The organism is Gemmata obscuriglobus (genome assembly GCF_008065095.1).
Lineage (GTDB): Bacteria > Planctomycetota > Planctomycetia > Gemmatales > Gemmataceae > Gemmata > Gemmata obscuriglobus.
This window is the reverse complement of sequence record NZ_CP042911.1, coordinates 6,957,367-7,072,709: the sequence shown is the minus strand read 5'-3', so window position 1 is coordinate 7,072,709 and position 115,343 is coordinate 6,957,367. Positions and strand designations below refer to the sequence as shown.

Genomic DNA, 115,343 nt, shown 5'->3' with positions numbered 1-115,343 from the left:
GCGGTGTTCAGCCAGATTCGTGTCATCCACAAACTGGATGATCTTTGCCCCGTCGTCACGGAAGCCGAACTGGCCGCCACCGAGGCCGCTCTTGGCGTACCGCTGCCGGCGTCGTACCGCGCGTTCGCGATGCGTTTTGGGGCGTTCGGCGGTTTCGACTGGATGCTGCGCCTTCTTCCAATCACACCGGAACGAAACGCGTGGGGCTGCGCGACGATCCTCCGGGCCACAAACGCGGTGCGGAGGCACACGAACTCCCGCGCCAACCGTTATCCGCCCGCTCAGCGAGAACGGCTCCGCCGGTTCGTTTTCTTTGGCGACAACATGAACAAACCCAACTTCGTGTGGAAGCCTGAAGAGGACGATTCCGACGGCTCGGAAGGGGCGTTCGCCTGGGACCCCGCCGAGCCGACGACGACAGATCCGCTGGAGTATCCTGTCTACTGGTGTTCACTCGACAGCCGTCAAGTGGAACGGCGAAGCAACTCGTTCACCGAGTTCGTGACCTGGGTTAAAGTCTACACGCGCTCGATCGCTGGCAACGAGGTTTCAGAAGACTACACCGACTGGATTCCGTGCCGCGCGAGAAAGAAGAGATCGCCCCCAAAGCGGGACGTGAAGCGTTGGCTCGCGTTCAACAACCACACCGCGCGAGACATCGCGCGCTCCATTCGCGATACGGATCGGGTGGACGCGCTCCCGATCCTTGCCGACGCGCTGCAAGACGCGGGCTGTGCCCACGCCGATTTGCTCAACGCGTGCCGCACCGGGAGCCGCATCGACGGCCAGTGGGCGCTTGAGGTTCTGCTGACTGATCGGCCGTCACCGCCACTCGGCACGCGGTGGAGCGCGAGCTTTCCGGGCAAAGGCGGGGCGGGTGGGTGAGCCGGCAACCGATATCCGTTCGGAGCCGGGTCGCGCCGGTGAGTGAGGGCTGGCGCACGAACGTTCCCCGAGGGCCTTTACCGCCGGACCACCCGCAGGTTGGGCATGTCGTCGGCGAACTGCTCGGCCGCGTCCGCGGTCACCTTCGTGCCGCCCACGTACAGGCTCCGCAGCCCTTCCAGCCCCTTCAGCTCCGCCAGCCCCTTGTCGGTGAGGCCGGTTTTTGCAAGGTACAGCCCCCGGAGCCGTTCCAAGGTCTTCACGGTGGCCATGCCCTTGTCGGTCACCTGCGCGTTTTCCGAGAGGTCGAGCTGTTCGAGTCGGGTGAGTGCCTTCAGGGGCGCGAGTTCGGGGTCGCTGAGCCCGGCACCGGGCAACCGCAGGTCGCGAAGCTCCTTGCACTTCGCGATCGCGTTCACCCGCGCGAGCGTGAGGTCGGATTTGCCGAGCGCCAGCCGCCGCAGCTCGGGCAGGTCCTTGAGCACGACCAGCCCCTTCTCGGTGCAGCGGGTGGCGTCGAACACCTCCACGGCCCCGACCTGCGGGCGCTTCTTCAGCGCCGCGAGCGCGGCGTCGGTGCCGGCCTCGAACTTGGCCACGACGCGCGCGGTTGGGGCGAGCTTCGGGTCGATCTCGCCCTTGCCACCGGCCTTCGCAATGGCGTCGATCGCGGCTTTTTCTTCGGCCGTGGGGTCGGCCGGTTGGGCGCCGGCGAGTGAGAACAGGGCCAGCGGCAGGGCGGCGGCGAGCGAAAATCGCACGGCGGAACTCCGTGGAGCGGGGCGGTGGGATTCGTATTTTATACTGCACCTGAGCCCCGGAATCTTCAACCGAGAGTCGCCGGGTCGGGGCACGGGGCCTCATTTTTCTTTCGCGCGCCGGCGGGTAATATGCCAGGGCCGGCTTCCCCGGGTCGGTCGCGGTGTGGCGCCTCGTTACGTTTGTCAACCGAAGTGGCGGTCGCACTGGAACGCCGCGGAGCCGACGATGCCGGACACCCAGCCGCAACCCGCGTCGCCGCCGCAACCGGACCTGACCGGCCGCACGCTCGGCGACTTCCACGTGCTCCGCAAGATCGGGGCCGGGGGCATGGGGCAGGTGTACCTCGCCCGGCAAACCTCCCTCAAGCGCGAGGTGGCGCTCAAGCTCCTGAAGAACGAGCTGAACGCGAACCCGACGGCCCTCGCCCGGTTCCAGGCCGAGGCTCAGGCGGTCGCCAAGCTGAACCACCCCAACATCGTCCACATCCACCAGATCGGCGAGGCCGACGGGCTCCGGTACATGGTGCTGGAGTTCGTCGAGGGGCGGAACCTGCGCGACTACATGGCCCGCAAGGGGCCGCCGGACCTGCCCGTCACGCTCAGCATCATGCGGCAGGTGGCGCTGGCGCTCCAGAAGGCCCACGACCAGGGCATTGTCCACCGGGACATCAAGCCCGAGAACATCCTGGTGACGCGCAAGGTGGAGGTGAAGGTCACCGACTTCGGGCTCAGCCGGTTCTTCACCGGCGAGGAGCAGCCCACCCACCTGACGCAGAGCGGGGTGACCCTGGGGACGCCGCTGTACATGTCCCCCGAGCAGGTGCAGGGGCACCCGGTGGACCACCGCAGCGACATCTACTCCTTCGGCGTGACGTGCTTCCACCTGCTGGCGGGCGAGCCGCCGTTCCGGGGCGCGTCCGCGTTCGAGGTGGCGCTGAAGCACGTCCAGGATCCGGCGCCGCAACTCGCCGACCTGCGCCCGGACCTGCCGGCCGATCTGTGTGGCATGGTCCACAAGATGATGGCGAAGAAGCCGGCGGACCGGTACCAGTCGGCGCGCGACGTGGTCCGCGATCTCGTCAAAGTGCGCGACGGGCTCTCGACCGGGACGGCAACGCTCGCGCTCACGCAGCACGGGAGCGTGCCGGCCTCATCGAGTTCGAACGCGGTTCTTCTGTTGAGCCAGTCGGGTGCGGCGGTTCCGGCGGGGGCGCGGGGCCGGTGGCGGCTGTGGGCCGGGCTCGCGGGCGCGCTGGCCGCGTTCGGCGGGGGGCTCGTGGCGCTCCTGGTTCCGCCGCGCGCCGAAACAGGAGCTTCCGCGCCGGCCCCGGCGCCGCTCCCGGCGGGGCCGGGGCTGCCGGACGTGCGGCCCGTCGAGAAGCTCGTCACCACGCGCGAACGCGAACTGCTGGCCACGCTCAACAGCGACCGCACGGACGTCGAGGACATGCTCAAAGCCTCCGTCGAGCTGGGGCTCCTGTACGCGAAGGAGCGGCGGTTCCCGGAGGCCAACGACCGGTTTGAGCGGCTGAAGGCGCGGGGCAAAGAGTGGCGCGAGCCCGCGGCGCGGACCGCCAGCGTCGCCGGGCGGCTGGGGCTGGCGGTGGTGCTGGCCCTGAAGAACGACGCCGAACTGTCGAACAAGCTCTTTCTGGAGGTGCTGACCGAGCCGGTGCCGAAGTTCGGCCCGCCCGGCGGCCCGAAGGCGGACGGACCCCGGTTCGACCGGGCGGGCACCACCGTGAACGGGGCGCTGCTCCGGTTCCCGGACCTCAGCCACGCGGTCGCGGACGCGCTGAACCGCAACGCGGCGAACCTGGGCAAAGCGAAGCTCGAACCGGCCGCGCTGGAGCAGCTCCGGTTCCCACGCATCGGGAAGCGGGGGTGACCCTGCTTCCCCATCCCACTCGCGCGTCGGTATCATGTTTTCATGGGCGACTACTTCTTCTCGTCGCGACCCGCGTACCCGTGGTCGACGTACCCGCTCGGGCTCCCGGCGCTCGCGGCCGTCGCGGTGCTGCTCGTCCTCTTCACCGTCTGGACCTACCTCGGGCACCCACAGGCTAACCGCCGGCGCGTCTTCCTCATTCTCGCGCTGCGCGTACTGGCGCTGCTGGTCGCGCTCATTACCGCGGTGCGGCCCAGCGTCGGCGTGAACGAGAACCCGAAACAGCCGTCCACGCTGATCCTCGGCATCGACGTGTCCGAGAGCCTGACCGTGAAGGACGAACTCGGCGGCCAGTCGCGCGCCGACGCGGTCCGCAAGGCCCTGGAGAAGTGCCAGCCGCTGTTCGACGAGTTGCTCACCGAACAGGGCATCAGCGTAGCGCTGTACAAGTTCGGTGCGGCGGATTTTAACGAGGCGACCGGCCGTTACGACCCCACCACCGCGTTCGACGCGAAGCGGTCCGACTATGGCGCGTTCCTGAACCGCACCTACGACCGGTGGCAGGCCGAGCGGGTCCGCGGGCTGGTCGTCGTCGGCGACGGGGCTAACAACGGCGAGGCGTACGCGCCCGACGCGGAGGCCGGGCGCTGGGGCCGCCGCGGCGTGCCGGTCCACACGGCCGTTGTGGGCAAGGACACGTCGTCCGACGCGAAGGACGTGGCGGTGACCGGGGTGGAGTGCAACCCGTCGCCGGCGTTCATCAAGGCGGAGTTCACCGCCACCGCCAAGGTGAACGCGTACAACTTCGTCGGCTCGCGGGTCACCGCGCGGCTGTTTATCAACGACAGCCCGGTGGAGAGCAAGGAGTTCACGCTCGACCGCGAGAAGGGCAACGAGCTGAAGCTGACCACCAAGGCGCCCGAGACGAAGGGCGAGTACAAGATCAAGGTCGAGGTCGGCACGCCGCGGGGCGACAAGCTCGAGGCGCTCCCGGGCGAGCTGTCGGCGCTGAACAACCACTCCGAAACGTACCTGACCGTTCAGAAGGAGGGCGTTCGCGTCCTCATCGTGGACCAGCTCCGGTGGGAAGAGACGTTCATCCGCGACGCGCTACGGAACGAGAAGCGGTTCGACGTGTACGAGGTGATCCGGCAGACCGACGCCACCGTCACGGACGGCGAGCGGAAGCTCTTGAGCCTCGACGCGCAGGCCTACGACGTGGTCATCATCGGGAACGTGAACGCCGGGCACCTCAGGAGGGCCGCCCCGAACTTCCTCGACGAGCTGACCCGGCTCAGCGCCACGAAGGGGCTGGGCGTGATGTTCCTGGGCGGCGAGTACGCGTTCGATGGCATCCCGACCGACCTGCTCCCGGTGACCGGCGGGCGGGTGGTGGACGCGCTGAGCCCCACGGGCGACCCACTCGTGTCCTTCCCCGCGGTGCCGAACCCGAACGGGCTGAGCAAGATGTTCAAGTTCGCCCCGGCGCCCGGCACGCCCGCGTCGAAGGTGGTCCCGGCGAAGGACGCCTGGAACCGGATGAACAACTTCCGCACCGGCGAACTGCTCAACGGGCACAACCGGATCACCCCGCGGCCCGGCGGCCTTGACACCGTGTTCGCGTGGACCGCCCGGCTCGACAAGGACGCGTTCGACCGCGAGCGGAGGATCCTCGTCACGCCCAACGACCCGAGCGCGATCGGCGCCGGCACCGAGTTCGACCCCGCGGTCCACGAGCCGCTCCTGGTGGGCTCGCAGCGCGGCGACGCGAGCAAGGGCCGGTGGCTCGCGTTCGGGGCGTTCGACACGTACCTCTGGCGCGGCCTCGGGCTGCCGAAAGAGCGGCTCGGCATCGACCTGCACGAGCGGTTCTGGCGGCAGTGCGTGCTGTGGCTCGCACACCAGGACGAAGAGGAGAGCCAGGCGTACGCGCGGCCCCAGTTCCGGCAGATGAAGGTGACCGGCGAGCAGACGGTCCGCGTGGGGCTGAAGAAGGCGGACGGCACCGACGACCCGAACGCGCCGCTGGCGGTGCGCATCCTGCCGCTCGCGCCGGGGCAGTTGGAGCCGAAGCCCGAGGACGAAAAGCGGGCCGCGCCGCTGACGGTGCTGGCCGACCGGGACGGCCGCAAGGTGCTGTTCCGCCCGCCCGTGCCGGGCGAGTACTTCGTGTCCGTGACCAGCCCGGTCACGACGCCCGACGGCAAGGTCGAGAAGAACCCGGACGGGACCGACAAGTTGCACCGCGGCACCGCGAAGTTCATCGCGGTCCCCGATGTCTCGGACGAGATGCTGCGCGTCAGTGCGGACCCGGAGTTCATGCGGCGGCTGGCGGAGCCGAACGGGGGGCGGGCGCTGCGGGTCGAGGAGCTGTCCGGGTTCCTCAAGGAACTGAAAGTCGAAGCGCCGCCGGACCTGGGGAAGAAGCCGCGGTACTACCCGGACTGGAACCGGAACCGGTCGCGCGGGTTCCTGCCGTTCTGGCTGGTGGTGTTCGTGACGCTGCTCGGCATCGAATGGGGCCTACGCCGGCTCTGGGGCATGGTGTAAACGGGCCGCAAAGGCAGAAGAGGATTGGCCGCAAAAAAGCACAAAAGGAAGCAGAAGACGAAAGCAAAAGAAGTGTTTTGAACTCACTCTTTTGCTTTCGTCTTCTGCTTCCTTTTGTGCTTTTTTGCGGCCAATCCTCTTCGACTTCTTTTTTGGGGCTTGCTGCCTCCGACGTTATTGCGGGATCTGCACCGTATAGACGTACTTCAGCTTCTTCTCCTCGCCGCCCTTGAGGTCGAGCGCCCACACGAGTTCTTGCCGCTTGTTGACCGAGTACACGCCCTCCTCACGAAGCGTTTGCTTCGGGTCGGCGTCCGCGGACACCAGTTCCCCCGAGAAGCGCCGCCGCACCAGCAGCTTGATCTGCTCTTTGCGGTTGTTGCTCGCCACAAGTTCGCCCTCGACGACGACCTTGCGGTACTGCCGGCCACCCACCCAGGTGAGATCGCGGGCGCTGCCGTCGCGCACGAGCCGTTCGTTTTCGACGGCCCGCGTGCGCACGCTCAGCGCCTTCTCCACCCGCAGCAGCGTCTCCTCGCCCGAGTTGACCCAGTGCGTGGTCCGCTGGCCGTTGAAGAGGCCGTTGGCAGTCACCGCTGCGGGGCCGGTGGTCATCGGGAACGACAGCGGGTTCTTGAACTTCAGCGCGTCCCACACCTCGTCCTGCGCGTCGCGGTCCTGCGGGTGGCCGAAGGCGTCGCGCGTGTCCGGTGCCAGCCACTCCACGATGCGCTCGTACCCGCTCTTGCCCTTCGCCACGGTCAGCGAGAGTGTGTCGCCGTCGGCCAGCGTGCGCTTGCCGATCGACTGGTAGTGCAGGTCCACGCCCTCGCCCGCTGGCGTCGCGCCCAGGGCGAGCGGCACCGCCCCCCAACCGTCGCCCGGGCGCCCGTTGAGACTGACCGCCTGCTGCGCCACGATGGAGTTTCCCAGTACGTTGATTTCGCGCCCCCGGTAGCTCGCCAGCTCGCCGAAGAAGGTGGCCCAACTCGTCCGCGGCGACAGCGGCGAGCGGACGTGCGCGTACTCGACGCTCGGGTATCCGGAGATGAGCCGCACCTCGGCGCCGGTGAGATCGGCCAGCTCGTTGCGGATCACGGCGTGCTGCTCCAGGAGCAGCGTTTTCGGGTCGCTGATGTCGATGCGGTAGCTCGGCGCCCACGAGATGCCGTGCGCGATGTACCGGATCGTCACCTTGGTTTCCGGCTTGTCCGTTTCGCCCAGCGCGAGCACGAGCTGCGGGCGCCGGCGGGTCACCGTGTCCCCGGCCTCTTCGGCCTCGACCGTCGACACCTCGGACGGCTCGATGTAGGCGCGCCCCTTCGCGGTCTGGAGCACGAGGAACCGCCCCGCGGCGCCCTCCTCGCCCTTGGGCGGTTTGAACTTCACCACGGTACCAGTCGCGGGCGCCCGCTTCTCCCCCTTGAAGAACACCGTGACCTTCTTGCCCGCGAGATCGTCTTGCAGGTGGGCCGGCGGCGCCTCGGACACCGGCACCTCCGTGTCGCGCATGCGGAGCATTGCATCGACGCTCGTGGTGCTGTCGATCCAGAAGGTGCCGTAGACCGGTTGGGGCACGTCGTCGATGGTGTACGTGCCGGTTTTGCCGAGCGTGGCCTCGCGCTTGACGATCGCCAGCCCGTTCTTGAAGAGGTCGACGCCGACGATGCGGCTCTTCACCGGGGTGTCGGCCGCGAGCCCGGGGGCCGCGGGGAGCAGAAGTGCCGCCAGTGTGACGGCGGCGTGAAGTGGGCGCATACGGGTTCTCCTTCGCGTGGTAGGGCGGCCGACGGCAATGATAGCCGCGACCTCCTCTCCGCGAAGGTGAACTTGAGAGGCTCCTTACAACCGCGTTACGCGGGCGGCGCCGGTGGCGGCGGGGCCGCTTGCTGTTTGAGGAGGTCGCGGATCTCGGTCAGCAGCTTTTCGGTGGGGGTGGGCTCGACGACCGGCGCTCCCTCGTCGCCTTTGAGCACGTACTTGTGTAGTGCGTTCATGCCCTTCACGACGAGGAACATGCAGAACCCGACGATGACGAACGTGATGACCGTCTGCGCGAACGAGCCCCAGGCGAGTTTGGCGTCCTTGTAAAGCGTGACCGACTGCGCCGACACGTCGAACCCGCCGGTGAGCAGCCCGACGATCGGCATGAAGATGTCGCGCACCAGCGAATCGACGATCTTGCCGAACGCGGTGCCGATCACGACGCCGACCGCCAGATCGACCACGTTCCCGCGCAGGATGAACTTCTTGAACTCCTCGAAGAACGACCGCATGGAACTCGCCCGGGGTTAGGAAATGGAGCCGTTGCCGCGTCGAGAAGCGAAAACCGTTCCGAAGGGGACATCCTGCCGTGTGATGCGATGCGGCTCCGGCGGTATCGTTCCACCAGTACCGGTTACCCGGTCGCCGGACCGAACTACTTTTTCGGGTCGATCGTTTGTAGCGGGAAGTTCGAGTTCGGCGTGTGCTCGTTCTTCAACCGCTTTTCGAGCCGGGCGAGGACCGCGGGATTCTTGGCCGCCACGTCTTCCTTCTCCGACGGGTCTTTGGCGAGGTTGTAAAGTTCCGTCTTCACCCCACCCATTCCGAGCGCCTGACGGACCGCTTTCCATTCGCCTTCAATGACCGCCTGCTGGCCGCCGTACCCCGAGAACTCCCAGTACAGGAAGTCGTGCGTTGGCTGCTTCTCACCCTTCAGCAGCGGCAAGAAGCTGATGCCGTCGATCGCACTCGGGGCCTTTGTGCCGGCGAACGCACACAGCGTCGGGAGGACATCGGGGAAGTAGAGCGGCGCGTCAGACTCGGTCCCTGCTTTAATTGTGCCGGGCTGGTACGCGATGAACGGCACGCGGATGCCGCCTTCGTACACGCTCCCCTTCAGCCCGCGCAGCTTGCCCGCAGAGTTGAAGAAGCTCGAATCCGCCCCGCCGACGTTGTGCGTCGGGCCGTTGTCGCTGGTGAACAGCACCAGCGTGTTCTTCTCCAGTCCCAGCGCGTTCAACTTCTCGACGACGCGGCCGACGCTGCGGTCCATACGGGTGACCATTGCGGCGTAGCCGGCGTGCGGGGCCGGGTGCGGTTGGTAGCCCTTTTTCCCGTCGTAGGCGGGGTCGTCGCCCAGCTGCCCCTTGTACTCGTTGAGCGAGTCTTCGGGCACCTGTACCGCGACGTGCGGCACCGTGAACGGTAGGTACAGGAAGAACGGTTTCGCCTTGTTCGCTTCAATGAACCCCAGCGCTTCTTCTTCGAAAAGGTCCTGTGTGAACTGCTTCCCGGTCTTGCCGTCGTTCCCCTTCAGCTCGACGCGCTTGTCGTTGCGGTAGATGTAGGTCGGGTAGTGGCTGTGGGCGTGGCGCTGGCAGTTGTACCCGAAGAACAGGTCGAACCCGTGCTTCAGCGGGCTGCCGGCGGTGTCGAACATGCCGAGCCCCCACTTGCCCATCGCGCCGGTCGCGTACCCATGCGCCTTGAGCGCGTCGGCGACCGTCACGTCCTCGGCGCGGATCGGGAACTGCCCTTCCGGCTTCGCCTCGACGTTGTTGCGGACGGTGGCGTGGCCGGAGTGCTTGCCGGTCATGAGCACGCACCGCGACGGCGCGCACACCGGGCTGCCCGAGTAGAACCGCGTGAACTTCGCGCCCCCTTGCGCCAGCTTGTCGATGTGGGGCGTCTTGATCTTGGTCTGGCCGTAGCACCCCAACTCGAAGCACCCGAGGTCGTCGGCGACGATGAGCACGATGTTCGGCTTGGGGGCGTCGGCGGCTCGTCCCGACGGGGCCAATAGTGCGACGGCGAGGAACACGGCAGCGGTACGGAACACGAACGGCACCTCCGGTTAGGGGTGCCGTCAGTGTCGTGCTCACGCGAAATGTGTCAACCGAAAATGTGGGCGCCGCACGGCGCTACTGGTCCTCGCCGAGGCGGCTCGCGATCCAGGCGACGAGTACGACCGCACCGACTAACCCCGCGACAATGAGCCACCCGTCGGAGTCGTCATCGGACTCTGTGGGGTCGGTCCGCGCCGCGGTGGTCGGCACGGTCGTTTCGGTCGCGAGAGCGTGCCGCGCGGGGGCGAGGAGCGCGACCAGCAGCAGTAAAGCGCGAACAGACGCGCGAAAGAACGTAACCATCGGATGCCTCCCCTGGCGTTAAACGGGGATCGTGCCGCGAACCGACACCCGAATTCATTCTGTTGTTCGCTCGCACCGGGTCGGAATTGAGGAGAATCGGCGCGAATTGTCGCACACGCACGCAGCGTGCGCGAGTTGGGATGGTATGTGGAATCCGTTGCCGGAACGTTGCGCTTCGTACCGGCCGCGTCAGCTCGAGCCGTTGGCAAACGACCCATTCTTGTGACGCGGTCCGGGGCGGCTCATGCGGTCTATTACGGGACCGTGCCACAATAAGGCACACGGCTTCCGTTCGAGCCGCACGCCACTTTACTTCTTCGGTGCAATGGGGTGAAGCAAGCCGAACCCGCTGACGGTGTCGGCACGGGCTTTTCCGATCAGCCCGATGGCCAGCGTCCCGTCCCCGACTTTTCCTTCGCCGCCACCTTTCCCGCCCACCCATTCGCTTTCGTAACTGTCTTTTGGATCGAGCTTGCCGTCCACGACCTTCATGAACGTGATCGAAAGCCCGTCCGCCCCGAGTCCCGTCCGGACCGTCAGCACCCCCACGGCGTAGCCCGGCTTGGCGACCACCTTGACGAACTCTTTCACCACCGTCTGATCGGTCGGTCCGTGCCACTCACCCGTGGTTTCCTTATCGCCGCCGCGGAACACCGGGCGGACGCACTTGATTACCGGATTGTCGAAGAACCGCCCGACACCGACCTCGAGCCCGACCAGGACCGAGCCTTCGGGGCCGACTTCGCGGAACTCGGGGTCACCACCCCCGCCTTGAATCTGAGTGGGGAGCCCACGGGGCCACGGCGCGTCCAACCCCGGTTTGTTGGTGTCCGGGTAGATCAGCCCCAGCCCGGTCACGTCCTTGTGGTTCGCCCGGGCGAGGAGCCCGACGACGAGTGTACCGTCGCCGCCCACTCGGACCGGCTCGCGTCCGCCGGGTCCGCCGGGTCCGCCGAGGCGTTCGCTCTCGTAACTGTCTTTCGGGTCCAGTTTGCCGTCCACGACCTTCATGAACGTGATCACGATACTGTCCAGCCCGCCCCTGGCTTTCAGGGCCAGCGCGCCGACCGCGTACCCCGGTTTGGCCACGACCTTCACCGCCGGACCCGCAAGTGTTCCGAACTGTTCGCCGAGCGTTTCTTTATCCCCGGTGCGGTAAACCGCGCGCACCGACCCGACGACATCGTTGTTGAACCACTTGCTCATGCCGACTTCCAGTCCGATGAGGTAGCCGCCGGCGGGGGCGACCTCGCGGTGTTCCGAGTCGTGTGCGCCGCCGTGGGTGCGCGGCCCGCGTGTGGTCGCACGCGCCGGGGGCGGGGCCCCAACGGCTTTGAACGCCAACCCGAGGCCGCTCAGCCCGCGCGCACCTGTCTTGCCCACGAACCCGATCGGGGCCTCCGCCTTTCCACCTACCGCCACGCTGTCGGGGCCGTCTTTGGAGCCGATCGGGTCGCTTTCGTAGCTGTCCTTTGGATCGAGCTTGCCCTCAGTTTGTTTCGTAAACGTCGCGGTGACGCCTTGCACCCAGAACGCCGTGGCACGGACGCTCAGCCCGGTCAGCACGTAGCCCGTCTTCGCAACCACCCTGGATTTGTCAGCGGGTGCCGGCTCCGGCCCGTGCCACGGGCCGTACGACTCGGTACCGCCCACCTGGAACACCGCGCGGGCCGCAGTCACCGTCCTGTTTTCGCCGATTTTCCCCAAACCGAACTCGACCCCGACGAGGGCACCCTTGGCGGGCACAGGGTCGTTGAACGTGGTGTCGTGCGGGGTCCCACCGGCGACGGTTGCTCCCGGAACGGCGGGTGGTGGCGGCGCCGGCTTCTCAAGCCGGCAGGATTCCAGGAACCGTGTGCTGTCCGCGGACTGGACCTCGTCGAGGGAGCCGATCGAGCGGAGCAGGTAGAAACTGCTGCCGATGACGAACGATCGGGCGCGGACCGCCCCCCGCTCCCGCTCGATCAGGTACTCTTTGCCCTTGAACGGCCCCATCTGCACGTCCGTTTCACGCGTAACCTTTGCGTCTCCTTTACCCATTGCCACCTGGCGGAGCAGGCGGTGGATCTCGTCCGCGTTGACCGGCCCCCGGGGCGGGGTGATGATGACCTGCTCGACGACGTAACTCGGACCGTCGGGCACGGCACAAACGGCCGAACTGACGTTGATGTAGACCCTGTTAAAGAGGTTCGGGAGCCGGGGCGGTTGAGGCAGAGCCGGGAACCGGGGCGGAGGAGGTAGCGCCGGGAACCGGGGCGGAGGGAAGCCGGGCAGCGGCGGCGGGGCCGGGATCGGGGGCATGGCTGGAAACTGTGGCATTGCCGGGAACGGCGCCGCGGGCGCGGGATCGTCGATCTGGATCGGCGTGGCCTTTTGCTCTTCTTCGACCTTCACGTTGTCGGGGAACCAGACTTTAAACGTCTTGTTTGGCGGGGTGTACTCCTTCCACCCGCGCGGGGCGGCCGTTTCCCCGGCACCGGCGCCGCCGGGAACGCCCGGTTCGCCGAGCACGACCGCCTTGGCACCCTTGGGAACGGTAAGCGGAAAGGTGCGAACGCGGCCGGCGCCGGTCGGCACGCCATCCGGGACGGCCTGGACAACGATCTCGCCGTCGGTGGCCCCAAGCGTCAGTTCGGCCGTGGCCACTCCGCCGTCGAACTTGAGCACGGCCGACTTCGCTCCGGGGTGTTTGCTCACCGGTTCGCCCGGTTTCGGCAGTGCCCCCTTGGGCGCGACGACGACGTAGTGCAGGGTGGCTCCTTTGAGCGCCGCCAGCGGATCGATCAGCCCGACCTCGGCCTTCACGACGAGTTTGTTGTCGTCCCCCTTCCGGGCGGTCAGATGCACGCCGCCCATTCGTCCCTTCATGAGCCGCCCCAACTCGGCCGCCGGAACTGCGAACCCGATGCCCTGGCCGTCGCGGACGCGGGAGACGGCGACGCCCACGAGTCGCCCCTTGGTATCGACCATCGGGCCGCCGCTGTTGCCGGGGTTCAGAGAGCCGTCGATCTGCACCCGGCTGAGTTCGCCGGCGTCGTCCAACCGCAGGCTCGATACCGACGCCTTACCCACAGTAATCGCCGGCGCGCCCTTGCCCGTCGCGAGCGACTGCCCGAACGGGTAGCCGAACGTGTAGACCGTCATTGTTTCGACGGGGGCGGGCGCGCTGGCAAAATCGATCGCCGCCGGCGGGGCCTTGAGGCCCGTTACACGGAGGATAGCGAGATCGTTGTCGGGATCGCACGCGATCACCTCGGCCCGCGACTCCACCTCGTTCTTGGTCCCACCGTTGAACACTGCCGTTACGGTGACCTGTTTGGTGCTGGTGGTGAACTCGGCCGGCCGTTGTCGTTTTTCGGCACTCGGGCTGGAAATAACGTGGTAATTGGTGGCAAGCAGGACCGTATCTTTATTCACCGAAATGACGAACCCGGAGCCCGTGCCGTTCCAGTTTGTGCCTTCAGCCCGGATGTAAGCGGTGGCGCGTTTGACGCTCACGACCGTTTCGGCCGGGATGGCGTCATCGGCGCGAATTCCGTTAACGAGCAGCAAAAGCCCCGTGGCGAGGGCAATCAATCGACGCATGTGTGGCCCTGCGGAGTGCGTTGCAATTGATTGATGAGAGCGTTACAAAGTGCGCGTGTCAACGGATTTCCCACGTCATTGAAGTGTGTTCATCTGGCACCGAACACCGTGAAGTGACCTCACCCCGAGCCCTGTGTGCATCCTGGCTGTGGTGTGGTGACAGGCGCGATCGGGACCGGCCCCACTCGTCCCATTTGCCTGCGTGCCGTCGCGGGGCTCGAGGTGGCGATTAGCTCGGCACGACCTCAACCGCGTCACCGACCGCCACCTCGCCCCCGCTCACGACGGTTGCGAGGACACCGAGCCGGCCTTTGACGAGACCGCGCGGCCGGCCCTGGATCATCTCGAACCGCGCGCACCCGGTGCGCAGAATGCCGACCTCGATCACCGCACCGCCGAGCCTGAGTTGCGTGCCTTCCGCGAGCGCCGCCGGGGCGAGGCCGGTGAGCACGATCTGCTCGCCCATTTCGCCCGGTGCGACCTTGAAGCCCTCGGCGCCGAGTTCGGCGAGCGTCTCGGCGAGCATGATGTTGAGTTGGCGCTTCGTGGAACCGCCCTTCTGGTCGCCGACGATTCCCTTGAACGGGGCGAGTTGCACGCGCTCGGCCGGAACGCGCTCGTAGCGGTCTTGGGGACGGCCGGTCTTTTTCGGACGGTAAACGATGCTGGTGACGTGCGCCATACCTCCATCACCTCTCAAGTCAGACGGGCGTGGACGCGCCCGGAAGATCGCAGGTCGTAACATTTTGGCCTACCCGGCCAGTCACAGCGAGAGCGCTTCGGTTTGAGAAAATTGTCACGGCGCGAAGGGGTTTTCGACAGGATTAACAAGATATGACAGGATCGAAGAGGAAGGTCGGATCTAGCGCGCGACCGTCTTTGAAATCCTGTCTATCCTGTCAAACAGTTTTCATCGCACGAACCGGAAGACCAGTTTGCTATGCGGACTTCGGGCGAAGCGTGACCGCGGTGCCGTAGGCCAACACCTCGGTCACGTTCGGGGCGAACTCGGTCGCGTCGTAGGCCATGCCGATGACGGCGTCGGCACCGATCTCGCGGGCCTGCCGGGCCATCCGCTTGAACGCGTCCGAGCGTGCCTGCTCACACACCTCTTCGTATGCGGCAACATTCCCCCCGAAAAAGCTGCCGAACGCGCCGCGAATGCCCTGTGTGATGGTCGCGGCGCGGACCACGATCCCGCGCACCACGCCGAGGTACTCGGCCACCTCGAACCCGTCCACGCCCATCGCGGTCGTCACGATCAACCGCGGTTCTTTGTCCGCCATGGCCGGCCCTACCAGGAGTGAGGATCGTTCCCTGCTTATGGTTCGCCGGCCACGGGTTTCTCTTTACGGGCTGCCGACCGGGCTGCCCGTGGTCACGACCCGCTCGGCCGCCGGGACCGCGCTCGACGGGACCGTCACCGCCGGGGCGGCGCGCCAGCGGAGCCGCGGCTCCTTCGCGGCCTTCACCTCGTCGGGCCGGCTCACGATGTGCGTGTGCGGCGCGGTCTTGAGCGTCTCCGGGTCCTCGTCCTTGATCTTCAGGAGCGCGTCGGCGAAGGCGTCGAGCGTCTCCTTGCTCTCGGTCTCGGTGGGCTCCATCATGAGCGCCTCGGCCACCACCATCGGGAAGTACACGGTGGGCGCGTGGTACCCGAAGTCGAGGAGCCGCTTGCACAGGTCGATGGCCCGGATCTTCTTCTCGCGGAGCAGGTTCCGGCCGCTGGCGACGAACTCGTGCATGCACGGGCCAGCGTGCGGGATCTCGAACCCCTCGCTGATCCGCTTGCGCAGGTAGTTTGCGTTGAGCACCGCCTGCTGGCTGGCCTGCTTCAACCCGTCCGGCCCGAGCGTGCGGATGTAACAGTACCCGCGGAACAGGATGCCGACGTTGCCGAAGAAGCTCCGCACGCGCCCGATGCTCTTGGGCATGTCGAAGTTCAGCTTGAACCGGTCGCCGTCCTTCACCACCACCGGGGCCGGAAGGTACGGGGCGAGGAAGTCCCTCACAGCAATAGGCCCGGACCCGGGGCCACCGCCGCCGTGCGGGCCGGTGAACGTCTTGTGGACGTTGTAGTGCTGCATGTCCGCGCCGAAGTCGCCTGGGCGGGTCATGCCCATGATGGCGTTCATGTTGGCGCCGTCGAGGTAGACCAGCGCGCCCTTGCTGTGCAGCAGGTCGGTGATCGTCTTGATCTGCGTCTCGAACAGCCCGAGCGTGTTCGGGTTGGTGATCATGAACACGGCGGTGTCGTCGCCGAGTTTCGCCTTCAGGTCGTTGAGGTCGACGAGCCCGTTCGGCCCGCTCTTCACGGTGACGGTGTCGAACCCGGCGAGCGCGGCGCTGGCGGGGTTGGTGCCGTGCGCGGAGTCGGGGACGAGCACCTTCTTGCGGTGCGTCTCGCCCTTATCTTTGAAGTACGCCGCCGCGACGAACAGCGCCGCGAGTTCGCCGTGCGCCCCGGCGGCGGGTTGCAGCGACACCGCCGGCAGCCCGCTGATCTCCGCCAGGAACTGCTGCATCTCGAAGAGGATCTCGAGCATCCCCTGAGTGGTGTCGTCGTGCTGGAGCGGGTGCAGGTTCGCGTACTGCGGGAGCGCGGCGAGCCGCTCGTGCCGCTTCGGGTTGTACTTCATGGTACACGACCCGAGCGGGTAGAAGTTGGTGTCGATGCTCATGTTGCGAGCCGACAGGTTCGTGTAGTGGCGGATCAGGTCGATCTCGCCCACTTCGGGCAGCGGCGGCGGGCTGCTGGCGAGGTGATCTTGCGGGATCAGCTCCGCGAGCGGCTTCGACGCCGGCACGTCGCACGCGGGCAGCCGGTGGCACCGGCGCCCGGGCTTCGAGAGCTCGAAAATCACTTCGGTCGATTGCGTGTTGTTCATAGCTCACTCAGAACGGAATCTCATTGCCGCCGCGTATTTCCGCTGGCGGGAGTTCATTTCCTGGAACCAAACCTAACCAACCGGGATCAGAAAGCGACGCAAGAAACTCCGCGAGGCTCGTTGCCCTTGGCGGCTTATTCATCGCATGCCGAACGCCAGCTTCGATCTCGGTGCTCGTGTCGAGAAAGTGAAGCTTCCCGCGATCCGCGCCATCAACGCCAAGGAACATCCAGTCAATTACATCCGGACCGCGACCGATGACGACGTGGCGTGTAAGCCAGCTTTCAACGGGTTCAATGAGTGGCAGCAGATGTCCGGCGCCTTGCCCACTGAGCAAATCAAAACCATCCGGGCGTAACTGGTACCGCTTTACCTGCCCGCAAGAAGCAAATACCCAACCGGACTCGAATACGCGGGTGATTTCACCTTCGGCAGTCTGAACGCGCGGAAAAGCAGGTACTTCGCCGCCGTTGTAGTTCAGTAAGAACGCAACGTAATCCGGTGGAAAACTGGCGCTGATTGTGCTCTCTATGGCAGCAATGTCGGCACGAGACACGGTTGGCCCGCGCCTTTCCAGTTCAACGTGCTCAACGCACACCCCGACCGGCGGCATACTCACGCGAGCTATCCACACCGGATCGAGCCCCGCCGCGAGTTCGCGCAGCCGCGCGATGTCGCCCGTCTCAACGGCCTCGCGCTCGGCGCGGAGGTACGGCCCCCGCGGGTCGGCGCGGTCGTCGAGCCAGTCGGCGTACACCAGCCGCGGGGTGTCATCCCCAGGGCTGTCCACGATCGCCCGGATAAACGCCTCGTCCTCGCTCACGGCAGCAGTCCCCGCGCGCGGATGACGTCTTCCGCCCACGCCTGCTGCTCGGGCGCTAGCGGCGGATCGCACGGCTCGCGATAGTTCGCCAGCACCGCATACTTACCGCTGTCGTAACAGCGGTCGAGGAGCGGTTGGAGGTCCACCCGGACCGGTGGCACGTCGCGGTCCAGCGGGATCTCGAACGCCGGCAACCGGTCCGCCAGCTTGACGCCCACCGCGAAGTGCGACGGCACCACCCCGCCGACCACCACGCTCACGTGGTAGTCGAAGGTTCCGAGTCGCTTGTGCAGTTCCCGGAGCGGCGTCGCGGTCACGTGCGGGCCGCGACGGAGCAGGTCGATTTCTACCAGATGCACGCCTGAGAGTGCGTATTCGTGCTGCTTGTCCTGGTATGTCTTCCGCCCCTGCTCACCGGCTTTTTTGTTCGTCAGGCTGATCACCTCGACCGCGGTGACGAGCCGCCGGCCCTTTGCGGACACGATTTCCAGGTAAGGCTCCTCGATCGGCTCCGGGGAGAGGCGCTGGCCGATCGCAACCAGTCCCTCCAGGGCGACCGCGATTCCATCACCGCCGTTCGAACCGCGGTCCCGGCCGAACAGGGCCACGTCCGGCTCGCGGCGCAGCTCGTCGTCTACCCACACGCGGTTAGCTGTCGTCGCAACGTAACCTGGAGGCAGCGCCGCGTTCACGACGTCGCGAAGGTACGTGATCAACGTGTGGTGGAGGTCTGGGAACACCTCCTCGCCTTCAAGCCACGGGTCCATTCCCGGAAACGGCGATGGCATTGGCCTATCTCCTCACGACTTTACTCACACGCTCAGAACGGCCCCGCCCCTACCGCACGACTCACTCAATGGCGACTCCTACGATCGCGCGAATAAACGCCTCGCCCTCGTCCTCGTTCACGGCAGCAGCCCCTTCGTGCGGAGGAGGTCTTCCGCCCACGCCTGCTGCTCGCGCGTCAACGACGGCTCCGGTTGCTGTTTGGCGTACTTCACGCGGCGCGCGAACCCGCCCTCGTCGTAACACCGGTCAAACACCGCTTGCAAATCGATGGTGACCGGTTCCACCCCGGAGTCGAGCGGAATCGGTACATGTGGCAACCGATCGGCCAACGTGATCGGCGCGACGAAGTAGTGCCTTGGCGAGCCAGCCACCATCACGCTGATGTGGTAATCGCAGTTGGGGGCTACCGCTCGCAACCGGGGGAGCGGAACCGCCGTCGTGTGCGGGCCGCCGCGCAACAGGTCGATCTCCACCACGTTCACGTTCGAAAGCCGATACTCGTTCTGCTTGTGCCGGTACGAGGTCCGCCCGCGGTCCTCGGCCCGCTTGTTCGCCAAGCTCAGCACCTCGACCGCCGTCACCAACCGGTCGCCCTCGCCGGAGACGATCGCCAGGTACGGCTCCTCAATCGGGTCCGAGAGCACCTCATCTGCTTTGATCGCAAGTAGCCCGGCGGCTGACATCGTGGCCGCCAGGTGCGCCCCGTCACCCGGCGCCGGATCGGGACCAACAACGATGACATCCGGCTCGATATCCACCCACACGCGGTTGGAAGTGGAAACGGTGTAGCCGGGCGGGAGCGCCGCGAAGATTGCCGCCTTCAAATAGGTAATGAGCCCGTGATGAACGTCCGGGAACACCATTGGGCGCTCCAGCCACGGGTCCATTCCGGGGAACGGCGACGGCATTACGGGGCCTCCTAAATGCTCGCCTTCAGCGCCTCCGCGAGTCCGTCGATTTCGGCCTTCGTCCGCTTCTCGGTCACTGCCACGGAGACGCAGTCGGCCAACCCAGGATACCACCGGCCCAGCGGCAGCCCAGCGTGGTAGCCGGCGGCGCGGAGCTTCGCCAGCACGGCCGCCGGGTCGCCCGGCACCTTCAGCGTGAACTCTTTCACGAACGGCGCCTGGAAGCGGAGCGACACGCCCGGGACCTTCGTCAGTTGCTCCGCGGCGTAGTGCGCCTTCCGCACGCACAGCTCGGCGGTCTCCTTGAGCCCCTGCGGGCCGACGGCGCTCAGGTACACCGCCGCCCGCAGCGCCAGGAGCCCCTGGTTGCTGCAAATGTTGCTCGTCGCCTTCTCACGCGCGATGTGCTGCTCGCGCGGCTGGAGCGTCAGCACCCAGGAGCGCTTCCCGTTGCGGTCGGTGGTCTCGCCGACGATGCGCCCGGGGATCTTCCGCCGGTACGCCATCTCGTCGTGGCACGCGAGGATGCCCAGGTACGGCCCGCCGTACTGGAGCGGCACGCCCAGCCCCTGTCCTTCGGCCACCGCGATGTCGGCGCCGTACTCCGCCGGCTTCTTCAGCAGCCCCTGCGAAACCGGATCGAAGCTCGCGACGAACAGCGCGCCCGTCTTGTGCGCGGCGGCGCCGATCGCCTTCATGTCTTCGATGTGCCCGAAGAAGTTCGGCGACTGAGCGATCACGCACGCGGTCTTGTCGCTCACCGCGGCCAGCACGTCGGCGGGGTTCAGCACCCCGTCCGGGCACGCGATCGTGCGGACGGTGCAGTTGAGCGTGGCGGCGTAGGTCGCCAGCGTCTGCCGGTACTCGGGGTGGACGCTGTCCGCGATCAGGATCTCCGTGCGCTTGGTGATCCCGAGCGCCATCAACGCCGCTTCCACGACGCTCGACCCGCCCTCGTAGAGGCTCGCGTTGGCGAGCCCGAGGCCGGTGAGTTCGCACATCAGCGACTGGTACTCGAAGACCGCCTGGAGGGTGCCCTGGCTGGCTTCGGCCTGGTACGGCGTGTACGCGGTGTAGAACTCGCTCCGCCCCGCGACCACATCGACAACGGACGGGATGAAGTGGTCGTACGCGCCGCCGCCGAGGAAGCACACCAGATCGCCCGCGGCCTTGTTCTTGGCGAGGACCCGCGACAGGTGCGCCTGGAGTTCCATCTCCGACATCGCGGCCGGGACGTTCAGCTCGCGCGGGAGGCGCAGCTCCGGCGGGATGTTGGCGAACAGCTCCTCGACCGACGAAACCCCGATCGCGGCCAGCATCGCCTTCTGATCGTCCGGGGTGTTCAGCACGTAAGACACGAAGTTCTCCTGCGACCGGTAGTCATAACGGGAGTCACACGTCGCCCGGTCGCAAAGCCGCCCCGTCTGAACTGACTTTGCGACCTCACGACCTGCGGCCCGAACGGTTAGTGGCCTTCGGTCGCGAGCTGCTGGTCGTACTGCTCGGCGCTCAGCAGGTGGTCGAGCGTCGCGCCCGGGGACAGCTTGATCTTCAGCATCCACCCGGCGCCGAAGGCGTCGTCGTACACCGGCTTCGGGTCGCCCGTCAGCGGGTCGTTCCGCTCCACCACCGTCCCCGCGACCGGCGAGTACAGGTCCGAGGTGGACTTGTACGACTCGATCACGCCGAACTTCCCGCCCGGGGCCAGCGCCGTGCCCACCGCGGGCAGCTCCAGGTAGGTCGGCTCGGTCAGTTGCTCAACCGCGAACGCGGTGATGCCCACAACCACCGTGTCGCCGTCCAGTTTGGCCCACTCGTGCGTGGTCGCGTACTTCAGGTTCGACGGGTTCGCCATGATGAGCTAGCTCCTTGAATGACGCGGGCGCGGCGCGCCCTCACTTCTTCCGTTTGTAGAACGGCAGCTGAACGACGGTCGCGGGCAATTTGGCGCCGCGCAGGTCCACTTCGAGTTTGGTGCCCACCGCGGCGGCCGCCGGTTCGACGTAGCCCATCGCGAGCGACTTGTCCAGCCACGGGCACAGGCTCCCGCTGGTGACGCCGCCGACCGGTCGCCCCCCGGCGAGCACCGGGCACCCCTCGCGGGCGGCGCGCTTGCCCTCAATTTCCAACCCCACCCGCACCGGTTCGGTCGCGGTTGCGGCTTTCTGGATCGCGTCGCGGCCGAGGAAGTCGCCCTTGTCGAGTTTGACCGCCCACGCCAGCCCGGCCTGGATCGGGTTCACGCCCTCGTTCAGCTCGTGGCCGTACAGCGGCATGGCGGCTTCGAGCCGGAGTGTGTCCCGCGCCCCCAGCCCGCACGGCACGGCCCCCTTCGCGACGAACTCGTTCCACAGCGGCTCGCCGAGCGCGTTCGGCACGATCACCTCGAACCCGTCCTCGCCGGTGTACCCGGTGCGGCTCACCACGCACGGGCTGCCGAGGTAGTGGCTGGGCGTTGCGAAGTAGTACTTCAGCGCGCTCACGTCGTCCGCGAACACCCCCGCGACCAGCTCCACCGCCTTCGGCCCTTGCACCGCGATCATCGTCGTGGCGGGGGTGCGGTCGTCCACCTCGACCGCCAGCCCGGTGCGCTGCTGCGCGAACCACGCGAGGATCTTCTCGCGGTTGCTGGCGTTGACGACCGCCGCGAAGCTGCCCGGCAGGCGGTACACGAGGATGTCGTCGAGGATGCCGCCGTCCTCCTTGCACACCAGCCCGTAGCGGACCTGCCCCGCCTTCATGGTGGCAACGGAGTTGGTGAACACCCGCTCCAGAAACGCGAGCACGTCGGGGCCGTCAAAGTTCACCCGCGCCATGTGCGAGATGTCGAACAGCCCGGCCCCGGACCGCACCGCTTTGTGCTCGGGCGCGATCCCGGCGTACTGCACCGGCATCTCCCAGCCGCCGAACGGCACCATCCGCGCTTTGTGATCGACGTGCCACTGGTACAGCGGCGTGCGCAGGTTCGACATGGTGAGCCCGATAAAAAACGATGCGGGGCGGCCCCGACGTGGAACCGCCCCGCTCTGAGTATCGTAGCCCGATCCGAACCGATTTCTAGATACCCCTGTCAAGCTCAATGTGGACTTTTTGCCTGTGGATTCCCACGTAGTGACGTAAGCAGCACGCCGGTACCGAACAGTGCGCTGAGCGCGGAGCCGAGGAGGATGCCGATTTTCGCCTCCGCGAGCAACAGTGCGTGGCCCTCGAACGCCAGCCCCGCGACGAACAGCGACATCGTGAACCCGATGCCCGCGAGGAGCCCGCCGCCGAGCAGCACCGGCCACGTCACCCCCTGCGGCAGGCGCGCGACGCCGAGCCGGACCGCGATGAAGCTGAACAACACCACGCCGATCGGCTTGCCCAGCAGTAACCCCAGCGCGACCGCTATCGCGACCGGCTCCGTGACCGCGCTCGGCTCGATGTGAACCCCGGCGTTGGCCAGCGCGAACAGCGGCATGATGGCGAACCCGACCCACGGGTGCAGCTTGTGCTCGAGCCGCTCCAGCGGCGACACGCTCTCCTGCGCCGCGAACGCCATCACCGCGAGTTCGTGCGCGTCCGGGTCGTCGTTCTCGTCCTCGACGCGGCCGAGCACGTCCCGCAGTGAGAGCCGCAACGCATCCCGGCCGATCCACACCTCCGACGGCGTGAGCAGCCCGAGCAGTACGCCCGCGACCGTCGGGTGAACGCCGGACTTGTACACCGCGAGCCAGATGCCGGCCCCGATGATCGTGTACACCGGAACCGAACGCACGCCGGTCGCGTTCATGATCCGCACCGCCGCGAACCCGCCTGCCGCGAGCAGGAGCATGAGCCAGTCCAGCCCGGTGCTGTAGAACGCCGCGATCACGACCACCGCGCCGATGTCGTCGGCGATGGCGAGCGACAGCAGCATGATCTTCAGCCCGAGCGGCACGCGCTTCCCGAGCACCGCCATCACGCCGACCACGAACGCGATGTCGGTGGCCATCGGCACGCCCCAGCCGCGGAACTCCGGCCGGCCGAGCGCGTTCGCCTGGAGCGCCATGTAAATGCCGGCCGGCACCAGCATCCCGCCTAGCGCCGCCGCCACTGGCAGCGCCGCCTTTCGCGCGTCCCGCAATTCGCCCGCGACCAGCTCGCGCTTGATCTCCAGACCGACGACGAAGAAGAACACCGTCATCAGCACGTCGTTCACGAAGAAGTGGCCCAGCTCACCGCCGAGCTTGAAGGTGCCGACTTCGAGTTGGACGTGGGTGTGCCAAAGGCGGTGGTACGCGTCCGCGGCGGTACTGTTCGCGAGCGCCAGGGCGATCACGGTACAGAGCAGCAGGACGATCCCGCTGGCGGACTCGATCCGGAGGAACCGGGCAAGCGGGCGCGCCACCCGGGCGATCGGCGGCACCGGCAGGTGCGGGTTCGTGCGTGCGGGATGAGCCATCAACAAATTCCCCGGTCAGAAAGACAGAAGAGCGGCCACAAAAAAGCACAAGGCGCACAAAAGGAAGCAGAAGATCAAAGCAGATGAGTGAGTTTTAAACACTTCTTCTGTCTTCGCCTTTTGCTTCCTTTTGTGCGCTTTGTGCTTTTTTGTGGCCACTTCTCTTCGGCTTTGAGTTCTTACTTCTTCCCGATTGCGTAGAGGTGCGTTTTGGTCCGCAGGAACAACTCGTCCCAGGCGATCGCGGGCGACGCCATGAACCCGCCGTCGAGGCGGTTTTCCGCCAGTAGCTCGTATGAGGCGGCGGCCTTCACCACGAACGTTTTACCGATCTGGTTGCAGAAGTACACGTTGCCGTTCGCGTACACCGGGGACGCCGAGAACTCGCCGTCCAACCGCTCGGTCCAGTGGAGTTTCCCGCTCACCGCGTCGAGACAGGTTGCGACGCCGTTGTCCGCGGCCATGAACAGCAGGTTGCCCACCACGATCGGCGACGGCCGCACCGACACCCCCTTTGCGACCTGCCACGCGACCGCGTCTTTCGGCACCTCGCCCTTGAGCACGTCGGGCTTGAGCGCGAACAGCTTGCCGCTGCTCCCGCTGGTGGCGTACAGGAGCCCGTTCGCCAGCACCGGGCGGAGCGAGCCGTTCATCCCGCCGTGCGCGAACCGCCACTGCTCCGCGCCGCTTTTCGGGTCGTAAGCGATCGTGCATTCGGCCGACGGGCACACCAAGGAGTCCTTCCCGGCGAGTTTCAGCAGCGCGGGCGTGGCGTAGGCCTTCTTGTGGTCGCCGTCGGCCGGGCCGGGGCCGTACTTGATCTTCCGGTCAGCCTTCCATTTGGTCTCCCCGGTCTTCTTGTCGAGCGCGACCACGTACTGAAGGTCGGCACCGTCGAAGATCAGGTACACGAGGTCGCCGTACACCGCGACCGACGAGCCGGGGCCGCGGAAGTGGTCGCATTTGAAGTCGAGCCGCTCCCAGAGCGTCTTTCCGGTGTGGGTGTCGATGCAGAACGTACCGAGGCTGCCGAAGTGGGCGTACAGCCGGCCCTCTTCGAGGAACGGCGTGCCGGACGCGTAGGTGTTGAACGGGTGGCAGTACTGCGGGTTCCGAACGCGGCCGAGCTTCAGGTCGTGGAGCACCTTGCCGGTCTTGCGGTCCAGCCCGACCGCGAACAGGCTCACCTCTTTCACCGGGTTGGCCGGTGGCCCGCCCTTCTTCTTCGGCGGCGCGGGATCGAGCACCTCGTCGGAGGTGGTCACCCACACCTGATCGCCGAGCACCACCGGCGACGACCACCCTTTACCGTGGATCTCGGTCTTCCAGGCGACGGTCTCCTTTTCGCTCCACTTGGTGGGCGGGTTCTTGCTCGGAGAGTGCCCGTCGGCCGTCGGCCCGCGGAACCCCGGCCACGAGTCCGCGGCGAACGAAAGCGAGGCGAAAGCGAGCGCGAGGGTCGCGAGGGAGAGGCGGGTGCGCATGCGACAGGTTCCGGTTAGGCGGGACAGCCGGGTTAAGCGTACCGGGAAGAACTGGCGGTTACAACGGACAAGCCGGCCGTAGCGAGCTAAACTGCTTTGCGAACCCCTCAGGCGCCCGCCCGCGAAGGCGGCGCGGCCGCGCGCACCGTGCGGGTTCGCCCGAACTACCCCCGCCCTCGCGGGCGGGGTTCGCATGGGACCTCTCTACATGCCCGCGTCGAATCCCGAACTCGATCGGATGAACGACCTCGCCGAGCTGCCGTCGTGGCGGCGGTGGGGGCCGTACCTGTCGGACCGGCAGTGGAGCACCGTCCGCGAGGACTACTCCGGCACCGGCGACCCGTGGGCGTACTTCCCGTTCTGGCACGCGCACCGCCGCGCGTACCGGTGGGGCGAGGACGGCCTCGCGGGCCTCAGCGACGACCAGCAGTACCTGTGCCTCGGGCTGGCGCTGTGGAACGGGCAAGACCCCATCCTCAAGGAGCGGCTGTTCGGGCTCCCCAACGAGGACGGGAACCACGGCGAGGACGTGAAGGAGCTGTACTACCACCTCGACGCCACGCCGACGCACAGCTACCTGAAGTTCCTCTACAAGTACCCGCAGCGCGCGTTCCCGTATGAGCCCCTCCAGCAGGAGAACAAGCGCCGCAGCCGGTACGAGCCCGAGTACGAGCTGCTCGACACCGGCGCGTTCGACGACAACCGCTACTTCGACGTGTTCGTGGAGTACGCGAAGGTCGGGCCGCGCGACATCCTGATGCGCGTCACCGCGCACAACCGCGGCCCGGACGCGGCCGAGCTGCACGTCCTCCCGCAACTGTGGTTCCGCAACACGTGGGCCTGGAAGCCGGACCAGCCGCGCCCGGCGATCATGCACTCGTCGCACGGCGGGCTGAAGCTGTTCCACCCCGAGTGGGACGCGTACCGGTTCTGGGCCGGCGGGGCGACCCGCTCGAACGACACGTTCCACGAGGGCGTGCCGTCGCTCACGCGCCTCGGGTACCTCTTCACCGACAACGAGACCAACTCGCCGGCGCTGTTCAACTCCCCCGCGGAGGGCTACTTCAAAGACGCCTTCCACGAGTACGTGATCCGCCAGAACAAGGGAGCGGTGAGCCCCGATGGTACGGGGACGAAGGCGGCGGCGCATTACCAGTTCAGCGTCCCCGCGGGCGAGTCGGTCACCGTGCGGTGCCGGCTCCGGCACGCGTCGGACGGCCCGGACGACCCGTTCGTCAACTTCGACCAGATCTTCGCCGACCGCATCGCCGAGGCCGACACCTACTTCGCGGCGTTCCAGAAGGACATCCCGGACGAGGACGCCCGCCGGGTGCAGCGCCAGGCGGTCGCGGGGCTGATCTGGACCAAGCAGTTCTACCAGTACGACACGTACCGCTGGCTCAAGGGCGACGCCGCGACGATCACCCCGCCGGAGCAGCGGTGGTACGCGCGGAACAGCGACTGGCAGCACTTCAAGGCGTCCGACATCCTGTCGATGCCGGACAAGTGGGAGTACCCGTGGTTCGCCGGGTGGGACTCGGCGTTCCACGCGGTCGCGTTCGCGCCGTTCGACCCGGAGTTCGCCAAGGACCAACTGCTGCTGCTGTGCCGCGAGTGGTACATGCACCCGAACGGCCAGTTGCCGGCCTACGAGTGGAACTTCTCGGACGCGAACCCGCCGGTCCACGCCTGGGCCGCGTGGCGGGTGTTCCAGATCGACCGCAAGTACCGCCACATGGCCCGGACCGGCGGGCACGTCCAGCACGGGGACCACGAAGAGGACGCGTGCGACGCGGACTGGGACTTCCTGGAGCGGGTGTTCCACAAGCTGATGATCAACTTCACCTGGTGGGTGAACCGCAAGGACGCGCAGGGCCGGAACGTGTTCCAGGGCGGGTTCCTGGGGCTCGACAACATTGGCGTGTTCGACCGCAGCCACCCGCTGCCGACCGGCGGCTTCATCAACCAGGCCGACGGCACCGCGTGGATGGCGATGTACGCGCTCAACCTGATGCGCATCGCCCTGGAGCTGGCGACGCGCAACCCGGTGTACGAGGACATCGCGATCAAGTTCTTCGAGCACTTCCTCGGGATCGCGAAGGCCATGACCGACATGGCCGGGAAGGGCGTCGGGCTGTGGGACGAGGAGGACGGGTTCTACTACGACGAGCTGACCCTGCCGGACGGCCGCGTGGAGCGCCTGAAGGTGCGCTCGATGGTGGGCCTGATCCCGCTGTACGCGGTGGAGGTGCTGGAGCCCGAGCTGCTGGCGAAGATGCCGAACTTCGCGAACCGGATGCGGTGGGTGCTGGACAACCGCGCGGACCTCGCGGGCCTGGTGTCGCGGTGGTTCGAGCCCGGGCGCGGCGAGCGCCGGCTGCTCTCGCTGCTGCGCGGGCACCGGATGAAGAAGCTGCTGGCGCGGGTGCTGGACGAGAACGAGTTCCTCAGCCCGTTCGGCGTGCGCGGGCTGTCCCGGTACCACCACGACCAGCCGTACACGTTCCGCATGAGCGGGCACAGCGTGACGGTCGGTTACGTCCCGGGCGATTCGGACACCGGGATGTTCGGTGGCAACTCGAACTGGCGCGGGCCGGTCTGGTTCCCGGTGAACTTCCTCATCATCGAGAGCCTTCAGAAGTTCCACCACTACTACGGCACCGACTTCAAGATCGAGTTCCCGGTGGGCAGCGGGAAAGAGATCACCGTTCAGGAAGCCGGGGTCGAACTCACCCGGCGCCTGACGCGCCTGTTCCTCCGGGACGTGAACGGGCACCGGCCGTGCTTCGGGAAGTACGACAAGCTCCAGGACGACCCGCACTTCCGGGACTACCTGCTGTTCCACGAGTTCTTCCACGGCGACCACGGCGCCGGGCTCGGCGCGAGCCACCAGACCGGCTGGACCGCGCTGGTGGCGAAACTGCTGGTGCCGCGCCGCGGTGAGAAGCTCTACGACGAGTTGCTGGCCGCGGAACCGGCCCCGATTCAGGGCCAGCCCGCGGGCGTATCAGTGGGAACGTCCGCACGTACCGGACAACATTGAGTTCCGGATCGAGTAGTTTCAAGTTCGTAGCATGTGTGCGCCACCCGCCTGCTGACGCAGGCGGTTCGACAAACTACGGTCGAACCGCCTGCGTCAGCAGGCGGGTGTAGCCCCGTTTTGGTACGCGTATTGGATCGAATGCGGCGGGCGGTAGATGTGAGCCCTCTGCTCACGAGCGAGCAGAGGGGTTGTTGCCGCGGCGTGCTCACCGCTTGGCGGTCTGCTCTTCCACAACGAACTCGTGCCGGCCGCCGCGCACCGTGACGCGGAAGATCGTTTCCTCGATGTGTTCCGACCGGCGGCCCTTGAACCCGGTTTCGAGCCGCGCGAGTTGCTCCTCCAGCTCTTTCGGGAAGAACGCGAAGAACGTTTTCGGCGTCACGTCCAGCCCCAGCGCGCCGACCACCCCCACGACCGCGTCCCGGCGAGTATCGCCGAACTGAATCTTGCGCGCGAGCCGCCGGAAGTCGTCGTCGGTCGCGGTCCGCTTCTGCGAGGGCTTGTTCAGGTCCGGGAACAGGATGCTCTCCTTATCGTTCGGCGGGAGCGGGACCAGGATCTCGGCTCCCATCGCGCGGAGCTGTTCGAGGTAGTCGCGCCCGTTGGCGACCTGGAACCGGAGCACCCACCGCAGCCCGCGGGCGCGGGTCGAGTCGGCATTTGTTCCCCCCGGGCCGGCGCCCGGATCGCCGCTGTCTCCGCGACCCGCACCAGGGCCGCTCCCCTTTTGCGAGCCGTTGCCGAGCAACTTCTTCCGAAGCTCGTCGTCGAGCTGGCTGTACTTCCCCAGGTTCTGCGGCGAAATCGGGATGTTCTCGCTCGGGTCATCTAGGACGATCTTCTGAATCTTCTCTTTCGCTTCTGCGATCGCCTGCGGCGTCGGTAACACGTCCCGCAGCGCCTGCTCCGGAGAGACGTCCTTGATGATGTTCGGGTCGGGGTTCCCGCCCGATCCCGCTGAGCCCAGACCCGAAGGGTCCCAGCCCGCCACCTCGACCAGTTCCAGTTTCGGGTCCGGGGTCTGGGTGCCCGACATGAGCGAGAGCAGCCCGAACACGAGCACCACGAAGACGATCACGTGCAGCAGAACCGCTGCAACCGCTGCGAGCGGGAACTCCAGGCGGCGGTTGTACCGCTCCCAGAACTCCTCCTCCGGCAGCGTCCCGATCGCGAACGGGACGGGCTCTTCCGGGACCTGAGCGTCTTTCGGGTTCGGCGACGGCATGGCGAAGCTCCGTGGCGGGCGTCACACGTACTAACTTACCCGCGCCGCAGCCGTTTGCGAAGAAACGGCCCGCGGTTCGCGCGGGCGAGGCGCGATCCGCGGGCCGTTTCTTCGCAAACGCTCGCGCTTACTTCTTCACTTCGTACTCGGCGTCGATCACGTCGTCCGGGCCGTCCTTCGTGCCCGGGGGCGGGGTGCCCGGGCCCGGGGTGGCGCCGCCGGTCTTGGAGTACATGTGCGACGCCATCGCCTGCGACGACTGCTGGAGCTCGGCGGTCGCGGCCTTCACCGCCGCGAGGTCGTTGCGGCCGATCGCCTCCTTCAGCTTGGCGATGCCCGCGTTGATCGGGGCCTTGTCCGCGTCGGTCAGCTTGTCGCCGGCGTCAGCGAACATCTTCTCCAACTGGTGGATGAGCCCCTCGCCGGCGTTCTTGGCGTCGGCGAACTCGCGCTTCTGCTTGTCCTCTTCCGCGTGCGCCTCCGCGTCGCGCTTCATCTTCTCGACCTCGTCCTTGGTCATGCCGGACGAGCCCTCGATGCGGATCTGCTGCGACTTCCCGGTGCCCAGGTCCTTCGCGCTGACCGACAGCACCCCGTTGGCGTCCAGCTCGAACGTCACCTCGATCTGCGGGGTCTGCCGCGGCGCCGGCGGGATGCCGTCCAGGTGGAACTTGCCGATCAGCTTGTTGTCCTGGGCCATCGGGCGCTCGCCCTGGAACACCTGGATCTCGACCGACGGCTGGTTGTCCGCCGCGGTGGTGAACTTCTCGCTCGCCTTCGTCGGGATCGTCTTGTTCCGCGGGATCATCACCGTCATCACGCCGCCGAGCGTTTCCAGCCCGAGCGACAGCGGGGTCACGTCCTGGAGCAGGATGTCCGCGGCGGCCCCGAGCAGCAGTTGCGCGCCCTGGATCGCGGCGCCCACGGCCACCACCTCGTCCGGGTTCACCCCGCGGTGCCCCTCCTTGCCGAAGATCTCCTTCACGAGCTGCTGCACCCGCGGCATGCGGGTCATCCCGCCCACCATCACCACTTCGTCGATGTTCTGCGGCGTGTACTTGGCGTCCTTGAGGGCCGCCAGCACCGGCTTCTTGCACCGCTCGATCAGGTGCTCGGCCAGCCGCTCGAACTGCACGCGGCTGATGCTCGTCACCAGGTGCAGCGGGTTGCGGTTCTCGTCCGCCGTGATGAACGGCAGGTTGATGTCCACGTTCGTCTGGCTGCTCAGGTCCTTCTTGGCCTGCTCGGCGGCCACCTTCAGGCGCTGGAGCGCCATCTGGTCCTTGCGGAGGTCGATGCCGTTCTGCTTCTTGAACTCGTCGGCGATGTGGTCCATCAGCACCTGGTCGAAGTCGTCGCCGCCCAGGTGCGTGTCGCCGTTGGTGCTCTTCACCTGGAACACGCCGTCCTCGCCGACGTCCAGGACCGAGATGTCGAAGGTGCCGCCGCCGAGGTCGAACACGGCGATCTTCTGGTCCTTCTTCTTGTCCAGCGCGTAGGCCAGCGCCGCCGCGGTCGGCTCGTTGATGATCCGCATGCGCTGCTTGACGACCTTGCCGTCCTTGTCGCGCATCTCGTATTCGGTGTCGAACCCGGCGATGGCCGCGGCGTCGATGGTGGCCTGGCGCTGGGCGTCGTTGAAGTACGCCGGGACGGTGATGACCGCCTTGCGGACGGTGTGCCCGAGGTACGCTTCCGCCGCTTCCTTCAGCTTGCGGAGCACCATCGCCGAGATTTCCGGCGGGGTGAAGTTCTTCCCGTCGATGTCCACCTTCACGAGGTCGTTGGACCCGCCGACGATCTTGTACGGGACGAGCTTCTCTTCGCTCTCCACCTCGTTGTGCCGGCGGCCCATGAACCGCTTGATCGAGTAGATTGTGCGCCGCGGGTTCGTCACCGCCTGGCGCTTGGCCTGGTCGCCGACGAGCCGGTCGCCCTTGTCCGTGAACGCGACGACCGACGGCGTGGTGGGGTTGCCGTCCTGGTTCGGGATCACCTTCACCGTGGTGCCGTCCATGACGGCGACGACGGAGTTGGTGGTCCCGAGGTCGATGCCGATAATTTTCTCTTCCGCCATAGTGTGTTCCCTTTCAGGTAGTGGTACGCGCCGGAGCGCCGAGTGTGTTGCGTTTCTCGCGAACGGGGCCGGTCCGAACACCGGTGCTGCTGGTTCCCGTTCGCTCGACTGCTACTTGGATTGAGAAAGTTCCTTCGCGATTCAAGGTTTTCGCCGCTAATATGCAAGCACCATGCCGTCGGGCTGATTGGCCGCACATCGGGGCTGCAAGGTGCAACCCGGTTTGAACTTGCGGCATTCGCTGGGCGGTTTGAGCTTGCTCCCGGTGCCGACCGGCTGACATTTCAGCAGTCTTGTTGCAACGTCGCGTCAGTGATGGGATTGCGACGCCGGCAAATGTCGCCTTGGGGTCAGATCTGGCGCATCCGGTGCCACGCGAATCGGAACGGACTTTGCCGGGTTCGTTGACGTATCCGCACCGCGCCGGTAGATTCACCGCAATTCTAACGACCTCCCGCACGCGGGTCCGGACCATCATGGCACGCAGTAAAAGCGAACCCAGCTCGAATTCTGCGCCCGATAAGGGCGCTGCGAACCTCGCCGCGCTCCGCGCCCAGATCGACAAGTTCGACACCAGCATCCTCGAACTGCTCAACAAGCGGGCGGCGGTCGCGGCGCAAATCGGGAAGGTGAAAGCGGATCAGGGCGAGGTGGTGTTTTCGGCCGCCCGCGAGGAGGAGGTCATCGCCAACGTCCTGGCGGCGCACAAGGGGCCGCTCGCGCCGGTCACCGTGAAGGCGATCTTCCGCGAGTTGATGAGCGGGTCGCGGGCGATCCAGCGGCAGCAGAAGATCGCGTACCTCGGGCCGGAGTACAGCTACAGCCACCTGGCGGCGATCCAGCGGTTCGGCGAGGCCTCCGTGTACAACCGCACCGCCAACATCGCGGCGGTGTTCGAGGAGGTGGTTCGCAAGCACGCCGATTTCGGGGTGGTGCCGCTCGAGAACTCGACCGACGGCCGCGTGGTCGACACGCTCGAAATGTTCATGCGGTTCCCGGACCAGGTCCAGATCTGTTCCGAAATCCGGCTGCGGGTGCGGCACCACCTGCTGGCGAACTGCGCCCAGTCGGAGGTGCGGCGGGTCTACTCGAAGGAGCAGGCCCTCAGCCAGTGCCGCAACTGGCTGGCGAAGAACCTGCCGCAGGCGTCGATCCACCCGGTGTCGAGCACCGCGGACGCCGCTCGCCTGGTCCAGACCGAGGACCACGTCGCCGCGGTGGCCAGCCGCGAAGCCGCGGTGCGGTACGGGATCGGGGTGGTCGCGCAGAACATCGCCGACTCGCCGTTCAACGAGACCCGGTTCGCGGTGATCGGGGCCACGGACTCCGCCAAGACGGGCGCCGACAAGACCGCGCTCATGTTCCAGATCAACCACACCCCCGGCGCGCTGGCCGACGTGCTGACGGTGTTCAAGTCGAACAAGATCAACCTGACGTGGATCGAGTCGTTCCCGTTCCGCGAGGCGAAGGGCGAGTACGTGTTCTTCGTGGACTTCGACGGGCACCGCGACGAGCCCAAGGTGAAGCGCACGCTCGCCTCGCTGGAAGAGCTGTGCGACACGCTGACCGTGCTCGGCTCGTTCCCGCAGGCCCGCGCGGAAGACGAGTGACCGCCCGCCGCGTGCGCCGGGCGGTCCCGGCGCGGCGGCTCCCGGCTCCCCTGTCACGGCCCGGCACATCCTGTAGCATGAACAGGGTCGGTGGAATCTCCTGACAGATCGTTGAGAACCGACCACCGACCACCGACGACTGACCACGACCCTCCCATGATCCTCGTCATCCGGCCGGACGCCACCCTGGAACAGATCGATCACGTGATCGAGCGGGTCCGCGAGCTCGGGTTCACCGCGCACGTGAGCCGCGGTGAGGCCCGCACCATCGTCGGGGTGATCGGGGACGAAACCAAGCCCGGGTCGGAAAACTTTTCGGCCATTACGGGTGTGGAGCAAGTGCTGCCGATCATGAAACCGTTCAAGCTGGCGAGCCGCGAGTTCCACAAGTCCGACAGCGCCGTCTACGTCGGCAAGGTGAAGATCGGCGGGGGCAGCCTCGCGATGATCGCCGGCCCGTGCGCGATCGAGGGGTACGAGGTCCTCGACGCCATCGCCAAGTACGTAAAGGCCGGTGGGGCCAACATCCTCCGCGGCGGCGCTTTCAAGCCCCGCACCAGCCCCTACGCGTTCCAGGGGATGGGCGAGGACGGGCTCAAGATCTTGCGCGACGTGGGCGACAAGTACGACATGCCCGTGGTCACCGAGGTGATGGACCCGCGGCAGGTCGAACTCGTGTGCCGTTACACCGACATGCTGCAGATCGGCGCCCGCAACATGCAGAACTTCGACCTGCTCAAGGAGTGCGGGAAGGCGATGAAGCCCGTGCTCCTGAAGCGCGGGATGAGCGCCACGGTCAAAGACCTGCTGATGTCCGCCGAGTACGTGCTCTCCGAGGGCAACAAAGATGTCGTGCTGTGCGAGCGCGGCGTGCGGAGCTTCGAGGACAGCACGCGCAACATGCTCGACATGAGCGCGATCCCGAACGTGAAGGGCCAGAGCCACCTGCCGATCATCGTGGACCCGTCGCACGCGACCGGGCGCCCGGACCTGATTCCGGCGATGTGCCGGGCGAGCGTCGCCGCCGGGGCGGACGGGGTCCACGTCGAGGTCCACAACTGCCCGGAGAAGGCCCTTTCCGACGGCCCGCAGGCGCTGCTCCCGCACCAGTTCCTCGACCTGATGGGCGACCTGCGGAAGCTCGCCGGCGCGCTCGGCCGCGAGTTCTGGGCGCCGGCGGAGAAGTAAACGGCGGGCCGGCCGACCGATCGAGTTGTGAGCGCGGGTTCGATGGAGGCGGTCGTATGCGAACGCGCCGGCGGCTCTTGGCCCTTCTCGTCGTGCTGTCCTTGATCGCGGCGGTCGGTACTGTTGTGGCGACTTCGATCCGGCGGCCGGAACCAGTGGCCCCTCCGGAGCGCCCGTTCGTTCCGTTGGAGGCCATCGCCGCGTCGCAGCGTGGGTGGGAGGTCGTCGCAGCACCTCAACTGCCGGGACCGTACCGCCTGTCCCCCCGGGGTGGTTCACTTCTGGGCGCCGGCAACGGCGGTTCGATGACCAGCGGGGTGCGGAACGACTCCGGCGCGGTGACTGAGGAAGTCCTATTGAAGTGTGACCCGGCCTTCGACCAACTCGTCGTGTTCCTGGACACCGCCGCCGGCGACCGTACTCTTGTCGTGATGCGCCGCGCGAAGTGAGTGAGCCGGTCCGGCGCCGTCTCAAAATAATGCAGATGGGGATTTGATCGATCGTGCCGCGAGGTGCGATTACTGGCTCGTTCTTCGCTGTCAGGCCACCGCCGCCACAACGTTGCGGCCGGGGCGCCGGGAGATGCTATGCCGACTCGCAAGAAGTTCGTCGCCGGGAACTGGAAGATGAACACCACCCTCGCCGAGGCCAAGGCGCTCGGCGCGGCGGTGGCGAAGGGCGTGACCGACGACCGCGTCACGGTCGCGGTGTTCCCGCCGTACCCGTGGCTCACCGCCGTCGGCGAGGTTCTCAAGGGCTCGCCCGTCGCGCTCGGCGCCCAGGACGTGAGTTCCGAGAAGAAGGGCGCGTTCACGGGCGAGGTGAGCCCCGCGATGCTGCTCGAAACCGGGTGCAAGTACGCCCTCATCGGCCACAGCGAGCGGCGGCACATCATCGGCGAGAGCGAGACGTTCATCAACCACAAGGTCCACACGGCGCTCGAGGAGGGGCTGAGCGTCGTCCTCTGTATGGGCGAGACGCTGGCCGAACGTGAGCGCGGGCTCCAGGAGCGGGTGTTCCAGCGCCAGGTGTACGCCGCCTGCGCCGGGCTCACCGACGAGCAGTTCGGCCGGATCGTCATCGCCTACGAGCCCGTCTGGGCCATCGGCACCGGCAAGGTCGCTACACCCGAACAGGCGCAAGAGGCGCACGCCTTCGTGCGGTCGAAACTTCGGCTGCTTTACGGCGATAAAATCGCCGATTCGACTCCCATCGTGTACGGCGGTTCGGTCACTCCCGACAACACCGTGGGTTTGATGAGCCAGCCCGATGTCGACGGGGCGCTCGTCGGCGGGGCCAGCCTCAAAGCCGACTCGTTCCTCGCCATCGTGAAGGCTGCCGGCTAAGCCGTGAGCCACAAAGCGGTTACGAGTGGCTGATTCGCCGCGGCTGTGCGGAGACGGGTCGGAACCTGTCGCCGCGCAGTCGCCGTTCGTTCCGGTCGGGCCGATGCGTGGAACTCGGGCTTCCCGGACCGGGGCGAATTCGTACAGTAGCAGTTCAGCCGAATTTAAGGCCCGCAGAAGAGTGGAGGTCGGCCGTGTCTCTCATCGCCGCGTGGTGGCCGTCGCACGTGCTCAACGCCATCGTACTGGGCATCGGGTTTCTGCTGGTGCTGCTGGTGCTGATCCAGCGCGGGAAGGGCGGCGGGCTCGCGGGGGCGTTCGGTGGCGCCGGCGGGTCCAGCCCGTTCGGGTCGCGTGCCGCCGACCAGTTCGTCAAAATCACCCTCTGGCTCGCGGGCGTGTGGGTGCTGATTATCATGATCCATGTTAAAGTGGTGAAGTACGACGTGGAAGCCGACAAGAACAAGTCGCAAATCACGACCACGAGCTGATGTGTGTTCTGGTTCGTCGGCCTCTTTGATGCCGACGAACCGCGTTTCCGCGAACCCGCCCGCCCGCGGAAGGGTCACTCTTACCCTTTCCCCATCCTTTGCAGACGAGGCGCACCGGCGTGTTGCTGAGCATGACCGGGTTCGGCGCGGCCCGTATCGACGCCGAGGGTTTCGGCGTTGCGGTCGAGGTTCGGGCGGTCAACAACCGGCACCTGAAGCTGACCGTGCGCGGGTCGGACCCGTACCCGCTCCTGGAAAGTGAACTAGAAAAGGTCGTCCGCCGGCACGTCCGCCGCGGGACGCTTCACGTTCACATCCGGGTCGAGCGGCAGGGGGGCGCCGCAGCACCGGTGCTCAACACCGCCGTTCTGGGCGACTACCTCAAGCAACTCCGGGCGGCGTGCCTCGCCGCAGGCACGCCGGAACTGCTCGCCCCGCTCGCCGCCGGCGCGCTGAGCCTGCCCGGGGTCGCGCCGGAAACGCGCAACGGCGCCGCCCCGCCCGACGACGAGTGGCCGGTGGTGGAGAAGGCCCTTGAGGCCGCGCTGGTGAAGCTCACCGAAATGCGCCGGGAAGAGGGCAAAGCGCTCGCCACGGAACTGCTCGGCCACCGCCAGACCATCGCGGACCAACTGGACGCGATCAAGACGCTGCTGCCCGGCGTGGTGACCGAATACCGGCACCGCATTCTCGATCGCGTCAAAACGGCCGTGGCCGACGCCGGGCTGGTGCTGAACGCCGAGACCGTCGTTCGCGAGGTCGCGCTGTTCGCCGACCGCACCGACGTGTCGGAAGAGGTGATGCGGCTGAGCAGTCACCTCGATCAGTTCGCGGCCCTGCTCTGGAAGGGCGAGGAGGCCGGCCGCAAGCTGGAGTTCGTCATTCAGGAAATGGGCCGCGAGACCAACACCATCGGCTCCAAGGCCGGCGACGTGGCCATCAGCCGCCACGTGGTCGAGATGAAATCGACGTTGGAGAAATTGCGGGAGCAGGTGCAGAACGTCGAGTAGAATGGGTAATTGGCGGTTTGATATTTGTGATCGCCGGTTGAAACGCGGCGACGCCCCGGCGAGTTCCTTCGATCGACATCCGCAACCTGAACCAACCGGCAATGTTCCCACCTTCACCGGCGCCGCTGATCGTCGTTTCCGGGCCGAGCGGCGTCGGGAAAACGACCCTCGTGGACCGGCTGCTCGCGGGTGCGGGCCACAAGCTCCGGCGGGCGGTCACCGCGACCACCCGCGGCAAACGCGCGGGCGAGCAGGGCGGGGTGGATTACCACTTTTGGACGCAGGACGAGTTCCGCCGGGCGATCGCCGACGACCGAATGCTGGAGTGGGCCGAGGTGTTCGGCACGGACCTGTACGGCACCCCGCGTTCGGAAGTGGACCCGTACCGGGTGGGCGGGACCGGGGTGATCCTGGTGATCGACGTTCAGGGCGCCGGCCGCGTCCGCGCGCTGATGCCCGACGACCACCTGTCGGTGTTCATCGCCCCGCCGAGCATGGAAGAGCTGGAGGCCCGGCTCCGCGGGCGGAACGACACGAGTGAGGAGCGCATCCGGCGCCGGCTCGAAACGGCCCGGATGGAACTCGCCCAGGCGGACCAGTTTCATCACCGAATCGTGAACCGCGACCTCGACGCCGCGGTTCGCGAGTTGGACCACGTGATTCGCGAAAAATTCCACTGCTGAGGGTGCGACCATGCTCGACGAGCTGAAAGAAGAAGGCATCGTGAACAAGGTGGGCGGGCGGTTCAAGCTGTCCACGCTGATCCAGAAGCGCATGGTCGCGCTGAACAACAAGGCCACCCCGCTGGTGGACACCCGCGGCCTGCCGGACCGCATGGCGGTCGTGATCCAGGAGATCCTCCAGGACAAAATCTACCTGGACGCGTCCGGCGAGGTGCAGTCGAAGAACCAGACGGTGATGGCGAACCTGCCCGGCGCGTACCCGGGTATGCCCGGCGCCACCCCGCCGGCCCCCGGCTCGACGGCCAAGCAGTCGGACGAGTGATTTCGGCCCGTAACGGCCGCTCGTTCGCGAATAAAGACGTTCAAGCCGCGCGGGCGCCCGGACCTGATTGGTCCGGGCGCCCGCGCGGCTTTTGTGTGATGATGTAATCTTTGTGTCCCGCCCGCCTTGCGATTCACACGGATTGGCGGCGCGGGTTACCCGAAGCCGATCCTTCCGCGAAGCCAAGCGGGCGGGACGCCCGCGCTCCAGAAACCCGGTCATCGCCCGCCGAGGCGTGCAACAGCGGCCTTGGCTTCTCGCGTGAGCCGGACTGTTGGCTCTCCGGTCGTCAGTCGGTCGAGCATTTTTCGGGCGGCGGGCGTTCCGATACCTTCCAGCACTTCCACCGCCCGAACGTCTCTCAGATCTTCACCGCTCACGGCCGCGGTCGGCGACAGGGCGTTCATCAACGGCGCGATCCGGTTCCGCAACTCGGGCGACGGTTGCCCGGTTAACGCCGCAGTGAGTGCCAGTTCGGCCCGGCTGCCGAGCGCCCGCAGCTCCGTTTCGGCGGCTTCTCGCTGTTTGAAGTCTTCCGAGTCGAGCTGGCGGACGAGGGCCGGCGCGGTCGTCGACGGGGCCGCCGGTTTGAGCCGCTCCTCGAACAATCGCAGCGCGAGATCCGGGGCGTCGATGAGGCGCAGCACGGCCACCCGCGCCGCGCCGGCGTCGGCTTTCTTCAGTGCGTCCCACGCGGCGCCTGCTTCCGCCGGTTCGAGTGCGGTTCGGAACGGGGTTGCGTCCCAGAGCAGGATCGTTCCGTCCATGTGTCCGGTCGCGACGGTCCGCCCGCCCGGTCCGACGGCCAGCGCGGTGGCGAACGGATCGGACGGCCGCACCCGGGGCGTTGAGCCGGCGGCAACGGCGTGAACTTCCTTTCGGGTGGCCAACTCGTAGGTCCGGAACCCGCTGCTCCCGGCAATCACCAGCGTTCTGCCGTCGGGGGCAAAGGAGAACCGGGCCGCGCCCGTGGTCGGAAACTGGGCGAACGCCCGGGCGGTTGCGATGTCCCACAACTTCACCGGGGAGTCCCCGACCGACTCGGCCGTACCGCTGTCGTCGGTCACCCGCGTGGCCACGGTCCGGCCGTCCGCGGAGAAAACCAGTTCGAGGGGCTGACCTGAAAGGCCACCTTTCAACAAATCCCGCTCGGTCAACCGCCCGATTTCCTTTCCAGTTGCAGTAGCAATCAGGCGCGCTCCCGGGTGTTCGTCGATTGGGGGGATGATCGCGCACACCTCACCGCCCGGTGCAATAATCGGCTCGCGCCCGCTGCCGCTGACCTGTTCCTCGCGAACAACCTTTCGCTCGGCCAGGTCCCACACCGTGAGATAGTGCCCGGGCGGCGTCCGCTCGCCTGCGATGCCGTTATACGTCAGGGTGACGAGCCGCTTTCCGTCGGGTGTCACCGTCGCCTGCAGGCACCTGCCCGAAACGTACTGGGTACGGGGCGCGCTGCCTTTCGGAATCGTGGCTCCCGTCCCGGATGCGAGGTCCCAAACTTTCAGAGGATCGCGTCCGACATCGTTCGAGGTAATGAGCGTGCGCCCGTCGGGCGTGAACGCCATGAGATCCCCAAAGTCCTTTAGCATCCGCTGCTGCGCACGGCCCGATGCCAGATCCCAGACGTAGTGGTAGTCGTCGGCCGCCGCGGATACGAGGGCCGCACCGCCGGGTGCGAACAGCAGCCGGGTGACGGCTTCGGTGTGCCCCTGATCCCAGGTGACCGGCCACATCGCCTTTCCGGTCGCAACGTCCCACCGCTGAACGGTCGGCGCTCGCCAAACGAACCCGGTTTCGTCCGGGGTGAAGGCGAACGTCGTCGGCACCTTCCAGAACATCAACACGGCCTCGTCCGGTGTCAGGCGAGGGGCGTTTAGTTCCCGAACGACGGCCCGCTTGACCGTGTCGTACAGGACCACACGCCGTAAACCGTGGGACAGGGCAACGAGTCGACCCGAGGCCGATACCGCTACCGGGCCGTGGTTGTATGGGTCGCGAACCCCTGTACCGTCCCACGCCTTTCCCGCCACATTGCTCCCATCCGCCGCAGACCAGAACTCGAACCCGGACCCGTTCGGGGCGATCACCACGTTCTTGCCGTCGGGTGCGAAAAAGAAAAATCTGATGTTGGTAAGCTTCTTCTGCCAAAGTGTCTTTCGGTTCACAAGATCCCGGCAAACCAATTGCCCATCTTGCTGATGGGTCAGGAGCAGGTTTCCGTCTGGCGAGAACAGGTTCCGGGGCTCCCCGTATCGGACATTCAGCGGTTTGGAACTGCCCAGTTCGGTCGGCTCGCCAGCTTTTACAAAGTCCCACACGCACACTTTTCGCAGAGACGGTGGGTCGGTTTCCGGTCCGCAGATGAAGGCCACTTTCGTCGCGCCAGAATGTACCGCAAGGCCCCGGACCGCGTCTCCACTGAGCGGGAGCGTACCGACCAGCTTTCCGGTCGCAAGTTCCCACACGCGAATCTCGGCTTTACGTGATGCCGAAAACGCCGCCCCTGCCAAGTACCGGCCATCGGCCGCCAGTGCCGTCTCGTGAGTCAGCGGTCCGTCGAGCGCGCGAACGTCTCGCGCCGCGCCGGTGACGGCGTCGTAGGTTCGGACGATCAGATCGTCGCCAGCGGTCACCACCGTTTTCCCGTCCGGTGTTACCGCAACGTGGGCGCCCGGGGCGCGGTGGCGGCCCGTGCCGAACCGCGCCAGAGCACCGGCCGGGAGCGGGTCGCCGAACCGGTCGATGCGTTCGGCCGATTTCTGAGCCCCCTTTGGGCCGCTTGTTTCGGTCGCGGCCGTTTTCTCGTCCGGGCGCCCGGCGGCTCCGAGCAGACCCATCCCGCATGCGACCAGGCTCGCGAAGAGTGTGACCGCCTTCCACCGGCCGCCCCCGCCGCCGAGAAGTCCCGACAGGGCAACGGGAGCACGGCCGGACGCAAGATAGGCGACCGCGGCGCGGGCCTGCTGCGACGCATCCGTCGCCCCGGTCACCAGTTCGGTTGCCAGCACGCCGACGCCAGCAGCGGGCAGACTGATCCCGCGCCGCGCCAGCCGGTCGCGGAGCAGGTTGCGACCGCGCTCCAGCCGTCGCTTGAGCATGGCGAGCGAGTACCCCAGCGCCGCCGCGGCTGCATCGCGCGTGTGCCCCTGGAGGTAGCACAACACGAGCGGGCCGCGGACGCTTTCGGGTAGTGCTGAAAGTTCTTCGTCCAGCGCCCAGCAGATCTCGTTCCAAGCGGCGGCCGTGTGAGGGTCCGGTTCGGACACCGGGCCGTCGGTCGGTTCCGCAACGGGTATTCGCGGGGCGGCTTTCCGGGCCAGCCGGACCGCGGTCGCGTGCAGCCACGGGCCGACGGTCGGCCCCCACGGACCTGCTGCGGCTTTCTGGGCGAGGACCAGAAACGTGGCCTGGCACACGTCTTCGGTCGCGTGAACGTCACCGAGACAGCGGCGGGCCGTCCCGCGCACCAGCCGGCCGTGCCGCACAACCAGTTCCGCGAACGCGGCCTCGTCGCGGTCGGCAGCGAAACGGGCGAGCAGTTCGGCATCGGTGGGCCGTGCGGCGTTGGAACCGAGTCGGCACAGCGCGGTTGCGCGACGGAACTCGAGGCGCGGCATCGCGGCTCCTTCGGACTGAGAGGCTACCCGATGTTAATGCCGAATTGAGGGGCGGCCGGCGCAAGAAATATCACGCCCGACTTCGGCGGTCGTGTTGTCGCGCCTCGAACGCGAACAGGCCAGGGGTGTGCCCCTGGCCTGCGCTTGAGTTCGGATGGAGGTGGTCGGAATCGACCGGTCAACCGCGCCGCCCCCGCTACTTCATCAGCAGCGTCGCACCGATGTACACGATCACCATCAGCACGACGGCAACCGCGATCAGCCCGATGGTGCCGGCGTTGCCCTTCGTCCGGCGCTCCACGGTTTCTTCGGCCCAGGCCGGTTCCGCGTCCGGAAGCTCTTCCAGCTCCGGGGGCGGCATGGGCTTGGCAGGCCGGGCCGGGCGGGTCGGCTCCGGGCGCCCGGTCGTCGCGCCGCGGGTGGGCAGCTTCGGCATCGGGCGGCCCAGTTCCGGCGGGGTGTGCGAGCGGGCGGCCGCGCCGCCTTCGGTCTCGTCACTCACCGCGGGCAGGTTGAACGACGCCCGGCTCGGCACGCCGCCGCGGGACGCCGGCGGCTGCGGGGTCTGTGCGCTCGGGGGCACGATCATGGAACTCGACGCCGGGTTGGACCGCGTTCCCGAACTCCCCGGACCCGAACGGCTCGGCAGCGTGATCTTCGTTCCCGGGTTCGACCGCCCGCCCAGCCCCGGCATCCGCCCGCCCGATTGGCTGCCGGGGGGCGTGCGGGCGCCGCTGCCGCCCGGTCCGTTCAGTTGGTTGAGGTCGTCCAGGAACGGCTCCAGCGCCTCGACCAGCTCGTCGCACCCGCTGTAGCGCTCTTCCGGGGGCTTCGCCATGAGCCGCTGCACAACCGCCGCGAGCCCGGCCGGCACGTTCGGAACCAGCTCGCGGATCGGCGTCGGTTCCTTCGTCTGGTGGGCCATCATCTTTTCGACCGCCGACCCCTCGGGGAACGGCACGTGCCCGGTCAGGGCGTAGTACAGTACGCACCCGAGGCTGTACTGGTCGCCCGCCGGCGTCCGGTTGGTCGGCTCCATGATGCTCTCGGGGCTGGCGCAGTCCAGCCCGCTGGTGAGCGTGTTGGCGGTGGACATGGTGTCCACCAGGCTCTCGCCCTCGTTCTCGACCAGCAAAGAGCCGATGCCGAAGTCGAGGATGCGGGCCTGGTTGTCGCTGCCGATCATGACGTTCGACGGCTTCACCAGCCCGTGGAACAGGTTGTTCTGGTGGGCCACCGTGAGCCCCTGGGCCACCTGAACCGCGTACAGCGCCGCGGTGGCGGGCGCCAGCTTGCCGTGGTGCTGGATCAGGGACTCGAGGGTGGTGCCTTCGACCAGCGGCCACGCGAGGTAGTGCAGCCCCCCGGCGGTGCCCACGTCCACGAACGGGACCACGGCCGGGTGCTCGAACGTGGCGAACGACCGCACCTGGCGGCGGGCCAGGCGCACGTTCCACATGCTGCGCCGCGGCAACACCTTGACCGCGTACAAGTTGCTGTCGTTCTTGGAGCTGGCCTTGTACACCTGGCCCATGCTCCCGGAGCCGATGGCGTCCAGCAGCACGTACGGCCCGAGCACCAGCCCCTGGCTCTTGCCGTTCAGAATGCGCTCGGCCTGGAACGCCGTGAGGGTGCCCTGGTCGACGAGGAACTCGGCCAGCGCCGGGGCTTCGGCACGGGGGTTCCGCTTAAGGAACTCGCCCACGATCTGGTCGAGGGGTCCGCGGTCGATCAGCCCGCTGCGCCGCAGGTCCCACACGAACCACTCGCACGCGCCGAGGTCGCTCGTCACCATTTGAGAATCGTCCTTACGGAGTGTGCCGGTGCGCTGCGGCCGGCGTAGTGGTCGCGGGTACGGTTTCGGCCCGCGCGACGGATTTCGCGTCTCACCGGAGCGGAGCGCAGGTACGCAAAATTAGGGCGCCTTTTGGAACTGTCAAACTCGCCCCCGGCCGTTTTCAGGCGTAACCCGATCCCCTATCCTGAACCCGAACGAGTGGCGGCACCGGCGCTTCTTGCCCGTAACGAACGGCCGGCACGCGCCGGGCCGCACCGCTCGCCGACCGCTCCGCGCCCCAAAGGTGGACCGACACATGCCTCCCCAGCCATACGACCCGTGCCCGTGCGGCAGCGGTAAGAAGTTTAAGTGGTGCTGCGCCTCGTACTTCGACACCGTCGAGAAGGCGTTCGAGCAGGAGCGGCAGGGGCAACACGAGGCGGCCCTCCAGACCATGCAGGGGCTCACCAAGGCGCGCCCGGACAACCCGTCGGTGTGGGGGTACTACGCGCAGTTCCTGTACAACGCCCAGCAGCCCGATAAGGCGGAGGAGGCCGTCGACGAGGCCCTGCGGCTGAACCCGGACTCGGGCATGGCGCACTTCCTGCGCGGCCAGTTCCGCGAGAACGAGGGCGAGCTGCTCGGCGCGCTGCTGCTGTTCCGCAAGGCCGCCGAGGCCTACGACCCCGAGTCCCACGACCAGCTCGCGCAGGTGTACTTCAAGATCTACCAGTACGAGGCGACGGTGCTGAACCGGCCGGTCGCCGCGCGGGCGGCGCTGGAGCGGGTGATCCACTTCCAGCCCACGGACGCGGAGCTGCGGCAGCAGTTCGAGGTCGAGTTCGGCCCCGAAGGGCCGTACCCGGCCGCGGCGTCCAAGAAGTACAAGTTCCGGCCCACCGCGAAGCCGGTGCCCGAGGCCGCCGCGACCGGGAAGCTGTCCGACGCGCGCAAGGCGTTCGAGGACCTCACCAAGCTCACCCCGGACGACCCGGCCGCGTGGTTCAACCTGGGGCTGGTGCTGGCGTGGCTGGGCGAGCAGCCGCGGGCCGTCGCGGCGCTGGTCAAGTCGCTGGAGTTCGAGACCGACGACCACCGCGCCGAAGAGGCCGGCGCGCTGGCGGAGGTGCTCCGCTGCGGCGCGGGGATGGAGAACGACACCGACCACATCTCGCACACGTTCGTCCTGCGGATCCGCGACGCGCAGGCGGTGATGAACCTGCTCCGCGCCTACGACCAGGCGCGCAAGCTGCGCAACATGCGCGCCGACCAGGAGAGCGGGATGCTGTTCGGCCTGCTGGTCGAGGAGCTGCCCTCGCTACTGGCGGTCGGGGCGGTGACGATGGCCAAGATCGCCGCGCGGCTGGTGGTGAGCAACGGGTCGATCTTCCTGAGCCACCCGAACCGCGAGTCCGTGGCGAAGGCGGCCGACGAGATCTACGCCGCGCTGCAGCTCGCGGTCGAGCAGCCGGTCGCCGGCCAGAACCCGCTCAACTTCCGCGACGTGGTGCTGGAGGCGATGGCCCAGCCGACCGCCAGCGGCGACCTGAACGCGGCCGAGGCCAAGCTCCGCGACCACGCGGCCAACTACTTCGAAGGCGTCTGGCTCCACCGCCCGCTGAAGGCGCTGAGCGGCAACGCCCCCATCGAGGCGGTGGGCAGCAAGGTCCTGCGCAAGCACGTGTTCGGGGTGGTGAAGTTCCTCGAAGACAGCCTGAAGCTGGCGGCGCCCAGCAAGCAGGTGGGGCAGGAGGTCGTGCCCATCGAGATGTACAACTTCGCGAACCTGCGCCACAAACTGAACCTGGAGTACGTGACCGCCGACCCGCCGAAGGTCCACGTGCCCGAGGACAAGAAGGACGAGCCCGCCCCGGCCCCGCAAGCCGCGGCCCCGGCGCCCGCGCCCAAGAAGCGCGACATCGGCGCCATGAACACGCCCGAACTGGCGGCGCTCGACGTGGCGACCCTGTCGGTCGGTGAGCTCGAACAGGCGATGCTGGCGGCCGTCAAGTTGAAGGCGCACGAACTGGCCGTCGCGTTCGCACAGGCCGGGCTGCTGAAGCCGTTCGACGCGGCCAACCCGGACCGGTACCGGCTGTACGCGACCGCCATCACCGGGGCCGCCGCCAACGGCGACACGGCCCGCGCCGGCGAGCTGATCGACGAGGGCACGAAGTACGACGCCGAGCACAACGGCGGCCAGCGGGGGACGGACTATCAGCTCCGGAAGATCGCACTGTTCGTGAAGGCCAAGGATGCGGAAAAAGCGGCGGCGGAGTACAGCGCCCTGCTGGCCGCGCACCCGGACGAGGGCAAGTTCTACGCCAGCGCCGCCGAGGACATGCTGCGGTTGAAGAACGGCGAGAAGGCGCTCCAGTTCGCCGAGGGCGGGCTGGAAGCGGCCCGCCGCACCGGCAACCGCGACCTTGAGGGCCACTGCTCCGAACTGGTCGCCGCCGCGCAAAAGGCGAAGTGATCGGGCCGTGCGTTTTGGTGCGCAATTGGCCCGGCCGGCTCTCATGAGGGAGCCGGCCGGGCCAATTTCATATCGTCACTGGTTCAAATGGGTCGTCCGCACGCCGAATGAGGAACACGCGGGTTCAGGGCGATCGCGAAGGCGGGCAATTGATGGCGCGCCCGGGGGGGGCAATGGCGGTCTGCTGATCCCGTCCAAAACGGTAGCTAAGTGATGTTGCTGCTGTTAATCTGATTGAGTATAGATTAGTTAACTCGTGCAGGTTTTGACCGCGAGTAACTCGAATGGTTAGGGCCGATCTGCAAGAGAAGTTAGCTAGCGTGGCGGCGGACTTGCTATCGTTCCGGTCGCTTCAACCCGCGGTGCGCCGCATTTTTGCGGTTCCCGCCGGCACATGGCAATCGGTCGCGGGCTGCTGCACGGAGCTGGTCGATCTCCCCAAGTTCGCCCGTGAGATCTTCGCTGAGCACGCTGAGCGGTTCGTCGTCACACACCTCCCGTGGCCTGGTACGGGTATGAGCGATTCGGACTGTTTGGTCCTGTTCGTTCATGACGACGAGTTGTGGTCTACCATCGCCTATTTCAACCGCGCGAGTCTGTCGGTGGTTTGAGCGAGCCACGCGGCCTATGCCCACTGTAGTAGCACAACTACCGGGCTCACCGGCGTGATAGCAAATCCGGTCAAAGCGTAACGGGCGGTCGCCTCTCACCTTCTCTAAAAGGGAGGTCGGCGAGTCTTTGCGAGTCGGGTGGGGGGGGGGCATGCCACCCGGCTTGGGGAACGTTCTCCGCTCGCTGCCAACGCTGTTCGTTAACTGAACAGTTGTTGGACCGGAGTCCCGTCGGCGACCCGCCACGGGCGGCCCGTGGGGTCCTGGATCTCGGTCGCCGGGTCGATTCCCAGGGCGTGATAGACGGTTGCGGTCAGATCGGCGGGCGACACCGGGTTGGACGCCGGGTCGGCCCCGATGCGGTCGCTCGCTCCGTAGACCGCGCCGCCCCGAACGCCGCCCCCGGCGAGCACCGCCGAGTAGCACCGGGGCCAGTGCTGCCGGCCCCCGTTCTCCACCCGCGGCGTGCGCCCGAACTCGCCCACCCACACCACGAGCGTTTCGTCCAGAAGCCCGCGCGCGGTCAGGTCGTCCAGCAGCGCGGCGAAGGCCGCGTCGGCCGGCGGCATGAGCCGGGTCTTGAGCGACGGGAAGTTGTCCCCGTGGGTGTCCCAGAACGCCCGCCCGTCGTCGGGCCAGTTGACCGTCACCAGCCGGGTGCCGGCCTCGACCAGTCGGCGGGCGAGCAGGCAACTCTGCCCGTGGGGGTGTCGCCCGTACTTGTCCCGCACCTGCGCCGGCTCGCGCGACAGGTCGAACGCCGTCGAGACGGCCGGGGCGAGGAGCAAATCGAGGGCCTTGCCCTGGAGCCCGGTGAAGCCCGCGCCCGAGCCGCCGGTCCGGTCCAGGTGGCGGGACAGTTCGGCCCGGCTCCGGAGCCGGTGGGGGGACACGTCGCCGGGCGACGACAGCCCCGCCACGGCGAACGACTCCAGGTTCGGGTTCCCGGTGACAAGGAACGGGTCCGTGCCGGAGCCCAGCCACCCGCCGTTCTGGCCCGGCGCGGTGCCGCCGGGCGCGGACGGGTGGGACACCGCCCAGGGGAGTGTGACGGCGGAGGGCATCGCCCCGGTCGCGGGCGCCAGCTTGTGGACGACGGCCCCGAGGCACGGGGCGTCGCCCCGGCTCGCCCCGTCGGAATCGGAGTTGGGCCGGGGCGCGACCCGGCCGGTCATCAGGTGATGCACGGGGGACAGGTGCGCGGGGTCTGTGTGCGTCATCGACCGCACCACCGCGTACTGGTGCGCGCGGGCCGCCAGCCGGGGAAAGTGCTCCCCGATTCGCAGCCCCGGGACGGTCGTCGCAATCGATTCGAACGCCCCGCGCACCTCGAGCGGGGCGGCGGGCTTGGGGTCCCAGGTGTCGAGGTGGCTCGGTCCGCCCCACATGAACAGCAGAATGACGGACCGGGCGCGACCCTTCGGGGCCGCGCCGGCGCGCGCCTGGAGCACGTCCGTGAGCCCGAACCCGAGCGGGGTAAGGGCACCGACCCGTAACATTTCGCGGCGCGACAATCCACGACAGGGCCGGGGGGGCGGTGTGGTCATGAGCGTTCCTCGGTCGTCATCGAGAAGCGAAGTCGGTGGGAGCGGCTGGTTGAACGCATCACAAGCGGTTCAACGCAGCGGCCGGTCGGTGGGAGGCTAAGGCCCGTGGTCCAATTCGGTGTGCGGGGCGGTTCGGCCGTGCGCGGTGTCGGTTCGCGGAGCGAGGCGGGATGTTAAGACTCTCGCAAGCAATCGCCTTGCGGTCAAGTGACTTTCGGTCGCCGGTTGCATTTTGTCCAGCGAAACTGTTCATTTCGCGCCGCCGGCCGAAAGTTCGGCCGGGCCAGGGATTCGGTGCCCGGTAATCTGAACCAAGTAAGTAAGGCTCTTTTGCAGGTGCCGCCGCAGTTTGAACACCAGGGACGAGCTGTGTAAACTCGGGTCACGAGGAGCCCCATCGATGCCAGGTCCGCGCAAGACGTCCGCGAAGGCAACGACCGATCCGCAACTCGTCGAACGGGTGCGTGTGGTTCTGAACGGCACCCGGAGCGTGGTCGAGAAAAAGCTGTTCGGTGGGATCGCGTGGCTGCTGAACGGGAACGTGTGCGTGGGCGTGTGGCAGCGCTGGCTGATCGCCCGGCTCGGTGGCGACGATGTCGCGGCCCTTCGCGACCCCAACGTGCGCCCGTTCGACATCACCGGTAAGCCCATGAGGGGGTGGGTGAAGGTCGAACCGGCCGGGTGCGCCACCGACGACGAACTTCGCGACTGGGTTCAGCAGTGCGTGGCGTTCGTGCGCACGTTACCTGTGAAGTAGCCAACGAACCTCCGCGGCCGGTTCCGTGTCCGAAGCGCACGACACGGAGCAACGCATGTATCCCAAACGCAGTCGGGCCGCCACGATCGCACGCGACACGCTCGACATCGTCGCCGCGGGGCGGTACCAGAACCGACGCGGCGAGACGGTTCCCATCGCCCACCTTGTTGAGGCCGCACGCGACGGCACGCGCACCTACTCGCCCGACGAACCGCTCCCGCGGTTCGATCCTTCGGGCGCGGCCGGCGTCTTCGAGACGGTCAACGACACCACGCTCGCGGCCTCGCACCAACTCGTCAGAGAGGGCTTCCGGCCGGTCGCGCTCAACTTCGCGAGTGCCCGTCACCCCGGCGGCGGCTTCCTTGGCGGCGCCCGCGCGCAAGAGGAATCGTTGTGCCGTGCGTCGGCGCTGTACGCGTGCATCAACGGCAACCCGATGTACCGCGACCACGCCCACACCGGGGGCGGGTTCTACACGAACTACGCCATCTACTCGCCCGCCGTGCCGGTGTTCAAAGACGACGAGGGCGAACTCCTCGACGCCCCCTACTTGTGCGCGTTCGTAACGAGTCCGGCGGTCAACGTCGGCGCGATCCGCGATTCCGAGCGGCGCCTGGTGCGGGACGAGATGCGTGAGCGGATCGATAAAGTGCTGACACTGATGGCGGGGCACGGGCACGATGCGATTGTGCTCGGCGCGTGGGGCTGCGGGGTGTTCAAGAACGAGCCCGATGCCATTGCCGAGCTGTTCGCGAAGGCGCTGCGGGGGCGGTTCGCGGGCTGCTTCGCGAAGGTCGTTTTCGCGGTGCTCGACTCGTCGGCCGAGGAGCGGTTCATCGGCCCGTTTGCGAAGCGGTTCGGGTCGCACTCGCCGACGCCGCCGGTGTAACCCGGGAGTCAAACGTCTACGGCCGACCGCCACGCGCCGTCCCCTCCGAGCACCTCGTGGGGCCGGAACCGGCCCTTGTACTCCAGCGACCGGCACCCCTTCACGTAGTAACCCAGGTACACGTGCGGCAGGTGCTGCTCGCCCGCCACGCGCAGGGCCGAGAGCACGTTGAACGTGCCCAGCGAGCGCGCCCGCTCGTCCGGGTCGTGGAAGAAGTAGATCAGCGACAGCCCCTCGGGGAACCGGTCGACGTACCCCACCCCCACCAGCTTCTCGCCCAAGTAGTAGCACCACTCCTGCGTCACGAACGGGTTGTCCACGAACGACTCGGCGTAGTCCGCGGCGCTCTTCGGGCCGTGGTCGTTCCAGCCCACGTGGTCGCTCTGGAACGCGTGGAACCGGTCGTACAGGTCGAGCTTGTCGTCCGTCACCTCGGGCGCGCCGATCTCGAGCCGCACGTCCCCCGCGTTGGCCGCGAGGCAGCGGCGCTGCGACCGGTCGGGCTTGAACGCGGCCACCGGTACCCGCAGCGACTGGCACGCGGTGCAGGACGGGCACGTCGGGCGGAACAGCGAGAACCCGAACCGCCGCCACCCGGCCTTCAACCGCTCCTGGTACTCCGCGGCCGTCATCCGGGCGACGATCTCGTAGGTGAGGGCCGCGCGCCGGTCCGGCAGGTAGCTGCACGCGCTCGGCGGGCTGGTGAAAACCAACAGCGATTCCATGCGCACCCCGGTTGCGAACGCTCACCCCGAACGGGAACCCGCGTGCCGAAATTGTAATTGGCCGCCCGCCCCGCGCGAGCGCGAAATCGGCCCGGCGGCGGTTGTGTGCGCCCGCCGGGCGACGCATATTACACCGAGCACCCGCTGCGAGGCGCCCGATGCCGTTCGACCCGCAACTGTCCGCCCGCGCCGCCACCCGCGACTATTTCGTCCGGCGGGCCGAGCGGTTCCCCGGGCTCGTCGTCCTGCTGGACGAGTTCCTCGCAGACCCCACGCTTGGTCGCGCGTCGCACCTGCTCCGGGCGTACTTCCGCGCCCACCGCGCCGGCGACGTTGAGGCGCTGCGCGCCCTCACCTGGACCTTCGCCGACAAACGGGTCGTCCGCGCGGTCGTCGATTCCGTACTCGCGGACGAAGAGGCGCTGAAGGCGATCGCGGCCCGTTCGTACCCGCACCCGATCGGGTTCGACAAGCTCGTGCTCGCCGACGACCGCGCGGCGGGCTTCAAGCTGCGGCTCCACGTGTACTGGCGCGGGGCCAACTTCGCGTCGCTCGAGCGGCTCCACCTGCACCGGTTCGAGATGGCGTCGGCGGTCGTGACCGGCGAGCTGACCAACCACGTCTGGCGCGTCACGGGGTTCCGGCCGTCCGGCGACCTGCTCGCGGCCGTGGACCTCGCGCCCGCGGACCCGCTCCGGGCGAACACCCGCCGCACCGCGCCCGTGTACGCGGGCTACCGGCGCGACGCCGGCGGGGCGCTCCGCAAAACCTACCTCGGCGAGGCGACGATCGAGCGCGGCGCGTCCGAGACGTTCACGTCGGGCGACGCCTACGCGCAACCGCTCGAAGACGCGCACTTCGTGGAGACGAACGCCGAGACCGGGTTCGCCAACGGCGACTTCTGCTCCACGGTCTACGTTCACGGGCCGGCGCTGGTCGACCGGGCCGGGCGGGCGCTCCCGGTACTGTTCGAGGACGCGCGGCTCCCGGACGACGACGCGACCGTGCCCACGATCCCGGCCCTCGCGGTCGAGCAGTTGCGCGGCTGCCTCGTCCGGTACCGCGACACGCTGACCGAGATCCTGAGCTTCTACGACTGGCTGTACGACCCGAAGCACGGGCGGAACTTGTCGGTCGGGATGATCGCCGGGTACCTGCTGTGCGAGGAGTTCCGCACCCCGCACGCGATCGACGTGTTCGAGCGGCGCTACGACGACTGCAAGGGCGTGCTGGACCGCTACGAAGGGGTGTTGAGCGACGTGCTCGACGGCCGCACCGACCGGCTCAGCGACGCCGACCGGAGCACCCGGTACGTGCGGCTGCTGGTGGCGAAGGCCCGGGCGCACCCGGACGGTCCGCGGGCGTGGCTCGGCGAATACGGCTCGCTGCGGAAAGAGATGTGGCGGTACTTCGGGGCGCTGCGCGGGGAGGTGAGCCCGCGCATCACGGTGCTGAAGCCGATCTGGGACGGCGTGGTGAAGCGGAAGCTCCCGGGGGGCATGCACTACGGGCACGTCGGGGCGATGATCGAGGCCGCGTTCGAGGCCAACGCCATCGCCATGCGGCACTTCGAGGCGCATTCGCTCGGCCCGCGCGGCGGCGCCGGCGAACTGGTCGCGACGTTCAAGGACGAACACAACATCGCGAGTGCCGTGGACGACGAGATCGAGGAGCGGGTTCGGCGGGTGCTGCACGCGCACTACCCCGCGTACCGGTTTTGCGGCGAAGAGCACGGGGACGCCGACGACACCGCGCCGGTCGCCGGCGCGCGCCGCTTTCTGGTGGACCCGCTCGACGGGACGCGCAACTTCCTGGGCCGGCGGCAGGAGTTCGGCGTTTCGCTCGCGTGCCAGGAGTGGACCGGGGCCGGGTGGTCCACCACCGACGCCGTGGTGAGCCACCCGGCGTCGGGGCGCATTTTTTGGGCCGAGCGCGGGCAGGGGGCGTTCGTGATCGAGCGCAACGACTTCGAGCACCGGGGGGCGGCGTTCGCGGCGCCGGTGGACGCCGCCGAACCGCTCCGCAACCAGATCATCGATTACTCGGCCCGCGGGCTCGACCTGGGTGCCCAGACGGAGGTGTTCCGCGAACTGGTGGTGCGGAACGCGGCGGTGCGCAACAGCGGGTCGGTGGCGCTCATCCTGGCGTACATGGCCGGGAGCGGCGGGGCCGGGGCGATCATCACCGCGAACGACTACGACGTGGCGGCCGGGGTGCTGATCGCACACGAGGCGGGGGCGTGCGTGTCGCAACTGGTGTTCAGGTCCGGTGGCGAAGAGCGAACGTGTACGGTGGCGGGCGCCAACGACCGAATTCACGTCGCCCTGGCGGCCCTGGTGCGGGCGCAAATCGCCAAGCACGGCGGCGAAGTGCTGGGCGAGACGCCCGCCGCCCCGCAGGCGTGAGCGCGACGGGCGCAGATCGCCTCACCGTTACGGCACCGAAATCGGAACCGTGGGCATGGTCCGGAGCCGGGAGCTGCCGCGGGCGTAGTCGCCGTCGCACGGGCTGAGCGCCGGCGGGGAGTACAGCCAGTTCGGCCCGCCCTCGCCGTCGCGCCGGCCCTCTTCGTACAGCCGCTTCATCAGGTCCTGGTCGAAGCTGACGGCCGAATCGGGCTGAATGTGCGCGTCCTGGCTCAGCGCGATCATGTGGTACCGCATCCCGGCGTACCGCGCCTGCCAGTACATGTTCGCCAGCTCCGCCCGGCAGTGGGCCGCGAGCAGCGCCGCGGTGCTGGCCCCCAGGACCGGGAGGATGCGGCGCCGCACCGGCCCTTCGTCCGGGTACAGCTTCCCGGCCACGATGGCGTAGAACCCCGCGCCCGCGAACGCCGGCGGCTCGCCCGGCTCGGGCGCGGCGCTCATGAACACGTTCGGCGGGACGAACAGCGGCGCGGTGATGCCGCCGTCGGTGTGGTACTCGGTGACCTGCTGCCCGTCGACCTCGATGCGGAACGGCACCGGCGGGGCCACGCCCGGGATCGAGGCGGACGCCAGCAGCACGTCGCGGAACAGCGCGCTCCCCTCGGAGGGCGGCCGGCACGCGATCGCGCCCATGTCCCAGATCACCGTCCGTTTGGTGCGCAGGTCCGTCGTCCCGACGTACAGCCGGCGGCCCTTGCGGTGCTCCGCGGCGATCGCCGCCATGAGGTCCTGGTTGACCTGCGATTCGATCAGCTTTTTGAGCGGGGCGGAGGTGGCGAGGGCGTCGCGGAACGGGATCGTGATCCACGCCCGGGCGCGGAAAATGTCCTCGGCGCGCACCCCCGTGTAGAGCTTCATCGATTGCGCGTCGTAGTGGCTGCCCAGGAACGCGAACGGGGCGATCAGCGCCCCGGTGCTGGTCCCGGTGACCACGTCGAACTCGGGCCGCAGCCCGGTCCGGCTCCACCCGTCGAGGACGCCGGCGGAGTACGCGCCGTAGAGCCCGCCGCTGGACAGGGCGAGCACGTGCCGGGGCTTGCGCAGCCCCGCGTCGAGGTCCGACGGGTTCGCCAGCACCGCCCCCGGCGGGACGATCACCGGGCCGTCGGCGGACGCCATCGCCCGGTGGGGGCGGGGGGACGTGCCGTCGGGGCGCGGCGCCGGCGCGCACCCGAGGAGCGCCGCCAGACCGATGACGGGGAGCACGAAGACCGCCCAGCGGGCGCAACCGCGCAACGTGACCATGCCCGCTCCGTACCCGCGACCGGGTGCGGTGTCAACGCGGTTCTCGGCGCGCTAACGACGCGCCGAACGTGTGAGCCACGACGCAATTTTCCCTAATTTGCGTTGCCAGGGCGGCAGAATCACCGTATCCTTCTTCCAACGCACCGCGTTCGAGCGGCCGTTTTGAAAATTAAAGTTGGTGAGTATCTTATCCAGAGTGGCTGAGGGGCCAGGCCCGACGACGCCACAGCAACCGGTCCGTTTCGATTCGAGCACACAACTCGGGTCTCGGATGCAGGTGCTAACTCCTGCCCGGCAAACGCCATCGTCTCCCGAACTGAGACGTGGTATGGCCGGGGAAGATAAGATCTCGTGTAGGGCCGTTCTTTACGGCCCCGCCGTACTCTTATCTCACCACCCAGCCGCACACAGGGACGCGTTGCGGCGCATCTGGCTAAGCACTCACCCCGTAACGAAATCGACCGCGTAACTTCGCTCCGAAAAGCGAGTTGCGTTTGTCTCTCACCAGGGGTGTTTCTGTGGCGAGTAACGACTTCGTTCTGGGCCTGAAGTGTCGCGTGTGCGGCAAACTGTACCCGAAGGGCGCGCACTTCTTCTGCGCCGACGATTCCGGGCCGCTCGAAGTCGCCTACGATTACGAAAAGATCAAGCCGCACGTCAGCCGGGCCAAGTTCCAGTCGCGCCCCAAAAACATGTGGCGGTACCGTGAGCTGCTCCCGCTCGACGGCGAACCGACCGTCGGCCCGCAGGTCGGCGGCACCCCGCTGATCCGCGCCGACCGGCTCGCGGACGCGCTGGGCGTCGAGCGGCTGTGGATCAAGAACGACGCGGTCAACTTCCCGACCCTCTCGTTCAAGGACCGCGTCGTCTCCGTCGCGCTCTCGAAGGCCCGCGAACTCGGGATGCGGATGGTCGGGTGCGCCAGCACCGGGAACCTCGCCAACAGCGTCGCGGCGCTGTCCGCGTCCGCCGGGCTCGAGGCCACCATCCTGGTCCCGGCCGACCTCGAGCGGGTCAAGATCCTGGGCACCGCGGTGTACGGCGCGAAGGTCGTGAAGGTGTCCGGCACCTACGACCAGGTGAACCGGCTCTGCACCCAGATCGTGATGGAGTACGGGTGGGGGTTCGTGAACGTGAACCTGCGCCCGTTCTACGCGGAAGGGTCCAAGACGGTCGGGTTCGAGATCGCCGAGGACCTGGGCTGGCGGTTCCCGCAGCACGTCGTCTGCCCGATGGCCGGCGGCGCGCTGATCGGCAAGATCCACAAGGGGTTCACCGAGCTGAGCAAGCTCGGGCTCGTGGACCAACCGGTCACGACCAAGATGTACGGGGCGCAGGCCGCCGGCTGCAACCCGATCGCGGACTGCGTGAAGAGCAACCGCGAGCGGCACAAGCCGGTGCGGACCCCCAACACGATCTGCAAGAGCCTCGCCATCGGCGACCCGGCCGACGGGTACTTCGCGGCGAAGCTGATCCGCGAGACCGGCGGCTGGGCCGAGGACGTGACCGACGCGGAGATCGTGGAGGGGATGCAGCTCCTCGCGAAGACCGAGGGCGTGTTCGCGGAGACGGCCGGCGGGACGACGCTGGCGGTCGCCAAGAAGCTGATCGAGTCGGGCCGCATCCCGCGGCACGAGGAGATCGTGATCTGCATCACCGGCAACGGGCTCAAGACCCAGGACGCGGTGTTCGACGCCCTCGACGAGCCGGCGGTCATCAAGCCGGCCCTGGCCGACTTCAAGGAACTGGTCGGGCTGGGCGAGCGGGCTGCGGAACCGGTGCTGGTGTGAGCCCGCCCGGCGAACGGCCGGACGCCGGCCCGGACCCCGATCGACCGCACAAAAAGTCGCGCCCGCTGGGCGCGGCACTTCTGCTCCTCGGCGCGATCATGGCCGTCATGGTGTTCGTCGAGGGCGCCGGCCGGGTCCGGATTCGTGCGGTCATCGCTTTCCAAGGCCTGTTCGCGGGCGGCGGAACCTGGACCGGCATCGGCTTGCTGTTGTTCCCGTGGACGAACCGCATGGTGGCCCGCGCCAGCGCCGAGAACAATGCTCTGATCGCGTTCCGCCAACTCCCGCTGCTGTGGCGTGTGTGGCTGGGCGTAGCGGTGCTGTTAACTATCGGAATGTGGATAATGCTGATTATCCCACGATGACCGAAGCGAGATGAGGATCGTATGGCGATCAAGGTTCAGATCCCGACCCCGATGCGCGAGCAGACCGGCGGGAAGGCGGAAGTGGACGTGACCGGCGCGACCGTGAAGGCCGCGCTCGCGGACCTCGTGCGCCAGTACCCCGGGGTCGAGCCCAAGCTGTTCGCGGACGGCAAGCTCCGCCCGTACATCAACGTGTTCCTGAACGACGAGGACATCCGCTACCTCGACGAGATGGACACCGCGGTGACCGACGGCGTGATCGTGGCGCTCATTCCCGCCGTCGCGGGCGGGTGACGTATGCCGACCGTTTTGCTGCCGAACGTCTACTTTTCTCCCGAGCAGCAAGGTCATAAGGCGGCTGAAGTACGAGTTGCGGCCAAGACGTGGGCCGCTATCTACCACGAACTCGCGGCGCGGTTCCCGTCGCTGAGCGAGCGGCTGATCGACGCGGACGGTAACCCGCACGGGTGGTTCGAACTGTATCGCGATTCTGACGGCGAGTCGTTGCGATACGATCCTGACGCGGTTCACGGCGACGACGAACTGCTGGTACTGATTTACGCCGTCGGCGATTGACCGTGAGGCTCCGGATGTCCGCCGAAGAGAAGAAGCCCGAAGAGGCGCCCGACGGGGCCGCGGTGTTCCCGCTGATCCCGGCCGAGCTGGGCGTCCACCCGCTCTTGCTCGCCGCGATCCACAGCTACGTCTTCCTCGAAGGGTCCGAGCCGGGGGTGCTGAACCCGGCGGTGGCCGAGGAGGCGATGCACTACCTCGTCTCGTACATGCAGCGGCTCGACGGGCCGGACCTGCGGCGGGTACGTGAGGACATGGCCGCGCTGGTCGGGTTCGCGCGGGAAGAGAAGTGGCCCAAACAGCACGTGCGATTCCTGCAAGAGTTCCTCAAAGAGAATGAAATAGGCCTGTAGGCCGGCGCCACCTCCACACACTCAAAGGGGAGCGCGAGCCGCTCCCCTTTCTCACTTAACGCACCATGAACGACGCGAACCCTCTCGAACGTTACTCCCGCCAGATGCGGTTCCCGGGTCTGGGCAAAGGTGGGCAGGAGAAACTGCTCGCCAGCCGCGTCACGCTCTGCGGGTGCGGCGCGCTCGGCACCGTGCTCGCCAACACCCTCGTGCGCGCCGGTGTGGGGTTCGTGCGGGTCATCGACCGCGACTTCGTCGAGCCGTCGAACTTGCAGCGGCAGGTGCTGTTCGACGAGTCCGACGTGACCAGCAACCTGCCGAAGGCCGAGGCCGCCGCCACCAAACTGCGCGCGATCAACTCGTCGGTCACGGTGGAGCCGATCGTCGCGGACATCAACCGCACCAACATTGAGGACTTCTGCGACGGCGCCGACCTGATCCTCGACGGCAGCGACAACTTCGAGATCCGCTACCTCATCAACGACGTGGCGTTCAAGCACGGGAAGCCGTGGGTCTACGGCGGGGCGGTGGGCAGCCAGGGGATGAGCATGACCATCATCCCGGGCGAGACGCCGTGCCTGCGGTGCGTGTTTGAGGCCGCACCGGCCCCGGGCGAGACCGGGACGTGTGAGACGGCCGGCGTGCTCGGGCCGGCGGTCGCCATCGTCGCAAGCTACCAGGCCACCGAGGCGATCAAGCTGCTGTCCGGCAACAAGGCCGCGGTGAATCGCGAGCTGCTGATCCTCGACGTGTGGGAGAACACCAACAAGCGCGTGAAGGTGGCGCCGCTCGCGGGGCGCAAGGGGCAGTGCCCGTGCTGCGCGAAGCGTAACTTCGAGTGGCTCGACGGCGCGCACGGCACCCAGACCACGTCGCTGTGCGGCCGCAACGCGGTGCAAGTGAGCCACCGGACGAAGGGCAAGCTCGACTTCGCGTACCTCGCGGGCGTGCTGAAGCAGTCGGGCGAGGTGAGCTACAACAAGTTCCTGCTGAAGTTCCAACTGGTCGAGAACGGCGACCCGTACGAGTTCACGGTGTTCGAGGACGGCCGGGCGATCATCAAGGGCACCGACGAGCCGGACAAGGCCCGCACGCTGTACGCCAAGTACGTCGGGCACTGATGCCGAATCCGGTTGAAAGGTGCCGGCGCCGGAGCGCGGGTCTCTGGCACGCATGACCGACGCGAGCCGGTTCCGCGTGAACCCCGGACGCACGCCCGGCGCATACCAGCGGGGCAGAGGCTCGCTGGTGTGCGCGGCCGTCCGGGTGGGGCGTAAGATTCTTGCGGTAGGAGGTATCCGCATGGGAACGAAGGTCGCGCCGCTGCCTGCCGACGCCCCCCCGCGCTCCGTTCACCGGTTCACGATCGAGGAGTACGAGCGGCTGACGGCGATCGGGTTCTTCACCCCCGGCGACCGCTCCGAGCTGATCGACGGCTGGCTGGTGGACAAGATGGCCCACAACCCTCAGCACGCCGGTACGGTCGATGTGACCAACAGCGCCATCGCCGATTTGCTCCCGGCCGAGTGGACGACGCGCACGCAACTGCCGGTGCGGCTCCCCGGCGACAACGCACCTGAGCCGGACGTCGCCGTCGTCCAGGCGCCGAAACAGCAGTACACGAAGCGGCACCCGACGGAAAAGGACGTGACGATCGTCATTGAGGTGTCTGACACTTCGCTCGACGAGGACCGGCGGTTGAAAATCCCGCAGTACGCGAAGGCCAAGTTGCCCGTGTACTGGATCGTAAATCTCGTGGATCGGTGCGTGGAAGTGTACACGCAACCGAAGGGCGGCAAGAACCCGACGTACAAGACACGCGCCGACTACGGCCCGGGCGACGTGGTGCCCGTAGTAGTTGACGGCGAGCAGGTCGGTACAATCTCAGTAACCGATTTGCTGCCTTGAGCTTCCGCCGCGACAAGCAGGGCGAACGCGAGTGGCGCCTGTGGGTGGCGGCTAACGAGGCCGATCTCATCGCCGTCGGCGTCCCGCGTGAGGTCTGGGCGGACCGGCTGACATGGTGGCGGTTCGTCGATCACGGTTACCACCCGCCTGTTTCCAACGCTTGCGACGTGCGGTTCCGCCTGGCGGACTTGTCGGGCGAACAGCAACACCTGCTGTACCTGTTTCTCGACCGCGTGTTGCCAGAAGAGCGGCACGGCTTTGCGCTCTGGGCGATCCTCCATAGCCGGTTCGGGCCGGCCGACGGTTCATCATGATCTACCTCGATAACGCCGCGACCAGCTTCCCGAAGCCCGAGAGCGTGTACGTCGCGATGGACCGCTTCGCGCGGCACTCGCTCGCCAACCCGGGGCGCTCGGGGCACCGGATGGCGCTGGAGTCCGAGCACGCCCTCTCCGACGCGCGGCACCGGCTCAACCGCTTCTTCAACGGCCGCAACCCGGAACGCTGGGCGTTCACGCTCAACTGCACCGACGCCCTCAACATGGCGTTCAAGGGCGTACTGAACGACGGCGACCACGTCATCACCACGGACCTCGAACACAACAGCGTGTCGCGCCCGCTGGTGGCGCTCGCGGAAGCCGGGCGCATCACCCTGACACGCGTTCCGGCCGACAGCGGCGGCACGATCGACCCCGAAGCGGTGCGCGCCGCGATCGGGCCGAAGACCCGGCTCGTCGCGATGACCCACGCCAGCAACGTGCTCGGCACCGTGCAGCCGATCACCGACGTGGGGCGCATCTGCCGCGAGCGCGACGTGCTGTTTCTGGTCGACGCCGCACAGACCGCGGGGGCGATCGCGGTCGATGTCCAGGCCGCGCACATCGATCTGCTCGCGTTCCCGGGGCACAAGTCGCTGCTCGGCCCCACGGGGACCGGCGCACTGTACGTCGGGCCGCGCGTGACGCTCCGGCCGTGGCGCGAGGGCGGCACCGGGGGCGACTCGCTCACCCCCACGCAACCAACCGACTTCCCGCACTACCTTGAAGGTGGTACGCCCAACGTGCTCGGCGTCGTGGGGCTGGTCGCCGGGCTGGACTTCGTCGAAGCGCGCGGCGTCGAGAGCATCCGCCGGCACGAAACGGAGCTGTGCGAGCGCCTGCGGGGCGCCCTTGCGGAACTGCCCGGGTTCGAGGTGTTCGGCCACGCGAACGAGGCACAGCGCGTCGGTGCGCTGAGCTTTCGGTGTGAACTCCTCCCGGCGCCGGAATTCGCGGGTGTGCTCGACCAGTCGTTTAACATCGCGGTGCGCCCCGGCTTGCACTGTTCGCCGTACGTCCATAAGGCGCTTGGCACCGCTCCTGACGGCTTGGTGCGGGTCAGCCCGGGGCCGTTCAGCACCGCCGCCGATATCGACGTGCTGGCCGACGCGCTGAAGCAGATCACGAGCGTATGAGTTCCGTTGACCGTTTCGTGCTTGCAATTCGGTTGCGGCGAGAGCGCCCGGAAATCGAGGAGGTCACGCCACGGTTTGTGCTGTGGCACCCTCTGATTTGTGGCAGAGTGTATCTCGTTTGCGGAACGAGGAGCCCGGCCGTTCGGCGAAGAACCGTGGGAGCCGGTCGTCTTGGCTCAGCACGGCGGCCCGCAGTTGCAGGATCGATTCGGCACCGTCGGGCCGGGTCCAATGCTTCTGTGTGCTCTTCACCCGGGCGTTGATCTCGCCCACCAGTGACTCGACCAGCTACTCGTCGTCGGTAGCCCGTTGCGCCGGTATCGCGGGTACGCCATGCGATCCCGATTGTTCCCCAAGTAGGTCCGCGCGTGCGCCACCACCCGGCGCGGGTCCCGGCGCTCCTCGGCCGTCGCCGCCTCACCCGGTGGGGGCTCACCCAGCCGCGCCTGCCACTGATCCAGTTCGGTGAGCACTTCTCCAACGCGACCCTGCCAGCACGCGCGCATCCAGGCCACGTATTGGGACCAACCCGACGCCTCATCGGGGCTCACGGCCGCGGCCGACGAGAACACGTAACACACCGCGTGCAGGAAATCCACGATCGGCTCGAACGCACCAAAGTACCCGCGCCAGATGGTCCAGTTGTACGCCTGACCGTCGGCTACGAACGCCCGACGCGGGGCCTCATAGAAGCGCCGCTCCTGGGCCTCGGCGGCCATCATCGGGCCGAACGCGGTACTCCCCTCCAGGCTCGCCACGCACGTCCGCACCAACCGTGTCGGGGACCACCGCTCGGCCCCTTCGGGTTCCCCGGCCGGCACCGGGGGCGTCGATTCGTCCACGGTTTCCGGGGGCGCGACCTCGCCCGCCGGGCCCTTCATCTGCTGCACCAGGCGCCGCACCCGGCGCGGGCAGCGGAACGACTCGGGCGGCTCGGGGCACGGGTCCGTGGCGAACGTGGGGCCACTCAGGGTGGCCAGGCACGCCACCTTGTCCTCCTTGTTCTGGGCCTCGTGAACACCCGGGCCGGCGCCCGCGGCGCGGGTGCGGATGCGCCCCCCATCGACCTCGACCACCACGGCCACGGGCACCACCACGGTCCGCGGCTCTAACTGGCGGCGCCGGTGCTCGACCGCCTTCCGATCGCGCCGCGCGATCAACTCGTGCCCGACCTCGTGAGCCAGTCGGCGCACCTGGTTGTCGCTGATCGTGACCCCGGTCATCCGCACCGCCTCGGCGGCATCCCGGAACGAGGAGAACCGGGCGGCGGCCGTGACGATGCGTTGAACGACCGAGGAACTGTACCCGTGCTCATCCAGCCCGAGGGCCAGCCGCAGGGGGGAAAAAGTCCCGCCGGCAGGCGGGACAATGGGCGATCCGTTCGGCCTGTTGAACCGTGGCCCCTTGGGCCGCCAGGGTGCGGGTGTGTGGTCGGGTCGGGCACGGCTCGCCACACACCGGACACGGAACCTGTTCGGGCACCTTCCGGGCCTGCTGGTGGAGCATCTGCTGGAGGGCACCTTCGGTGAGCCCTTGTGCCGCCGCGGTGGCGATCTGCTCCATCGTCCGGAAGTCCACGTCCAATCCCGGCCCGTCGTCCCCGAACGCCCGCTTGGAAACGATTTTGCCCCACTCCGCCGCCAGTGCTCGAAGGCGGTCGAGTTCCTCGGCCGTGAAACGCGGTGTGCTCATGACTCGCCCCGCACGAGAGTTGCGGCGAAATCGCCCCGCGCTTTTCCTATCCCGTGCCCCGAGGACCGCAAGGCCTACTGCAAACCGTGGCGTGACCTCGAAATCGAGTCGCAACGTTCTTGTTCTTCACACGCCCGACCGGGTAATTTCATGGATGGCACATCACGTCGTCATGGAGACTCGCAATGACGTTCGGGATGGTAGTTCGGCTGCCGGTGAACGGGGCGTTTGGAACGGACGAGGATTTCGACCTGCGGACTCGGCTCGAACACGACCTCGACGCGGCCCTTCTCGCGCGCGCCGCGGGAGAATGCGGACGCGGGGCGACCGACGCGGGGTTCATCAACATTCCGTTGGAATCCATCACCGCCCCCGACGCGGCACTGATCGTCGTGAAAGACGTTCTCGCGCGGCACGGGCTCTTGCCCCGAGTCACGATCGTACTCGAATCGCCGGATGAAGACGACCCGGACGACACCCTGCGCCGGGTGCTGTGGCCGCTGCAACCGTCCCCGGCGGACGCCGCCTGACGTTTCCCTTCTCCTCGAAGCTCTTGCGCCCGAGCCGCGGGACGGACATACTGAACGGAACTCGCCCCTCGCGTTCCGCCCGGTGTCGTCATGCGCCAGTTCGCCTCCGTGATGATTCTGGTGGCCCTGTTCCTGTTGCTGGTCGGCAGCAAGTTCAAGGCGTCCGACGGTGACAAGCTCGCGGCGGTGTCGCGGCTGACGGTGGCGAAACTCCGTAATGCACTGCCGCATGGGGTGAACGTGTCCGCGCCGGTGGACGCACTGCGTAAAGAGCTACCCACTCGCGCCGACGAGGCCGTTCGCGCCCGGCTAGCGGCCGACAAGCGGTTCGTGGGCGTCGAGTTCACGGTCACCGCCGAGGGCAACGTGGTGACGCTCCGCGGCGTGGTGCCGAACGCCAACGTGAAGCGCCTGGCCGTTGGGGTGGCGCGGAACACCGTCGGTGTCGATGAGGTGGTGGACGAACTCGCCGCGCCCGTCGAGTAGCTATTTTTGCTGGGCGTCGGATTGAGTCAGATGGCGGGGCTCCCGGCGTTGTGGACATTCCGTTTGCTGCTGCGGTGAGGACAGCTTGGCGGGGTGCCGTGTTGCGGTTCCATATGCCAACGTGCGGACGGGACGTCCGCGGTCCCAGGGCCGCGGCCCGATTACGTTTTGCATCTCTCATTCACTGCCGGGTGGTGGTGTCTGTTTCTTGTGGCCCAGACATTCCTGTCTGGGCGGCGCGAGAAGGCCGCACAGGCAGGAATGTCTGGGCCACAAAAGCAAAGCCGACACCAGTAACCGGATCGTGTATCCACTCGAAACGGCGGGATTCGTTGCGAGGCTGTGAAACGTGCCGGGGCCGGTTACCCTTGCGAGTAACCGGCCCCGGCACGTTAACACGGCTTGTTACCAGCCCTTTGGGCTTAGTACATGTCGTCGTAGGCGCCCGGGGCCGGGTCCTTCTTGCTCTTCTTCTCTTGCTCTTCCGCGATGATCGCGTCGGAGGTGAGGAGCAGGGTCGCGACGCTGGCGGCGTTCTGGAGGGCGCTGCGGACCACCTTCGTCGGGTCGATGATGCCGGTGGCCACCATGTCGACGTAGCGGTCGGCGCGGGCGTCGTACCCGTAGTTCTTCTCGTCCTTGGCGAGCACTTCCTTCGCCACCACGTTGCCGTCCACGCCGGCGTTCTCGGCGATCTGCTTCACCGGGGCGCGGCACGCATCGATGATGATCTTGTAGCCGGCCTTCTCGTCGTCCGTCAGGCCTTCCGGGGCCTTCAGGCCGGTGCTGGAGCGGAGCAGGGCGGTGCCGCCGCCGGGCAGGATGCCTTCCTGGTGCGCGGCCTTGGTCGCGTGCATCGCGTCCTCGACCCGCATCTTCTTTTCCTTGACCTCGCTCTCGGTGGCGCCGCCGACGTTGATCTTAGCCACGCCGCCGGACAGCTTCGCGATCCGCTCGCTCAGCTTCTCCTTGTCGTAGTCGCTGGTGCTCTTGTCCAGCTCCTTCTGGATGGTCGCGATCCGCTCCTTGATGGCGGCCGCGGTGCCGGCGCCTTCGATCACGGTGGTGTTGTCCTTGTCCACCTTGATCTTCTTCGCGGTGCCCAGGTCCTCCATCGTGACCGTTTCGAGCTTCATGCCCAGGTCTTCGAAGATCGCCTTACCGCCGGTCAGCACGGCGATGTCCTGGAGCATGGCCTTGCGGCGGTCGCCGTAGCCCGGCGCCTTGACCGCGCAGACCTTGATCTGGTAGTTCGACTTGATGACGTTCACGACCAGCAGCGCGAGCGCCTCGCCGTCCACCTCTTCGGCGATGATCAGGAGCGGCTTGCCCTGGCCGACGACCTTCTCCAGGATCGGGAGCATGTCGCGGGCGGCGCTGATCTTCTTCTCGTACACGAGGACGTAGGCGTCCTCGAGCTCGCACTCCATCGTTTCCGGGTTGTTGATGAAGTACGGCGACAGGTAGCCGCGGTCGAACTGCATCCCCTCGACGAACTCGTAGTTCGTCTCGATGGTCTTGGCCTCTTCGACGGTGATGACCCCGTCCTTGCCGACCTTGTCCATCGCCTCGGCGAGCTTCTTGCCGATCTCGGCGTCGCCGTTGGCGGCGACGGTCGCGACGTTTTCGAGGCCCTTCTTCCCGCCGACCGGGATGCTCATCTCCTTGAGCTTGGCGACGATGTCCTCGACGGCCTTTTCCATCCCGCGCTTCATGAGCATCGGGTTGGTGCCGGCGACGACCGCCTTGAGCCCCTCCTTGAAGATCGCTTCGGCGAGCACGGTCGCGGTGGTGGTGCCATCGCCGGCCACGTCGCTGGTCTTGGAGGCGACCTCCTTGACCATCGCGGCGCCCATGTTCTCGTAGTGGTCGGGGAGCTGGATCTCCTTCGCCACGGTCACCCCGTCCTTGGTGACGGTCGGGCTGCCGAAGGACTTCTGGATGATGACGTTGCGGCCCTTCGGCCCGAGCGTCACCTTCACGGCGCGGGCCAGCTTGGTGATGCCCCGCTTCATGGCGTCGCGGGCTTCCTGGTCGAACGCGATCTGCTTCGCTGCCATCGTCAAACCTCTCGGTTGGGTGTTCGGTGCTTATGCCGGTGCCGCGGTCACGCGATCACGCACATCACGTCGCCTTCGTGCATGAGCAGGATTTCGCCGTCGTTCTTGGGGCCTTTGAACTCGTCCCCGGCCCACGAGGTGAACAGCACCTTGTCGCCGACCTTGAGCTGCATCGGGACGCGGGTGCCGTCCGGCTTGAGCTTGCCCGGGCCGACCGCGACAACCGCACCGCGCTGGGGCTTGTTCTTGGCGCTGTCGGGCAGGAGGATGCCGCCGGCCGTCTTCTCTTCGGCGGCTTCGCGGCGAACGACGATGCGGTCGCCGATCGGTTGCAGGCCCATTCCGATTCCTCACACTGAAACTTACGGGGTGACCGAATGATGGCGCCCAATATGCAACAAGCGTGCCCACGCGATTGGGTCGCCTGAAGTTGCTATTGGGTAGTGACTTATGGAATACGATGTGTGAGGCGGGGTGGCTCATCCTGCCAGGATTGCGGCTCAATCGCCGGGCGGGGCTGACGGTTTGTCAGTGGTTCGACGCACCCTATTCGCGCGTCGAAGTAGGTTCCGCGCGTGCCACGCCCAATCAACTTCAATCCAATCGTCGCCGATCGGCAGGACGCGGTGGTGTCTCCAGCCTGCGAGTTCAAACTCGCCCATCATGCTGTCGCCGCGGGCGCCATTACTGGTGTGAACGATCACCGGGCACGTTGGCGACAGTCCCGCGAGGTGCTTGGCGACATCGAGACCGTCGCCGGGGTCGGTTGCGTCTTCCGGTTCAAGATCGTGGTCGAGTGAAATGAACGCGGCCTCTGCGAGCCGTTCGCCCATTTCGGCGATCATGCGGTGTGCGTTCGGCCAGCACACGAGTTCACAACCGAGCCGGGCCGCGACCGCGCGGAAGCGGACCAGCCGCTCGGCTTCGTCTTCGAGCATGAGGGCGATGGGCATTGGTCATTTCCCCACGCGCACGTTTCGCAGCGCCCGTTTGCAGACGGCTGCGGTCGTATCGGCCGCTGATTCCTGCTGCCAGCGGAGGCACAACTCTTTCACCCAGACGGGTTGGCTCTTGGCGGCGTCGTTGAGCCAGTTGCCGACCGAGTCCTGAACGTACTTCGCCGGATCGGCCTTGAGCGGTTCCAGAATCGGCAGCCCCAGTTCCGGGTTCTGTTTGAGCGCGTCGATGTGGGCGCACCACACGCCGCGCGGCCGGGTCGCTTCGCTCGCGAACCGCCGCACGTTGGGCGACGGGTGTTCGGCCCACGGCGTGAGAGCCTTGACTGCGTGCCCGACGTTCTTGGCGAGGTGCGGCCGGATCGCCATCCACGCCCACTCCCGCACCCCAAAGTGCCGGTCGTCGGCGAGCGGGCGGATCAGGTCCAGTTTCGCATTCAGTTTGAGCTTGGGCGCGCGGCCGATGACGTAACACGCCCACCCGCGAACGGTGTCGGACGCATGAGCCGTCAGCAACGGTAACCGGTCGAGCGTGAGGTGCTGAAGGAGGAGTTCGCCCACCGCGTCCATGCGCCGCGTGATCCCCTGGTCGGCCATGCCGCGGACCAGTTCTACCGACTCTGCGGGCATATCCGGGACTGCCGAAACCAGCAGCGCCGCGAAGTCGATCGCGAGCCCTTCGGCGAGCGTCGCGGACGCCGCGGTCCCGGCGTTGAGTTGTGCCAGCAACTCGGACGGAATGTCTGCCCGCCGCGACACGCCCTTTCGCTCTTCACTCACCATGGGCCTCCAATGGAAAAACAAGATTGGCCGCAAAAAAGCACGAAAGGAAACCGAAGACGGAGACAGAAGACAGCTTGGCCGCAAAAAAGCACAAAGAGCACAAAAGGAAACCAAGGTAGAAGAGAGAAGGGCACACAAGAGAACCAAAGGCAAAGATAAAAGAGTGTGTTCAAAAATACGCCTCTGGTCTTCGTCTTCGCTTTCCTTTTGTGCTTTTTTGCGGCCAATCTGTCTTCTGTCTCCGTCTTCGGTTTCCTTTCGTGCCCTTTGTGCTCTTTTGTGGCCAATCTTCTTTGATTTACAGCCGTTCCACGACCATCGCGACGGCATTTCCGCCACCCAAACAGAGCGAAGCGAGCCCGTACCGCTTGTTGTGTCGCTTCAGGGCGTGAAGCAACGTGACCAGGACTCGCGCGCCGCTCGCGCCGATGGGATGCCCCAGCGCCACTGCGCCGCCGTGAACGTTCACCTTCGCTTCGTCCAGGTTGAGGCCCTTACCGCACGCTAACATCTGCGCGGCGAACGCCTCGTTCAGCTCGAACAGATCGATGTCCGACACCGCGAGTTTGGCCTTTTCGCATGCGGCCCGGACTGCGGTGACCGGGGCGGTGAAGATGTCTTTCGGGTGAACCCCGCTCATCGTGTAACTCACGATCCGCGCGAGCGGCTTCGCGCCGGTTTGCTCCACGAACCGCGCCGACGCGACCACGACCGCCGCCGCGCCGTCGGAGAGCTGCGACGCGTTCCCGGCCGTCACGGTGCCGTACGGCCGGAACGCGGGTTTCAGTTTCCCTAGCCCTTCGGGTGTGGTGTCGGGGCGGATGCCCTCGTCTTTCGCGATCGGGTCGGCCGGTTTGCGCCCCGCGCTCGGCGGCGCGACCGTGACCACCTCGTCAGCGAAGGCGCCGGCCGCCCACGCTGCCGCCGCGCGCTGGTGGCTCTGCGCCGCGAACCGGTCCTGGTCGGCACGCGACACCGCGCAGGTGGTCGCAGTGTGCTCGGCCGCCTCGCCCATCGCCCAGTTCTCGAACGCACACCACAGCCCGTCGCTCACGAGCGCGTCCGTGGTGGTTTGGTTCCCGTACTTGTAGCCCTGGCGGACCCCTTGAAGCAGGAACGGCGCGCGGCTCATGCTCTCCATCCCGCCCGCCACGACCACGTTCGCGTCGCCGGCGCGGATGCTCTGCGCCGCCAGCATGACCGCCTTCAGTCCCGACCCGCAAACCATGTTGGTCGTGTGCGCAGGGACCGTATCGGGAAGCCCAGCGAAGAGAGCCGCCTGCCGCGCCGGTGCTTGACCAACGCCCGCCTGAACGACGTTCCCCATGATTACGTCTTCGACCTGCTCGGGCTTCACCCCGGCTCGCTTCACGGCTTCCGCGATGGCGACCGCGCCGAGTTTCGGGGCCGGAAGGTCCGCGAGTCCGCCGAGGAACTTGCCGATCGGCGTGCGGGCCGCAGAGAGGATGAATGCGTCCATTGGAAGGTCCCGCCCGGGAGAGTGGTCGTTTATTCCATCATACGCCGCCCTCAAAGGAGACGCGATGAGCACACGCGAGCCGTTCGCTTCGCCCGAATTTGTGGAAACAGAACTGTGGAGCCACGGGGTCGTGACGTACCCGACCGAACCGGCCGGCGGGCTGACGTTCGGCGACGGCGCGGTGAAACTGCGATACCGGTTCGAGTTCGACCACGGCGGTGATCCGAAACGGGTGGCGGAAGGCAGGTGCAACGTCGCTTGCGCCCACCGGATCGCCGACGCCGCCGGGCGCGTGTGGGAGGCGCGCACGTGCTTTCGCCCGACGGTGTTCGTTCACCGGCTCACCGATCTGGGCGGTTCCGAACCGCCGAGGTGGGCGCACCGTGCCCCCGGGCGCTCGGAAGCCATCGCCGCCCGCCCGCTGCTGCGTGGTGTGAAAGTGACAGCGGACGACCGGTCCTACCGGCGGTTCTGGGTCGATGACGCCCTGCTCGAGATCCAGTTCAAGTACCAAGGGCTGACGATCGACGTGGGGCACCGGGGCGGTGCGCAGGTGGCGGTTCGGGTGAGCGGGTTCTTCGGAAGTTGGGCGCACGTGCCGATGCAAGACGAGGGTACCGTGCCGATCTGGAAGGGCGGGACACTTCAGGCGCCGGTCGTCGGGAAAGAAGACCAGGTGTTCGATCCCGCCGACCCCGACGAACCGGAACCGGACGCGGTGCCCGGCGGCTGGTTCGACAACTTGTCACCGATCGTCTACTCGCTGTTGGAGCGCGAGTTCTTGTTCCGCAACGACGCGACTTGGGATTGCGAATACCCCATGTATGCCGATCTCCCGCGCCCGATCGTGTTCCGACAAGTGACGGGTGAAACGGGAGCGCCGCAGCCGAACGTGACCTTCAAACCGGTGTAACCGCCGCTCAGAGCCAGCCGTGCCCCTCGTCGCGCAGGATGCGCGCCATGCCCTCGATCCACTTCGGGTGGGCGTTCAGGCAGGTGCCGTTCTTGAGGTGCTCGCCGCCGGCGTGCTCGAACACCTCACGGCTCTCGGTCCCGATCTCGTCGATCGTCTCCAGGCAGTCCGCGGTGAACCCCGGCAGTGCGACGTACACCCGCTTGGTGCCCTTCTTCGCGAGGGTCGCGAGCACGTCGTCGGTGTAGGGCTTGAGCCACTCGCTGCGCCCGAACCGCGACTGGTACGTCTGCGTCCAGTAGCTCCGCGGCCAGCCCATCCGCTTCACGAGCGCCTGCGTGGTGCGCACCACGTGCGTGGCGTAGGGGTCGCCGCGCTGCGCGTACTTTTGCGGGATGCCGTGGAAGCTGATGACGATGTGCTCGGGCTCCCACGCCAACTTGGCGAGGTCGTCGCGGATCGTCGCCTCCATGGCGTCGAGGTAGCCCGGGTGGTTGTAGTACGGCGGCACCACGCGCACCGCCGGCACCCGGCGCACTTTCGTCAGGGCCTTGAACAGGGAATCCGTGGCGCTGGCGAACGACGTGGCCGAGTACTGCGGGAACATCGGCATCGCGATGAGCTTATCGACACCGCCGGCGATCATGTCATGGATCGTGTCGCGGAGCGGCGGGTTGCCGACGATCATCCCGAACTTCACCGGGTTGCTCGGAAAGTGCTCCTGGAGCAGTTTCGTTTGCTCAACGGTGTAGTGCAGCAGCGGCGAGCCGGTTTTGGGGTCCCAGATGCGCGCGTACTTCGCGGCCGAGGCGCCGGAGCGGAACGGCAGGATGCGCAAATACAGGAGCGGTAACCAGATCGGCCGCGGCACCTCAATGACGCGCGGGTCCGAAAGGAACTGCCGCAGGTACGGGAACAGCCCCCGGTAAGTTGGCGCGTCCGGGGTGCCGAGTTGGATGAGCAGAAGACCGGTCATCGGGGTGCGTCCTTAGTCATTAGTCCGTAGTCAGTTGTCCGCATTCTTCGCGGTTCGCCAACCGGTTCGTACCGGATTCCGGCAAGGCGACGCGAAGGTGCTGACGATGGACCCGCACCAACGACCAGGGACCGCGGTCACTTCTTCTTGCAGTCCGGGCCTTCTTTGGCCGGGGCCTTCTCGGTGATGTGCGCGTCGCCCCCGGCGGACTTGAGGGCGCTCGCCCGCTCGGCGTTGAGCTGAATGAAGCTCGACCACTGGGACGGAACGTTCGGCTCCGAGTAGATCGCCTCGACCGGGCACTCGGGCACGCACGCCTCGCAGTCGATGCAGTCCTCGGGGTCGATGTAGAGCATCGTCTCGTCCTGGTAGAAGCACTCTACCGGGCAGACGACGCAGCAGTCGGTGTACTTGCAGTCGTTGCAATTCGAGGTAACGACGTGTGGCATCTCGGGCTCAACCTCCGTCTTCGTGTGGGCGCGCTGGTTGGGGAGAGTAATACCGCCCCCCGCCGTAACGTCAAGTTAACCGGTAACATCGGCGCGCCGCCACGGTATGCTCGCGTTTTTTCGCTTACTGAGACGGCGTCTCGCGGTACAAATGCCCGTTGTGTTTCGGGGCCGCGACGTCGGTGAACGTTCGCGTGTAAAATGGCCGGTATGGAGAAGAACCTCGATCGCGAAGAGATGCTGGCCCTGATCGGCGGCGCGGTGAAGGGCGACGGGTTTCGGCGCGCCACGTTCGCGGGCGCCACCCGCGGTTACTCGTGCGAGTGGGTCCGCGTTGTCATTCGCCCCGTAGAACTGCGGGGGGACCGGCACTTCCAGTTCGCGTACCAGGGCGCCAAAAAGGCCGTCACCAAGAACTTCTCGCCCGACGAACTCGACGCCCCGCTCGACGAACTCGTCGGCTACGGGTTCGCCGGCGTTCACATCACCACCAACGGCGAAGAGCTGGACGTCCGCACGAGCCGCAAGGGCCGGGTCCACGTCGGGCGGCACAAGCCGAAATCCCCAACCGAACTGTCGGAGCCCGAAGCACACAACCGCGTGAAGGACGTTCCGCTGCCCGAAGGGCGCGCCGACGCGCTGCTCGAGGTGATGGGCGTTTCCACCCCGGACGGGCGCGTGAAGCCCACCATGCGGGCCAAGTTCACCCAGATCAACGAGTTCCTCAAACAGCTCCGACACGTCTTCGGGGACGCCAAACTGGCCGACCTCGGCCGCGAACTCCGCATCCTCGACTGCGGGTGCGGGTCGAGCTACCTGACGCTCGCCGCGCACCACTACCTGAACGACGTACTCGGGGTGCCGGCGCGCATCCTCGGCGTGGACGTGAACGAGGAGGTGATCCGCAAGAGCGTGGAGCGCGCCGAGCGGCTCGGGGCGAGCAACCTGGAGTTCGAGTGCCGGCGCATCGGCACGGCGGACGTGCCGGCCGACATCGTGATCGCGCTGCACGCCTGCGACACCGCGACCGACGACGCCATCGCGCAAGCGGTCCGCAGCGGCGCCCGGCTGTTCCTGGGGGTGCCGTGCTGCCACCACGACCTGAACAAGGTCATCAGCGCGACCGGCCCCGCTGAGGTGCTCCGGCCGGTGCTGCGACACGGCATCATGGCCCAGCGCGCCGCGGACCTCGTGACCGACGCGTTCCGGGCGCTGGCGCTGCGCATCACGGGCTACCGCACCGACGTGGTGGAGTTCGTGAGCACCGAGCACACGGCCCGCAACCTCATGATCCGGGCCGTGCGCGGCGCGTCCGCTGCGCACGCGGGGGAAGCGGAGCACGTGGCCGAGTACATCGAACTGAAGCGGTTCTGGCGCGTCACGCCGTACATCGAAAAGGTGCTGGGCGAACCGTTCCAGCAACTGGTGAGGGCGAGCACCTTATGAGCACCACCGATTACGTGCTGGGCCAGTCGGAGCGGGCGGCCCGGCGACTCGAGCTGCAAGACCGGCACTTCGCCGCGCCGTCGGAGGCGCTGCTCGACGCGCTCGACGTGTGCCCCGACGACCGCGTGGTCGAGCTGGGGTGCGGGCCGGGGGCGTTCACCCGCCGCATCCTGCACCGGCTCGGGCCGGACGGGGCTGTGGTCGGCGTGGACTCGTCCCCGCACCTGCTCGAGCACGCGACCGCCGCGCTGGGGACGGACCGCTTCCGGCCGACGCTGGCAGACGTGGCGAAGCCGGGCGCGTGGCTCGACGGCGCCGGTGTGGTGCTGGGCCGTGCCGTGCTGCACCACGTTCCGATGGCGGAGTTCCTGGTCGGGCGGCTGCGCGCCGTGCTGCCCGCGGGCACGCGGGTCGGGTTCCTGGAGCCCGACTTCCGCCGCCCGCTCGCGCAACTCGCGCGCGCAGAACAGCAGCGCCCGGAACTGGCCCCGCTCTTGACGTTCGCGCGTGCGATCAACGAGCTGTACGCCGCGCGGCGCATCTCGCCGGCGGTGGGGGCGTCCCTGGCCCCCGCGATGTACGAATCCGGCTACCGCGAGGTGAAGCACGTGTGGCACCCGTTCGCCACGGACGAAAGCGTGTTGGAGAACATAGCACTGATTTACGACGAAGTGTGCGACACGCTCGCGGCCCTCAACATCATTACCGCCGGGGAGATCGTTGAGCAACAGAAGGCGCTCCGCGCGCTACCGCTCGGCGATCTGCCCGCCGTTTGGGGGCTGCACCAAGTCACAGCGGTGGTGTGACGCCTTCCTCGCGAAACGCAGTCGCCCGACTGGTGCTACTCGCTCATTTGTTTGAATCTTCACCGTCGCACCGCAATTTGGCGGCATGCGCAACGCGACGTTGCCGCGAACCAGGTCTGTTTTCGCAGATTCCTGCTCTGCATGAACTACGCTCTCGTCAGAGCCGGTACCGCGCCGGGCGGGTGCTGCTGGTGGCGTCCGCGGTGACGACCTGGGGCACGTCGTTCGCCGGTCCGCGTGACCCTGATCGTTGTACGGCGTGGCCGACTGGCCGTGACTGGAGCACACGGGGTGTGAACTCGCCAGGGCCGCGCACCGCGAACGGTGGCAGACCCAGGAGCCGTTCCGCCGGGTGTTCGACGACGCGGCCACCGGTAGATGGCGCCGGTCGCTCCGGACAGGCGGTTCCTGCGGCCGAACCGCACCCGGTACGAGCGCGTCAGTTACCCCGAAACGGAACCGCTCGCGACCGATTTCCGGACGATCACGCAACCGACGACCTTCCGGCCGACGAGGGGCACGCGCACCGTCTTCTGGCCGTCGGTGCCCGCGCGCACCAGACGGAGAAATAGTACTTCCACACAGACGGGCGCGCGGTCTGGATTTTGCTCGTCGTCTGGCCGGTCCCGGACGCGGTCGACTGGCCGCGCCGCTTCGTTGCCCAGATCCAGGACATCACCGCCTGGGACCGGGCCACGCGCCGCGCCGGCTGTTCGCCCGCAACACCCTGGCTTTAGAACCGGCGCTGGACGGCGTCCCGGCGACCGCCCGACTGGGGGCGACGAGGAGTTGTATCGGGATCTAGTGGCGGAGACTGGGGAACTGACAGCGGCCCTGCCTGAGTGGCTCGGGCCGGCTCCTGCCGGAACTGCGGAGACGCGCTGATGGGAACAGACGAGGTGACGGTGCTGGTGGTCGACGACTCGGCGGTGGACCGGCTCCTCGCCCGGCGCCTGCTCGAGGCCGGGGGCGGGTGGCGCGTGGTCCAGGCCGCGGACGGGGTCGAGGCGATGGCGGCGCTCAACCACTTCACCCCGGCCGCCGTGCTCACCGACATGCAGATGCCCCGGATGGACGGGCTGGCGCTGGTGGGGCACATCCGCCGGGAGCACCCCCGCGTTCCGGTGGTGCTGATGACCGGCAGCGGGAGCGAGGAACTCGCCCTGGCGGCCCTTCAGCTCGGGGCGGCCAGTTACGTGCCCAAGCGGAACATTCCGCTCGACCTGGTGACCGTGATCGGGCAGGTGCTGACCGCGTCCAAGCTGGACGACGGGCGCGTCGGCGCGCTCCGCGCGCTCCGCGAGCGGGTGTCCCGGTACGTGCTGGACAACGACCCCGCGCTGATCCCGCCGCTGGTCCAGTTGCTGCGCGAGGAGCTGGTGGCGTTCGGGCTGTGCGACGCGACCGGCGCCACCCGGGTCGGGACGGCCCTGAAGGAGGCCCTGCTGAACGCCGTGTACCACGGCAACCTGGAGGTGGGTTCGGCGTCGGCGGCGCCCGGCGACGGATCGTTCGCGCGGCTCGTGGCCGCGCGCCGGGACCAGTCGCCGTACCGGAACCGGCAGGTGGCGCTGACGGCGACCCTGAACCCGGCGTCGGCGTCCTACGTGATCGCGGACCAGGGGCCCGGGTTCGACGTGTCGTCCCTCCCGGAGCCGACCGACGCGTCGTACCTGGGGCGGGCCACCGGGCGCGGGCTGCTGTTCATGCGCACGTTCGCCGACGAGGTGATGTTCAACTCGGCCGGCAACCAGGTGATGCTGGTGAAGCGGCGGGAAGAGCCCGGCGCGGGGGCGTGACCCGCCGTGCCGTTCGCCGCGAGGCGTTCGGTCGGGCGCGGGCCGCGTGCTATGGTTTGTCAGTAATTTTATCGAGCGCGTTTTGCAACTGACGCGCCGCTGGTTGCGGCCCCCCGCGGCGCGGTCTACGTTCTGGTGTGGGCGCCGCGGTCGGCCGGTCCGGCATTCGAGCGCGCCTGTGACCGATTCGGCCGACCCATTGCGGAACGAGACGTCGCGTGAACCCTCGCCCCTTGTTCTCTCTGCGGCCGGTCGGGTACGTCGTCGCGGCCTGCGCCACGGCGGCGGCGGCGGCGGCGTGCCGCGCGCTCGACCCGGCGCTCGGCCCCTCCCTTTTCCTGATGCCGTTCGTCGTCCCCGTCCTCCTCGCCGCCTGGTGCGGCGGGGGCGGGGCCGGGGCCTGTGCGACGGCGCTGGGCGCGGCGGCCGTCGCCGCGCTGTTCAACGACCCGGTGTACCGCGGCGGCGCCGCCGATCCGGCCCGGGTCGGTCTGCTCGTCGGGGTCGGGGCGCTCGTGTCGCTCGCGTGCGAGAGCGCCCACCGGCGGCGGCGCCGGGCCGAGGCGGCGCTCGGCGCCTGCCACGCGCTCCTCCGGCTCGCTACCGACCACGCGCCGGTGCTCCTCCTCCACTGCGACCGCGAGCGGCGGCACCGGTTCGTCAACCGGGCGTACGCCGAGCGCTTCGGGCTGGACCCGCAAGAGGTGCTGGGGAAGACCGTCCCGGAGGTGCTCGGGCCGGCCGGGTACGACCGCATCCGGGAGCGCCTGGACGCCGCACTCGCCGGGCGGGCGGTGGAGTTCGAGACGGACATGGCCGGCCCGGGCGGCGGGCCGCGGCGGGTGCGCTGCACCTGCCGCCCGGTGGTCGGCGCGGGCGGGCTCGTGGACGGGCTCGTGGCCGCGATCACGGACGTCACCGACCGGACCCGGGCGGAGGTCGCGCTGCGGGACAGCGAGGAGCGGTTCCGGGCCGCCATGGAGGCGAGCCTCGACGCCGTGTACTTCCTGTCCGCCGAGCGCGGGCCGGGCGGGGCGATCACCGATTTCCGGTTCGCCGAGCTGAACCGGCGGGGCGCCGAACTGGTGCGCCGGCCCCGCGAACAGGTCCTCGGCCGGCGGCTGTGCGAGCTGCTCCCCGTGAGCCGCACCGGCGGGCTCTTCGACCGGTACGCGCGGGTGGCCGAGACGGGCGAGCCGCTGGCGGAGGACCTCACCCTCGGGCCGGACGACGGGGGGGCGGCGCGGTGGCTCCGGCACCAGGTGGTGCGCCTGGGCGACGGGGTGGCGGTCACCACCCAGGACGTCACCGCCCGGAAGCGGTCGGAGGAGCTGGTGCTGGCGTCGCTGCGGGAGAAGGAGGTGCTGCTCAAGGAGATCCACCACCGGGTCAAGAACAACCTCCAGATCGTGTCCGCCCTGCTGGACCTCCAGTCGGAGCACACCGCCGACCCCCACGCGCTCGCCCTGTTCCAGGAGAGCCGCGGGCGGGTGAAGTCGATGGCCCTGATCCACGAGCGGTTGTATCGGTCCGCCGATCTGGCCCGGGTGGACTTCTCCGAGTACGCGCGGCAACTGGCCGACGACCTGTACCGCACTTACAAGGTGTCCGGCGACGACGTCCGGCTGGAACTGGCCGTGACCGTCCCGCCGCTGCCCATCGACATCGCCATCCCGTGCGGGCTGCTGCTGAACGAGCTGATGTCGAACTGCTTCAAGCACGCCTTCCGGGACGGCGCCGCGGGGCGCATCCGGGTGTCCCTGCACCGGGACGGCGGCGCCAACGTTCTCACCGTGGCCGACGACGGGACCGGGTTCCCCGCCGGCACCGACTTCCGCAACACCGCGTCGTTCGGGCTCCAGTTGGTCGGCACCCTGGTGGACCAGTTGGGCGGCGCGGCGGCGCTGTCCGCCGCCCGCGGGACGACGTTCACCATCCGGTTCCCCGCCCAGAAGTAGAGCCGCTCATGAGCACCACCGCCATCCTCGTCGTCGAGGACGAACGGATCATCTCCCGGGTCATCGAGAAGCGGCTCCGGGGCCTCGGGTACGCCGTGGCCGGTGTGGCCGCCACCGGCGAGGAGGGCGTCCGGCGGGCGGGCGAGCTGCGGCCCGACCTGGTGCTGATGGACATCACCCTCGGGGCCGGGATCGACGGGGTGGAAGCGGCGGACCGCATCCGCCGCGAAGTGGACGTGCCGGTAGTGTTCCTGACCGCCCACTCGGACGACGCCACCCTCCAGCGGGCGAAGCTCACCGAGCCGCACGGGTACGTGCTCAAGCCGTTCGAGGACTCGGACCTGAAGACGGCCATCGAGATCGGGCTGTACCGGCACCGGAGCGACCGGCGGGTGCGGGAGAACGCGCAGTGGCTGGCGGCCACCCTGGGGAGCATCGGGGACGGGGTGATCGCGACCGACGAGGCGGGCCGGGTGCGGTTCATGAACGCGCTCGCCGAGCGGCTCACCGGCTGGCCCCAGGCCGACGCCGCCGGCCGGCACGTGACCGAGGTGTTCCACATCGTGGGGGAGAAGACGCGGGAGCCGGTTCCGAACCCGGCGCTCGCGGCCCTGGCGCGGGGGGAACCGGTCGCCCTGGCCCCGGACACGGTCCTGGTCGCCCGCGACGGCACCGAGCGGCCCGTCGACGACAGCGCCGCCCCGATCCGCGGGGCGGGCGGTCTGGTGGCCGGCGCGGTGCTGGTGTTCCGCGACACCTCCGAGCGCCGCCGGCTCGAGGAGCACCTCCGGCAGGCCCAGAAGATGGAGGCCATCGGGCGGCTGGCCGGCGGGATCGCCCACGACTTTAATAACATTATGACGATAATAACCGGTTTCAGCCAGCTGCTGCTGCTGGACGGTCAGCCGCCCGCGGAGCGGGCGGAGGCGGCGCAGAACATCTACGACGCCGGGAAGCGGGCGGCCGCCCTGACCCAGCAGATCATGGCGTTCAGCCGCAAGCAGATGCTGGTGCCGGCGGTGCTGAACCTGAACACCGTCGTGCGGGACATGGGGGCGATGGTCCGGCGGGTGCTCGGGGACCGCATCGAACTGGTGACGGAGCCGGCCGCGGGCCTGTGGGACGTGAAGGCCGACCCGACCCAGCTCGGGCAGGTCATTTTGAACCTGGCGGCGAACGCGCGCGATGCCATGCCGCGGGGCGGGCGGCTGACGGTCCGCACCGCGAACGCCGAGCTGGGGGACGACACGACGCGGGAGCACCCGGACGTGAAGCCCGGCCGGTACGCCGTGCTGGCGGTGTCCGACACCGGAACCGGGATGCCCCCGGAGGTGCTGGCCCGCGTGTTCGAGCCGTTCTTCACCACCAAGGGGCTGGGCAACGCCACCGGCCTGGGGCTGTCGACGGTGTACGGGGTGGTCAAGCAGAGCCGGGGGCACATTGAGGTTTCGAGCGCGGTCGGGGCGGGTACGACGTTCCGCGTGTTCCTCCCGCAGTACACCGAGCCGCCGTCGAGCCGGGAACTCCGGCTGGCCGCCCGGGGGCACGAGACCGTCCTGCTCGTGGAGGACGAAGAGATGGTGCGGCGCATGACCCGGTTGGTGCTGGAGCGGAGCGGGTACACCGTCCTGGAGGCGGGCGACGGGGCCGCGGGCGTGGCGGCGGCGGAGCGGCACGCGGGGCCGATTCACCTGCTCATTACCGGCCTCGTGATGCCGCACTTGTCCGGGCGCCAGGTGGCCGAGCGGGTCGCCCGGCTCAAGAAGGGGGTGCGGGTGCTGTTCACGTCCGGGTACACGGAAGACACGCCGACCCACCCGAGCGTCGGGCCGGCCGCGTGCGACTTTCTGCACAAGCCGTTTTCGCTCGACGCGCTCAAGGACAAGGTTCGCGAGGTGCTGGACCGGCCCTGAACCCGGCCGCGGGCGTGCCGCGCTTCGGACCAGTGTCCGGCACGCTCGTTGCGGTTCGACCGTAGTTTTATCCTACCACCCGCACGTCTGACCCGGTGCCGGTCGTTGTCCGGAAGTAGCGGCCCGAGGCCGAGCGTCAAAGCAGCTTGATAACCGTGACGGCGATTCGCCCGCCGAAGCACACATCGACATCGGCCCCGGCCGTTCGTTGGCGGGTGTGGTAGTCGCCGTCGTAGCGCATCCCGCCGTCGCCCTCGTGTCGGTAGCTGAGCGGCAGGGGGTGCGGGTCGAGGGGGCAGAACACCATTTCCGGGTCGGGTTCGTCCGGCCGCAGGTGCGGCAGGTTGACGTTGTAGAACGCTCCCGGCACCCGCGGCCGGGCGAGCAAGTCGGTCAAACAGCGGGCCGCCCAGCGCGCCGCCCGCGGCCAGTCGAACTCCATTCCCCGCTTGCGGTAGTGCGACAGTGCGACGCCGGTCCACCCGTGAAGAACGGCCTCGCGGACCGCCGCCACGGTGCCGGAGTAGTACACGTCCGCCCCCAGGTTGCCGCCGTGGTTGATGCCGGACAGCACCAACCCGGCGTCGGGGCACAGCCGGTGCAACCCGACCCGGGCGCAGTCGGCCGGGGTGCCGTGAACCGCAAACCGGTTGTCGCGCGCGTCGACGCGGACCGGCCCCTCGGTGGTGACGGCGTGGCTGACGCCCGATTGCGGTCCGGCCGGGGCGACCACCACCGGCTCGCCCAGCCCGCGCGCCGCGGTCAAGAGGGCGTGCAGCCCGGCGGCCTCGATGCCGTCGTCGTTGGTCAGTAGCAATTTCATGAGGGTCCGTTTCGCGGGTTCGCGGCGGCTCAGGTGTTACGGTGTTCGATTGTCAGCACCAGACCGCGGGAGAACGGAACGTGCGCGCTCGGGTGCCGTGAGTGCGCGTATCATTCTTGTAACGCCCCCGGCCGATTGCCACAATGGTCCGGGGGGCGGCGCGTTTGCGGCACCGCACGTCGGGCTCCCAGCCAGACGGTCGCGCGGACCGACTTCGGCGCCGCACGACCGCGCGAACGAGAGCCCCGGAATCCGTTCGTAACTTACCGCCACCCGCGCGGCGACTGCCGGCAGAAACGTCCCGGGGGCGGGCAAGGGATCACATCCCTTGCCCGCCCCCGGGACGTTTCTGCCGGCCTGCTGGGGAGTCACTTCGCGAACCCGCCCGGCTTCTCCTTGAACGGCTTGAGCAGGGCGGCGTCGACCGTGAACACCGGGTCGCTCTTCGGCAGCCAGCCCGACCACACATAATACGACGCGCCGTTGTCCGGCGACGCGCCCAGGTTCAGCGACACCACGCCGGCCGGCCAGTGCAGGATCACCTGCAGCGACGCCTTCGGGTCGCCGAACCCGTGCTTGCCCTCCGGGACGCCCTTCTCAAACGTCTTCGCCCGCTCGCGGGTCAGGATGTCCACGAACGCGCTCACCTTGGCCGGGTCCGCCGCGTACCCGGGCGGCGCCTTCGTCGCGACCCAGCCGCCCTCCTTGCTCTTCTCGAAGGTCAGCTCGGTCACGAACCCGGCGTCGCCCCAGCCCCGCAGCTCCACCTTGTTCACTGCCGCCGCCGGCACCGCCCGCAGCACCAACCGGTCCCGCAGGTCCGGGGTCATGAACCGATCGAACACCAGCCGCGGGAGCGTGAACACGGCACCCCGGCCCCCCACCCGCGCGTACACGAAGTTCGGGTCCGCGGCGTCCTTTCCGAACTCGTACACCCGCTCCTTGTCCGGCGACGACGGGCTCAGGCCCACCACCACCTTCAGCCGCGGGCCGGGCAGGAACCCGTACTCCTCGAGCTTCTTGGCCTCGTCCGGCTTGGCGGCGTCGAGCGACTCGTCCACGAACCGCGTGACCGACTGCGTCGTGCTCAGCAGTTGCAGCAGCCCGTCAAGCGTTTTGGCGTCGGCCACCTGCCCCTTCTTCGCCTCCGGGGCCGTGTACCGCCACAGCACCTCCTTCGTGGCCGGGTCCGGCTTCTCGTCCTTCGTTACGGTGAACCCGTTCGCGCCGCTCACGGTCAGCGTCGTGACCGCGTCCGAGCCGAAGGTGGGCAGCGACGGGTCCAGCAGATCCAGCCGCGTCTTCTTCACCGCCGCTTCGACGTCCGCGGCGTCCAGCCCGGCCCCGACCCGCACCTGGGCCGGCAGGATGAACTCCACCGGCGGCTGGCCCGGAACCGAACGGCGGACGCGCACCGAATCGCCCTCCCGCGGGCCGAACTCCAGCTTGATCGGCTCGCCCTTCTTGGTCGGCTCGGCCTTCGGGTCCGCGGTCGGGATGAACCCGTCGGCCCACACCGACACCGTCGCCGCGACCGGGAAAGTCGCCGCGGCCGGGAAGTCCTTGACCGTGCGCCGGGCGAGCACCACGTCGAGGAACTTGTCCACCGTCGCGCCGAACGCCGGCTGCGGGTCGTTCGGGGAGCCGTACAGCCGCCACACCGGCCCGCCGGACCGGCGCAGCTTCGTGACCGGCTGACCCGGCAGCGCGATGTCGATACCGTCCACCTTGTTCCGGTCCACGTTCACCAGGGTGCGGTCGCGGAGCGGCGCCGGGTCGGCGATCACCCCGGTCAGCCCGGTCAGGTCGCCCGCGGTGGCCCGGATCACGCCCGACACCCCTTCGACGCGCGCGTAGACCTTCGAGCTGGGTTGCGGCGCGGCGCCCGGCACCGCGGGGGCCGCGGGGGCCGTTTCACGCTTGCCCAGGAACACCGTCGCCGACTGCCCGTCTCGCGTCTTCAGTTCCACCTTCACGAGGTCCGGGTTGTCGGCGTTGAGCCCGTACTCCTTCAGGTCCTTGGGCTGGTCGATGAAGTCGGCCGTGGTCGCCGCGTTGAGGCTGGTGAGCGCGCCCAGCAGCCGCCGCACGCCGGTGAACGTGCCCGGCAGCGGGACCGCATCGCCCTCGACATCGGCGTCGCCCCAGTTGGCCGGGGCGTCGAACGTCCACGTCCCGCTCGGCGTGTGGGTCAGCGCCAGCGCCTGCTTCTTGTTCGGCAGTTCGAGCCGCACGCTCGCCACGTCCTCCGTGCTACCCGGGAACACGGCCGTGGCGCGGTAGTCGGCGGTCCACTTCGCGAGCGCCGCAGCCGACCCGTCCTTCGGCTCGCGGAACAGCGCCATCAGGTCGTCCCGGCGCACCGCCATCGACCGCTTCGGCTGCGCGGACGTGGTGACGAACACCACGCCTTTGTCGCCCAGAGTGACGTCACCGAGGTTGACGGTCGAGGACTTGTCGCCGGCCCGTAGGGTCACCTTCAGGCCCACGGGCTCGAGCCCGTGGGCGGCCGGGTTGCCGGTGTTGCCCGCGTAGGTGGTGGGCTTGGCCTTCAGCAGCGCGACGATCACCGGCTGCACGCGGGACGCGTCCGCCGGCGCGACGATCGGCTTCTGGATCTGCCAGGTGTTGCGGTCCTTGTCGGTGCGCTTGATGAGCAGCGGCTCGGCGCCCGGGCGCTCGAACTCGATCTCGTCCACGTCGTCGGACTTTTTGCCGGCCGTGTCCAGCTCCGCCACCAGCACCCCGGTGGGTGAGGTGTCGGGGGCGTCGAACGACAGGATGAGCAGGACCACCCCGATTACAAAAACGATCCCGAACAGGATGGCGGTCAGGCGGAAGTTCATCGGCGGTTGCCCCCGTGGCGGTCGGTGCGTCTGGCGCTGCGGCTTCGTGTCACCAGGAGATGGTCGGGCCGGGGCGCGTTCCGCCCGCGGCGCTGCTACTGCTCGGCCCCGCGGCGCGGGCGGGGCTCGGCCGCGCGTTCCCCTTTACCCGCTCGCGTAAGGGAGAACGCACGACCGGTCCGTGCTCGGCTCGGCTTCGTCTGTCGCCCGGACGACGTGGTGTTGCGCGGCGGGGCGCGGGAGAGCGGTGCCCCGGGCGCGGCTCACTTGCGGCGGACCACCCACACGCCGGCGCCGAGCCCGGCGACCGACACCAGCGCCAATCCGAGCGGCACCCAGACCAGCCGCATGCTGCTGTACCCGGGCTGCAACTGGTACACCGTGTACTGCTTCTCGCTCGCGCTGACGGTCGGGCGGTCCCGCACCCAGTCGAGGGTGGAGCCCATCAGGTCCAGCCAGATGGTGGCGTTGCGGCTGCCGAACCGGTCGCTGGCGGTCCGCTCGGCGTCGTCGCTGGCGAACCACCCGCACCCGAACACCGCGACCCGGGCCGTCGGCCCCTCGGACGCGAACACCACCAGGGCCCGCGGCTCGTCGCGGATCTGCATCTCGGCCACGAGCGGCTGGGCCGCCCGGCGCTTCTCGTCCAGCGTGCCCGGTCCCGCGAGGATGCGGTTCACCCGCTGGTTGAACTCGGTCCACGCGCGGGCCGGGTCGGGCTCGTAGCGGGCGGGCGACCACGTCTGCCGCCCGGGGTCGCTCACGAACACGGTGACCGCCTGGGTGTTACCGCCCGGGGTCGCGGCCAGCTCGCGGCAGTCCACCAGCGCCAGCGCGGACATCCGGTTGAATCCCAGGGCCACAGGGTTGCGCGCGTCCACCGCCTGCTGGGTCAGCCGGCCCACCATTACCCGGGTGCCCCGCGCGCGGTCCAGCGCGCCCAACTCGTCGTCCGGGGTGGCGTACAGGAACCGGTCGGACAGCCGCACGCCGAAGGTCTGAAGGACCGGCTCCACGCCGGTCACCAGCGGCTTGCCGTCGACCCCCGCTTGCTGCCCGGCCAGCACCACCAGCTTGCCCTTGCGGCCGTCCGGCAGTGTCCGCGTCATGTAGTCACGGATCGCGTCGGAGAGGGCGGGCGGGAGCGTCGCGGTCGGGTCCGCGATCACGACCGCGGCGGCGTCGTCGGGCACCCGCGTCGGGGCGCCCGGGTCGGCCTTCAGCGGCACCACCTCGAAGTAGTTCTTCTCCAGGTACGCCTTGAGCCCGGCCGCCGACCGCCGCCGGTCCGCGCCGCCGGCCAGCGCCAGTTCGCCGGACGACTGCGTGAAGTACACCTTCGGCTTCTGCTTGTTCTCGGCCAGGAACAGCAGCTCGCGGAGCAGCTTCGGCTCGCCGTTGAACACCGGCACCGGCCGCCCCTGGGCGTCGGGCTTGCTCTCCTCGAACTCGTCGGCCCGGAGGAACGAGTGCCGGTTCCGGTCGCCCTCGCCCCCGGCCACCAGCAGCAGCCCCTCGCGGCTCAGCTCGGCCTGCGGGTACTCGGACCGGAGCTTCGCGATCTCGGCCTTGTTCAGCGCCGGGTTGAGCAGGGTCACGCGGAACTTGCCGCGGGCGGAGTCCTGGCAGTTCGCGAGCAGCCGGTTCAGGTCCTCGGCGACCGGGTCGTTCTCCTGGAAGATCGAGTACGCCTGGACCGGCTGCTCCAGGGCCTCCAGCACCTGCTTGGTCTGCGGGCTGAGCGTGTACATCCCGGTCTGGGTGGTGTCGAGCTTGTTCGGCACCCGCAGCGCGACCACCACGTTGACGATGACCAGCACCACGAACAGCATCAGCACCGTCAGCCCGAAGTTCGACCCGTAGATGAACTGGCGGACGCGGGCGTTGTTGCGCTCCTCGGCCCGGGCCGGCTGGGCGGCGGCGAACATCAGCCCCCCGCCCAGGACCACGATCAGCAGCGGCGTGAGCACCCACTTGGACTCCGCCCGCTCGCCCTGGTCGAGCCACTTGGTGAGGCTCTCGCTCCAACTGTAGAAGTACAAGGCCCCGAGCACGATCAGCGCCGCCCCCAGCGCGGCCCCGAGCACCAGCACCACCTGCCGGGCCTCGGTGCGCTGCTCCTCGACGGTGGGCTTGGGGCGCCCGGCCAGCAGGTACGCGCCGCCCCCGCCGAGCGACACGCACCCGGCGAACGCGACCAGCGCGCCGATGATGTAGTCGGTGCGGCTCGGCTGCGACAGCTCGGACGTGCGGGCGAACGGGTTGTCGAGCTTGTCCTTGTCCTTTTCGCCCTTCGTCGCCTCGACCGGGGCGGAGATGCGGCTGGTCTTGAGGGCCAGCCACCCGGTGAGCGCGAGGCACACCGCGGACGCGACGAGGAGCAGGTAACCGACGTTCTGCCGCTGGGTGCGGAGCAGTTCGGTCACCGGTTCGGGGCGCGCCGCGGGCGGGGTCGGGCTGGTCGGTTGCATGGCGGTTCAGGGGTGTCGGGTGTTCGGGGCACTTCGGGTCCGGGGCGGGGGGCTCAGCGCCACCGCCGCACTTCGAGCACCTTGACCGAGGTGAACAGGAAAAAGACGGCCAGCGACAGCCACAGGATCACGTCGCGCACGGGCAGTTGCCCGCCCAGCGCCGTGCTCCACAGCCGCAGGTACGACAGCTTGTTGAGGAACGCCATCAGGGTCGGGTTCAGGCCGACGTTCATGGCCGCCACGAAGTAGTTCAGCAGGAACCCGAGCATGCCCAGGAACGTGAGCATGGCGGCGATGATCTGGTTGTTGGTGAGGGCCGACAGGAGCAACCCCATCGCCACGAACGCGGCCCCGGTGGCCCCGAGCGCCACGTAGTACCCCAGCAGCGGCCGGTAGTCGAACGGCGCCCCGCCCTCCATCCGCAGCGCGATCAGGAACAGCCCGACCGGCAGCCAGCAGAGCATGAAGAACGTCCACGTGGCGATGAACTTGCTCGCCACCGTGACCCACTCGTTGACCGGGGCGGTGAACAGCACCTCCAGGGTGCCGCTCCGCTTCTCCTCGGCGAACAGCCGCATCGTGAGCGCCGCCACCTGCACCGTGACGCCGATCACCGGGAACAGCGCGAAGATGTAGTTCCGCACGATCGGCTCGGGCATCGGCTCGCGGCCCCCCATCGTCGCGCTCGACAGCACGTTCACGAACATGACGTAGCCGGCCCAGTGGATCAGCGCCATTCCGGCCAGCACCAGGTACCCGATAGGGGAGTAGAAGTACCCCGAGAACTCGCGCCGGGTGAGCGTGACGAACTGGGCGTCCGAACACACCCCGAGGGCGAGCACCAGGTACGCCAGCCCGATCCCGCCGATGAGCAGCCCGCCCGGCACCAGGAACGGGGCCGGCGGCTGCGTCAGCACCGCCTTCGTGCTCGCCAGGACGAACACCGCGGCCGTCGTGAGCCCGACGGCCGCGAGGGACGCGCGGAGCCAGACCGGGAACTTGCCCAGCGCGCCGAGCGCCGCCAGCCCGAGCGCCGCCAGCACCACGCCCGCCCGCCCCGCGACCTTCCAAACGTCCAGCGCCTGGAACTCGTTCCGCAGGACCGACGGGCCGTCGTACAGCACCGCCGGGAACGCCGCCCGCCCGGCCGCGTACAGCGCCGCCGCCGCCCCCACCGCCCCGAGCGCGAACGCGACCGTGTACCCGGCGCCCTCGTCGGTGTTCACCTGCCCGAGGTACGCCGCGACGAAACTGAGCCCCAGCACCGCCAGGGCCAGCCCCGTGCCCGCGAGCCAGTCCGGGTCCTGGACGCCTTTCACCAGCACCCCGACGCACAGCAGCGAGCCGACCGCGAGGATGCCGTTCAGCCCGATCGAGCGGAACAGCTCGTCGGTCTCGTGCCGCACGAACGGGATCGCGAACAGCAGCGCCAGGAACCCGCCGGTGAGCCCCCACGGGAGCAAGTAGTGCCCGATCACCTTGTCGGGGCTCCCCTTGGGCGCGCCCGGCAGCACGGCCGCGACCAGCGCCACCAGTAACAGCGTCGCGGCCAGGAGGCCGTACATCCGGCGCACCTCCTGCTCGCCGTCGGTGACCGCGTGGTACAGCATCATGGCCACGCCGAGGCCGGCGAACAGGAACCCCCACCCTTCGGGCAGGAGCCGGGCCTGCCCGGTGGCGCGGGTGGCGACCACCACGACCGTGCCGAGCACCAGCAGGAACAGGCCGACGAACCCGATCAGCCGCGCCAGCGCCGGCCCCTCGGCCGTCAGCTCGGACGGGCCGGACACCTCGACGGGGCCGGGCAGCGGCACCGCCGCGGCTGAGGGCGGCGCGGGCGAGTCGGTCGTCGCGGGCGGGGTGCTGCTCATGGTTCTTCGCCGCTCGATCAGAGGACAGAGGACAGAAGACAGGAACCCAGGGCCGAACAGCGGGTCGCGCGGGCGCCCGCCGCCGAACCTGTTACGCCGCCGGGGCCGCGGCGGGTTCGGTCGCCGGGGCGACCGCGACCGTCTCGCGGCGGCGGACCACGTCGTTGAAGATCGCGTCCAGGCTCGGCCGCTGCACCTCCACCCGGCGCAGGCCCCAGCCCTTCGCCGCCACCCGCGCCGCCAGCAGCTCGCGCGGGTCCTTCCGGTCGCGGGCCTTCAGCTCGAACGCGGTCAGGTCCGGCTCGACGGGCTTGGCCTCCACGGCCGCCAGCTCGGGCTGCTCCCGGAGGAACCCGGCGACCGCGTCGGCCGGGCCGCGCACCTCCAGCAGGTACGTGGCCTCGCGGCCCTCGATCGCCTTCTTCGTCTCGTCGAACTTGATCCGGCCCTTGTCGATGATGATGACGCGGTCGTAGACCCGCTCGACCTCCGGCAGCACGTGCGTCGAGAACAGGATGGTGTGCCGGCCGCCGAGCGCCTTGATGGTCGCCAGCGTCTCGCCGATCTGCACCGGGTCCAGGCCGCTGGTCGGCTCGTCGAGGATCAGGATGGGCGGGTCGGCCAGGAGCGTGTCGGCCAGCCCGACGCGCTGCCGGTACCCTTTCGAGAGGGTGCTGAGGAGCCGGTTCGCGACGCCCTGCACGCGGCCCTTGGCCATGCACTCGTCGATCTTGGCGGCGCGGCCGCGGCGGTCCACGCCCTTCAGCTTGGCGCGGTACGTCAGGTACTCCCTCACCCGCATCTCGCCGTACACCGGCACGCTCTCGGGCAGGTACCCGATGTGCTTGCGGACCTGCATCGACTCGTACATCACGTCGTAGCCGTTGAGCCGCGCGTACCCGCTCGACGCGGGCAGCCACGTGGTCAGGATGCGCATGCTGGTGGACTTCCCGGCCCCGTTCGGCCCGAGGAACCCGACCAGCTCGCCGTGCGGCACCTGGAAGGTGATGTTGTCCACGGCCTGGACCGGGCCGTAGTTCTTGCACAGATTCTGAACGTCGATCGCGGGCGTCTGCATGTTCGTCCGTTCGTGTTGCGGCCTGTGTGGATGCAGAGCGGGCGGCTTCGCCGAGTTGGACGAATCACAATGATATGACGCCGAACCGGCCCGACAAGTTGGCGCGGGCGGGTAAACTGGTCCGTAGGACCGCCTTACCACGCACGCCACGAGCGCGACATGCAGACCCACGTTTGGACCCCGCCCCCGGGCACCGCCGCCCTCATTTTCGACTGCGACGGGACGCTCGCGGACACGATGCCGGCTCACTACAAGGCGTGGCTCGCGCTCCTGGGCCGGTACGGCATCCCGTTCCCCGAGCCGCGGTTCTACGCGATGGGCGGGATGCCCACCGCCAGCATCATCCGGGTGCTCGCCAGCGAGTCCGGCGTCGCGGTGCCGGACGTGGACGGCATGGTGAAAGAGAAGGAGGACACGTTCCTGACGTTCCTGGACGCGGTGGAGCCGGTCGAGGCGGTGCTGATGATCGCGGCGGCGCACCGCGGCAAGGTGCCGATCGCGGTGGCCAGCGGCGGGTACCGCGACACCATCACCCGGACCCTGGACCGGCTGAACGTGCGGGACTGGTTCGACGCGATCGTGACCGCCGAGGACACGGCCCGCCACAAGCCCGACCCGGACGTGTTCCTGGAGGCGGCCCGGCGGTTGGGCGCGGAGCCGGCCCGGTGCGTGGTGTTCGAGGACACCGACATCGGGCTGGAAGCGGCCCGGCGCGCCGGGATGCTGGGGGTGGACGTGCGGCCGTGGGTCGCGCGCGGCCCACGGCCGTGACCGCGGCCGGGCACGGAGAATGCTGCGAAGTGGCCCCTTGCGTGACGCGACCGGCTCTGGTTCAATCAACTGCGGCGCGGCGCCCGATGCGCCCGCGCGACGGCCCGGAGAAACCGATGGGCATCTCTGCTCCCGGCGGCACCGCCATGTCCGCCTACCTGCGCGAGATCGACCGCACCCCGCTCCTGTCCGCCACCGAGGAGCGCGAGCTGGGCGGCCGCATTCTCGACGGCGACCCGGCCGCGCGGGACCGCATGGTCCGCGCCAACCTGAGGCTGGTCGTGAACCTGGCCCGCGGGTACACCGGGCGCGGGCTCTCCCTCGACGACCTGGTCGCCGAGGGCAACATGGGCCTGTTGCGCGCCGTCGAGGGGTTCGACCCGGGCATGAGCACCCGGTTCAGCACCTACGCCAGCTTCTGGATCAAGCAGAGCATCCAGCGCGCGATCGTGAACACCGCCCGCACGATCCGGGTGCCCACGTACATGGCTGCGCTGGTGGCCCGTTGGCGCCGCGCCACTGCCGCCTTGGGTGACGAACTGGGCCGGGCGCCCGCCCCGGAGGAGGTGGCGGGGCACCTCGGGCTGTCGCGGCGGAAGCTGGCGATGGTACAACTGGCCCTCAAGGTGGCCGGCGCCGGGACGCAGGCGGACGACGCCGAGGGCGGGCTGGAGGGGCTGATCCCGGACACGCGCGACTCGGGCTCGGACGCGGACGCGGCGGAGCAACTCAAGCTCGTGTTCGAGCAACTCGACCGGCTGAACCCGCGGGACGCGGACGTGCTGCGGCTGCGGTTCGGGCTGAGCGGGGAAGAGCCCAAAACGCTCAAAGAAGTCGGGGAGGCGCTGGGCCTCACCAAGGAGCGGGTGCGGCAGATCGAGAGCGCCGCACTGTCCGCGCTCGCGACCGGGCTGGTGGACCGCGTCTGACGCCGCGAGCCAAGGTCTTAACCGAACGCAGAAAGGGGCCGCTTCGCCCCGGGAACGGTCGTGCGGCACTCTTCAACCGGATTCCAGTAGTTTCAAGTTGGCGACCGCCTTGATGAGATCAATCGCGGACCCCGGGCACACCCACGTTACACCCGCCTGCTGACGCAGGCGGTTCGACGAGCCACGGTCGAACCGCCTGCGTCAGCAGGCGGGTGGCGCACTAACACCGCCAACTTGAAACTACTGGACTCCACTTGGAGCTTGGAACCTGGAACTTGAAACCACTGGCTTCGGTACGCGTCAAGCGCTCAGAGGCGCGGCGGGCAGCGGGCGTGAGGCGTCCGGCGTCACGAACGGTGCCATCTCGTCGGCCGACAGGGACCGCTCGAACCGGGCGCCGACGAAGTAGTCGCCGGTCGAAACCGGGCGCACGTGGACGACGATGAGCTCCACCGTGAGCCGCTCCGTGCCCACCTCCATGACCAGTTCGGCGGGCACAAGTTCACCTTCCGCGGGCGGGTCCGCCATCAACATGCTGACGCCGGTCGCGGACAGGTCCCACACGAGCCCGCTGGTGCGGCGGGCGTTGGCGGGGCCGACCCGGCACACGGTGCCGAACGCGGGCTGGAAGCGGGCCGAGCGGCGGCGCTCGTGGGCTCGGGTCGGGACCGCGTCGAGGAGCTGGTTCATGAGTGTCGGCCTGAGGGGGGCAGGTCACGTAGATGTTCACTGGGACCATAGAACTCGGCGCAGCGAATTTCAGGTCCGGCAAGTAAGAACAGGGTAGAACTTCTTCGCGCCCGCGACGGAATTCAGTGGCCGACGTAACCGCGCTCCCCGGAGTGAACAACAACGGCCCGGTCTCGCACTCGTGAGCCGGTCGCATGCGTCAGTCTTTTACAATTACCAGAGTAATGTAATCGGACCTCCGGTGCCGAATCAGGCCGAAGAATAACCGACGTGGGACGCGCGATTCCTACCCGCCTGGACATTCCGGCGCGGGGTGTTATGTTGCGGCGGTATGTCGCACCTCGTCCGGCTCGATGCGTTCCACGGCCCGCTCGACCTGCTTCTGTACCTGGTCAAGCGGAACGAGGTGGACGTTCTCGACATCCCGATCGCCGCCATTGCCGAGCAGTTCCTCGGTTACGTCCTGGCGGTCAAAGAGCTTGACATCGAGTTCGCCGGTGAGTTCCTGGTCATGTCCGCGACGCTCATGGAGATCAAGAGCCGGACGCTGCTGCCGGCCGACGCGCAGTTCGCGCCCGACGACCAGCCGGACCCGCGGCGCGAACTCGTCCGGCAGTTGCTGGAGTACCGGAAGTTCAAGGACGCCGCCGCCGCGCTCGAGGCGCGGGCCGAGGAGGCGGCGGGGCGGCTCGCGCGGGTCGAGCCGCCCGACCCCAACCCGGTCCGCGACCGCACGCCGAACGTGCGCGCGGTGGAGCTGTGGGACCTGGTCAGTGCGTTCGCGCGGCTCATGCGCGAGACCCAGGCGCTCCAGCCCGCGACGATCGCGGTCGACGACACCCCGCAACACGTCCACGAGGCGCAACTCCTGGAACGGGTCGCGGCGGCCGGCGGGCGGCTGCCGTTCCGGGACGCGTTCCCGCCGCCGCACACCAAACCGCGGCTCATCGGCATCTTCCTCGCCGTCCTCGAACTGATCCGGCACCACGGGCTGGGGCTCGACCAGCCCGAGCCGACCGGCGACATCTTCCTCGTCGCGGCTTCGGCCCTGCCGCCGCTTGAACCGGTCGACGAACCGGTCGACGGACCACCAGCAGACGAGCCGCCGGCGCCCGAACCGGCTAATGTGTCGTAACGCCCGCGCTACCGCACCCACCCGAACCCACCACTATGTCCACTGCACCCGCGGCGCGCCCGGTCGCGCTCGTGACCGGGGCCAGCGCCGGGATCGGCGCCGAGCTGGCGCGACTCCTCGCGCCGGACCACGACCTCGTTCTCACCGCCCGCCGGACCGAACCGCTCCAGGCGCTCGCGGCGGAGCTGACACGAACGCACGGGGCTGTGTGTCGCGTGCTCCCCGCGGACCTGTCCGAGCCGGGGGCCGCGCGGCACCTGTTCGAGGCGGTGCGGGCCGCGGGGGGCGGCATTGAGGTGCTGGTGAACAACGCCGGGTTCGGCGACATCGGCGCGTTCGCGGGGGCCGACCCCGGGAAGCTCCTCCGGATGGTTCAGGTGAACGTGACCGCGCTGACCGAACTCACCGCCCTGTTCCTCCCGGAACTCGTCGCGCGGGGCCGCGGGCGCGTGCTGAACGTGGGGTCGGTGGCCGGGTTCCAGCCGGGGCCGTTCATGGCCGTGTACTACGCGACCAAGGCTTACGTGAACTCGTTCTCGGAGGCGCTGCACAGCGAGCTGCTCGGGACCGGCGTGACGGTAACGGCTCTGTGCCCCGGGCCGGTGGCGACGGAGTTCCTGACGGTCGCGGGGGCCGCGACCGGCGGGTTCAGTGCCGGCCAGGCGCTCAGCGCTCGCGCGGTTGCGGAGGTGGGGCTTCGCGCGATGAAGGCCGGCCGGCGGATGGTCGTGCCGGGCTGGCGGAACCGGATGCTGTTGTTTCTGGAGCGGTTCGCGCCGCGGGGGATCGTGATCCGCGCCGTGAAGCTGATGCTCTGGCGCCGGGCCGGCTGAGGAGTTCGTGTTGAACGTGACGCGCAGAACCCGCCCGGCTGCTCCCAACCGGGTGGGCGCCGGGGCGGGTTCGCCGCTTCACATGGGAATGGCTCGCATCGCGTTCCGAAATCAGCCGGCCGCCATCGCCAGAGCGGGCAGGATGGTGGTGGCGCCCGGGTCACAGCGGGCCGCTTCTTCGGCCGCGGCCCGGATCGCGCCGGTCACCTCGTCGTCGTCGGGCGCGAGGTGGGTCAGGAGTCGGGTGCACCGGTCGCGCACGTCCGGGTCGGCGACCCGCAGCCCTTCGAGCAGCGCCGGGACCGCCGCTCGGCCCACGCGCTTGAGCGCGGTCGCGGCCACCACGCGGCTCCGGGTTTCGGGCTCGGACAGCAGCGCCACCAGCCACGTCACCGCGGGGCCGGCGGCCGGGCCGAGCCGCCCGAGGGTGCCGGCGCAGTCGCGGCGCACGCTCGTGTCGCAGTCCCGCAGCCCGGTAATGAGCACGGGCACCGCCGGGATCGCTTGCACCCCGAAGTCGCCCAGCGCCCGGGCGGCCCGGCGGCGCACCCGGGAGGACGTGTCCCGCAGCCCCTTCGAGAGCGCCGCCACCCGCTTCGGGGCCGGCACCGGCAGGTCCGCGAGCGCCACCACCGCCAGCTCCCGCACCTGCGGGTTCGGGTTGTTCTGGGCTTCGACCAGCACCTCGTAAGCCACGTTGGTCTGCGCGTCCGGCAGCCCGTGGACGAGGATCGTGAAGACCAGCTTGTGCATCACTTGCGGGGTGAGCGGTTCCATGTGCCGGAGCTTCCGAGCGGGGCGACCGCTGAGCGGGTCGCGGGGTGGGCTTACATTCTCCCCAACCGTAGGTCACGGCCCGCGGCCGGGGCGCGCGGAACCGGGCAATTTGCCCCGGCCGCGGCCGGGCGTTAGCGCCGGCGACCGCTGTTAACCGCCGTTAGCGCTTCACCTGTCACAACCGTGATGCCGTCGGTAAAACGGGTGGAACGTGTGCGGCGTTTGGTGTCTCGTGTTTCGTTCCGGGACCGGCAACGCACGGGCCGCCGGCACCGGCACCGCACACCCACCCACGAGGTAACGATGGCCGCTCCGGAAAATTACGTCGGGCTCGATGTCGGCGGCACCACCATGAAGGCCGCCGTGGTGACCGGGGCCGGGGTTCCGCTGTCGAAGCCGGTGGTGATGGACACCAACCCCGAGCGCGGCCAGGAGGAAGGGCTCGAGACGATGTGCGAGACGATCCGCCGGGCCGTCGCCGCCGCCGGCCTGACCCTCGCCGACATCGCCGCCATCGGGGTCGCAACTCCGGGCCTGATGGACATCAAGGCGGGCCTGATCCTCGACCCGCCGAACCTCAAGCCGTGGAAGAACGTCCCCGTTCGCGACCACGTCGCGCAAGCGTTCGGCAAGCCCACGGCTTACCAGAACGACGCCAACGCGGCGGCCTACGGCGAGTTCTGGGTTGGGGCCGCGAGCGACGCGCGGAGCATGGTGCTGTTCACCCTCGGCACCGGGGTGGGCGGCGGGATCATCATCGACGACCGGATCATTGAGGGCGAGCACAGCCACGGGGGCGAACTCGGGCACCTGCGGATCGCCATGCCGGACACCGGGCGGCAGTGCGGGTGCGGCGCCCGCGGGTGCCTCGAGGCCTACGGCAGCGCCACCAACGTGGTGCGCCGCGCCCGCGAGGACATGGCGTGCTGGCGCGGCCCGGCGAGCAAGCTCCGCAACTACTACACCGCCAACGACGAGGACTTCACCGCCAAGGTCATCTTCCAGCACGCCGCCGAGGGCGACGAGCTGGCGCTCAAGGTGGTGGACGACACCGCGTACTACCTGGCCCTGGGCGCGTGCGCGGTGATCGCCACCGTGGACCCGCAGGTGATCGTGTTCGGCGGCGGCATGGTGGCCGCCGGCGAGTGGTTCCGCTCGAAGATCGACAACTACGTGAAGCGGTTCGGGCTGCCGTTCCCGACCAAGTCGGTCAAGATCACGTTCGCGAGCCTGGGCTCCGACGCCGGGTTCATCGGCGCCGCCGGCTGTGCCCGGCTGCTCGCCCGCGGCAAATGAGCTAAGAACGGGTGAGAGCGTGGGCGGATGGTCGCGGCTCGTTCCGGCCCACACGAGCCTCGTGCTCATGAAGACAAGTTTTGACAGGATTAACAGGATGAACGGGATAAAGATAGATCCTGTTCATCCTGTTGATCCTGTCAACATCTTCTGGGCCACTCTATTGAGCTTTGGTGGTACACTCCCTCGCCTGGGGGCCGCCGTGCCAACCGAAGTGGGGGCCATTCTGTCGCGCGTTCGAGAGCTGTTCTGGGTCCCTGTTCCACTTCCCGCGGTGCGCGGCGGCGCGACCAGGTGACCTCGGCTCGGGGCATTTTCCGGGGGTAGCGGATGTCCGCATTCGACGACGAGTTCGGCCCGCCGGAACGCCCGGTGGCGGCCCTGAAGCGGATCGCCCGCTACCAGCGGTGGCTGATCGCGGTGGTGCTGGGGCAGCTCATCCTGTGGGCCGGGTTCGTTGCGCTGGCGTTCGTGAGCCGGCGCGGCCCCGCCGTACAGTTCCCGATGGTCTTGACGTTCATTTTGGGCGCCGTTGGTGCGGTGTTCGTGTTCCTGCTGTCGTGGGAACTGAAGGGGCCGTTCGCGGCGTTCATGTTCGCGGCGGCGACGGTGCTCCCGTGTATGGGCCTCATCATCCTGACGCTGGTGAACAGTTACGCCAACGCTGAGTTGAGGAGGAACGGGGTACGGGTGGGGGTGTTCGGAGCGAGCGAAAACTCGATCACCGACCGGCCCTCGCTCTACGATGACGAGGACGCCGGTTGGTGAGGGCTTTCGGTCACTGGTGATCGGCGCAATTCCCACTGTCGTTAATTCTTCGGTGCTGCGATGGTATTCTCGACGTCCCAGGAGTAGCCGAAACCGGTGCTGCTGAATGTGAACAGCCGCTTGCCGTCCGAGCTGAACGTGGCGCCGCGGCCGTGTACTGAGAACTCGCACTCGAGCTTCGCCAGCCGCTTACCCCTGCCGCCGGTATCCCAGAGCGCGACGTAATACCCGCCCCGAGCCGACGCGAGCAACTGTTGCCCGTTCGGCGACAGCGCCAGCGCCTGGATCGAGAAGGGCAGGTACAGCGGTTGATGCAGGAACGAAAAGCGCCAGTCGCCGCCGCGGGCCACGTTGATTCGGGTGCGGACTCGTCCCTTGCGCGGGTCGATCAGGCACACGTTGCCCCCTGGCGCGCTCGCCGCCAGCGTGTTGCCGTCGCCCGCCCACGCGAACCGCATGATATCGCCGAACCGGCGGTTCGCTTTCTCCTCGGGGTCGACCTCGACGCGAGCGGTTTCGCGTCCGGTCGCCACGTCGGTAATGACCGCCTCGCCGTGTTCTTCCGTTGCCAGTAATGTCCCGTCAGGGCTGAGCGCCGCGTGAATGTTGGACGCCGCAAGTTGATCCGTGTGCTTCCCGGTCTTGAAGTCCCAGAGGCGCGTGTTCTGCGGGTAACGCGAGATAACCATGCGATCGGTGGCGGTGAACCCAAGGGGCAGTAACGGCCAGTGCGACCGGTACTCTCTGTCTTTCGCGCCGTCTCGCTTTTGTGCCCGCAGTTCCTTCCCGTCCGTTGTGTCGTACACGCGCACGGCGGCGCGGTCCTTTGTCAGGTCGATACCGTTGTAAACGACCTCGGCCGCGCCGAGCGTGCGCCCGTTCGGGCCGAACACCAGTTTATGAACCGGGTCACCGCTTTCGCGCACGACGCGCTCCAGCCTGCCGGTGGCGGCGTTGAGCAGGTCGATGCGCCCGCTCGCGTCGCCGACCGCCACGAACTTGTCGTCCGGCGAGAGCGCGAACGCGGCGTCGCGGTAGCGGCCCGGCACCGGGCGCTCCCGCCCGGTCTGGCGGTCGAACACCAGCACGCGCCCGATGTCGCAGGGCACGAGAACGGTCCGGCCGTCGGGCAGCGGGGCAATTGTGAGCGGCGACTGTGACGTTCCGGGGGCGAACCGTGGCAGTTCAAGGAACGTGGCGGCGTCCCACCGCATGAGATCGTTGCCAGGGAGCTTGAGCCAGAACTCGCGCCCGTCGGGCGTGAAGGCGGCACCGTACCCCGATCGCTCGCCATCGGTCGGCTGGGGCGGCGCCGGGAGCCGCTTCACCAGCGCCCGCTTCGCCACGTCCCACACCTCGACCGCGGCACCATACCTCGTCATCAGAACAAAGCGTGTGCCGTCGGGTGAGAACGATACCTCGGGCTCAGAACCGACGGCGGTATCGAGCCGGTGCAGGTCCACCCCGGTGGTCGCGTTCCCCAGCACGAGTGTTCCGGCCCCGGCGCGTCCGGTGTGCCGAAGGTAGTGCTTGCCGTCGGGTGACAACGCGATCGCGTTCGGCACACCCACGGCGTGCTTCTCGGCCCCGGTGACCGGATCGAAGAACCGGAGCTCTTCCTCGTCTGAGAGGGCCAGCAGGCCGTCCGGGGTGAACGCGCAGAAGCCCTGCCACACCCAGCCGTCGCGGTCGAACCGGCGCGTCAACCGGCCGGTCGTCAAATCCCACGTGAGCGCGAGCTTTCCGTTTTGCGCGTACGCGAGCCGGTTGCCGTCGGGAGAGAACGCGAGCGACTGGCGCTTCTGCCAGGCGTCCGGGCCTCCGTCTGCCGCCAGCGTGTGCAGCAGGCGCCAGGTCGTGCTCTCGTACACCCGAACCGTGAGCCCGTCTCCCAACGCCAGGCGCGTGCCGTCGGGCGATCGGGCGGCCGAGAAGATGCGATCGGGGGCACTGAAGTGCATACTTCCGAAGCGGGCCACGGCGCCGGCCGGCAGCGGCACATCTGGGAGGCCGGCCGGGCGCTCGAGCGCTACTGCCGCGCGTGGGGGCGGAGCGACCTCGGGCGGCGCGTGCCCGGCCGTGACGAGCGCCACGCCGCACGCGGCAACCGCCGCTGCGACGGCCGCCCAGACGGACACGGCGCTCCGCATGGGTACACGCCGTGCGGCGTCGGCAACGGCCTCCGCGAGGGGGCGCGGTACGTCCGCCCGGAGCCCGTCGGGTGCGAGCACCGCGCACGCCGCCAGGGCCGGCGCCAGCCCGCGCCGCGTCAGGCGTTCGCGAAGCAGCTCACGTCCCTCGCTCAACCGCCGCTTCAGGGTGCCGAGCGGCACGCCGAGGACGCTCGCCGCTTCGTCGCGCGTGAGACCGTCGAGCCAGCACAACAGCACCGGGCCGCGGAGCTTGTCGGGTAGCGCGTCCAGTTCCTCGTCGAGTATCCGCCGCACGTCCCGCCAGACCACCGTCGCGAACGGGTCGGTGGGGGCGACCGGTTCCGCGGTCCCGTGGGGCGCAGGTCGATGTCGGGGGCGGACTTGGCGCGCGGTGCGGAGGGCGACCCGGTGGAGCCACGCGGGCAGGGTGGCGGGGTCGCGGAACGAACCGGCCCTGCGTGCGAGCGCCAGGAACACCGTTTGAAAGGCGTCGTCGGCGTCGGGGGACTGGCCGAGCACCCGGCGGCACGTGCCCAGCACCAGCGGGCCAAACTGTCGCACCAGGGCGGCGAACGCGTCCGGGTCGCGCCCCGCGGCATACCGCGCCAGTAGTTCCGCCGGTGGGGCAATGCGTCCGGCGAGTGCGCGGCGGGCGATTTCGGCGGGCGTGGCGGGCATGCGGCACCTCCGGGAATTGTGTTACCCCACAGGTGCTTCAAGGGCGCTACCGCGGCCCAATAAATTGCCGGGCGGGTGGGGAAGAAGCTCTCCGCTCGCACCTTCGCGCCATCTTCGCGCCGCGCCCGCCGCGACTTCGCACAATAACCGCCCCCTCCATCCTCTCGGGGACATCAACATGCACGCGCAATCGCTGTGGGCCGCCGGGCTGCTGCTCGCGGCCGGGGTCGGACTGTTCGGCGTCACCGCGCCGGCCCAGCCGCCGGCCAAGGGCGAGCCGAAAACGGAATCCAAGCCGCTCGAACGGGTGCTGCCCGGGCTGCGCCGCGACGGGTTCGTGCAGCTCCCGAACCAGTGGTCCCTGAAGCCCGCCGGCCGGCACATCGAGACCGGCGACTTCCCGGTGAACATCGCCCTCCACCCCACCGGCGAGTTCGCCGCGGTGCTGTGCGCCGGGTACGGCCCGCACGAGATCGTGATCGTTGACCTGAACCCCGAACGCACTCGTGTGCTGTCGCGCGTGCAGGTCCACCAGGCGTTCTACGGCCTGACGTGGAGCCCCGACGGGAGGCAGGTCTTCGCCAGCGGCGGCGAGGACGAAACCGTTCACGTGTTCGACTTCGACAAGGGGTATCTCACCAAGGGTAAGGCCCTCGACGCGAGCATTCCCAAGAAGAAGGGCGTGGTGGGCGGGCTGGCGTTCGACCCGACCGGCAAGGACCTGTTCGTCGCGGTCCCGTGGGCCGACGCCGTGGTCCGCGTCCCGCTCGTGAATCCCGACAACAAAAAGGTGATCCCGTTCAACCCCGAGCCGGCGAAAAAGGAGCCGGGCAAGGGCGAGCCGCCGTCCCCGCCGGACGGGCGCAAGGAGGAGAAGCCCAAAGCGAAGGCCCCGAGCGAGGAGCCGAAGGAGCCGGAGCCGCAGGTGTACCCGTACACCTGCCTCGTCGAACCGGGCGGTAAGCGGTGCTTCGTGTCGCTGTGGGCGCGGGCGAGCGTGGCCGTCATCGACCTGGAGACGAACGCGGTGGTCGAGACCTGGCCCACCGCCGAACACCCGACGGAGATGGTCCTCGCGCCGAAGGGGGACGCGCTCTACGTCGCGTGCGCGAACTCCACGAAGGTGAGTGTGATCGACCCGGCCACCGGCAAGGGGCTGCAAACGATCAACTGCGCGCTGTACCCGAACGCGCCCAACGGTAACACCCCCAACAGCCTGACCCTCACGCCCGACGGCGAGATGCTGTTCGTCGCCAACGCCGACGCCAACAACCTCAGCGTGTTCGCCGTCAAGGACCGCACCAAGGCGGTCTCGCTCGGGTTCGTCCCCACCGGCTGGTATCCCACCAGCGTGCGGTACAACGCCAGCGACAAGCAGCTCTACATCGCGAACGGTAAGGGCCTGTCGTCGAAGTCGAACCGCAACGGCCCGAACCCGCTGGTGCCGCAGTCGCGGAACCTGAACGAGTACATCGGCCAGCTTCTGAAGGGTTCGTTGACGGTGATGCGGGTGCCCACGCCCGATCAAATGGCCACGCACAGCAAGACCGCCTACGCGTGCAGCCCGCTCCGCAACGACAGCGCCGTGCGGGCCGATGCCGTCGAACCCGGTAACCCGATCCCGAAGAAGCTCGGCGAGGCGTCGCCGATCAAGTACTGCATCTACGTCGTGAAGGAGAACCGCACCTACGATCAGGTGTTCGGGGACATCAAGGAGGGCAACGGCGACGCGTCGCTGTGCCTGTTCCCGGAGAGCGTGACCCCGAACCACCACAAACTCGCGAAGCAGTTCGTGCTGCTCGACAACCTGTACGTGGACGGTGAGGTGTCCGCCGACGGGCACGAGTGGACGATGGGCGCCTACGCGACCGACTTCGTCGAGAAGATCTGGCCGCTCAGCTACCGTGGCGGCAAGATCTTCGGGTACCCGAGCGAGGGGGCCAAGGACCTGATCGCCCGGCCCAGCGGCGGCTACTTGTGGGACAAGTGCGCGGAGGCCAAGGTGAGCTACCGCGCCTACGGCGAGTGGGTCAACAACGGGAAACGCCGCCCGGACGGCGGGTTCGAGGACGGCATCCCCGCGGTCCCGGCGCTCGAGGGCAAAATCGACCCGCGGTTCCGCGGCTACGATCTGGAATACACCGACGTGAAACGCGCCGAGCGGTTCATCAGCGAGCTGAAGCGGTTCGAGCAGACCGGCGAAATGCCGCGGATGCAGGTGGTGCGGCTGCCCAACGACCACACCGCCGGAACGAAGGTCGGGGCGCCCACGGTCACCGCGATGGTGGCGGACAACGACCTCGCGCTCGGGCTCCTGGTGGAAGCGGTCAGCAAGAGCAAGTTCTGGAAAGAGACCGCGATCTTCGTGATCGAGGACGACACCCAGAACGGCCCGGACCACGTGGACGCGCACCGCTCCGTGGCGCTGGTGGTGTCGCCGTACACCAAGCGCAAGTTCGTGGACAGCACGCTCTACTCCACGACCAGCATGCTGCGGACGATGGAACTGATCCTCGGCGTCAAGCCGATGAGCCAGTTCGATGCCGCGGCGCGACCGATGTACAACTCGTTCACCGCGAAGCCGGACCTGTCGGGCTACTCGCACGAGGCGCCGAAGGTGGACCTCACCGAGAAGAACAAGCCCGGCGGGTTCGGGGCCGCGTGGATGGAGAAGCAGAACCTCGCGAAGGAGGACACGCTGGACGACATCCTGTTCAGTGAGATCATCTGGAAGGCGGTGCGGGGCCAGCGGAGCCCGATGCCGCCGCCGGTGCGGGCCGCGTTCTTCGTGCCGCTGAAGGCCGCGAAGAAAGATCACGACGACGATGACGATGACGAAGATTGAGGAAGTCGGTAGGGTCTCCCTGTATCCACGGGTACAGGGAGGCTACGCATGTTCCTCGGGATCGAGATCGGCGGTACGAAGCTCCAACTCGGACTGGGGCACGGCGACGGTCACATTCACGCCCTCTGGCGCGGCACCGTAAACCCTGCAGAGGGCGGCGAAGGCATCCGCAAGCAAATCATCAGTGCCGTGCCGGAACTGCTCGCGAAAGCGAACACCGATCGCGGTTCACTGAAGGGCGTCGGAGTCGGGTTCGGCGGACCCACCGACGACCGCAGCCAGACGGTTATCAAATCACATCAAATTCAGGGCTGGGACGGCTTCCCGCTCGCCGATTGGGTCAGCGACCTCGTGGGCGCGCCGGCGGTACTGTGCAACGACGCCGACGTAGCCGGGCTTGGTGAGGCGCTGTTCGGCGCAGGGAAGGGGCTGTCGCCGATCTTCTACATCACGGTCGGCACCGGCGTGGGCGGCGGGCTCATCATCGACGGTCAGATCTACCGCGGCGTCGGAAGAGGGGCCGCAGAGATCGGGCATTTACGTGTGCCTTCGAGTGGCGGGCCGGTCGAACAGTATTCGTCTGGCGCGGCCATTGAGGAACGTGCTGCATGGATCGCAACTCCTCTTTTTACGCAATTGAAACGGAACGGGCGCATCACAACGAAAGACGTGGCAGCAGCGGCACGTAACGGAGACCTGACAGCACAGGCACTTCTGAGCACAGCAATTGAGCTGCTTGCGGAAGGGATTGCGCAACTGATTACCTTGCTGTGCCCGCGACTCATCATCATTGGTGGTGGCGTTTCCTTGATGGGACAGGAGCTTTTCTTCAATCCCCTCCAAGCGGCTGTTGCAGACCGCACATTTCCGCCCTTCGCCGGGCTGACCGACATCGTACCCGCGGCGCTGGGCGAGGAGGTGGTAATCCACGGCGCGCTGGCGTTGGCGCGGCAGAAGTTCGGCGGGTAACCTGTGCGAAAAGGAGGCGCCCCAATGACCGTCGAGGAATTCTGGGAGTTCGTCCACCGCCCGGAACACGAGCCCCGCTCGTTCCACCTCATCCGCGGCACGGTTGTTGAGGAGGCGCGTCCGGAAAGGCTGCACGGCGTTGTTGCCGTCCGGCTCGGTTCGTTTCTGGAAGAGTATGCGCGGCGCATTCGCTTTGGGTACGTCGTCTTGGCGTCCGGAGTGATCCTGGCTCAGAATCCGGTAACCGTTATCGGGCCGGACGTCGCTTACTTCACGGATGTGAACAGGTTCGAGGACCTGCCCCCCAAATGGGGCGACGTGCCGCCTGTGTTGGCGGTGGAGGTATCGTCCCCGAGCGACAATACCGGAACCACGAACGAGAAGGTCCGCGCGTGCCTTGCGAACGGCGTAAAGGTTGTTTGGCAGGTCGATTACGAAGAGCGGAACGTTACGGTTTATCGTCCGAACAAGGTGATGGAAGTGGTGCGTGAGAGCGGCGAGTTGACCGGCGGGGACGATCTGCCCGGACTGGTCATCCAAGTCGCGGACATCTTCAAACTGCCCGGGGGCCGCAATCCGCCCCCACCTACTTCTCCGCCGGCCGGGTCGTAAAACGACCGCATGGTTCGCATCAAGATCTGCGGCGTCACCACGCCCGAGGACGCCCGGTTCGCGGCCGAGGCCGGGGCCGACGCGGTCGGGCTGAACTTCTACCCCCAATCGCCCCGCTACATCACGCCCCAGCAGGCCGCCCCGCTCGTTCGCGCGCTGCCAGCGTTCACATCGGCCGTCGGCGTGTTCGTCGGTATGCCGATGCGGCAGGCGTGTGCGATCGCGTTCCAGCTCGGCTTACGGGGCGTTCAGAGCTACGACGACCACCCGCCGACCGAGGACACGTTCCCCTTCGCGCACGTCCCCGCGTTCCGGGTGAAGGATCGGGAGGGACTGGAGGCGGTGCGCCGGTTCGTGGACGCCGCAGTGGCGGCGGGGCGCCCCCCGTCGGCGGTGCTGATCGACTCGTTTGTGGTCGGGCAGATGGGCGGCACCGGGCACCGCGCCCCCTGGCAGTTGCTACAACAGTTCGATGTCGGCGTGCCGCTCATCCTCGCAGGCGGCCTGACACCGGAAAACGTGGAAGAGGCCGTTGCCACCGTTCGGCCGTGGGGCGTCGATGTCGCCAGCGGGGTCGAGCGCGCGCCGGGCGTCAAAGACCCGGACAAGGTGACGCGGTTCGTGCAGAACGTGCGGCGCGCCGCGGCGGCCGTCCGCACATGAGTGCGGCATTGTTTCTCATTGCGGAAGCGCAACCCGGTCTTACAATAGCGGCGCCAGGACGGCTCGCGGCCCACGACCGGACAGACCCTCACGGAAGCCCGGCATGAGCACCGGATACTGGCTCGGCGTCGACCTCGGCGGAACCAAGATTCTCGCCGGGCTGTTCGACGACGACCTGCGGTTACTTGCGCGATCCAAACAGCCCACCGCCGCCGACACCGGCCCGGCGGGCGTGTTCGGCAACATCGTCAAAGCCGTCGACGCCGTGGTCCGCGAGTCGAACGTCGACCCGGCCCAGATCCGCGGGATGGGGATCGGCGTCCCGGGGCAGATCGAGCTGGGCACCACGCGGGTCAAGTTCGCGCCCAACCTCGAGTGGCGCGATGTCGACGTGCGGCCGTTGATGCCCGCGTCCTGGCGGTGGCCGCTGGTCGTCGAGAACGACGTGCGGATGGGCACCTACGGCGAGTTCGCCTACGGCGCGGCCAAGGGCGCCCGCAACGTGCTCGGCGTGTTCGTCGGCACCGGCGTGGGCGGCGGGCTGATCCTCAACGGCGAGCTGTTCACCGGGTTCAACGGCAACGCCGGCGAGATCGGGCACCTCGTCGTCCACTGGCGGCGGGGCACGCACCTCGAAGGCATCGCCGGCCGTAAGTACATGATGAAGCGGGCGAAGGACAAGCTCGACGATTCCCCCAAGCGCGTGCGCAAGGAATGGAAGGGCGTGGACCTGAGCGCCGTCCGCAGCTCGCAACTCGCCGAGTACTACCAGAAGGACGACCCGATCGCGGTCGAACTGGTCGACGACGCGGCTCGCGCCCTGGGCGGCGCGCTGGGCGGGCTCATCAACTTCGTCAGCCCGGAGGTGATCGTCCTCGGCGGCGGGGTGACCGGCGCGCTGGGCGACAACTTCATCGAGCGGATCTGGGAGATCGCCCAGCGGTACACGCTCCCGGGCGCCGCCGCCGGCGTGCGGTGCGTCGCGGCGCAACTGGGCGACGACTCGGGGATCGTCGGCTGCGCGGCCTACGCGAAGAGCCGGACGCCGGTGGTGGCGCCGACGGAAGTGGTGTGAGTGTGCGCAATGCCCGGGTTCTCCCTGTCGCGCGGGGACGAACCGCCGGAGGGCCGTGTTGCGGCGGCGCGAAGGTACGGTTTGGCCCCCTCCCCAGCGGCGAGGGGCGGGAGTAGGTGCTGATGAACGCGGACTGGCGCAACCGGTACGACCTCGCCGTGAACGTGGCCCAAAAGGCCGGCGACCTCGCACGAGCCTACTACGAGTCGACGTTCCAGGTCGAGCATAAGGCCGACAGCAGCCCGGTGACCGAGGCCGACAAGAACGCGGAGAAGCTGATCCGCGAGGCGGTCACCGCCGCGTTCCCGGACGACGGGTTCCTGGGCGAGGAGTTCGGCGACCAGCCCGGTGCCAGCGGGTACCGGTGGATCATCGACCCCATCGACGGCACTAAATCGTTCATCCGCCACGTGCCGATCTGGGCGACGCTGGTCGGGCTGGAGCACAAGGGCGAGCTGATCGGCGGCGTGGTCTATATCCCGGTGTTCGGGATGACGTACCGCGCCCTCCGCGGCGACGGCGCCTACCACAACGAGCGCCGCATCCGGGTGTCGAACGTGTCCTCGCTCGCCGAGTGCTCGCTGTGCTACTCGAGCATGGGCTGGTTCACCCGGTCCGGCCGGGAGCAGGCGTTCCACAACCTGTACAAGCAGACCCAGCGCCAGCGCGGGCACGGCGACTTCTACGGGTTCGTGCTGGTGGCCGAGGGCGCCGCGGACGTGATGATCGAACACGGGGTGAACCCGTGGGACGTGGCCGCGACCAAGGCCATTGTCGAGGAGGCCGGCGGCACGTTCACCGACTGGGGCGGCGTGCCCACTATCCACACTCCCGACGTCGTCGCCACCAACGGCAAGCTGCACTCCGACGTGCTGGCCATCCTCCGGGGGTAGGGATAGAAGAGTTCACCACGAAGAGGGACGCCGCGGGTGGATGGAAGAGGGGACTAAGAAAACAGAAATAACAGGTTAAAAGCGAAGCGATTGGCGCCGTTGGGCACCAAGAATGCGGGCAACTAGCTCCCATTCTCGGTGCCCAACGGCCTTTGTTATTCTCAACCTCGTCTCCGTCGCTTTTGTGTTTCCCTTGTGCCTCTGCGGCGGCCTTCCGTTCCTCCTCTGGACGAACGGACACTTCGCGGGAACAATACCAGAGTCGGTTCTCGCCACCCTGCCTCACCTACCTTTCCCGACGGAGTTGCTCCAGTTATGCAACGTTTCTCGTTTGCCTCCCTGTGCGCGGCGGTTGTGCTCGCCGGCACCGGCTTCGCTGCCTCGGCTGATGACAAGTGGGTTACGGTCAAGGGCCAGGTGCTGTTCCCGAAGGACAAGGACCTGCCCAAGCGCGGTGAACTCAACGTCACCCAGGACAAGGAACACTGCCTGAGCAAGGGCGCGCTGCTCGACGAGTCGGTCATCGTGAACCCGAAGAGCCGGGGCGTCAAAAACGTGGTCGTGTACCTGCGCCCGGACGACACCGACCTGAAAGCCGAGTTCAAGAAGGACCAGTTCCACCCGGACGACGCCAAGCGGAAGCCGGGGGAGGTGGTGATCGACCAGCCGTGCTGCGTGTTCGTGAAGCGGGTCACCGCGGCCCGGGTGGGCGACACGCTGGTGGTGAAGAACCCGTCCCCGGTGGCGCACAACTTCTACTGGGAGAGCGGCAACAACGGGTCCCACAACCCGAACCTGCCCAAGCAGACCGACTGGACGATGCCGACCCCGCTGGTCAAGGAGTCCGCGCCGATCCAGTACAAGTGCTCCGTTCACCCGTGGATGACCGGCTACGTGCGCATCTTCGACCACCCGTACTACGCGGTCACCGACGAGAACGGGAACTTCGAGATCAAGAACGTCCCGGCCGGCAAGGTGCGGATCGTGTACTGGCACGAGAACGGCCTCCGCGGCGGGGTGAAGGGCCGCGCCGGCGAGACGATCGAGGTCACCGGCCCGACCACCGAACTGAAGCCGACCGACTTCGACGTGTCCCCGAAGTAATGTGACCGGCCGCGAAACGCGGCAGATAAAGACAGATTGGCCACAAAAAAGCACACAGGGCACAAAAGAAAACCAAGACAGAAGAAGTGTTTGAACTCACTCTTCTGTCTTGGTTTTCTTTTGTGCCCTGTGTGCTTTTTTGTGGCCAACCTGTCTTCAATCCGGGCCGTTGCTTACTTCTGCCGGCGCTCCTCGTAAAGGGCGTCCTTCGGGTCGTCGCTGACGTACCACGGGGTTCCGTTCCGCAGGTACATCTTGTGCTGCTCCTTCTCGTTCAGCGGGCGGGCGCCGACGCGGCCGAACACGCCGATCTGGTTGCCGCTCTCGTCCACCGCGCGGTCGCGGTCGAGGGCGCGGGCCACGTTCAGGATGTGCCCGCCGTGCGGCAGCCGGTACGTCGCCACCAGGCGCGGGGTGGGCTTGGGGCTGAACCCCTCGTACCCGGGCGTCTCGGGCGAGAACAGTTGCACCACCCGTAGCCCGTTCTTCCCGTCCGCGACGTAGGCGAACAGACTGTTGTACGTGATCGCCAGCTTCACGTCGTGGCAGTCGTTCATGTGGCCGCCGGCGGTGAACGCCGTTTCGAACTTCGGCTCGGCGGCGTTCTGGATGTCGAAGATCATGAGCCCGCGCGGCCCGGCCGCCACGTAGGCGTAGGTGCGGCCCAGGTAGACGCTGTGGGCGTCCGGCAGCAGGACCTTCGACTTCGGCACCGGCCGCGCCAGGTCGGTGATGTCGAGCACCTTGAGGCCCTCCTCGTCGCACACGTAGGCGTACCGGAACTGGGTCGCCACCATGTGCGGGTGCTTCAGGTGCTTCTCGCCGACGACGCTCGTCACCTTCGGCTTCTTGGGGTCGTCGATGTCGATCACCACCAGCCCGGCGTCGCACGACACGTACACGTAGTGCCCGACCACGTGCGCGTGCTTGGCCCCGTACAGCAGCCCGTCCGGGTTGAAGCACACCTCCTTCTTGAGGAAGTTGTTGACCGGGTTGCCGTCGAGCGTGGTGGCCGCGCCGATCAGGATCAGCCCCTCGTACTTGTCGCAGACGTAGAGGTACCCGAACAGCGGGTGGATCGGCTGCTCCTTGTTGCCCGGGATCATCTTCCGCGTCGGGTCCACGGCCGGGGTGCAGGGGGCCGCGACGTAGGTCGCGTACTTCGTGTCCACGTAGAACTTCTGGCCCAGGGGCGACACCGGGGCGGTGGTGATCCGCTCGGCGAACGCCTTGTCGTCGATGAACGCGATGTCGAACACCCGGACCCCGCCCTCGCCGCACGCGGCGTAGCAGTACTCGCCGCGGTTCTGCACCATCAGCACCTCGGACTTCTTGAGCGGGCGCGTCACGCCCTTGGCGATGTCGCGGCCCGGGTGCTCGTGGGCGTTCTTCAGGAGCCCGCCGGCGGCGGCGTGCTTCTTGTAGTGGTCCGGGTACGCGTAGTAGTGCAGGTCGCTGCCGTACACCGCCTGCGGCTCGCTGTTCTCGGTCACCTGGACGCCGAACAGCCCCTCCTCGCCGGCCGCCACCCACGTGTACCGGCCCATGAAGTTCATGACGCCCGTGCCCTGCATCAGGAGCTGGGCCATCCACGCGTTGTTGTCGTTCTTCTTCGACAGGTGGCAGTCGCTACACTGCTTGGTCTCGCCCACCCCGCTGCCGCGGACCGTGTGCGGCACGTTGGTGCTGAACGCCTGCCCGCTGTACCCCTCGGCCGACAGCGTCTGCTGCTGGACGTAGATCGACTCGCGGTTCCCGTTGGCCGAGGTGACGTGGATCGCGCAGCTCGACCGGGCCGGGTTGATCTTGTTGCCGGTGGCGTCGCCGTCGCGGGCCAGCATGTACACGTCGTCGCGGAGCGTCTGGAAGTTGTACGCGGTGTAGTTCCGCTGCGTGTCCCCGTCGGCGTGCAGGGTCGGGGCCTTGACGTTGGCCCGCTGCGGCAGGTGGCACCCGAAGCAGCTCGGGTTCCAGGCCGAGTGGCACGTCATGCAGGTCATGTTGTCGTTCGAGTGGGCGCACTGGCCGTCGGCCGGCAGCTCGCCCCACACCATTTTCCCGGTCGCCTTGTCGACCCGCACCGTCTTGGCGTGCGCGGCCTTCTCGTTATACCGGGGGTGCCCCTTCGTGATGACGTCCTTCGTCTGCACCAGCTCCCACTGGAGCCCCTTCTGCACCGAGCTGTTCTGGAAGTACCGCCGGGTGCCGTCCGGGGCCTCGCGGACCTCGAACCGCGGGACCCCGAACGGGGTCTTCATGGCGAGCAGGTTGCGCCCCAGGCCGTCCGGCGCCGAGGTGTAGCTCGCGGGGCCGCTGGTCTTCAGCGTGGCGTGCCGGGCCGGGGTGCCGTGGCAGTCGATGCACGCGATCTCGGTGGCCGCGCGGACCTCCATGTGCAGCCGGTTGTTGCCGTGCATGTCCTGCGAGAAGTGGCAGTCCACGCAGTGCATCCCCTTCTCCAGGTGGATGTCGAGCATGTGCACCGGCTGGCCGCTGCGGCACGAGTCGCCGAGCGCCTGTTCCGCCTTCTTCGCCTCCGCCGACCCGGTTTTGGGGTCCGGGAACCGGTGGTCCTGGTGGAACGCCCGGGCCTTGTTCGACCAGTCCACCGCCGCGGCCATCTTCGCCGCGGTGGGCGGGCCGACGAACCGCCCCTGGTAGTCGGTCCAGTGCCCCTTCTTGTCCTTCTTGAACACCGCGCGGTACGCCCACCCGTGGCCGTGGAAGTCCGCGAAGTGGACCTTCGACAGGTGCGGGTTCAGGTCGGCCAGGTTGGCGGTGAACTCGGGGTCCGCGAGGTGCCCCCGGGCGGCCGACTCGTTCGGGTTCCGCAGCATCGAGCGGATCAGCTCCTCGGCGGTCGGGTTCTTCTGCTTGGCGGGGTACATGTGGCGCCCGTCCGACTCCTCGTCGTACCACATGAACCCGAGGTAGCTGTTCATGACCGTGGTGCCGGGGTGCATGTGGCACACCATGCACTGGCTGGTCGGGATGGCGTTGGTGAACTTGTGGTCGATCGGGTGCCCGGGCTCGTTCTTCGGGATGGTCGGGTCGGGGTTGGCGGTGAGCCCGCGGTTGCCGAACTTGGCGTACGAGCCGGAGTGGACCGGCGACCGGTCGTTGGCGTAGGGCACGTGGCACGCGCTGCACCCGCTGGAGCGGTAGTCGCCGGGGTTGTCGTTGGTGCCCAGGAAGTTGAGCGTCGGGTCGAACAGGCGGGTCTTGCCGGCGCTGACGAGCACCGGGTCCGTGCGGTTGCTGGTGCCCAGCCCGCGCAGGCTCAGACGCACCCGGGTGCGGCCGGGCTCGTCCATCCGCTCGGGGATGCCGATCTCGGGCAGGAACCGCCCGCCCGGCTCGAAGATGCGGAGCACGTTGCCCGGCTGGCTCATCTCGAACCGCGGCAGCGGCACGAGCTGCGCGACGACCCCGCGCTTCTCCTCTTCGGGGGTGGGCGGCGGGTACGTCTTGAGCATGAGCGACGCGCCGTTCATGCCGTACGCCTCGCCCACGATCGCGCGCTTCACCGGCAGGGTGCCGTTGTTGTACGCCGCGGCGCCCCACAGCATGCACCCGGTGGCCATGATCTGCTTGCGGTTCGTCTGCACCTCTTTCGGGTGGCACCCGGCGGTGCCGCACGAGATGTGCGCGATGCGGAAGTCGCCCGGGTTCATGAACCGGACGAACGCCGGCGACTCGTTGTTCAGGAGCGTGTAGGACCGAACCGGGTTGCCCGACGACGGCCAGAACTGCGGCATCGACGGGAGCACGTGCGCCCGGTTCTTGTCCGTGGTGGTGGCGTCCCCGCCGTGGCAGTCGGTGCAGCCGATGCGGAGCGTGTCCTTGCCGTGCGGGTCGCCCACCCCCTTGTGGCACGCCATGCACCCGGCGGACTTGGCGTAGGCCTCCGCGGGCGTTTGCTTCATCAGCTCGACGTTGGCCAGTTCCGGCGGCATGGGGAACGGGTCAGACGGGTCGGTGGACCATTTGGGGTCTTTGGGGTCGCGGGTGCCGTCGCCGGCGGCCGGGAGGACCGGGTTGGTCGGGTGCTTCGGCGCGGGCGGCTGCTTGGCGTAGGCAACGGCGGCGCACACAGCCAACGCCAGGAGAACCGGCAGGAACAGAACAGCCGCTCGCCCCGCCTTCGTGCGGCGCGGGCGCCCGGCGGGCGTGCGGCCGCGGGCCGATGTGTGGACCGCGTCCATGCGGTACTCCCCCAAGTGTACACGGACTGGCGCAGAGAACCGGCGGCTATACCCGAACGCGCCCGGGCGTCAAGGAAAATGTCGGGCGGTTCGTGTACGGAACCTGGGGGCTTTGGGCCGTTGAGACGTGCCCGCTTCTCGGCGATTGCGGCTTGGACAGGTGAAAGAGCGGTCGATCGGCCGATCGGGGGTTTGCGCTTCGGGGCCGGGGCAACGTGACCAGGGACCCGAACGGCGCGTCGGCTTGCTGTGAAGGCGCACCGCGCCTTGGTGACGCGGGTACAATTGGACGGTTGCGTTCGTCCGCGAGGTGATGCGATGCGTTCGATCTGCTGCGCTGTGTTCGCCGCTGTGCTGCTCCTGTCGGCCGCGGGGTGCTGCCACCCGCACCACCATCATCACCGGCACTGGCGGTAGCCGGCCGGAGGTGACTCGTCCTGGTCCACTGGGACGAGTTCGTGACGGCACGAGCTGCGGGCGGCGCGGTTACTTGGCAGTCGGGCGCGCGGTGACGACCACAACCGATATCGTGGCCCCGCCTTTCCCCTCGGTTCGCACCGCCTGGGCCACCACGCTTTTCCCGGCCGGAACGCTGACATTCGTGGTCAGTGAGCCGGTCTCCACTGAGTGCGCCGCCGGCTCATCGGTCGCGTCCGGCGTTCGGACCCGGGTGCCCTTCACGCTCAACTCGACGGCCACAATGTCGTCGGCCCCGACCCGCGCCGACGCCTTCACGGTCGTTCCGACATCCTGGTAGCTGATCGACCGCTGCTGGAACCCGCCCCGGCCCCCGGCCGCTCCCCCCGGTCCGCCGGCTCCCCCCGGTCCGCCGAACCCGCCGGGGGTGACCGCGGTGCTGGTCACGATCGGCTTGCTGGCGCCCATCTGGGTAGACACCGGTTGCCCCTCGACGGCCGTCAGCTTGATCCGCTGCCCCCACTTGGCCAGCTCCTCGTGCTTCGGCTCGGCTTCCTTCCAGTCCTTGGCCGGCACCTCGGCGATGGTAACTTCGATCTCGACCGTGCGCGGCTTGCGGTCCAGCAGTTCGAGCAGTTTGATCACCTCGGGCACGGTTTCAGCGGTGCCGCTGACGAGCACCGCGTTGCCCGACCCGGGCGGTGCGGCGAACGCGCTGGCCTCGCCCCTGAAGTGCGGTCCGATCACCTGGGCGAGCACGGCCGGGTCGGCGTTCTTGACGGCGTAAACGGCGCGCTGGAGCTTCGGCGCCGGTGCGGATTTGCCCCAGGGGTTCCCTTTCGGTTCCTGGCCTCTGCCATCGTTGAGCAGCAGCAGACCGCAGAGCAGGGTGAGGGCGGCGAGACGAGACATCGGCGGCGTCCCAGAGAGTGAGGGCGACACTCTCGACACTATCCGCCCGGAACGGGCACCGCAACCGCACCGGTGGACTTCTCTTGGAACTCTCATTCTTCGACCCGCTAGACCGGTGGCCGCATCGCCGTTGCCGGACGGGGCATCCGCCACCCGAGACGACTCATGCCAGGTTCAGTAGTTCCAAGTTCCAGGTTCCAAGTTCCAAGTCGGAACCCAACTCGTCAAACGCGCCGGCGATTCGTGTCGCTCGTGACTCCACTTGGAACCTGGAACCTGGAACTTGAAACTACTGAGGTCCGGTTGAAGCGTATCGGTAGTTGGGAACGCCACCCGCCGCTACCCGCTGGCCGTGTACCCGCGTCGTCGAGGTGAACCGGCGGCGCTGGACCGCGGTGAAGAGTCTCGACGCAGCGCGCGGCATGCTCGAAAAAGCCACGGCGTTCTCCGCCGGGACCGAGGAACGCACGACCGAATGGCCCGTCATGCTGATGTGTCGGGCGCTTGCGTGCGGCGTTCGGGTCGTTTAACCTGTGCTCCACCGCCTTTGGCCTTTCGCGCCGTCTCGCCGTCCCGCCGGAACGCGACTCCCATGCGATTCTCCCTCACCGCCTGTGCCGCTCTCATTTTCCCCGCGCTCGCGCCGGCCGCAGACACGGTCGACTACCGTAAGGACATTCGCCCGCTGCTCCAGGAGCGGTGCTACTCCTGTCACGGGGCGCTCGCGCAGAAGGCGAAGCTGCGTGTGGACACTGGGGCCGCGATGGTGAAGGGCGGGGCGGTGGTGCCCGGTAAGCCCGGCGCCAGCGAACTGCTGCTGCGGGTCGAATCGACCGACGACGCGACCCGCATGCCGCCCGAAGGGCACCCGCTGAAGCCCGAACAGGTCGCGAAGGTCCGGCTGTGGATCGAACAGGGCGCCAGGGTGCCCGCCGACGATGCGCCCGAGCCGGACCCGCGCGACCACTGGGCGTTCCGTCCGGTCGCTCGCCCCCCACTGCCCGATTCCGGTGCCGCGCACCCGATCGATGCGTTCGTCGCCGCGAAGTGGCGCGAGAAGGGGCTGAAGCCCGTCGCTCCGGCCGACAAGCGTGTGCTGCTGCGCCGCGTGTACGTCGATCTGATCGGATTGCCACCCACCGCCGAACAGATCGACGCGTTCGTCAACGACCCGGCGCCGGACGCCTACGAGAAGGTGGTGGACCGGTTGCTCGCGTCGCCGCAGTACGGCGAGCGCTGGGGGCGGCACTTCCTCGACATCTGGCGCTACTCCGACTGGTGGGGGCTGGGCGCCGAACTGCGGAACAGCCAGCGCCACATCTGGCACTGGCGCGACTGGACCGTGGAGAGCTTCAACGCGGACCTGAGCTACGCCGAGATGATCCGCCAAATGCTGGCGGCGGACGAACTCCACCCGACCGACCCGCAGAAGCTTCGGGCGACAGGCTACCTCGCCCGGTCGTACTTCCTCTTCAACCGCACCACGTGGCTCGACGAGGTCATCGAGCACAGTGGAAAAGGGTTCCTCGGCCTCACGCTGAACTGCGCGAAGTGTCACGACCACAAGTACGATCCGGTCAAGCAGACCGATTACTACGCCTTCCGCGCGATCTTCGAGCCGTACCAGGTGCGCACCGACCAAATTCCGGGCGAGCTCGACGTGACGAAGAACGGTATTCCGCGCGCGTTCGACGGCAACCTTGATGTGAGCACGCCGTTTCACATTCGCGGCGACGAACGCACTCCTGACAAAGATAAGGTGGTTACGCCCGGGGTGCCGAAGTTCCTCGCCCCCGGTGGGCTGAAGGTGCAAGCGGTCACGCTTCCGGTTGCGGCCCACAAGCCCCACGAGCCTCTCGCGGAAGCGCACGCTCGCACGTTACTTGAGAAGGCGAACCGGCAGAAGCTCGCGCTGGCGGATCTGACCGCCGATCTCACCACCGGTAAGAAGGCGCACGCCCCCTGGGTCGCAATCGCGGCCCGGATCGGCAGCGACGCGGCGCGCGCGGAGTACGTCGCGTTCGAGAAGATCAAGAACGACCCGGGCAAGCTCCCGCCGCACCTCCGCGGGTACGTGAAGGCCCCGGAGTCGAACGCCGAGACGGCCGAATCGAAGGCCCGCCCGCTGCCGGCGACGAGCACCGGCCGCCGCACCGCGCTGGCGAACTGGATCGCCGACCCGAAGAACCCGCTCACGGCTCGCGTCGCGGTGAACCACGTGTGGCTGCGCCACTTCGGGCAACCGCTCGCGCCCCAGGTGTTCGAGTTCGGTCGGAAGGGCGGCCCGCCCACGCACCCGGAACTGCTGGACTGGCTCGCGTCCGAGTTCACGGCCCGCAACTGGAGCTTCAAGCACCTGCACAAGCTCATCGTGACGAGCGACGTGTACCGCCTCTCCTCGTCAAGTTCGGGCGCCGGCGAGGCTGTGAAGCTCGACCCCGAGAACCGCTACCTGTGGCGGATGAACCCGGTGCGCATGGACGCGAACGCGGTGCGCGACAGTCTGCTGCACCTCGCCGGCGCCCTCGACCTCACCCGCGGCGGGCCGCCGGTGCCGGCGGCGCAGCAGGAGGGCTCGGCGCGGCGGTCGCTGTACTTCTTCCACTCGCACAACGAGCACAACAAGCTGCTCGACATCTTCGACAACGCCAACGTGCTGGACTGCTACCGCCGCACCGAGAGCATCGTGCCGCAGCAGGCGCTGGCGCTCTGGAACAGCAAACTCGCGCAGGTGAGCGCCGCGAAGATCAACGACCAGCTTCATTCGAAACTCGCCGGCGCCGATGATGCTGCGTTCGTGACACGCGCGTTTGAGTCGGTGCTGGGGACCGTGCCCACGAAGGACGAGTTGGCAACCTGCCTGGAGGCGCTCGCGGAACTGCGGGGCACGCTGAAGGACGTGAAGGAGCCCGAACGGGGCAAACGCGCGCGGCTCCAACTGGTGCAGGCGCTCCTCAACCACAACGACTTCGTCACCGTCCGGTGATACGCAGAATGGCAGAGGTGCCACAAAAAGCAGAAGAGGAATGGCCGCAAAAAAGCACAAAAAGCACAAAAGAAAACCAAGACCGCAGAGAGTTCAAAAGACGGAAGAGGAACGGCCGCAAAAACGAGGTAACGAATGAACACGATAAAACCTTGGAGCAGCGTGTTCGAGCTGTGCGATATCGTCCGCGAAACAGGGTTCGCGATCCACGAGTACCTGCGGAACGGGCACCTTGAAAAGGTGTACGAGAACGCTCTCCTTCACCGGCTCCGGAAGCAAGGCGTTGCGGTCGTCGCTCAGCACCCGCTCTCGGTGCGTGACGAAGACGGTACCGTTCTGGGCGAATTCTTTGCAGACCTGTTCGTTGAAAACGTGCTTTTGGTCGAACTGAAGGCCGTTCGGCACATCGTCGATGAGCACGCCGCCCAACTTTTGGGATACCTCCGCTGCTCACGTGTCGAACACGGTTTACTGATCAACTTCGGTGGCCCGCGCTACTACATCAAGAAGTACATCCTGGCCGACGCTCTTGATTGATTCGCCGCTCAATGTCTTCGGTTTCCTTTTGTGCTTTTTGTGCTTTTTTGCGGCCATTCCTCTTTTGCCTTTTGAACTCTTCTGTGGTCTTTTTGCGGCCCTTTATCTTCCGTCCCGGTGCCTTATGAACCG

General features: G+C 68.0%; 94 protein-coding genes and 1 riboswitch (2 of these 95 only partly in view). Of the genes, 50 read left to right on the top strand and 44 right to left on the bottom strand.

Annotation, left to right across the window (positions count from 1 at the left end):
- Nucleotides 1–885, top strand: partial view of an SMI1/KNR4 family protein gene (locus tag GobsT_RS29210; protein WP_071529355.1) — the 3' portion only. It extends 24 nt beyond the left edge of the window; only the last 885 of its 909 coding nucleotides appear in the window; its start codon lies off the left edge, out of view; it ends in the stop codon at nucleotides 883–885.
- A 77-nt stretch (nucleotides 886–962) separates the two neighbouring features.
- On the opposite strand, the gene GobsT_RS29205 is transcribed toward GobsT_RS29210, so the two are convergent.
- The gene (locus GobsT_RS29205) at nucleotides 963–1,646 is read right to left on the bottom strand and encodes a leucine-rich repeat domain-containing protein (RefSeq protein WP_010049745.1); all 684 of its coding nucleotides are present in this window, start codon (nucleotides 1,644–1,646) and stop codon (nucleotides 963–965) included.
- 226 nt (nucleotides 1,647–1,872) lie between these two features.
- Between GobsT_RS29205 and GobsT_RS29200 the strand changes: the two genes are divergently transcribed.
- Complete coding sequence (locus GobsT_RS29200; RefSeq protein ID WP_010049747.1) at nucleotides 1,873–3,534, top strand: serine/threonine-protein kinase; 1,662 nt, start codon at nucleotides 1,873–1,875, stop codon at nucleotides 3,532–3,534.
- Between the two features lie 42 nt (nucleotides 3,535–3,576).
- Complete coding sequence (locus tag GobsT_RS29195; protein ID WP_109570793.1) at nucleotides 3,577–6,084, top strand: vWA domain-containing protein; 2,508 nt, start codon at nucleotides 3,577–3,579, stop codon at nucleotides 6,082–6,084.
- Nucleotides 6,085–6,258: 174 nt separating this feature from the next.
- Here GobsT_RS29195 and GobsT_RS29190 read toward each other — a convergent pair whose 3' ends face one another.
- From GobsT_RS29190 to GobsT_RS29115, 16 genes are all read right to left on the bottom strand, one after another.
- Nucleotides 6,259–7,842, bottom strand: coding sequence for a hypothetical protein (locus tag GobsT_RS29190; RefSeq protein ID WP_010042766.1), 1,584 nt, complete (start codon nucleotides 7,840–7,842; stop codon nucleotides 6,259–6,261).
- A 95-nt stretch (nucleotides 7,843–7,937) separates the two neighbouring features.
- On the bottom strand, nucleotides 7,938–8,360 hold the full coding sequence (mscL, locus tag GobsT_RS29185) for a large-conductance mechanosensitive channel protein MscL (protein ID WP_010042768.1): 423 nt from the start codon (nucleotides 8,358–8,360) through the stop codon (nucleotides 7,938–7,940).
- A gap of 143 nt (nucleotides 8,361–8,503) precedes the next feature.
- On the bottom strand, nucleotides 8,504–9,907 hold the full coding sequence (locus GobsT_RS29180) for an arylsulfatase (RefSeq protein ID WP_010042770.1): 1,404 nt from the start codon (nucleotides 9,905–9,907) through the stop codon (nucleotides 8,504–8,506).
- A gap of 82 nt (nucleotides 9,908–9,989) precedes the next feature.
- Nucleotides 9,990–10,217: a hypothetical protein gene (locus tag GobsT_RS29175; protein WP_010042772.1), complete on the bottom strand. Its 228-nt coding sequence runs from the start codon at nucleotides 10,215–10,217 to the stop codon at nucleotides 9,990–9,992.
- A gap of 309 nt (nucleotides 10,218–10,526) precedes the next feature.
- A complete protein-coding gene (locus GobsT_RS39035; RefSeq protein ID WP_010042774.1) occupies nucleotides 10,527–13,802 on the bottom strand; it encodes a S1C family serine protease in 3,276 nt (1,091 codons plus the stop codon).
- Between the two features lie 229 nt (nucleotides 13,803–14,031).
- Nucleotides 14,032–14,484: an MOSC domain-containing protein gene (locus GobsT_RS29165; RefSeq protein ID WP_010042777.1), complete on the bottom strand. Its 453-nt coding sequence runs from the start codon at nucleotides 14,482–14,484 to the stop codon at nucleotides 14,032–14,034.
- Nucleotides 14,485–14,740: 256 nt separating this feature from the next.
- The gene (locus GobsT_RS29160; RefSeq protein ID WP_010042779.1) at nucleotides 14,741–15,088 is read right to left on the bottom strand and encodes a YbjQ family protein; all 348 of its coding nucleotides are present in this window, start codon (nucleotides 15,086–15,088) and stop codon (nucleotides 14,741–14,743) included.
- Nucleotides 15,089–15,151: 63 nt separating this feature from the next.
- Nucleotides 15,152–16,690 (bottom strand): aminomethyl-transferring glycine dehydrogenase subunit GcvPB, encoded by a 1,539-nt coding sequence (gcvPB, locus tag GobsT_RS29155; RefSeq protein ID WP_010042781.1) that lies wholly within the window; start codon nucleotides 16,688–16,690, stop codon nucleotides 15,152–15,154.
- 7 nt (nucleotides 16,691–16,697) lie between these two features.
- Nucleotides 16,698–17,513 carry a TIGR02996 domain-containing protein gene (locus GobsT_RS29150; protein ID WP_010042783.1) on the bottom strand — a complete coding sequence of 272 codons (816 nt, stop codon included), beginning with the start codon at nucleotides 17,511–17,513 and terminating at the stop codon, nucleotides 16,698–16,700.
- Nucleotides 17,510–18,301 carry a DUF4058 family protein gene (locus GobsT_RS29145; RefSeq protein ID WP_010042785.1) on the bottom strand — a complete coding sequence of 264 codons (792 nt, stop codon included), beginning with the start codon at nucleotides 18,299–18,301 and terminating at the stop codon, nucleotides 17,510–17,512. The genes GobsT_RS29150 and GobsT_RS29145 overlap by 4 nt, the downstream gene beginning before the upstream one ends.
- Nucleotides 18,302–18,418: 117 nt before the next feature.
- Complete coding sequence (locus tag GobsT_RS29140) at nucleotides 18,419–19,210, bottom strand: DUF4058 family protein (RefSeq protein ID WP_010042787.1); 792 nt, start codon at nucleotides 19,208–19,210, stop codon at nucleotides 18,419–18,421.
- 11 nt (nucleotides 19,211–19,221) lie between these two features.
- On the bottom strand, nucleotides 19,222–20,568 hold the full coding sequence (gene gcvPA, locus GobsT_RS29135; RefSeq protein ID WP_010042788.1) for an aminomethyl-transferring glycine dehydrogenase subunit GcvPA: 1,347 nt from the start codon (nucleotides 20,566–20,568) through the stop codon (nucleotides 19,222–19,224).
- A 107-nt stretch (nucleotides 20,569–20,675) separates the two neighbouring features.
- Entirely contained in the window at nucleotides 20,676–21,065 is a 390-nt protein-coding gene (gene gcvH, locus GobsT_RS29130; RefSeq protein WP_010042792.1) for a glycine cleavage system protein GcvH, read from the bottom strand.
- 40 nt (nucleotides 21,066–21,105) lie between these two features.
- Complete coding sequence (gene gcvT / locus GobsT_RS29125) at nucleotides 21,106–22,182, bottom strand: glycine cleavage system aminomethyltransferase GcvT (protein ID WP_010042794.1); 1,077 nt, start codon at nucleotides 22,180–22,182, stop codon at nucleotides 21,106–21,108.
- Between the two features lie 104 nt (nucleotides 22,183–22,286).
- Complete coding sequence (gene nhaA / locus GobsT_RS29120; protein WP_010042796.1) at nucleotides 22,287–23,633, bottom strand: Na+/H+ antiporter NhaA; 1,347 nt, start codon at nucleotides 23,631–23,633, stop codon at nucleotides 22,287–22,289.
- 179 nt (nucleotides 23,634–23,812) lie between these two features.
- Entirely contained in the window at nucleotides 23,813–25,117 is a 1,305-nt protein-coding gene (locus tag GobsT_RS29115; RefSeq protein WP_010042799.1) for an outer membrane protein assembly factor BamB family protein, read from the bottom strand.
- A 238-nt stretch (nucleotides 25,118–25,355) separates the two neighbouring features.
- On the opposite strand from GobsT_RS29115, the gene GobsT_RS29110 reads away from it, so the two are divergent.
- On the top strand, nucleotides 25,356–28,160 hold the full coding sequence (locus tag GobsT_RS29110) for an MGH1-like glycoside hydrolase domain-containing protein (protein WP_010042800.1): 2,805 nt from the start codon (nucleotides 25,356–25,358) through the stop codon (nucleotides 28,158–28,160).
- Nucleotides 28,161–28,365: 205 nt separating this feature from the next.
- Here GobsT_RS29110 and GobsT_RS29105 read toward each other — a convergent pair whose 3' ends face one another.
- Entirely contained in the window at nucleotides 28,366–29,385 is a 1,020-nt protein-coding gene (locus tag GobsT_RS29105) for a hypothetical protein (RefSeq protein ID WP_010047567.1), read from the bottom strand.
- Nucleotides 29,386–29,512: 127 nt separating this feature from the next.
- Entirely contained in the window at nucleotides 29,513–31,462 is a 1,950-nt protein-coding gene (gene dnaK / locus GobsT_RS29100; protein WP_010047570.1) for a molecular chaperone DnaK, read from the bottom strand.
- Between the two features lie 476 nt (nucleotides 31,463–31,938).
- On the opposite strand from dnaK, the gene pheA reads away from it, so the two are divergent.
- The 8 genes from pheA (at nucleotide 31,939) to GobsT_RS29060 (ending at nucleotide 38,112) form a co-directional block, all read left to right on the top strand.
- Nucleotides 31,939–33,072: a prephenate dehydratase gene (pheA, locus tag GobsT_RS29095; RefSeq protein ID WP_010047571.1), complete on the top strand. Its 1,134-nt coding sequence runs from the start codon at nucleotides 31,939–31,941 to the stop codon at nucleotides 33,070–33,072.
- Nucleotides 33,073–33,228: 156 nt separating this feature from the next.
- The gene (gene aroF, locus GobsT_RS29090) at nucleotides 33,229–34,260 is read left to right on the top strand and encodes a 3-deoxy-7-phosphoheptulonate synthase (RefSeq protein WP_010047574.1); all 1,032 of its coding nucleotides are present in this window, start codon (nucleotides 33,229–33,231) and stop codon (nucleotides 34,258–34,260) included.
- Between the two features lie 56 nt (nucleotides 34,261–34,316).
- Nucleotides 34,317–34,709: a hypothetical protein gene (locus GobsT_RS29085; RefSeq protein ID WP_010047576.1), complete on the top strand. Its 393-nt coding sequence runs from the start codon at nucleotides 34,317–34,319 to the stop codon at nucleotides 34,707–34,709.
- 138 nt (nucleotides 34,710–34,847) lie between these two features.
- On the top strand, nucleotides 34,848–35,606 hold the full coding sequence (gene tpiA, locus GobsT_RS29080; RefSeq protein WP_010047578.1) for a triose-phosphate isomerase: 759 nt from the start codon (nucleotides 34,848–34,850) through the stop codon (nucleotides 35,604–35,606).
- Nucleotides 35,607–35,800: 194 nt separating this feature from the next.
- Nucleotides 35,801–36,097 (top strand): preprotein translocase subunit SecG, encoded by a 297-nt coding sequence (gene secG, locus GobsT_RS29075; RefSeq protein ID WP_010047581.1) that lies wholly within the window; start codon nucleotides 35,801–35,803, stop codon nucleotides 36,095–36,097.
- Between the two features lie 119 nt (nucleotides 36,098–36,216).
- A complete protein-coding gene (locus GobsT_RS29070; RefSeq protein WP_010047585.1) occupies nucleotides 36,217–37,107 on the top strand; it encodes a YicC/YloC family endoribonuclease in 891 nt (296 codons plus the stop codon).
- Nucleotides 37,108–37,208: 101 nt separating this feature from the next.
- Nucleotides 37,209–37,790, top strand: a complete 582-nt coding sequence (gmk, locus tag GobsT_RS29065) for a guanylate kinase (protein WP_010047587.1) — start codon at nucleotides 37,209–37,211, stop codon at nucleotides 37,788–37,790.
- A gap of 10 nt (nucleotides 37,791–37,800) precedes the next feature.
- Nucleotides 37,801–38,112 carry a DNA-directed RNA polymerase subunit omega gene (locus GobsT_RS29060; RefSeq protein WP_010047590.1) on the top strand — a complete coding sequence of 104 codons (312 nt, stop codon included), beginning with the start codon at nucleotides 37,801–37,803 and terminating at the stop codon, nucleotides 38,110–38,112.
- Nucleotides 38,113–38,330: 218 nt separating this feature from the next.
- Here GobsT_RS29060 and GobsT_RS29055 read toward each other — a convergent pair whose 3' ends face one another.
- Both GobsT_RS29055 and GobsT_RS29050 read right to left on the bottom strand, forming a co-directional pair.
- Nucleotides 38,331–41,732, bottom strand: coding sequence for a sigma factor (locus GobsT_RS29055; RefSeq protein ID WP_010049175.1), 3,402 nt, complete (start codon nucleotides 41,730–41,732; stop codon nucleotides 38,331–38,333).
- Between the two features lie 196 nt (nucleotides 41,733–41,928).
- On the bottom strand, nucleotides 41,929–43,527 hold the full coding sequence (locus tag GobsT_RS29050; protein ID WP_010049177.1) for a serine/threonine protein kinase: 1,599 nt from the start codon (nucleotides 43,525–43,527) through the stop codon (nucleotides 41,929–41,931).
- A gap of 298 nt (nucleotides 43,528–43,825) precedes the next feature.
- Between GobsT_RS29050 and GobsT_RS29045 the strand changes: the two genes are divergently transcribed.
- Both GobsT_RS29045 and GobsT_RS29040 read left to right on the top strand, forming a co-directional pair.
- A complete protein-coding gene (locus GobsT_RS29045; protein ID WP_010049180.1) occupies nucleotides 43,826–45,985 on the top strand; it encodes a tetratricopeptide repeat protein in 2,160 nt (719 codons plus the stop codon).
- A gap of 284 nt (nucleotides 45,986–46,269) precedes the next feature.
- Nucleotides 46,270–46,596: a hypothetical protein gene (locus tag GobsT_RS29040; RefSeq protein WP_010044931.1), complete on the top strand. Its 327-nt coding sequence runs from the start codon at nucleotides 46,270–46,272 to the stop codon at nucleotides 46,594–46,596.
- Nucleotides 46,597–46,796: 200 nt separating this feature from the next.
- Here the strand turns inward: GobsT_RS29040 and GobsT_RS29035 are convergent, their stop codons facing one another.
- A complete protein-coding gene (locus GobsT_RS29035; protein WP_029601105.1) occupies nucleotides 46,797–48,143 on the bottom strand; it encodes a DUF1501 domain-containing protein in 1,347 nt (448 codons plus the stop codon).
- Nucleotides 48,144–48,543: 400 nt separating this feature from the next.
- Between GobsT_RS29035 and GobsT_RS29030 the strand changes: the two genes are divergently transcribed.
- Together GobsT_RS29030 and GobsT_RS29025 are read left to right on the top strand one after the other, a co-directional pair.
- A complete protein-coding gene (locus tag GobsT_RS29030; protein ID WP_010044933.1) occupies nucleotides 48,544–48,900 on the top strand; it encodes a TfoX/Sxy family protein in 357 nt (118 codons plus the stop codon).
- Nucleotides 48,901–48,955: 55 nt separating this feature from the next.
- Complete coding sequence (locus GobsT_RS29025) at nucleotides 48,956–49,789, top strand: TIGR02452 family protein (protein ID WP_010044939.1); 834 nt, start codon at nucleotides 48,956–48,958, stop codon at nucleotides 49,787–49,789.
- A gap of 8 nt (nucleotides 49,790–49,797) precedes the next feature.
- Here the strand turns inward: GobsT_RS29025 and GobsT_RS29020 are convergent, their stop codons facing one another.
- On the bottom strand, nucleotides 49,798–50,514 hold the full coding sequence (locus tag GobsT_RS29020) for an arginyltransferase (RefSeq protein ID WP_010044942.1): 717 nt from the start codon (nucleotides 50,512–50,514) through the stop codon (nucleotides 49,798–49,800).
- A gap of 158 nt (nucleotides 50,515–50,672) precedes the next feature.
- Here GobsT_RS29020 and GobsT_RS29015 point away from each other — a divergent pair, with 158 nt between their 5' ends.
- Nucleotides 50,673–52,919 carry an inositol monophosphatase family protein gene (locus GobsT_RS29015; RefSeq protein ID WP_010044944.1) on the top strand — a complete coding sequence of 749 codons (2,247 nt, stop codon included), beginning with the start codon at nucleotides 50,673–50,675 and terminating at the stop codon, nucleotides 52,917–52,919.
- A gap of 27 nt (nucleotides 52,920–52,946) precedes the next feature.
- Here the strand turns inward: GobsT_RS29015 and GobsT_RS29010 are convergent, their stop codons facing one another.
- Complete coding sequence (locus GobsT_RS29010) at nucleotides 52,947–54,185, bottom strand: patatin-like phospholipase family protein (RefSeq protein ID WP_010044946.1); 1,239 nt, start codon at nucleotides 54,183–54,185, stop codon at nucleotides 52,947–52,949.
- Nucleotides 54,186–54,369: 184 nt separating this feature from the next.
- Nucleotides 54,370–54,533: riboswitch (SAM riboswitch) on the top strand.
- Between the two features lie 170 nt (nucleotides 54,534–54,703).
- On the opposite strand from GobsT_RS29010, the gene thrC reads away from it, so the two are divergent.
- The 9 genes from thrC (at nucleotide 54,704) to GobsT_RS28965 (ending at nucleotide 60,627) form a co-directional block, all read left to right on the top strand.
- On the top strand, nucleotides 54,704–55,975 hold the full coding sequence (gene thrC, locus GobsT_RS29005; RefSeq protein WP_010044947.1) for a threonine synthase: 1,272 nt from the start codon (nucleotides 54,704–54,706) through the stop codon (nucleotides 55,973–55,975).
- The gene (locus tag GobsT_RS29000; protein WP_010044948.1) at nucleotides 55,972–56,340 is read left to right on the top strand and encodes a hypothetical protein; all 369 of its coding nucleotides are present in this window, start codon (nucleotides 55,972–55,974) and stop codon (nucleotides 56,338–56,340) included. The genes thrC and GobsT_RS29000 overlap by 4 nt, the downstream gene beginning before the upstream one ends.
- A 21-nt stretch (nucleotides 56,341–56,361) precedes the next feature.
- Nucleotides 56,362–56,634 (top strand): ubiquitin-like small modifier protein 1, encoded by a 273-nt coding sequence (locus GobsT_RS28995; protein WP_010044949.1) that lies wholly within the window; start codon nucleotides 56,362–56,364, stop codon nucleotides 56,632–56,634.
- A gap of 3 nt (nucleotides 56,635–56,637) precedes the next feature.
- Nucleotides 56,638–56,916, top strand: a complete 279-nt coding sequence (locus tag GobsT_RS28990) for a ubiquitin family protein (protein WP_010044950.1) — start codon at nucleotides 56,638–56,640, stop codon at nucleotides 56,914–56,916.
- Nucleotides 56,917–56,930: 14 nt separating this feature from the next.
- Nucleotides 56,931–57,266 (top strand): hypothetical protein, encoded by a 336-nt coding sequence (locus GobsT_RS28985; RefSeq protein ID WP_010044952.1) that lies wholly within the window; start codon nucleotides 56,931–56,933, stop codon nucleotides 57,264–57,266.
- Between the two features lie 65 nt (nucleotides 57,267–57,331).
- A complete protein-coding gene (locus GobsT_RS28980; RefSeq protein ID WP_010044954.1) occupies nucleotides 57,332–58,387 on the top strand; it encodes a ThiF family adenylyltransferase in 1,056 nt (351 codons plus the stop codon).
- Between the two features lie 181 nt (nucleotides 58,388–58,568).
- Complete coding sequence (locus GobsT_RS28975; protein ID WP_010044955.1) at nucleotides 58,569–59,174, top strand: Uma2 family endonuclease; 606 nt, start codon at nucleotides 58,569–58,571, stop codon at nucleotides 59,172–59,174.
- Nucleotides 59,171–59,488 (top strand): hypothetical protein, encoded by a 318-nt coding sequence (locus tag GobsT_RS28970; RefSeq protein ID WP_010044957.1) that lies wholly within the window; start codon nucleotides 59,171–59,173, stop codon nucleotides 59,486–59,488. Before GobsT_RS28975 ends, GobsT_RS28970 begins: the two co-directional genes overlap by 4 nt.
- On the top strand, nucleotides 59,485–60,627 hold the full coding sequence (locus tag GobsT_RS28965; RefSeq protein WP_010044959.1) for an aminotransferase class V-fold PLP-dependent enzyme: 1,143 nt from the start codon (nucleotides 59,485–59,487) through the stop codon (nucleotides 60,625–60,627). Before GobsT_RS28970 ends, GobsT_RS28965 begins: the two co-directional genes overlap by 4 nt.
- 63 nt (nucleotides 60,628–60,690) lie before the next feature.
- Here the strand turns inward: GobsT_RS28965 and GobsT_RS40045 are convergent, their stop codons facing one another.
- The 3 genes from GobsT_RS40045 to GobsT_RS28955 form a co-directional block, all read right to left on the bottom strand.
- Entirely contained in the window at nucleotides 60,691–60,900 is a 210-nt protein-coding gene (locus tag GobsT_RS40045; RefSeq protein WP_010044962.1) for a hypothetical protein, read from the bottom strand.
- Entirely contained in the window at nucleotides 60,876–61,850 is a 975-nt protein-coding gene (locus tag GobsT_RS28960) for a hypothetical protein (protein WP_010044964.1), read from the bottom strand. Before GobsT_RS28960 ends, GobsT_RS40045 begins: the two co-directional genes overlap by 25 nt.
- Nucleotides 61,851–61,938: 88 nt before the next feature.
- Entirely contained in the window at nucleotides 61,939–62,319 is a 381-nt protein-coding gene (locus tag GobsT_RS28955) for a hypothetical protein (RefSeq protein ID WP_010035721.1), read from the bottom strand.
- A gap of 185 nt (nucleotides 62,320–62,504) precedes the next feature.
- On the opposite strand from GobsT_RS28955, the gene GobsT_RS28950 reads away from it, so the two are divergent.
- Both GobsT_RS28950 and GobsT_RS28945 read left to right on the top strand, forming a co-directional pair.
- The gene (locus tag GobsT_RS28950) at nucleotides 62,505–62,849 is read left to right on the top strand and encodes a hypothetical protein (protein ID WP_010044966.1); all 345 of its coding nucleotides are present in this window, start codon (nucleotides 62,505–62,507) and stop codon (nucleotides 62,847–62,849) included.
- A 90-nt stretch (nucleotides 62,850–62,939) separates the two neighbouring features.
- Nucleotides 62,940–63,335 carry a BON domain-containing protein gene (locus GobsT_RS28945; protein ID WP_010044968.1) on the top strand — a complete coding sequence of 132 codons (396 nt, stop codon included), beginning with the start codon at nucleotides 62,940–62,942 and terminating at the stop codon, nucleotides 63,333–63,335.
- Nucleotides 63,336–63,757: 422 nt separating this feature from the next.
- Here the strand turns inward: GobsT_RS28945 and groL are convergent, their stop codons facing one another.
- The 5 genes from groL to GobsT_RS28920 form a co-directional block, all read right to left on the bottom strand.
- Nucleotides 63,758–65,395, bottom strand: a complete 1,638-nt coding sequence (gene groL, locus GobsT_RS28940; protein ID WP_010051744.1) for a chaperonin GroEL — start codon at nucleotides 65,393–65,395, stop codon at nucleotides 63,758–63,760.
- Between the two features lie 47 nt (nucleotides 65,396–65,442).
- Entirely contained in the window at nucleotides 65,443–65,736 is a 294-nt protein-coding gene (locus GobsT_RS28935) for a co-chaperone GroES (RefSeq protein ID WP_010051742.1), read from the bottom strand.
- A gap of 159 nt (nucleotides 65,737–65,895) precedes the next feature.
- The gene (locus tag GobsT_RS28930; RefSeq protein WP_010051740.1) at nucleotides 65,896–66,348 is read right to left on the bottom strand and encodes a response regulator; all 453 of its coding nucleotides are present in this window, start codon (nucleotides 66,346–66,348) and stop codon (nucleotides 65,896–65,898) included.
- Nucleotides 66,349–66,351: 3 nt separating this feature from the next.
- The gene (locus GobsT_RS28925; RefSeq protein ID WP_010051738.1) at nucleotides 66,352–67,134 is read right to left on the bottom strand and encodes a DNA alkylation repair protein; all 783 of its coding nucleotides are present in this window, start codon (nucleotides 67,132–67,134) and stop codon (nucleotides 66,352–66,354) included.
- 298 nt (nucleotides 67,135–67,432) lie between these two features.
- On the bottom strand, nucleotides 67,433–68,614 hold the full coding sequence (locus GobsT_RS28920) for an acetyl-CoA C-acetyltransferase (RefSeq protein ID WP_010046967.1): 1,182 nt from the start codon (nucleotides 68,612–68,614) through the stop codon (nucleotides 67,433–67,435).
- Nucleotides 68,615–68,678: 64 nt separating this feature from the next.
- On the opposite strand from GobsT_RS28920, the gene GobsT_RS28915 reads away from it, so the two are divergent.
- The gene (locus GobsT_RS28915) at nucleotides 68,679–69,527 is read left to right on the top strand and encodes a hypothetical protein (protein WP_010046968.1); all 849 of its coding nucleotides are present in this window, start codon (nucleotides 68,679–68,681) and stop codon (nucleotides 69,525–69,527) included.
- 7 nt (nucleotides 69,528–69,534) lie between these two features.
- Here GobsT_RS28915 and hemH read toward each other — a convergent pair whose 3' ends face one another.
- Nucleotides 69,535–70,503: a ferrochelatase gene (hemH, locus tag GobsT_RS28910; RefSeq protein WP_010046970.1), complete on the bottom strand. Its 969-nt coding sequence runs from the start codon at nucleotides 70,501–70,503 to the stop codon at nucleotides 69,535–69,537.
- 137 nt (nucleotides 70,504–70,640) lie between these two features.
- On the bottom strand, nucleotides 70,641–70,952 hold the full coding sequence (locus GobsT_RS28905; RefSeq protein WP_010046972.1) for a 4Fe-4S dicluster domain-containing protein: 312 nt from the start codon (nucleotides 70,950–70,952) through the stop codon (nucleotides 70,641–70,643).
- A gap of 210 nt (nucleotides 70,953–71,162) precedes the next feature.
- Here GobsT_RS28905 and GobsT_RS28900 point away from each other — a divergent pair, with 210 nt between their 5' ends.
- The 5 genes from GobsT_RS28900 to GobsT_RS28880 all read left to right on the top strand — a co-directional run bounded on the left by GobsT_RS28900 (nucleotide 71,163) and on the right by GobsT_RS28880 (nucleotide 78,874).
- Nucleotides 71,163–72,398: a class I SAM-dependent methyltransferase gene (locus GobsT_RS28900; protein WP_010046974.1), complete on the top strand. Its 1,236-nt coding sequence runs from the start codon at nucleotides 71,163–71,165 to the stop codon at nucleotides 72,396–72,398.
- Entirely contained in the window at nucleotides 72,395–73,204 is an 810-nt protein-coding gene (locus GobsT_RS28895) for a class I SAM-dependent methyltransferase (protein ID WP_010046976.1), read from the top strand. Before GobsT_RS28900 ends, GobsT_RS28895 begins: the two co-directional genes overlap by 4 nt.
- Before the next feature lie 884 nt (nucleotides 73,205–74,088).
- Nucleotides 74,089–75,003, top strand: a complete 915-nt coding sequence (locus GobsT_RS28890) for a response regulator (protein WP_010046980.1) — start codon at nucleotides 74,089–74,091, stop codon at nucleotides 75,001–75,003.
- Nucleotides 75,004–75,221: 218 nt separating this feature from the next.
- Nucleotides 75,222–76,961 carry a sensor histidine kinase gene (locus GobsT_RS28885; RefSeq protein ID WP_109570795.1) on the top strand — a complete coding sequence of 580 codons (1,740 nt, stop codon included), beginning with the start codon at nucleotides 75,222–75,224 and terminating at the stop codon, nucleotides 76,959–76,961.
- Nucleotides 76,962–76,969: 8 nt separating this feature from the next.
- Nucleotides 76,970–78,874 carry a hybrid sensor histidine kinase/response regulator gene (locus tag GobsT_RS28880; RefSeq protein WP_010046989.1) on the top strand — a complete coding sequence of 635 codons (1,905 nt, stop codon included), beginning with the start codon at nucleotides 76,970–76,972 and terminating at the stop codon, nucleotides 78,872–78,874.
- 136 nt (nucleotides 78,875–79,010) lie between these two features.
- Here GobsT_RS28880 and surE read toward each other — a convergent pair whose 3' ends face one another.
- The 5 genes from surE to GobsT_RS28855 form a co-directional block, all read right to left on the bottom strand.
- Nucleotides 79,011–79,697 carry a 5'/3'-nucleotidase SurE gene (surE, locus tag GobsT_RS28875; RefSeq protein WP_010046992.1) on the bottom strand — a complete coding sequence of 229 codons (687 nt, stop codon included), beginning with the start codon at nucleotides 79,695–79,697 and terminating at the stop codon, nucleotides 79,011–79,013.
- Between the two features lie 368 nt (nucleotides 79,698–80,065).
- Nucleotides 80,066–82,543 (bottom strand): DUF4340 domain-containing protein, encoded by a 2,478-nt coding sequence (locus tag GobsT_RS28870; RefSeq protein ID WP_010048192.1) that lies wholly within the window; start codon nucleotides 82,541–82,543, stop codon nucleotides 80,066–80,068.
- Between the two features lie 263 nt (nucleotides 82,544–82,806).
- Nucleotides 82,807–85,014 carry a DUF7088 domain-containing protein gene (locus GobsT_RS28865; protein ID WP_010048193.1) on the bottom strand — a complete coding sequence of 736 codons (2,208 nt, stop codon included), beginning with the start codon at nucleotides 85,012–85,014 and terminating at the stop codon, nucleotides 82,807–82,809.
- 53 nt (nucleotides 85,015–85,067) lie between these two features.
- Nucleotides 85,068–86,885, bottom strand: a complete 1,818-nt coding sequence (locus GobsT_RS28860) for an ABC transporter permease (RefSeq protein WP_010048194.1) — start codon at nucleotides 86,883–86,885, stop codon at nucleotides 85,068–85,070.
- 91 nt (nucleotides 86,886–86,976) lie between these two features.
- The gene (locus GobsT_RS28855) at nucleotides 86,977–87,963 is read right to left on the bottom strand and encodes an ABC transporter ATP-binding protein (protein ID WP_010048195.1); all 987 of its coding nucleotides are present in this window, start codon (nucleotides 87,961–87,963) and stop codon (nucleotides 86,977–86,979) included.
- A 159-nt stretch (nucleotides 87,964–88,122) separates the two neighbouring features.
- Here GobsT_RS28855 and GobsT_RS28850 point away from each other — a divergent pair, with 159 nt between their 5' ends.
- Together GobsT_RS28850 and GobsT_RS28845 are read left to right on the top strand one after the other, a co-directional pair.
- A complete protein-coding gene (locus tag GobsT_RS28850) occupies nucleotides 88,123–88,734 on the top strand; it encodes an HAD family hydrolase (RefSeq protein ID WP_010048196.1) in 612 nt (203 codons plus the stop codon).
- A 116-nt stretch (nucleotides 88,735–88,850) separates the two neighbouring features.
- Nucleotides 88,851–89,663 carry a sigma-70 family RNA polymerase sigma factor gene (locus tag GobsT_RS28845; RefSeq protein WP_232068426.1) on the top strand — a complete coding sequence of 271 codons (813 nt, stop codon included), beginning with the start codon at nucleotides 88,851–88,853 and terminating at the stop codon, nucleotides 89,661–89,663.
- A 300-nt stretch (nucleotides 89,664–89,963) separates the two neighbouring features.
- Here GobsT_RS28845 and GobsT_RS28840 read toward each other — a convergent pair whose 3' ends face one another.
- Nucleotides 89,964–90,353, bottom strand: a complete 390-nt coding sequence (locus tag GobsT_RS28840) for a PilZ domain-containing protein (RefSeq protein ID WP_010045633.1) — start codon at nucleotides 90,351–90,353, stop codon at nucleotides 89,964–89,966.
- Between the two features lie 331 nt (nucleotides 90,354–90,684).
- Here GobsT_RS28840 and GobsT_RS28835 point away from each other — a divergent pair, with 331 nt between their 5' ends.
- Complete coding sequence (locus tag GobsT_RS28835; RefSeq protein WP_010045632.1) at nucleotides 90,685–91,488, top strand: segregation and condensation protein A; 804 nt, start codon at nucleotides 90,685–90,687, stop codon at nucleotides 91,486–91,488.
- A gap of 35 nt (nucleotides 91,489–91,523) precedes the next feature.
- A complete protein-coding gene (locus tag GobsT_RS28830; protein ID WP_010045631.1) occupies nucleotides 91,524–92,321 on the top strand; it encodes an SDR family NAD(P)-dependent oxidoreductase in 798 nt (265 codons plus the stop codon).
- A 111-nt stretch (nucleotides 92,322–92,432) separates the two neighbouring features.
- On the opposite strand, the gene GobsT_RS28825 is transcribed toward GobsT_RS28830, so the two are convergent.
- On the bottom strand, nucleotides 92,433–93,098 hold the full coding sequence (locus GobsT_RS28825) for a HEAT repeat domain-containing protein (RefSeq protein ID WP_010045630.1): 666 nt from the start codon (nucleotides 93,096–93,098) through the stop codon (nucleotides 92,433–92,435).
- Nucleotides 93,099–93,401: 303 nt separating this feature from the next.
- On the opposite strand from GobsT_RS28825, the gene GobsT_RS28820 reads away from it, so the two are divergent.
- Nucleotides 93,402–94,394 (top strand): ROK family protein, encoded by a 993-nt coding sequence (locus GobsT_RS28820; protein WP_010045629.1) that lies wholly within the window; start codon nucleotides 93,402–93,404, stop codon nucleotides 94,392–94,394.
- 330 nt (nucleotides 94,395–94,724) lie between these two features.
- Complete coding sequence (locus tag GobsT_RS28815; RefSeq protein WP_010045625.1) at nucleotides 94,725–95,162, top strand: hypothetical protein; 438 nt, start codon at nucleotides 94,725–94,727, stop codon at nucleotides 95,160–95,162.
- Nucleotides 95,163–95,203: 41 nt separating this feature from the next.
- Here the strand turns inward: GobsT_RS28815 and GobsT_RS28810 are convergent, their stop codons facing one another.
- A complete protein-coding gene (locus GobsT_RS28810; protein ID WP_010045624.1) occupies nucleotides 95,204–97,993 on the bottom strand; it encodes a sigma-70 family RNA polymerase sigma factor in 2,790 nt (929 codons plus the stop codon).
- 178 nt (nucleotides 97,994–98,171) lie between these two features.
- Between GobsT_RS28810 and GobsT_RS28805 the strand changes: the two genes are divergently transcribed.
- From GobsT_RS28805 to GobsT_RS28775, 7 genes are all read left to right on the top strand, one after another.
- Nucleotides 98,172–100,838, top strand: coding sequence for a bifunctional YncE family protein/alkaline phosphatase family protein (locus GobsT_RS28805; RefSeq protein WP_010045623.1), 2,667 nt, complete (start codon nucleotides 98,172–98,174; stop codon nucleotides 100,836–100,838).
- Between the two features lie 48 nt (nucleotides 100,839–100,886).
- Nucleotides 100,887–101,807, top strand: coding sequence for an ROK family protein (locus GobsT_RS28800; RefSeq protein WP_109570796.1), 921 nt, complete (start codon nucleotides 100,887–100,889; stop codon nucleotides 101,805–101,807).
- A gap of 24 nt (nucleotides 101,808–101,831) precedes the next feature.
- Nucleotides 101,832–102,419, top strand: a complete 588-nt coding sequence (locus GobsT_RS28795) for a Uma2 family endonuclease (protein ID WP_010045619.1) — start codon at nucleotides 101,832–101,834, stop codon at nucleotides 102,417–102,419.
- A 9-nt stretch (nucleotides 102,420–102,428) separates the two neighbouring features.
- Nucleotides 102,429–103,082 carry a phosphoribosylanthranilate isomerase gene (locus GobsT_RS28790; RefSeq protein WP_010045617.1) on the top strand — a complete coding sequence of 218 codons (654 nt, stop codon included), beginning with the start codon at nucleotides 102,429–102,431 and terminating at the stop codon, nucleotides 103,080–103,082.
- A gap of 103 nt (nucleotides 103,083–103,185) precedes the next feature.
- A complete protein-coding gene (locus GobsT_RS28785; protein ID WP_010045614.1) occupies nucleotides 103,186–104,157 on the top strand; it encodes an ROK family protein in 972 nt (323 codons plus the stop codon).
- A gap of 122 nt (nucleotides 104,158–104,279) precedes the next feature.
- Nucleotides 104,280–105,050, top strand: coding sequence for a histidinol-phosphatase (gene hisN / locus GobsT_RS28780; RefSeq protein WP_010045612.1), 771 nt, complete (start codon nucleotides 104,280–104,282; stop codon nucleotides 105,048–105,050).
- A 315-nt stretch (nucleotides 105,051–105,365) separates the two neighbouring features.
- Entirely contained in the window at nucleotides 105,366–106,154 is a 789-nt protein-coding gene (locus GobsT_RS28775; RefSeq protein WP_010045610.1) for a hypothetical protein, read from the top strand.
- A gap of 173 nt (nucleotides 106,155–106,327) precedes the next feature.
- Here GobsT_RS28775 and GobsT_RS28770 read toward each other — a convergent pair whose 3' ends face one another.
- Together GobsT_RS28770 and GobsT_RS28765 are read right to left on the bottom strand one after the other, a co-directional pair.
- Nucleotides 106,328–110,359: an LVIVD repeat-containing protein gene (locus tag GobsT_RS28770; RefSeq protein ID WP_010043293.1), complete on the bottom strand. Its 4,032-nt coding sequence runs from the start codon at nucleotides 110,357–110,359 to the stop codon at nucleotides 106,328–106,330.
- A gap of 486 nt (nucleotides 110,360–110,845) precedes the next feature.
- Nucleotides 110,846–111,688 carry a hypothetical protein gene (locus GobsT_RS28765; protein ID WP_010043296.1) on the bottom strand — a complete coding sequence of 281 codons (843 nt, stop codon included), beginning with the start codon at nucleotides 111,686–111,688 and terminating at the stop codon, nucleotides 110,846–110,848.
- Nucleotides 111,689–112,280: 592 nt separating this feature from the next.
- Between GobsT_RS28765 and GobsT_RS28760 the strand changes: the two genes are divergently transcribed.
- From GobsT_RS28760 to GobsT_RS28750, 3 genes are all read left to right on the top strand, one after another.
- Entirely contained in the window at nucleotides 112,281–114,674 is a 2,394-nt protein-coding gene (locus GobsT_RS28760; RefSeq protein ID WP_010043300.1) for a PSD1 and planctomycete cytochrome C domain-containing protein, read from the top strand.
- Nucleotides 114,675–114,809: 135 nt separating this feature from the next.
- Nucleotides 114,810–115,211, top strand: a complete 402-nt coding sequence (locus tag GobsT_RS28755; RefSeq protein ID WP_010043302.1) for a GxxExxY protein — start codon at nucleotides 114,810–114,812, stop codon at nucleotides 115,209–115,211.
- Nucleotides 115,212–115,335: 124 nt separating this feature from the next.
- A protein-coding gene (locus GobsT_RS28750; RefSeq protein WP_010043303.1) for a DUF1501 domain-containing protein crosses the window boundary here: on the top strand, nucleotides 115,336–115,343 show its start. The gene runs 1,396 nt beyond the window's last position; the window shows 8 of its 1,404 coding nt (coding positions 1–8); its start codon is at nucleotides 115,336–115,338; the stop codon falls past the right edge of the window.

Bases quoted from the DNA above. Each gene is read 5' to 3' on its own strand.
- GobsT_RS29200 (WP_010049747.1), top strand. From the start codon at position 1,873: ATGCCGGACACCCAGCCGCAACCCGCGTCGCCGCCGCAACCGGACCTG.
- GobsT_RS29195 (WP_109570793.1), top strand. From the start codon at position 3,577: ATGGGCGACTACTTCTTCTCGTCGCGACCCGCGTACCCGTGGTCGACG.
- GobsT_RS29190 (WP_010042766.1), bottom strand. From the start codon at position 7,842: ATGCGCCCACTTCACGCCGCCGTCACACTGGCGGCACTTCTGCTCCCC.
- mscL (WP_010042768.1), bottom strand. From the start codon at position 8,360: ATGCGGTCGTTCTTCGAGGAGTTCAAGAAGTTCATCCTGCGCGGGAAC.
- GobsT_RS29175 (WP_010042772.1), bottom strand. From the start codon at position 10,217: ATGGTTACGTTCTTTCGCGCGTCTGTTCGCGCTTTACTGCTGCTGGTC.
- GobsT_RS39035 (WP_010042774.1), bottom strand. From the start codon at position 13,802: ATGCGTCGATTGATTGCCCTCGCCACGGGGCTTTTGCTGCTCGTTAAC.
- GobsT_RS29165 (WP_010042777.1), bottom strand. From the start codon at position 14,484: ATGGCGCACGTCACCAGCATCGTTTACCGTCCGAAAAAGACCGGCCGT.
- GobsT_RS29160 (WP_010042779.1), bottom strand. From the start codon at position 15,088: ATGGCGGACAAAGAACCGCGGTTGATCGTGACGACCGCGATGGGCGTG.
- gcvPB (WP_010042781.1), bottom strand. From the start codon at position 16,690: ATGAACAACACGCAATCGACCGAAGTGATTTTCGAGCTCTCGAAGCCC.
- GobsT_RS29145 (WP_010042785.1), bottom strand. From the start codon at position 18,301: ATGCCATCGCCGTTTCCGGGAATGGACCCGTGGCTTGAAGGCGAGGAG.
- GobsT_RS29140 (WP_010042787.1), bottom strand. From the start codon at position 19,210: ATGCCGTCGCCGTTCCCCGGAATGGACCCGTGGCTGGAGCGCCCAATG.
- gcvH (WP_010042792.1), bottom strand. From the start codon at position 21,065: ATGGCGAACCCGTCGAACCTGAAGTACGCGACCACGCACGAGTGGGCC.
- gcvT (WP_010042794.1), bottom strand. From the start codon at position 22,182: ATGTCGAACCTGCGCACGCCGCTGTACCAGTGGCACGTCGATCACAAA.
- nhaA (WP_010042796.1), bottom strand. From the start codon at position 23,633: ATGGCTCATCCCGCACGCACGAACCCGCACCTGCCGGTGCCGCCGATC.
- GobsT_RS29115 (WP_010042799.1), bottom strand. From the start codon at position 25,117: ATGCGCACCCGCCTCTCCCTCGCGACCCTCGCGCTCGCTTTCGCCTCG.
- GobsT_RS29110 (WP_010042800.1), top strand. From the start codon at position 25,356: ATGAACGACCTCGCCGAGCTGCCGTCGTGGCGGCGGTGGGGGCCGTAC.
- GobsT_RS29105 (WP_010047567.1), bottom strand. From the start codon at position 29,385: ATGCCGTCGCCGAACCCGAAAGACGCTCAGGTCCCGGAAGAGCCCGTC.
- dnaK (WP_010047570.1), bottom strand. From the start codon at position 31,462: ATGGCGGAAGAGAAAATTATCGGCATCGACCTCGGGACCACCAACTCC.
- pheA (WP_010047571.1), top strand. From the start codon at position 31,939: ATGGCACGCAGTAAAAGCGAACCCAGCTCGAATTCTGCGCCCGATAAG.
- aroF (WP_010047574.1), top strand. From the start codon at position 33,229: ATGATCCTCGTCATCCGGCCGGACGCCACCCTGGAACAGATCGATCAC.
- GobsT_RS29085 (WP_010047576.1), top strand. From the start codon at position 34,317: ATGCGAACGCGCCGGCGGCTCTTGGCCCTTCTCGTCGTGCTGTCCTTG.
- tpiA (WP_010047578.1), top strand. From the start codon at position 34,848: ATGCCGACTCGCAAGAAGTTCGTCGCCGGGAACTGGAAGATGAACACC.
- gmk (WP_010047587.1), top strand. From the start codon at position 37,209: ATGTTCCCACCTTCACCGGCGCCGCTGATCGTCGTTTCCGGGCCGAGC.
- GobsT_RS29060 (WP_010047590.1), top strand. From the start codon at position 37,801: ATGCTCGACGAGCTGAAAGAAGAAGGCATCGTGAACAAGGTGGGCGGG.
- GobsT_RS29055 (WP_010049175.1), bottom strand. From the start codon at position 41,732: ATGCCGCGCCTCGAGTTCCGTCGCGCAACCGCGCTGTGCCGACTCGGT.
- GobsT_RS29050 (WP_010049177.1), bottom strand. From the start codon at position 43,527: ATGGTGACGAGCGACCTCGGCGCGTGCGAGTGGTTCGTGTGGGACCTG.
- GobsT_RS29045 (WP_010049180.1), top strand. From the start codon at position 43,826: ATGCCTCCCCAGCCATACGACCCGTGCCCGTGCGGCAGCGGTAAGAAG.
- GobsT_RS29040 (WP_010044931.1), top strand. From the start codon at position 46,270: ATGGTTAGGGCCGATCTGCAAGAGAAGTTAGCTAGCGTGGCGGCGGAC.
- GobsT_RS29035 (WP_029601105.1), bottom strand. From the start codon at position 48,143: ATGACCACACCGCCCCCCCGGCCCTGTCGTGGATTGTCGCGCCGCGAA.
- GobsT_RS29030 (WP_010044933.1), top strand. From the start codon at position 48,544: ATGCCAGGTCCGCGCAAGACGTCCGCGAAGGCAACGACCGATCCGCAA.
- GobsT_RS29025 (WP_010044939.1), top strand. From the start codon at position 48,956: ATGTATCCCAAACGCAGTCGGGCCGCCACGATCGCACGCGACACGCTC.
- GobsT_RS29020 (WP_010044942.1), bottom strand. From the start codon at position 50,514: ATGGAATCGCTGTTGGTTTTCACCAGCCCGCCGAGCGCGTGCAGCTAC.
- GobsT_RS29015 (WP_010044944.1), top strand. From the start codon at position 50,673: ATGCCGTTCGACCCGCAACTGTCCGCCCGCGCCGCCACCCGCGACTAT.
- GobsT_RS29010 (WP_010044946.1), bottom strand. From the start codon at position 54,185: ATGGTCACGTTGCGCGGTTGCGCCCGCTGGGCGGTCTTCGTGCTCCCC.
- GobsT_RS28995 (WP_010044949.1), top strand. From the start codon at position 56,362: ATGGCGATCAAGGTTCAGATCCCGACCCCGATGCGCGAGCAGACCGGC.
- GobsT_RS28990 (WP_010044950.1), top strand. From the start codon at position 56,638: ATGCCGACCGTTTTGCTGCCGAACGTCTACTTTTCTCCCGAGCAGCAA.
- GobsT_RS28985 (WP_010044952.1), top strand. From the start codon at position 56,931: ATGTCCGCCGAAGAGAAGAAGCCCGAAGAGGCGCCCGACGGGGCCGCG.
- GobsT_RS28980 (WP_010044954.1), top strand. From the start codon at position 57,332: ATGAACGACGCGAACCCTCTCGAACGTTACTCCCGCCAGATGCGGTTC.
- GobsT_RS28975 (WP_010044955.1), top strand. From the start codon at position 58,569: ATGGGAACGAAGGTCGCGCCGCTGCCTGCCGACGCCCCCCCGCGCTCC.
- GobsT_RS28965 (WP_010044959.1), top strand. From the start codon at position 59,485: ATGATCTACCTCGATAACGCCGCGACCAGCTTCCCGAAGCCCGAGAGC.
- GobsT_RS28960 (WP_010044964.1), bottom strand. From the start codon at position 61,850: ATGACCGGGGTCACGATCAGCGACAACCAGGTGCGCCGACTGGCTCAC.
- GobsT_RS28955 (WP_010035721.1), bottom strand. From the start codon at position 62,319: ATGAGCACACCGCGTTTCACGGCCGAGGAACTCGACCGCCTTCGAGCA.
- GobsT_RS28950 (WP_010044966.1), top strand. From the start codon at position 62,505: ATGACGTTCGGGATGGTAGTTCGGCTGCCGGTGAACGGGGCGTTTGGA.
- GobsT_RS28945 (WP_010044968.1), top strand. From the start codon at position 62,940: ATGCGCCAGTTCGCCTCCGTGATGATTCTGGTGGCCCTGTTCCTGTTG.
- groL (WP_010051744.1), bottom strand. From the start codon at position 65,395: ATGGCAGCGAAGCAGATCGCGTTCGACCAGGAAGCCCGCGACGCCATG.
- GobsT_RS28935 (WP_010051742.1), bottom strand. From the start codon at position 65,736: ATGGGCCTGCAACCGATCGGCGACCGCATCGTCGTTCGCCGCGAAGCC.
- GobsT_RS28930 (WP_010051740.1), bottom strand. From the start codon at position 66,348: ATGCCCATCGCCCTCATGCTCGAAGACGAAGCCGAGCGGCTGGTCCGC.
- GobsT_RS28925 (WP_010051738.1), bottom strand. From the start codon at position 67,134: ATGGTGAGTGAAGAGCGAAAGGGCGTGTCGCGGCGGGCAGACATTCCG.
- GobsT_RS28920 (WP_010046967.1), bottom strand. From the start codon at position 68,614: ATGGACGCATTCATCCTCTCTGCGGCCCGCACGCCGATCGGCAAGTTC.
- GobsT_RS28915 (WP_010046968.1), top strand. From the start codon at position 68,679: ATGAGCACACGCGAGCCGTTCGCTTCGCCCGAATTTGTGGAAACAGAA.
- hemH (WP_010046970.1), bottom strand. From the start codon at position 70,503: ATGACCGGTCTTCTGCTCATCCAACTCGGCACCCCGGACGCGCCAACT.
- GobsT_RS28905 (WP_010046972.1), bottom strand. From the start codon at position 70,952: ATGCCACACGTCGTTACCTCGAATTGCAACGACTGCAAGTACACCGAC.
- GobsT_RS28900 (WP_010046974.1), top strand. From the start codon at position 71,163: ATGGAGAAGAACCTCGATCGCGAAGAGATGCTGGCCCTGATCGGCGGC.
- GobsT_RS28895 (WP_010046976.1), top strand. From the start codon at position 72,395: ATGAGCACCACCGATTACGTGCTGGGCCAGTCGGAGCGGGCGGCCCGG.
- GobsT_RS28890 (WP_010046980.1), top strand. From the start codon at position 74,089: ATGGGAACAGACGAGGTGACGGTGCTGGTGGTCGACGACTCGGCGGTG.
- GobsT_RS28880 (WP_010046989.1), top strand. From the start codon at position 76,970: ATGAGCACCACCGCCATCCTCGTCGTCGAGGACGAACGGATCATCTCC.
- surE (WP_010046992.1), bottom strand. From the start codon at position 79,697: ATGAAATTGCTACTGACCAACGACGACGGCATCGAGGCCGCCGGGCTG.
- GobsT_RS28870 (WP_010048192.1), bottom strand. From the start codon at position 82,543: ATGAACTTCCGCCTGACCGCCATCCTGTTCGGGATCGTTTTTGTAATC.
- GobsT_RS28865 (WP_010048193.1), bottom strand. From the start codon at position 85,014: ATGCAACCGACCAGCCCGACCCCGCCCGCGGCGCGCCCCGAACCGGTG.
- GobsT_RS28860 (WP_010048194.1), bottom strand. From the start codon at position 86,885: ATGAGCAGCACCCCGCCCGCGACGACCGACTCGCCCGCGCCGCCCTCA.
- GobsT_RS28855 (WP_010048195.1), bottom strand. From the start codon at position 87,963: ATGCAGACGCCCGCGATCGACGTTCAGAATCTGTGCAAGAACTACGGC.
- GobsT_RS28850 (WP_010048196.1), top strand. From the start codon at position 88,123: ATGCAGACCCACGTTTGGACCCCGCCCCCGGGCACCGCCGCCCTCATT.
- GobsT_RS28845 (WP_232068426.1), top strand. From the start codon at position 88,851: ATGGGCATCTCTGCTCCCGGCGGCACCGCCATGTCCGCCTACCTGCGC.
- GobsT_RS28840 (WP_010045633.1), bottom strand. From the start codon at position 90,353: ATGAACCAGCTCCTCGACGCGGTCCCGACCCGAGCCCACGAGCGCCGC.
- GobsT_RS28835 (WP_010045632.1), top strand. From the start codon at position 90,685: ATGTCGCACCTCGTCCGGCTCGATGCGTTCCACGGCCCGCTCGACCTG.
- GobsT_RS28830 (WP_010045631.1), top strand. From the start codon at position 91,524: ATGTCCACTGCACCCGCGGCGCGCCCGGTCGCGCTCGTGACCGGGGCC.
- GobsT_RS28825 (WP_010045630.1), bottom strand. From the start codon at position 93,098: ATGGAACCGCTCACCCCGCAAGTGATGCACAAGCTGGTCTTCACGATC.
- GobsT_RS28820 (WP_010045629.1), top strand. From the start codon at position 93,402: ATGGCCGCTCCGGAAAATTACGTCGGGCTCGATGTCGGCGGCACCACC.
- GobsT_RS28815 (WP_010045625.1), top strand. From the start codon at position 94,725: ATGTCCGCATTCGACGACGAGTTCGGCCCGCCGGAACGCCCGGTGGCG.
- GobsT_RS28810 (WP_010045624.1), bottom strand. From the start codon at position 97,993: ATGCCCGCCACGCCCGCCGAAATCGCCCGCCGCGCACTCGCCGGACGC.
- GobsT_RS28805 (WP_010045623.1), top strand. From the start codon at position 98,172: ATGCACGCGCAATCGCTGTGGGCCGCCGGGCTGCTGCTCGCGGCCGGG.
- GobsT_RS28800 (WP_109570796.1), top strand. From the start codon at position 100,887: ATGTTCCTCGGGATCGAGATCGGCGGTACGAAGCTCCAACTCGGACTG.
- GobsT_RS28795 (WP_010045619.1), top strand. From the start codon at position 101,832: ATGACCGTCGAGGAATTCTGGGAGTTCGTCCACCGCCCGGAACACGAG.
- GobsT_RS28790 (WP_010045617.1), top strand. From the start codon at position 102,429: ATGGTTCGCATCAAGATCTGCGGCGTCACCACGCCCGAGGACGCCCGG.
- GobsT_RS28785 (WP_010045614.1), top strand. From the start codon at position 103,186: ATGAGCACCGGATACTGGCTCGGCGTCGACCTCGGCGGAACCAAGATT.
- hisN (WP_010045612.1), top strand. From the start codon at position 104,280: ATGAACGCGGACTGGCGCAACCGGTACGACCTCGCCGTGAACGTGGCC.
- GobsT_RS28775 (WP_010045610.1), top strand. From the start codon at position 105,366: ATGCAACGTTTCTCGTTTGCCTCCCTGTGCGCGGCGGTTGTGCTCGCC.
- GobsT_RS28770 (WP_010043293.1), bottom strand. From the start codon at position 110,359: ATGGACGCGGTCCACACATCGGCCCGCGGCCGCACGCCCGCCGGGCGC.
- GobsT_RS28765 (WP_010043296.1), bottom strand. From the start codon at position 111,688: ATGTCTCGTCTCGCCGCCCTCACCCTGCTCTGCGGTCTGCTGCTGCTC.
- GobsT_RS28760 (WP_010043300.1), top strand. From the start codon at position 112,281: ATGCGATTCTCCCTCACCGCCTGTGCCGCTCTCATTTTCCCCGCGCTC.
- GobsT_RS28755 (WP_010043302.1), top strand. From the start codon at position 114,810: ATGAACACGATAAAACCTTGGAGCAGCGTGTTCGAGCTGTGCGATATC.